108 protein-coding genes (1 of these 108 only partly in view) are annotated in these 112,713 nt (G+C 70.4%); 34 read left to right on the forward strand and 74 right to left on the reverse strand.

Annotated elements, in window-relative coordinates; genetic code table 11:
* From ABT352_RS15025 to ABT352_RS15040, 4 genes are all read left to right on the forward strand, one after another.
* On the forward strand, positions 1-843 hold an 843-nt coding region (locus ABT352_RS15025; RefSeq protein ID WP_502992867.1), incomplete at its 5' end, for a dolichyl-phosphate-mannose--protein mannosyltransferase.
* A gap of 110 nt (positions 844-953) precedes the next feature.
* Positions 954-2,168, forward strand: a complete 1,215-nt coding sequence (locus tag ABT352_RS15030; protein WP_350945392.1) for a hypothetical protein — start codon at positions 954-956, stop codon at positions 2,166-2,168.
* A 161-nt stretch (positions 2,169-2,329) separates the two neighbouring features.
* Entirely contained in the window at positions 2,330-3,733 is a 1,404-nt protein-coding gene (locus ABT352_RS15035) for an AI-2E family transporter (RefSeq protein WP_350945393.1), read from the forward strand.
* A gap of 245 nt (positions 3,734-3,978) precedes the next feature.
* A complete protein-coding gene (locus ABT352_RS15040; RefSeq protein ID WP_350945394.1) occupies positions 3,979-4,623 on the forward strand; it encodes an SRPBCC family protein in 645 nt (214 codons plus the stop codon).
* A 41-nt stretch (positions 4,624-4,664) separates the two neighbouring features.
* Here ABT352_RS15040 and ABT352_RS15045 read toward each other — a convergent pair whose 3' ends face one another.
* The 3 genes from ABT352_RS15045 to ABT352_RS15055 all read right to left on the reverse strand — a co-directional run bounded on the left by ABT352_RS15045 (position 4,665) and on the right by ABT352_RS15055 (position 5,729).
* Positions 4,665-4,841, reverse strand: coding sequence for a hypothetical protein (locus ABT352_RS15045; protein WP_350945395.1), 177 nt, complete (start codon positions 4,839-4,841; stop codon positions 4,665-4,667).
* Between the two features lie 31 nt (positions 4,842-4,872).
* Entirely contained in the window at positions 4,873-5,328 is a 456-nt protein-coding gene (locus ABT352_RS15050; RefSeq protein ID WP_350945396.1) for an SRPBCC family protein, read from the reverse strand.
* Positions 5,329-5,408: 80 nt separating this feature from the next.
* Complete coding sequence (locus tag ABT352_RS15055; protein ID WP_350945397.1) at positions 5,409-5,729, reverse strand: ArsR/SmtB family transcription factor; 321 nt, start codon at positions 5,727-5,729, stop codon at positions 5,409-5,411.
* A gap of 100 nt (positions 5,730-5,829) precedes the next feature.
* On the opposite strand from ABT352_RS15055, the gene ABT352_RS15060 reads away from it, so the two are divergent.
* Positions 5,830-6,024 carry a hypothetical protein gene (locus tag ABT352_RS15060; protein WP_350945398.1) on the forward strand — a complete coding sequence of 65 codons (195 nt, stop codon included), beginning with the start codon at positions 5,830-5,832 and terminating at the stop codon, positions 6,022-6,024.
* Between the two features lie 179 nt (positions 6,025-6,203).
* On the forward strand, positions 6,204-7,715 hold the full coding sequence (locus ABT352_RS15065) for a ricin-type beta-trefoil lectin domain protein (protein WP_350945399.1): 1,512 nt from the start codon (positions 6,204-6,206) through the stop codon (positions 7,713-7,715).
* A gap of 263 nt (positions 7,716-7,978) precedes the next feature.
* On the opposite strand, the gene ABT352_RS15070 is transcribed toward ABT352_RS15065, so the two are convergent.
* On the reverse strand, positions 7,979-8,794 hold the full coding sequence (locus ABT352_RS15070) for an NAD(P)H-binding protein (protein ID WP_350945400.1): 816 nt from the start codon (positions 8,792-8,794) through the stop codon (positions 7,979-7,981).
* Between the two features lie 128 nt (positions 8,795-8,922).
* Between ABT352_RS15070 and ABT352_RS15075 the strand changes: the two genes are divergently transcribed.
* Positions 8,923-9,843, forward strand: coding sequence for an AraC family transcriptional regulator (locus ABT352_RS15075; protein ID WP_350945401.1), 921 nt, complete (start codon positions 8,923-8,925; stop codon positions 9,841-9,843).
* 96 nt (positions 9,844-9,939) lie between these two features.
* On the opposite strand, the gene ABT352_RS15080 is transcribed toward ABT352_RS15075, so the two are convergent.
* Positions 9,940-10,209 (reverse strand): hypothetical protein, encoded by a 270-nt coding sequence (locus tag ABT352_RS15080; RefSeq protein WP_350945402.1) that lies wholly within the window; start codon positions 10,207-10,209, stop codon positions 9,940-9,942.
* On the opposite strand from ABT352_RS15080, the gene ABT352_RS15085 reads away from it, so the two are divergent.
* The 3 genes from ABT352_RS15085 to ABT352_RS15095 are packed head-to-tail and all read left to right on the forward strand — an operon-like array spanning position 10,208 to position 12,252.
* Positions 10,208-10,345 (forward strand): hypothetical protein, encoded by a 138-nt coding sequence (locus ABT352_RS15085; protein ID WP_350945403.1) that lies wholly within the window; start codon positions 10,208-10,210, stop codon positions 10,343-10,345. The two genes, ABT352_RS15080 and ABT352_RS15085, sit on opposite strands and share 2 nt — an antisense overlap.
* The gene (locus ABT352_RS15090; protein WP_350945404.1) at positions 10,346-11,605 is read left to right on the forward strand and encodes a sensor histidine kinase; all 1,260 of its coding nucleotides are present in this window, start codon (positions 10,346-10,348) and stop codon (positions 11,603-11,605) included.
* Positions 11,593-12,252, forward strand: a complete 660-nt coding sequence (locus tag ABT352_RS15095; protein WP_350945405.1) for a response regulator — start codon at positions 11,593-11,595, stop codon at positions 12,250-12,252. The genes ABT352_RS15090 and ABT352_RS15095 overlap by 13 nt, the downstream gene beginning before the upstream one ends.
* Before the next feature lie 12 nt (positions 12,253-12,264).
* Here ABT352_RS15095 and ABT352_RS15100 read toward each other — a convergent pair whose 3' ends face one another.
* The 21 genes from ABT352_RS15100 to ABT352_RS15200 all read right to left on the reverse strand — a co-directional run bounded on the left by ABT352_RS15100 (position 12,265) and on the right by ABT352_RS15200 (position 36,248).
* Complete coding sequence (locus ABT352_RS15100) at positions 12,265-13,095, reverse strand: HpcH/HpaI aldolase/citrate lyase family protein (RefSeq protein ID WP_350945406.1); 831 nt, start codon at positions 13,093-13,095, stop codon at positions 12,265-12,267.
* Complete coding sequence (locus tag ABT352_RS15105) at positions 13,092-14,558, reverse strand: dihydroorotase (RefSeq protein ID WP_350945407.1); 1,467 nt, start codon at positions 14,556-14,558, stop codon at positions 13,092-13,094. The genes ABT352_RS15100 and ABT352_RS15105 overlap by 4 nt, the downstream gene beginning before the upstream one ends.
* Complete coding sequence (locus ABT352_RS15110; protein WP_350945408.1) at positions 14,555-15,982, reverse strand: MmgE/PrpD family protein; 1,428 nt, start codon at positions 15,980-15,982, stop codon at positions 14,555-14,557. Before ABT352_RS15110 ends, ABT352_RS15105 begins: the two co-directional genes overlap by 4 nt.
* Complete coding sequence (locus ABT352_RS15115; RefSeq protein WP_350945409.1) at positions 15,975-16,814, reverse strand: cyclase family protein; 840 nt, start codon at positions 16,812-16,814, stop codon at positions 15,975-15,977. Before ABT352_RS15115 ends, ABT352_RS15110 begins: the two co-directional genes overlap by 8 nt.
* Before the next feature lie 218 nt (positions 16,815-17,032).
* Positions 17,033-18,226 carry a CaiB/BaiF CoA transferase family protein gene (locus ABT352_RS15120; RefSeq protein WP_350945410.1) on the reverse strand — a complete coding sequence of 398 codons (1,194 nt, stop codon included), beginning with the start codon at positions 18,224-18,226 and terminating at the stop codon, positions 17,033-17,035.
* A 68-nt stretch (positions 18,227-18,294) separates the two neighbouring features.
* Entirely contained in the window at positions 18,295-19,875 is a 1,581-nt protein-coding gene (locus ABT352_RS15125; RefSeq protein ID WP_350945411.1) for an FAD-dependent oxidoreductase, read from the reverse strand.
* Positions 19,875-21,014, reverse strand: a complete 1,140-nt coding sequence (locus ABT352_RS15130; protein ID WP_350945412.1) for an MFS transporter — start codon at positions 21,012-21,014, stop codon at positions 19,875-19,877. The genes ABT352_RS15125 and ABT352_RS15130 overlap by 1 nt, the downstream gene beginning before the upstream one ends.
* Positions 21,015-21,016: 2 nt before the next feature.
* A complete protein-coding gene (locus ABT352_RS15135; protein WP_350945413.1) occupies positions 21,017-21,364 on the reverse strand; it encodes a RedY/HapK family protein in 348 nt (115 codons plus the stop codon).
* 141 nt (positions 21,365-21,505) lie between these two features.
* Positions 21,506-23,419: an oxidoreductase gene (locus ABT352_RS15140; protein ID WP_350945414.1), complete on the reverse strand. Its 1,914-nt coding sequence runs from the start codon at positions 23,417-23,419 to the stop codon at positions 21,506-21,508.
* Complete coding sequence (locus tag ABT352_RS15145) at positions 23,412-24,332, reverse strand: OsmC family peroxiredoxin (RefSeq protein WP_350945415.1); 921 nt, start codon at positions 24,330-24,332, stop codon at positions 23,412-23,414. Before ABT352_RS15145 ends, ABT352_RS15140 begins: the two co-directional genes overlap by 8 nt.
* On the reverse strand, positions 24,329-24,802 hold the full coding sequence (locus ABT352_RS15150) for a (2Fe-2S)-binding protein (protein WP_350945416.1): 474 nt from the start codon (positions 24,800-24,802) through the stop codon (positions 24,329-24,331). Before ABT352_RS15150 ends, ABT352_RS15145 begins: the two co-directional genes overlap by 4 nt.
* Positions 24,799-25,653, reverse strand: a complete 855-nt coding sequence (locus ABT352_RS15155) for an FAD binding domain-containing protein (RefSeq protein WP_350945417.1) — start codon at positions 25,651-25,653, stop codon at positions 24,799-24,801. Before ABT352_RS15155 ends, ABT352_RS15150 begins: the two co-directional genes overlap by 4 nt.
* Complete coding sequence (locus ABT352_RS15160; RefSeq protein WP_350945418.1) at positions 25,650-28,013, reverse strand: xanthine dehydrogenase family protein molybdopterin-binding subunit; 2,364 nt, start codon at positions 28,011-28,013, stop codon at positions 25,650-25,652. The genes ABT352_RS15155 and ABT352_RS15160 overlap by 4 nt, the downstream gene beginning before the upstream one ends.
* The gene (locus ABT352_RS15165) at positions 28,010-28,585 is read right to left on the reverse strand and encodes an ureidoglycolate lyase (protein ID WP_350945419.1); all 576 of its coding nucleotides are present in this window, start codon (positions 28,583-28,585) and stop codon (positions 28,010-28,012) included. Before ABT352_RS15165 ends, ABT352_RS15160 begins: the two co-directional genes overlap by 4 nt.
* A complete protein-coding gene (locus ABT352_RS15170) occupies positions 28,579-29,961 on the reverse strand; it encodes an MmgE/PrpD family protein (RefSeq protein WP_350945420.1) in 1,383 nt (460 codons plus the stop codon). The genes ABT352_RS15165 and ABT352_RS15170 overlap by 7 nt, the downstream gene beginning before the upstream one ends.
* On the reverse strand, positions 29,961-30,770 hold the full coding sequence (locus ABT352_RS15175; RefSeq protein ID WP_350945421.1) for an ABC transporter ATP-binding protein: 810 nt from the start codon (positions 30,768-30,770) through the stop codon (positions 29,961-29,963). The genes ABT352_RS15170 and ABT352_RS15175 overlap by 1 nt, the downstream gene beginning before the upstream one ends.
* A complete protein-coding gene (locus ABT352_RS15180; protein ID WP_350945422.1) occupies positions 30,760-31,530 on the reverse strand; it encodes a hypothetical protein in 771 nt (256 codons plus the stop codon). The genes ABT352_RS15175 and ABT352_RS15180 overlap by 11 nt, the downstream gene beginning before the upstream one ends.
* Positions 31,530-33,017: an FAD-dependent oxidoreductase gene (locus tag ABT352_RS15185; RefSeq protein ID WP_350945423.1), complete on the reverse strand. Its 1,488-nt coding sequence runs from the start codon at positions 33,015-33,017 to the stop codon at positions 31,530-31,532. Before ABT352_RS15185 ends, ABT352_RS15180 begins: the two co-directional genes overlap by 1 nt.
* Before the next feature lie 13 nt (positions 33,018-33,030).
* Positions 33,031-34,083, reverse strand: a complete 1,053-nt coding sequence (locus tag ABT352_RS15190; protein WP_350945424.1) for an ABC transporter substrate-binding protein — start codon at positions 34,081-34,083, stop codon at positions 33,031-33,033.
* Positions 34,084-34,098: 15 nt separating this feature from the next.
* Positions 34,099-34,938, reverse strand: coding sequence for an ABC transporter permease (locus tag ABT352_RS15195; protein WP_350945425.1), 840 nt, complete (start codon positions 34,936-34,938; stop codon positions 34,099-34,101).
* A gap of 500 nt (positions 34,939-35,438) precedes the next feature.
* Entirely contained in the window at positions 35,439-36,248 is an 810-nt protein-coding gene (locus tag ABT352_RS15200) for an IclR family transcriptional regulator (RefSeq protein WP_350945426.1), read from the reverse strand.
* Between the two features lie 64 nt (positions 36,249-36,312).
* Between ABT352_RS15200 and ABT352_RS15205 the strand changes: the two genes are divergently transcribed.
* On the forward strand, positions 36,313-36,975 hold the full coding sequence (locus ABT352_RS15205) for an SDR family NAD(P)-dependent oxidoreductase (protein WP_350945427.1): 663 nt from the start codon (positions 36,313-36,315) through the stop codon (positions 36,973-36,975).
* Positions 36,976-37,077: 102 nt separating this feature from the next.
* Here ABT352_RS15205 and ABT352_RS15210 read toward each other — a convergent pair whose 3' ends face one another.
* The 16 genes from ABT352_RS15210 to ABT352_RS15285 form a co-directional block, all read right to left on the reverse strand.
* Positions 37,078-37,932, reverse strand: a complete 855-nt coding sequence (locus tag ABT352_RS15210; RefSeq protein ID WP_350945428.1) for a 3-hydroxyacyl-CoA dehydrogenase family protein — start codon at positions 37,930-37,932, stop codon at positions 37,078-37,080.
* Positions 37,929-39,128: a thiolase family protein gene (locus ABT352_RS15215; protein WP_350945429.1), complete on the reverse strand. Its 1,200-nt coding sequence runs from the start codon at positions 39,126-39,128 to the stop codon at positions 37,929-37,931. The genes ABT352_RS15210 and ABT352_RS15215 overlap by 4 nt, the downstream gene beginning before the upstream one ends.
* 19 nt (positions 39,129-39,147) lie before the next feature.
* Complete coding sequence (locus tag ABT352_RS15220; protein WP_350945430.1) at positions 39,148-40,131, reverse strand: NADPH:quinone oxidoreductase family protein; 984 nt, start codon at positions 40,129-40,131, stop codon at positions 39,148-39,150.
* Between the two features lie 26 nt (positions 40,132-40,157).
* Positions 40,158-41,255 carry a CaiB/BaiF CoA transferase family protein gene (locus ABT352_RS15225; protein ID WP_350945431.1) on the reverse strand — a complete coding sequence of 366 codons (1,098 nt, stop codon included), beginning with the start codon at positions 41,253-41,255 and terminating at the stop codon, positions 40,158-40,160.
* 44 nt (positions 41,256-41,299) lie between these two features.
* Entirely contained in the window at positions 41,300-42,427 is a 1,128-nt protein-coding gene (locus ABT352_RS15230) for an acyl-CoA dehydrogenase family protein (RefSeq protein WP_350945432.1), read from the reverse strand.
* Positions 42,428-42,476: 49 nt separating this feature from the next.
* A complete protein-coding gene (locus ABT352_RS15235; RefSeq protein ID WP_350945433.1) occupies positions 42,477-43,262 on the reverse strand; it encodes an enoyl-CoA hydratase-related protein in 786 nt (261 codons plus the stop codon).
* The gene (locus ABT352_RS15240) at positions 43,259-44,128 is read right to left on the reverse strand and encodes a 3-hydroxyacyl-CoA dehydrogenase family protein (RefSeq protein WP_350945434.1); all 870 of its coding nucleotides are present in this window, start codon (positions 44,126-44,128) and stop codon (positions 43,259-43,261) included. The genes ABT352_RS15235 and ABT352_RS15240 overlap by 4 nt, the downstream gene beginning before the upstream one ends.
* A gap of 12 nt (positions 44,129-44,140) precedes the next feature.
* Positions 44,141-45,019, reverse strand: coding sequence for a 3-hydroxyacyl-CoA dehydrogenase family protein (locus ABT352_RS15245; RefSeq protein ID WP_350945435.1), 879 nt, complete (start codon positions 45,017-45,019; stop codon positions 44,141-44,143).
* Positions 45,020-45,116: 97 nt separating this feature from the next.
* Positions 45,117-45,869 carry an SDR family NAD(P)-dependent oxidoreductase gene (locus tag ABT352_RS15250; RefSeq protein ID WP_350945436.1) on the reverse strand — a complete coding sequence of 251 codons (753 nt, stop codon included), beginning with the start codon at positions 45,867-45,869 and terminating at the stop codon, positions 45,117-45,119.
* Positions 45,866-47,098: an acyl-CoA dehydrogenase family protein gene (locus ABT352_RS15255; RefSeq protein WP_350945437.1), complete on the reverse strand. Its 1,233-nt coding sequence runs from the start codon at positions 47,096-47,098 to the stop codon at positions 45,866-45,868. The genes ABT352_RS15250 and ABT352_RS15255 overlap by 4 nt, the downstream gene beginning before the upstream one ends.
* A complete protein-coding gene (locus ABT352_RS15260) occupies positions 47,095-47,907 on the reverse strand; it encodes an enoyl-CoA hydratase/isomerase family protein (protein ID WP_350945438.1) in 813 nt (270 codons plus the stop codon). Before ABT352_RS15260 ends, ABT352_RS15255 begins: the two co-directional genes overlap by 4 nt.
* Positions 47,904-49,154 (reverse strand): CaiB/BaiF CoA transferase family protein, encoded by a 1,251-nt coding sequence (locus ABT352_RS15265; RefSeq protein ID WP_350945439.1) that lies wholly within the window; start codon positions 49,152-49,154, stop codon positions 47,904-47,906. Before ABT352_RS15265 ends, ABT352_RS15260 begins: the two co-directional genes overlap by 4 nt.
* Before the next feature lie 61 nt (positions 49,155-49,215).
* Entirely contained in the window at positions 49,216-49,641 is a 426-nt protein-coding gene (locus ABT352_RS15270) for a MaoC family dehydratase (RefSeq protein WP_350945440.1), read from the reverse strand.
* Positions 49,634-50,296: an FAS1-like dehydratase domain-containing protein gene (locus ABT352_RS15275; protein WP_350945441.1), complete on the reverse strand. Its 663-nt coding sequence runs from the start codon at positions 50,294-50,296 to the stop codon at positions 49,634-49,636. The genes ABT352_RS15270 and ABT352_RS15275 overlap by 8 nt, the downstream gene beginning before the upstream one ends.
* Positions 50,293-51,987: an AMP-binding protein gene (locus ABT352_RS15280; protein WP_350945442.1), complete on the reverse strand. Its 1,695-nt coding sequence runs from the start codon at positions 51,985-51,987 to the stop codon at positions 50,293-50,295. The genes ABT352_RS15275 and ABT352_RS15280 overlap by 4 nt, the downstream gene beginning before the upstream one ends.
* Before the next feature lie 35 nt (positions 51,988-52,022).
* Positions 52,023-52,784, reverse strand: coding sequence for an SDR family NAD(P)-dependent oxidoreductase (locus ABT352_RS15285; RefSeq protein WP_350945443.1), 762 nt, complete (start codon positions 52,782-52,784; stop codon positions 52,023-52,025).
* Positions 52,785-53,015: 231 nt separating this feature from the next.
* Here ABT352_RS15285 and ABT352_RS15290 point away from each other — a divergent pair, with 231 nt between their 5' ends.
* From ABT352_RS15290 to ABT352_RS15310, 5 genes are all read left to right on the forward strand, one after another.
* Positions 53,016-53,750, forward strand: coding sequence for a FadR/GntR family transcriptional regulator (locus ABT352_RS15290; protein ID WP_350945444.1), 735 nt, complete (start codon positions 53,016-53,018; stop codon positions 53,748-53,750).
* 282 nt (positions 53,751-54,032) lie between these two features.
* Positions 54,033-54,881 carry an SDR family NAD(P)-dependent oxidoreductase gene (locus tag ABT352_RS15295; protein ID WP_350945445.1) on the forward strand — a complete coding sequence of 283 codons (849 nt, stop codon included), beginning with the start codon at positions 54,033-54,035 and terminating at the stop codon, positions 54,879-54,881.
* Positions 54,882-55,250: 369 nt separating this feature from the next.
* Complete coding sequence (locus ABT352_RS15300) at positions 55,251-56,594, forward strand: MFS transporter (RefSeq protein WP_350945446.1); 1,344 nt, start codon at positions 55,251-55,253, stop codon at positions 56,592-56,594.
* Positions 56,587-56,916 (forward strand): EthD domain-containing protein, encoded by a 330-nt coding sequence (locus ABT352_RS15305; protein ID WP_350945447.1) that lies wholly within the window; start codon positions 56,587-56,589, stop codon positions 56,914-56,916. Before ABT352_RS15300 ends, ABT352_RS15305 begins: the two co-directional genes overlap by 8 nt.
* Positions 56,917-57,256: 340 nt before the next feature.
* Entirely contained in the window at positions 57,257-57,802 is a 546-nt protein-coding gene (locus ABT352_RS15310) for a MarR family winged helix-turn-helix transcriptional regulator (protein ID WP_350945448.1), read from the forward strand.
* A gap of 130 nt (positions 57,803-57,932) precedes the next feature.
* On the opposite strand, the gene ABT352_RS15315 is transcribed toward ABT352_RS15310, so the two are convergent.
* Positions 57,933-58,787 carry an alpha/beta fold hydrolase gene (locus tag ABT352_RS15315; RefSeq protein ID WP_350945449.1) on the reverse strand — a complete coding sequence of 285 codons (855 nt, stop codon included), beginning with the start codon at positions 58,785-58,787 and terminating at the stop codon, positions 57,933-57,935.
* A gap of 193 nt (positions 58,788-58,980) precedes the next feature.
* On the opposite strand from ABT352_RS15315, the gene ABT352_RS15320 reads away from it, so the two are divergent.
* Positions 58,981-59,913 carry a TetR/AcrR family transcriptional regulator C-terminal domain-containing protein gene (locus tag ABT352_RS15320; RefSeq protein ID WP_350945450.1) on the forward strand — a complete coding sequence of 311 codons (933 nt, stop codon included), beginning with the start codon at positions 58,981-58,983 and terminating at the stop codon, positions 59,911-59,913.
* Positions 59,914-59,974: 61 nt separating this feature from the next.
* Here ABT352_RS15320 and ABT352_RS15325 read toward each other — a convergent pair whose 3' ends face one another.
* The 3 genes from ABT352_RS15325 to ABT352_RS15335 form a co-directional block, all read right to left on the reverse strand.
* A complete protein-coding gene (locus ABT352_RS15325; RefSeq protein WP_350945451.1) occupies positions 59,975-61,528 on the reverse strand; it encodes an amidohydrolase family protein in 1,554 nt (517 codons plus the stop codon).
* 283 nt (positions 61,529-61,811) lie between these two features.
* On the reverse strand, positions 61,812-64,145 hold the full coding sequence (locus tag ABT352_RS15330; protein ID WP_350945452.1) for a hypothetical protein: 2,334 nt from the start codon (positions 64,143-64,145) through the stop codon (positions 61,812-61,814).
* A gap of 131 nt (positions 64,146-64,276) precedes the next feature.
* Complete coding sequence (locus tag ABT352_RS15335) at positions 64,277-64,453, reverse strand: hypothetical protein (RefSeq protein ID WP_350945453.1); 177 nt, start codon at positions 64,451-64,453, stop codon at positions 64,277-64,279.
* Positions 64,454-64,689: 236 nt separating this feature from the next.
* Here ABT352_RS15335 and ABT352_RS15340 point away from each other — a divergent pair, with 236 nt between their 5' ends.
* On the forward strand, positions 64,690-65,484 hold the full coding sequence (locus tag ABT352_RS15340) for a neutral zinc metallopeptidase (protein ID WP_350945454.1): 795 nt from the start codon (positions 64,690-64,692) through the stop codon (positions 65,482-65,484).
* 48 nt (positions 65,485-65,532) lie between these two features.
* On the opposite strand, the gene ABT352_RS15345 is transcribed toward ABT352_RS15340, so the two are convergent.
* Entirely contained in the window at positions 65,533-65,940 is a 408-nt protein-coding gene (locus ABT352_RS15345; RefSeq protein ID WP_350945455.1) for a VOC family protein, read from the reverse strand.
* A 212-nt stretch (positions 65,941-66,152) separates the two neighbouring features.
* Here ABT352_RS15345 and ABT352_RS15350 point away from each other — a divergent pair, with 212 nt between their 5' ends.
* Positions 66,153-67,106 carry an NAD(P)-dependent alcohol dehydrogenase gene (locus tag ABT352_RS15350; protein ID WP_350945456.1) on the forward strand — a complete coding sequence of 318 codons (954 nt, stop codon included), beginning with the start codon at positions 66,153-66,155 and terminating at the stop codon, positions 67,104-67,106.
* Between the two features lie 141 nt (positions 67,107-67,247).
* Here the strand turns inward: ABT352_RS15350 and ABT352_RS15355 are convergent, their stop codons facing one another.
* Positions 67,248-68,201 (reverse strand): LysR family transcriptional regulator, encoded by a 954-nt coding sequence (locus tag ABT352_RS15355; protein ID WP_350945457.1) that lies wholly within the window; start codon positions 68,199-68,201, stop codon positions 67,248-67,250.
* Positions 68,202-68,370: 169 nt separating this feature from the next.
* Here ABT352_RS15355 and ABT352_RS15360 point away from each other — a divergent pair, with 169 nt between their 5' ends.
* Positions 68,371-69,246, forward strand: coding sequence for a class I SAM-dependent methyltransferase (locus tag ABT352_RS15360; protein ID WP_350945458.1), 876 nt, complete (start codon positions 68,371-68,373; stop codon positions 69,244-69,246).
* 172 nt (positions 69,247-69,418) lie between these two features.
* Here ABT352_RS15360 and ABT352_RS15365 read toward each other — a convergent pair whose 3' ends face one another.
* Together ABT352_RS15365 and ABT352_RS15370 are read right to left on the reverse strand one after the other, a co-directional pair.
* Positions 69,419-70,558: an NAD(P)/FAD-dependent oxidoreductase gene (locus tag ABT352_RS15365; RefSeq protein ID WP_350945459.1), complete on the reverse strand. Its 1,140-nt coding sequence runs from the start codon at positions 70,556-70,558 to the stop codon at positions 69,419-69,421.
* Between the two features lie 272 nt (positions 70,559-70,830).
* Entirely contained in the window at positions 70,831-71,484 is a 654-nt protein-coding gene (locus ABT352_RS15370) for a TetR/AcrR family transcriptional regulator (protein ID WP_350945460.1), read from the reverse strand.
* Between the two features lie 104 nt (positions 71,485-71,588).
* On the opposite strand from ABT352_RS15370, the gene ABT352_RS15375 reads away from it, so the two are divergent.
* The gene (locus ABT352_RS15375; protein WP_350945461.1) at positions 71,589-72,626 is read left to right on the forward strand and encodes an NADP-dependent oxidoreductase; all 1,038 of its coding nucleotides are present in this window, start codon (positions 71,589-71,591) and stop codon (positions 72,624-72,626) included.
* 104 nt (positions 72,627-72,730) lie between these two features.
* Here ABT352_RS15375 and ABT352_RS15380 read toward each other — a convergent pair whose 3' ends face one another.
* From ABT352_RS15380 to ABT352_RS15390, 3 genes are all read right to left on the reverse strand, one after another.
* The gene (locus ABT352_RS15380) at positions 72,731-73,939 is read right to left on the reverse strand and encodes a tetratricopeptide repeat protein (protein ID WP_350945462.1); all 1,209 of its coding nucleotides are present in this window, start codon (positions 73,937-73,939) and stop codon (positions 72,731-72,733) included.
* On the reverse strand, positions 73,936-75,267 hold the full coding sequence (locus ABT352_RS15385; protein ID WP_350945463.1) for an ATP-binding protein: 1,332 nt from the start codon (positions 75,265-75,267) through the stop codon (positions 73,936-73,938). The genes ABT352_RS15380 and ABT352_RS15385 overlap by 4 nt, the downstream gene beginning before the upstream one ends.
* A 240-nt stretch (positions 75,268-75,507) precedes the next feature.
* Complete coding sequence (locus ABT352_RS15390; RefSeq protein WP_350945464.1) at positions 75,508-76,080, reverse strand: TetR/AcrR family transcriptional regulator; 573 nt, start codon at positions 76,078-76,080, stop codon at positions 75,508-75,510.
* A 72-nt stretch (positions 76,081-76,152) separates the two neighbouring features.
* Between ABT352_RS15390 and ABT352_RS15395 the strand changes: the two genes are divergently transcribed.
* Positions 76,153-76,725 carry a dihydrofolate reductase family protein gene (locus ABT352_RS15395; protein WP_350945465.1) on the forward strand — a complete coding sequence of 191 codons (573 nt, stop codon included), beginning with the start codon at positions 76,153-76,155 and terminating at the stop codon, positions 76,723-76,725.
* Between the two features lie 80 nt (positions 76,726-76,805).
* On the opposite strand, the gene ABT352_RS15400 is transcribed toward ABT352_RS15395, so the two are convergent.
* Positions 76,806-78,203, reverse strand: a complete 1,398-nt coding sequence (locus ABT352_RS15400) for a penicillin-binding transpeptidase domain-containing protein (protein WP_350945466.1) — start codon at positions 78,201-78,203, stop codon at positions 76,806-76,808.
* A 227-nt stretch (positions 78,204-78,430) separates the two neighbouring features.
* Here ABT352_RS15400 and ABT352_RS15405 point away from each other — a divergent pair, with 227 nt between their 5' ends.
* Entirely contained in the window at positions 78,431-79,384 is a 954-nt protein-coding gene (locus ABT352_RS15405) for a zinc-binding dehydrogenase (RefSeq protein ID WP_350945467.1), read from the forward strand.
* A 61-nt stretch (positions 79,385-79,445) separates the two neighbouring features.
* Here ABT352_RS15405 and ABT352_RS15410 read toward each other — a convergent pair whose 3' ends face one another.
* Complete coding sequence (locus ABT352_RS15410) at positions 79,446-80,279, reverse strand: dienelactone hydrolase family protein (protein ID WP_350945468.1); 834 nt, start codon at positions 80,277-80,279, stop codon at positions 79,446-79,448.
* Between the two features lie 94 nt (positions 80,280-80,373).
* Here ABT352_RS15410 and ABT352_RS15415 point away from each other — a divergent pair, with 94 nt between their 5' ends.
* Positions 80,374-81,351: a GlxA family transcriptional regulator gene (locus ABT352_RS15415; protein ID WP_350945469.1), complete on the forward strand. Its 978-nt coding sequence runs from the start codon at positions 80,374-80,376 to the stop codon at positions 81,349-81,351.
* Between the two features lie 90 nt (positions 81,352-81,441).
* On the opposite strand, the gene ABT352_RS15420 is transcribed toward ABT352_RS15415, so the two are convergent.
* Both ABT352_RS15420 and ABT352_RS15425 read right to left on the reverse strand, forming a co-directional pair.
* Complete coding sequence (locus ABT352_RS15420) at positions 81,442-82,140, reverse strand: response regulator (RefSeq protein WP_350945470.1); 699 nt, start codon at positions 82,138-82,140, stop codon at positions 81,442-81,444.
* On the reverse strand, positions 82,137-83,348 hold the full coding sequence (locus tag ABT352_RS15425; protein WP_350945471.1) for a sensor histidine kinase: 1,212 nt from the start codon (positions 83,346-83,348) through the stop codon (positions 82,137-82,139). The genes ABT352_RS15420 and ABT352_RS15425 overlap by 4 nt, the downstream gene beginning before the upstream one ends.
* Before the next feature lie 159 nt (positions 83,349-83,507).
* Here ABT352_RS15425 and ABT352_RS15430 point away from each other — a divergent pair, with 159 nt between their 5' ends.
* Entirely contained in the window at positions 83,508-84,800 is a 1,293-nt protein-coding gene (locus ABT352_RS15430) for an alpha/beta hydrolase family protein (protein ID WP_350945472.1), read from the forward strand.
* Positions 84,801-84,808: 8 nt separating this feature from the next.
* On the opposite strand, the gene ABT352_RS15435 is transcribed toward ABT352_RS15430, so the two are convergent.
* From ABT352_RS15435 to ABT352_RS15450, 4 genes are all read right to left on the reverse strand, one after another.
* The gene (locus ABT352_RS15435) at positions 84,809-85,804 is read right to left on the reverse strand and encodes a MerR family transcriptional regulator (protein WP_350945473.1); all 996 of its coding nucleotides are present in this window, start codon (positions 85,802-85,804) and stop codon (positions 84,809-84,811) included.
* 236 nt (positions 85,805-86,040) lie between these two features.
* Positions 86,041-87,360, reverse strand: coding sequence for a glutaminase (locus tag ABT352_RS15440; protein WP_350945474.1), 1,320 nt, complete (start codon positions 87,358-87,360; stop codon positions 86,041-86,043).
* Between the two features lie 135 nt (positions 87,361-87,495).
* The gene (locus tag ABT352_RS15445; RefSeq protein ID WP_350945475.1) at positions 87,496-87,873 is read right to left on the reverse strand and encodes a hypothetical protein; all 378 of its coding nucleotides are present in this window, start codon (positions 87,871-87,873) and stop codon (positions 87,496-87,498) included.
* A gap of 287 nt (positions 87,874-88,160) precedes the next feature.
* Positions 88,161-89,072, reverse strand: coding sequence for an aminoglycoside phosphotransferase family protein (locus ABT352_RS15450; protein WP_350945476.1), 912 nt, complete (start codon positions 89,070-89,072; stop codon positions 88,161-88,163).
* 411 nt (positions 89,073-89,483) lie between these two features.
* On the opposite strand from ABT352_RS15450, the gene ABT352_RS15455 reads away from it, so the two are divergent.
* Positions 89,484-89,915: a glutaredoxin family protein gene (locus ABT352_RS15455; RefSeq protein WP_350945477.1), complete on the forward strand. Its 432-nt coding sequence runs from the start codon at positions 89,484-89,486 to the stop codon at positions 89,913-89,915.
* 209 nt (positions 89,916-90,124) lie between these two features.
* Here the strand turns inward: ABT352_RS15455 and ABT352_RS15460 are convergent, their stop codons facing one another.
* Positions 90,125-90,700, reverse strand: coding sequence for a TetR/AcrR family transcriptional regulator (locus tag ABT352_RS15460; protein WP_350945478.1), 576 nt, complete (start codon positions 90,698-90,700; stop codon positions 90,125-90,127).
* 139 nt (positions 90,701-90,839) lie between these two features.
* On the opposite strand from ABT352_RS15460, the gene ABT352_RS15465 reads away from it, so the two are divergent.
* The 3 genes from ABT352_RS15465 to trpS all read left to right on the forward strand — a co-directional run bounded on the left by ABT352_RS15465 (position 90,840) and on the right by trpS (position 93,300).
* Entirely contained in the window at positions 90,840-91,256 is a 417-nt protein-coding gene (locus ABT352_RS15465) for a DoxX family protein (RefSeq protein WP_350945479.1), read from the forward strand.
* Positions 91,257-91,495: 239 nt separating this feature from the next.
* Positions 91,496-91,963: a GtrA family protein gene (locus tag ABT352_RS15470; RefSeq protein ID WP_350945480.1), complete on the forward strand. Its 468-nt coding sequence runs from the start codon at positions 91,496-91,498 to the stop codon at positions 91,961-91,963.
* Between the two features lie 356 nt (positions 91,964-92,319).
* The gene (gene trpS, locus ABT352_RS15475; RefSeq protein ID WP_350945481.1) at positions 92,320-93,300 is read left to right on the forward strand and encodes a tryptophan--tRNA ligase; all 981 of its coding nucleotides are present in this window, start codon (positions 92,320-92,322) and stop codon (positions 93,298-93,300) included.
* A 231-nt stretch (positions 93,301-93,531) separates the two neighbouring features.
* Here the strand turns inward: trpS and ABT352_RS15480 are convergent, their stop codons facing one another.
* The 3 genes from ABT352_RS15480 to ABT352_RS15490 all read right to left on the reverse strand — a co-directional run bounded on the left by ABT352_RS15480 (position 93,532) and on the right by ABT352_RS15490 (position 96,223).
* On the reverse strand, positions 93,532-94,872 hold the full coding sequence (locus tag ABT352_RS15480; protein WP_350945482.1) for a flavin-containing monooxygenase: 1,341 nt from the start codon (positions 94,870-94,872) through the stop codon (positions 93,532-93,534).
* Between the two features lie 38 nt (positions 94,873-94,910).
* Positions 94,911-95,168 carry a hypothetical protein gene (locus ABT352_RS15485; RefSeq protein WP_350945483.1) on the reverse strand — a complete coding sequence of 86 codons (258 nt, stop codon included), beginning with the start codon at positions 95,166-95,168 and terminating at the stop codon, positions 94,911-94,913.
* A gap of 440 nt (positions 95,169-95,608) precedes the next feature.
* Positions 95,609-96,223 (reverse strand): TetR/AcrR family transcriptional regulator, encoded by a 615-nt coding sequence (locus ABT352_RS15490; protein ID WP_350945484.1) that lies wholly within the window; start codon positions 96,221-96,223, stop codon positions 95,609-95,611.
* Between the two features lie 443 nt (positions 96,224-96,666).
* Between ABT352_RS15490 and ABT352_RS15495 the strand changes: the two genes are divergently transcribed.
* Positions 96,667-97,656 carry an NAD-dependent epimerase/dehydratase family protein gene (locus tag ABT352_RS15495; RefSeq protein WP_350945485.1) on the forward strand — a complete coding sequence of 330 codons (990 nt, stop codon included), beginning with the start codon at positions 96,667-96,669 and terminating at the stop codon, positions 97,654-97,656.
* Positions 97,657-97,769: 113 nt separating this feature from the next.
* Here ABT352_RS15495 and ABT352_RS15500 read toward each other — a convergent pair whose 3' ends face one another.
* Positions 97,770-98,132 carry a hypothetical protein gene (locus tag ABT352_RS15500; RefSeq protein WP_350945486.1) on the reverse strand — a complete coding sequence of 121 codons (363 nt, stop codon included), beginning with the start codon at positions 98,130-98,132 and terminating at the stop codon, positions 97,770-97,772.
* A gap of 52 nt (positions 98,133-98,184) precedes the next feature.
* On the opposite strand from ABT352_RS15500, the gene ABT352_RS15505 reads away from it, so the two are divergent.
* The 3 genes from ABT352_RS15505 to ABT352_RS15515 all read left to right on the forward strand — a co-directional run bounded on the left by ABT352_RS15505 (position 98,185) and on the right by ABT352_RS15515 (position 103,586).
* The gene (locus ABT352_RS15505) at positions 98,185-100,479 is read left to right on the forward strand and encodes an MMPL family transporter (RefSeq protein WP_350945487.1); all 2,295 of its coding nucleotides are present in this window, start codon (positions 98,185-98,187) and stop codon (positions 100,477-100,479) included.
* 311 nt (positions 100,480-100,790) lie between these two features.
* On the forward strand, positions 100,791-101,531 hold the full coding sequence (locus ABT352_RS15510) for a MerR family transcriptional regulator (protein WP_350945488.1): 741 nt from the start codon (positions 100,791-100,793) through the stop codon (positions 101,529-101,531).
* Between the two features lie 126 nt (positions 101,532-101,657).
* On the forward strand, positions 101,658-103,586 hold the full coding sequence (locus ABT352_RS15515; RefSeq protein WP_350945489.1) for a S9 family peptidase: 1,929 nt from the start codon (positions 101,658-101,660) through the stop codon (positions 103,584-103,586).
* Between the two features lie 633 nt (positions 103,587-104,219).
* Here the strand turns inward: ABT352_RS15515 and ABT352_RS15520 are convergent.
* The 7 genes from ABT352_RS15520 to trxA form a co-directional block, all read right to left on the reverse strand.
* On the reverse strand, positions 104,220-105,389 hold the full coding sequence (locus ABT352_RS15520) for a zinc-dependent alcohol dehydrogenase (protein WP_350945490.1): 1,170 nt from the start codon (positions 105,387-105,389) through the stop codon (positions 104,220-104,222).
* A complete protein-coding gene (locus tag ABT352_RS15525) occupies positions 105,386-106,279 on the reverse strand; it encodes an SRPBCC family protein (protein WP_350945491.1) in 894 nt (297 codons plus the stop codon). Before ABT352_RS15525 ends, ABT352_RS15520 begins: the two co-directional genes overlap by 4 nt.
* A gap of 423 nt (positions 106,280-106,702) precedes the next feature.
* A complete protein-coding gene (locus ABT352_RS15530) occupies positions 106,703-107,173 on the reverse strand; it encodes an ester cyclase (RefSeq protein WP_350945492.1) in 471 nt (156 codons plus the stop codon).
* A 124-nt stretch (positions 107,174-107,297) separates the two neighbouring features.
* Positions 107,298-108,449 (reverse strand): glutathione-independent formaldehyde dehydrogenase, encoded by a 1,152-nt coding sequence (locus ABT352_RS15535; RefSeq protein ID WP_350945493.1) that lies wholly within the window; start codon positions 108,447-108,449, stop codon positions 107,298-107,300.
* Positions 108,450-108,653: 204 nt separating this feature from the next.
* Positions 108,654-109,103 carry a DUF1931 family protein gene (locus tag ABT352_RS15540; RefSeq protein WP_350945494.1) on the reverse strand — a complete coding sequence of 150 codons (450 nt, stop codon included), beginning with the start codon at positions 109,101-109,103 and terminating at the stop codon, positions 108,654-108,656.
* Between the two features lie 27 nt (positions 109,104-109,130).
* Complete coding sequence (locus tag ABT352_RS15545) at positions 109,131-110,801, reverse strand: FAD-dependent oxidoreductase (RefSeq protein ID WP_350945495.1); 1,671 nt, start codon at positions 110,799-110,801, stop codon at positions 109,131-109,133.
* Complete coding sequence (gene trxA / locus ABT352_RS15550; RefSeq protein ID WP_350945496.1) at positions 110,785-111,228, reverse strand: thioredoxin; 444 nt, start codon at positions 111,226-111,228, stop codon at positions 110,785-110,787. The genes ABT352_RS15545 and trxA overlap by 17 nt, the downstream gene beginning before the upstream one ends.
* Before the next feature lie 821 nt (positions 111,229-112,049).
* Here trxA and ABT352_RS15555 point away from each other — a divergent pair.
* Positions 112,050-112,616: a hypothetical protein gene (locus tag ABT352_RS15555; RefSeq protein ID WP_350945497.1), complete on the forward strand. Its 567-nt coding sequence runs from the start codon at positions 112,050-112,052 to the stop codon at positions 112,614-112,616.
* Between the two features lie 44 nt (positions 112,617-112,660).
* Here ABT352_RS15555 and ABT352_RS15560 read toward each other — a convergent pair whose 3' ends face one another.
* Positions 112,661-112,713: the 3' end of a caspase, EACC1-associated type gene (locus ABT352_RS15560; protein WP_350945498.1), read on the reverse strand. The gene runs 4,300 nt beyond the window's last position; the window shows 53 of its 4,353 coding nt (coding positions 4,301-4,353); its start codon lies off the right edge, out of view; its stop codon occupies positions 112,661-112,663.

Consider the following 112,713-nt stretch of genomic DNA (forward strand, 5'->3'; position numbering starts at 1 on the left):
TCGGGCGTCTTCTTCCTCATCGCCTTCGCGGTCATGTCACTGCTGTGGGACGCCGGAGCCCGCCGAGCCATCGGCCTGCGCAGACCGTACGCCGGCACCTTCGGCAAGGACCTCACCGGAGCGGTGCTCACCACCGCCCTGCTGCCCGCCGCCGTCTACGTCGTCTCCTGGGCGGGCTGGTTCGCCTCCGCCGGCGGTTGGGGCCGCAACTGGGGCCAGGCGACCTCGCACGGGCCGGCCTTCTTCGTCTTCGACTCGTTGCGCTCCTGGCTGAGCTACCACTTCCAGGTGCTCGGCTTCCACACCGGCCTGGCGACCCCGCACAACTACCAGTCCGACCCCTGGAGCTGGCCGCTGCTGCTACGCCCCGTGGCGTTCTTCTACGAGAGTCCCCAGGGCGGCTGTGGCACCGACACCTGCTCGCAGGCCGTCCTCGGGGTCGGCACGCCGGTCATCTGGTACGGAGGGCTCGCGGCCCTCATCGCGATGATCGCCTGGTACGTCGCCACCCGCGACTGGCGGGCCGGAGCCGTGCTCGTCGGCTACGCCGCCGGCTGGCTCCCCTGGTTCTACTACGCGATCGCCGACAACCGGACCATGTTCCTGTTCTACGCGATCCCCATGGTCCCCTTCATGATCCTGGCGATCGTGCTCGTGGCCGGGCTGATCCTCGGCCCGGCGAGCGCCCCGCAGGGACGCCGGACCGTCGGCGCCGCGGTCGTGGGTGCCTTCGCCCTGCTGGCGCTCGTCAACTTCTGGTGGCTCTACCCGGTGCTCACCGCCGAGATCATCCCGTACGCCGAGTGGAGTTCACGGATGCTTTTCAAGAAGGGCTGGATCTGAGCGTCCGCGTATGAGCCACTTAGAAGACATTTCCTAGGGTAGGCACCGTGCAGGATCCATTACGTCACGTTCATCGTCAGAGCAGGCCCGCATACGGCAGACTGCGAAGCATGCCTGCACCGGACGTGGCCGCCCTCCTGTCGGAGCTGGAGCGTTCCGAGCCCGCCTCCGCCGAGCACGCCCGCAGCGCGATCGACTGGCTGACCGGCGGCGAGCCGCTGGAGACGATCAGCGAGCTCAACGTGTGCGAGTTTCTCTGGTACACCCTGCCCTCGAAGGTCACCGGCGACCGCCCCGCGATCGCCCGCGCGCTGGGCCTGCTGCTGCGGCTGGGCGGCCTTGAGCGCTACGCCGCCCTCTGCTCGTCGTCCACGACCACCCAGATCCTGCGCACCTACGCCCGCCTGGGCGAGGACGCGGGGATGGCCGCGTACCAGTCGGCCCTGGACGCGACGGGTGTGCTCCCGCCCGACGTGCCCGAGCTGCGGTGGAGCTCGATCATGGGACCGGAGGAGCTGGGCGCGCACGGCGCCTGCTCGGCCGCACTGGAGCTGGCGATCGTCTCCGGTGAGCTCGTCCCCCGTCCGGCCGAGCGGCAGAGGCTCACCAGCCGCTGGCTCACCACGCCCCGCCCCGAGCTGGGCGGCGACAACTGGCTGCACCGGGTCCAGGGCGAGCGGCTCAACCGCTGGGTCCTCGGCCGGGGCACCGCCTGGCGCGAGCTCGCCCAGCCCTTCGAGGTGCGCTTACACGCGCCCATCCCCGCACCGGACGAGGCCCATCTGGGGGCGCTGCGCTGGCTGCTGACCGTGGGGCTCCGCCCGGAAGGCATCCCGCTGACCCAGCGGCACAACCTCGCCCGTTCCGTGCTCGCGGAGAGCACCTGGAGCGGCGCGGAACTCGCGGCCGTCCGCGAGGTGGCCCAGGACCAGATGGGCGCGCTACGCCAGACCGGAAGGCGCCTGGTGACCACCTCGACGGGCGAGCGCCTGCTCGGCGACACCGACCTGCTCTGGGAGGCCGCGGCCGCCGCCCTGCTCGCCCCCTCGCCGGGGGAGAACGGCTTCCGTGCCTCGGCCAGGGAGGTGGCGCTGATGCTGCTCGCCGACGGCGCCCCCGCCGACCGTGACCACGTCACCGCCGTGATCGACTGCACGGAGCGGCAGGCCCTGGAGGTCGACGCCTCGCTCGCCGAGCTGGGCAGGCGCCTGGACGCCTTCGGCCTGCGCGTCGACGGCCGTCTCACCCCTGCCGGCCGCTCCGCCGCTCTCGCCGCCCTCCGCAACCACGCCCTGCGCCCCCGCCAGTACGTCAACATGACCTGACGACGCCCTCAGCGTCTCCCCGTGCCCCTCGGTGCCCCTCAGAGGCCGCTGTGGCCCCCGCGGCCCCCGGTGTCCCTTCGTGCTCGAAACCGTACGGCGACCAGGGAAAATATGGCGGTCGCGGACCGACTAACCTTCCTGGAAACGGGCAGTGGCAGCGCGTGTCCGAGCCCACCTCCGCTGACCGCGCCACAGCGCCGGAAACATCCCCGCCCGCCCCCCGCGTTCCGTCGACGGAGACGGGCGCGGGAGGTGTCCCGGCGTCATCGGCCGGAGCCGGCGAATCCGTCTCGTCCGAGCCGATCCTGACCTCCGCGGGCCCTCTGGTCCTGCCCGCCGCTCCGCCCGCGGATGCCGGCGGTCCCGTTCCCGGTGGTCCCGTTCCCGGCGGTCCCGCTCCCGGTGGTCCTGTTCCCGGCGGTCCCGCTCCCGGCGGCCCCGCGAGCGCGGTCACCGTGCCCCCCGGCGCGGCCGCGTCCCCCGACGCCGCGCCGTCATCGGGAATCACCCCGAACCTCCCGTTCGGCCGTCCCGGACGCTCGATGAGCAACAACCCGTTCGTGTTCGGCTTCACCGCCGCCCTGGGGGTGCTCACCGCCTGGTGGCTGGTGCAGGCCATCGCGACCGCGAGCTCGGTGCTGGTCCTCATCGTCGTCTCGCTCTTCCTCGCCATCGGCCTGAACCCGGCCGTCGAGGTCCTCCAGCGGCGCAACGTCCCCCGGGTGTGGGCCATCACCCTCGTCTTCCTGGGCGTCATCCTCGTCTTCGTCGTCTTCGGCCTGGCCGTGGTCCCCCCGCTGACCACGCAGTCCACCCAGTTCGTCGAGCAGCTCCCGCAGTACGTCCAGGAGCTGCAGAACAACCCGGTCATCCGCGATCTGGACCAGCGCTTCCAGCTGCTGGAGAAACTTCAGACGTACGTGACGAGCGGCGACTTCGGCACCCAGATGTTCGGCGGTGTGCTCGGCATCGGGTCGGTCCTCATCGGGGCGGTCTTCAACTCGCTCACGGTGCTGGTGCTGACGCTCTATCTCCTGGGCTCGTTGAAGTCGCTCAAGAAGCTGGCCTACCGCCTCGTCCCTCGGAGCCGCAGGGTCCGCACGACCCTGCTCGGTGACCAGATCATCGACAGCATCGGCGGATACGTCGCCGGGAACCTGATCATCTCGCTCATCGCCGGTGTGACGACCTTCATCTTCCTGAGCATCATGGAGGTCCCGTACGCCCTGGCGCTCTCGCTGATCGTCGCGATCACCGACCTCATCCCGCTGGTCGGCGCCTTCATCGGCGCGGGGATCGCCTCCCTGGTGGGATTCTTCGTCTCTCCGACCGTCGGGATCGTCTGCATCGTCTTCTTCACGATCTACCAGCAGATCGAGAACTACTGGATCGCCCCGGCCGTGATGAAGAGCTCGGTCGACGTGCCGCCGCTCGCCACGATCGTCGGCGCCCTGCTGGGGGGCGCGCTGCTCGGCGTGGTGGGCGCGCTGCTCGGCATCCCGATAGCCGCGGCCGTCCTGCTCATCCTGCGGGAGGTGGTCCTGCCCCGGCAGGAACGCACCTGACCGGCACCCGATCGGCCCCGATCGGCCCTGACCGGCCCTGATCACCATGGAGGAGCCACGTCGGCCTCTCCTCCGTCTACGCGGATCGGGGGTCACGAGCCCTCACCGTCGAGGTACGCCTGTCCCTCATCCGCACACAACATCACAAAAAAGTTTTTTTCGCTTCTTCGTCGCAAAAGTACCTAGATCACAACAACATGCGATAAAAGATCACTTGCACCTACTGTCTCCCCTTTGGGGTATACGTGAAGAAGCGTCTTCGACTCCTCGCGGCCCAGCTGCTCGCCACGGCCCTCGTCCTCACCACCCTCTCGGCCCCCGCCCACGCGAGCACTCCGGAGAGCGATCCCCAGCTCACCGCCGAGTGGCAGACCGCGTGGGACACCTACCAGTTCTACAAGACCACGCCGCCCCTCCCGGGATCGGGACGCAGCCGGGCGCAGGACAGCATCTCCATCACCATCGACGCCCCCGTCAACCGGGTGTTCCCCGCGTACTCGAACATCAACAACCACCTCGGCCTGCACTCGTTCCTGAAGCGGGTCGTCACCCACAAGGACCGCCGGCAGGGCAGCAAGCGCCACATCGACTTCACCGCGGTCGAGGAGCTCCCGTACGAGGGTTCGACCGTCGTCATCAACACGCACGCGCAGCAGCGCATCAACCCCGCCGCCCTCTACTACGAGACCGACAGCTGGACGATGCCCAACGTCGTCACCCACCAGAAGATCGTCTTCGAGGCGCTCTCCGGAGGAAAGACCAAGGTCACCGAGTACCTCACCTTCGACGCGGACAGCACGCTGATCGACTTCGTACTCCAGAACGGCGTCGCCTCCCACCAGGCGACCCAGGCCGGGATGAAGCAGGCGATCGAGAGCGGCGAGCTCTAGAGACGGCGTCCGCCGCCGACGAGGGTGAGCCGTCACGGGCCTCACTCCTCGTCGGCGGCGCGGCCCGCGGCAGGTATGTGCCGCAGCGCGGCGACGGTGAGTACGGCGATGCCCGTCACCGGCACTCCGGCGACGGCGGCGGTGACGGTGACGGTGACGGTGACGTCGAGCCCGGCGGTGAGGGCGTCGCGCGCGACCGCCGAGGCCGCGCCGAACACCGGCCGCTCGTGTCACCGGCCGTGCCCGTGGTCACGAGCCCTGCCGCCGCAGTTCCCCCTCCAGCGCGTCGAGCCATTCGCCGGTGCCGCGTTCCCTCCATTCCGGCTTCTCGTGGCCGTCGAGGAAGGCGTCGTGCTCGGTGAGGACCAGCCGGGTGCCCGTGCCCTCGGGGACGAACTCCACCGTGGTGAACGAGACCGTGGCCAGATCATCCCCGACGGAGAGGGTGGAGGTGTAGACGATCCGCTCGTCCGGGACGATGTCCTGGTACGAGGACTCGAACGTCATGCCCGGACCGTGCTCCGGTCCACCTCGGTTGACCTCCTTGCCCCCGACCCGGAAGTCGAGGTCGTGCTTCCCGTCGGGGGCGGCGAACCACCGGGCCTTCGCCACGGGGTCGGCCCAGGCGGCGAACACCCGGGAGGGGGCGACGCCGTACACCCGCTCCAGGGTGAACGTGGCATGCGTGACAGAACCATCGGTCATGATCTTCTCCTTGTTCCGGTCGTTCCGGTCGTTCCGGTCGTTCCGGTCATTCCGGTTGTTCTGGGTTTCGACATCCCGGCTCACTCGTTCAGCAGGTCGCCGAGCCGGTCGAGCCGGTGCTCCCAGGTGGTGCGCTGCCCGGCGAACCAGCTCTCGGCCGTCCGCAGCACGTCCGGCTCGATGTGACAGGTGCGGACCCTTCCGATCTTCTCGGTCCGGACCAGACCGCACGCCTCAAGCACCTGCAGGTGCTGCATCACCGCCGGCAGCGACATCTCCAGAGGCCGGGCCAGCTCACTCACCGACGAGGGCCCGCGGACCAGCCGCTCGACCATCTCGCGCCGCGTCGCGTCCGCGAGCGCCTGGAACACCCGATCCAGCGAACCATCTTGGTTAAGCATGTACTTAAGTATTGGGCGCGAAAGAGAAATAGTCAAGCAGATACTTAAGTATTGAGCGCGGGTTTGACCTTGTCGTAGCGTCAACGTTTCTAATGAGGGCATGCGAATCGGCGAACTCGCCGCGCCGGTCGGGGTGTCCACCCGGACCAACGTGGTCGTCGAGCCGACCGAGCCGGTCACCGTGGTCCGTCCCCTCGGCGGTCGCGCCGAGGCCACCACGATCCGCTTCTTCACCGACACCCCCGAGGCGCTGCTGGACGCCCTGCGACCCTCCCCGCACCACAGCGTTCCCTGATCCCCACGCGCCCCGTCCGTATCCGGCGCCGGGCCGTGCCGAGACGCCGCGCTTTCCTGTCATGTTCAGTCAGATCGCGTCAGATCTTGTATTGACTTACCTTGCCTTAAATGTAAAGTTTCTTTCGAGAGAGCGCTCTCACGCCTCGTCCCCCTCCCCCCACCCCTCAAGGACCAGTCGTGAGATTCACCGTGCTGACCAGCGTGGCGGTACTCGCCGCCGCGCTCGTCGTCCCGTCCCCGACCGCGCAGGCCGCCGCGATACCCGACCCCGCTCCCGACCCGTCCAAGGCGGCCACGGCCGAACAGGCACTGCGGCGAGACCTCGGCCTCACCCCCACGCAGGCCCGCGTCCGCCAGGCCCACGAGGCCGGGGCGGCCGTGGTGGAGCGGCAGCTTCGCACCCGTCTCGCCGACCGGTTCGCCGGCGCGTGGTTCACCCCCGGCGAAGGGCGGCTGAGCGTCGGCGTCCTGAACCGCGAGGACGCCGACCTCGTCCGCGCGGCGGGCGCGCTGCCGGTGTCCGTGCCACGCAGCGAGAGGCAACTGGCCACCACGAAGGCCGCGCTCGACCGAGTCGCGGACTCCGCGGGCAAGGACATCCACAGCTGGTACGTGGACGTCGCCGCGAACACCGTGGCGGTGTCGGCGGCCGACCGCGCCGCCGCCGAACGTTTCGTCAGGGCGGGCGCCGTCGACGCCGCCGAGGTGCGGATCTCCGTCGACGAGGCGCCCAAACCCCTGTACGACATCCGCGGCGGCGACCAGTACGTCATCAACGGCAACACGCTCTGCTCGGTGGGCTTCGCGGTCAACAACGGCGGCTTCGTCACCGCCGGGCACTGCGGCCGCACCGGCAGCCCCACCCTCGGTTACAACAACGTGAGCCAGGGCACCTTCGCCGGCTCGTCGTTCCCCGACAACGACTACGCCTGGGTCCGTACCAACGGAAACTGGACACCCCGCCCGTGGGTCAACAACTACGGCGGCGGCAACGTCGCCGTGGCGGGCTCCCGGGAAGCCGTGGTGGGCTCCTCCATCTGCCGGTCCGGGCGCACCACCGGCTGGCGCTGCGGCACCATCCAGGCCAAGAACGTGACCGTGAACTACTCCGGATCCCTGGTCCACGGGCTCACCCGGACCAGCGCCTGCGCCGAGGGCGGCGACTCGGGCGGCGCCTGGATCACCGGCGACCAGGCCCAGGGCGTCACCTCCGGCGGCTCCGGCAACTGCTCGACCGGCGGTACCACCTTCTACCAGCCGGTCAACGAGATCCTCGGCGCGTACGGCCTCACCCTGACCACCACCGGCGGGGGCGGCGGACGGCTCATCGGCTGGCAGGACAAGTGCATCGACGTACCCGGCAGCAACGCCGCCGACGGGCAGCGCCTGCAGCTGTGGGACTGCAACGGCACCGCCGCGCAGAACTGGACGTTCCCCGGCGACGGCACCGTCCGCGCCTTCGGCCTCTGCATGGACGTGGCCTGGGGCTCCACCGCCAACGGCGCCGCCATCCAGCTCGCCACCTGCAGCGGCAACCCGGCGCAGCAGTTCGTCCTCAGCGGCGCGGGTGACCTGGTCAACCCGCAGGCCAACAAGTGCGTGGACGTCACCGGCTTCGGCGGCAGCGGCACCCCGCTGCAGCAGTGGGAGTGCAACGGCGGCGCCAACCAGAAGTGGCGGCGAGGCTGACCACCCGCGGGACATCGCCGGGACGGTAAGCGTTCTCACCGAGACACCACTGGGGCGGTAAGCGTTCTCACCGGTTCTCAGTGGGGCACCGCCGGGACGGTAAGCGTTCTCACCGCCCCGGCACCGCCCCGGCACCGCGCCGTTTCACCCACCGCCGGACGCGCGACGGAAGTCCCCACCGCGTGTCCGGCGGTGCGCGGTGGGGACACCCGGTGCGCGCCCCCACCGCACCGGCCACCCGAGACCACGACCTTGACGGGAGGTCACGACCAGGCGCCGGTGGCGGCGATCCGGGCCGCGTAGTCCTCGAACGCGACCGGAGGACGGCCGAGCACCCGCTCGACCCCGTCGACGGGCTCGGCCGTGTGACCGGCACGGTGCAGGGCGAACAGGGTGTTCAGCGCGTCGGCCGCGACCTCCGGATATCCCTCCGCGAGCAGTTCGGCCCGGTATGCCTCCGGGGTCAGCTCGACGTACTCGATGGACCGGCCCGCGGCCCGCGCGATGATCTCGACGGCCGCGCCGAACGTCACCCCGCGCGGACCCGACAGGTCGTACGTCAGCCCCGCGTGCCCGTCCCCCGTCAGCGCGGCCACGGCGACCGCGGCGACGTCGTCGGCGTCGATGAACGGCTCGGGCACCTCGCCGATCGGCAACGCCAGCCTCCCCGCCCGCAGCGGCGCGTGCCACAGGTCCTCGTCGAAGTTCTGGTTGAAGTTGTTCGCCCGCAGGATCGTCCACTCCGCCCCCGAGTCGCGGACGGCCCGCTCCGCTGCGGCCATGCCCTGGCCGAAGTCCTCGCCGACCTGGTCCATGCCCCGGCCGGACAGCACCACGAAACGCTTGACGTCCGTGGCGCTCTCGACGAAGTCGCGGATCGGGGTGGGGTCGTCGGGCGCCACCAGGTATACCGCCTCGGCGCCGTGCAGCGCGTTCTCCCAGGTGGCGGGCTCGGACCAGTCGAAGCGAACCTCGCTGGAACGGGAGACGGGCCGCACCCGCTCCCCCTCCGCGCGCAGTCGCCGCACCACCCGGCGGCCGGTCTTGCCGGTCGCGCCCAGAATCAGGATCTCTCTCATGCCATAGAGCCAACCGCGCGGGGAGCCGCCCGCACATGGCCGAACGTACGCCGCACCTGTCCGATCGTCCCGTCGTGGCCACCGGGCGTGCGCCGCACCCGTGCGATCGTCCGGTTATCGTGGGCGCCATGGACCCGTACGACGACCTGTTGCGGGGGGTTCGCGGCGAGGGGGCCGTCTTCGGCGCGTCGGTGCTGTCGCCGCCGTGGGCGCTCAGGTTCGCCGACGGTCCCTCTCTGACACTCCTCGTCCCCCTGCGCGGCGAGGGGTGGATCGTCCGGGGAGACGACGCCCGGCAGGTGCGACTTGGCGAGGCGGCGATCGTGCGCGGGCCGGAGCCCTTCGTCGTCGCGGACACCGACGCACCGCGTCCTGCCCGGGAGGTCTCCCCTGAAAGGGCCGTCGCCGGAGACCTGACCGGCCAGACCATCCTGTTGGCGGGGTCGTACCGGGTGAACGGCGAGGTGGCCCGCCGCCTGGTCAGGGTGCTGCCCCCCGTGCTCGTCGTACCGGACGATCATGACTGCAGCAGCATGGGCGCCTACCTGGAGGCGCAACTCCTCTCCGGTCGCCCGGGGCACCAGATCGTGCTGGACCGGCTGCTCGACTGGCTGCTGGTGTGCACGCTGCGCGACTGGTTCGACCGGCCGGAGGCGGTGAGTCCCGGCTGGTACACCGCCCTGAACGACGACGTGGTCGGCCCGGCCCTGCGCGCCATCCACGAGGCCCCGTCCAGGCCGTGGACGCTCGCCTCCCTCGCCACCGCCGCGAGCGTCTCGCGCACCACCCTGGCCAGGCGGTTCACCGAACTCGTGGGCGAGCCGCCGATGACGTACCTGACGGAGTGGCGGATGGCACTCGCCGCCGACATGCTGGCCGAACCCGCCGCGACGGTCGCCACGGTGGCGCGCAGGGTGGGCTACTCCGACGCGTTCGGCTTCAGTTCGGCGTTCAAGCGCGTCCTGGGCGTGAGCCCGAGCGTCTACCGCGACGGCGTCACCGTCCGGGCCGGAGAGACGGCGAGCGCCGGGCTGCCCGGTTCCCCCTGAGACGGAGGCTGCGACCGGGGCGGTGTCCCGGAGACGGTCTGCCTTCCGGGCCGGAGGCGAACGGCGCGGTGTTCGCCCCCTCGTCCCCGGCGCCCGTCAGCGCCGGTGCCGGTAGTGGTGGGTGACCAGCGCGGCGGCACACGCCAGGACGATCGTCCCGAACCCGATTCCGATGAAAACGTTGAGGTCGGAGGTGGAGGTCACGATGTTGCAGACCACGCCGACCATCAGCAGAGCCCACAGCACGGGACGCACCACGCCACCCCGGGCGTCGGCGGGCCGCGTCGAAGGCGGCGTCTCGAAGGTGTCGGAAACGCGGTGGGAAGGGTCGGTCACGGCGTGCTCCTTGGTCGAACCGTTCGTCATGCTCCGACGCTACGAACCGCCGCCGCTCCCGGCGATCCCGCCGACGAGACAGGCGAGGTACAGCAGGCTGTACTTCTCGGCCCGCGACCTGACGGCGTCCAGAACGGTGCCCTATCGTCTGGCCGAGGAGGTGTGAATGCCGATCCACGAGTCCCCGGCCGGCCGCAAGTCGGCGGTGTTCGCCCGTGCCCGCACCGTCCTGGACGCGTTCGAACACCTCGTCGGCGGGCTGGGCACCACGGTCCTCGCCCTCGTCGCCTTCCTGCTGCTCGCCGCCACCGCGCTCGCCTGCCTCGTCGGCGTGGGCGTGTTTCTGGCACCCACCGCGCTGCGTGGGCTGCGGGCCGTCGCCGACCGGGAGCGCGCGAGGCTCTCCCGCTGGGGTCCGGAGATCATCGGTCCGGGGCCGGTGCCGCCCGGCCTGCGTGCCGCCCTCGCCGATCCGGCCACGCGCCGGGAGCTGGGCTGGGTGGTCGTCCACTCGACCCTCGGTCTGTTCCTCGGCCTGGCCGGTCTCACGATCTTCTTCAGTGCGGTGACCAACACCACCTTCCCGTTGTGGTGGCGGCTGCTGCCTCCGGAGGAGGCGGCCACCTCGGCCATGGGGCTCTGGACCGTACGGGATCTGCCCGGTGCCCTCGGGGTGAGCCTGCTCGGCCTGGGCTGGATCGTCCTCGCCGTGCTCCTCATACCGGGGATGGCGCGGCTGCAGGCGTGGCCCGGCCGGCGGCTCCTGTCGGCCGGGCCTGGCGCCGACCTCGCGCTGCGGGTCGCGCAGCTCACCGCGACCCGCGCGGCGGCGCTGGACGCGCACGCCGCCGAGCTGCGGCGGATCGAACGGTCGCTGCACGACGGGACCCAGAACCGGATCGTCGCCGTCACCGTCCTGCTCGGCGCGGCCCGTCGTGCGCTGGCGCGCGACCCGTCCGGCGCCGAGGCCATCCTCGACCGTGCCCAGGACGCCGCCGAGCAGGCGCTCGCCGAGCTTCGCGCGGTCGCCCGCGGCATCCTGCCTCCGGTGCTGACCGACCGGAGCCTCGTCGACGCGCTGACCGGGCTGGTCACCACCTGCCCGGTGCCCTGCCGGCTCGACGCCGACCTTCCCAGCCGCTGCGCCGCCTCCGTCGAGGCCACCGCCTACTTCGTGGTGGCCGAGGCGCTCACCAACATCGCCAGGCACAGCCATGCCGGGCACGCCACCGTCAGGGTCCGCCGCCGCGACGACCGGCTGCACCTTCAGATCACCGACGACGGCCGCGGGGGAGCCGACGAGCACGGCGGGTCCGGGCTCGTCGGCATCCGCCGCCGTACCGAAGCACATGATGGGACGCTCATGCTGACCAGTCCTCCCGGCGGGCCCACCGTCCTTGAGGTGAGCCTGCCATGCGGATCGTGATCGCCGAGGACGACCCGCTGCTGCGCGAAGGACTCGCGCTGCTGCTGCGCGCGGAGTCGCTCGACGTCGTGGCCACCGCCGCCGACCCCGACGGGTTCCTCACCGCCGTCGACGCCCACGAGCCGGACGTCGCCATCGTCGACGTCCGGATGCCGCCGACCCACACCGACGAGGGGATCGTCGCGGCCGTCGAGGCGAGGCGCCGCAGACCCGGCCTGGCCGTGCTCGTGCTGTCCGCGTACGTCGAACAGGCCTTCGCCACCGAGCTGCTCGCCCAGGGCAGCGCCCACCTCGGATATCTCCTCAAGGAGCGGGTCGGACGCGTCGACGAGTTCCTGAACGCGCTGCACCGGGTGGCCGAGGGAGGCACGGCGATCGACCCCGAGGTCGTCGCGCAGCTCTTCGCCCGCACCCGGTCCGACGACCGGCTGGAGCGCCTCAGTCCCCGCGAACGCGACGTCCTCGCCCTGATGGCCGAAGGACTGGGCAACACCGCCATCGCCGAGAGGCTCTTCGTCACCGACGGCGCCGTCCACAAGCACATCCGCAGCATCTTCGCCAAGCTCGACCTCGCGCCCGCGGACCGGGCGGACCGGCGCGTCACCGCCGTCCTGCGCTATCTCGAGGACGCCCAGCGCCGAGCCTGACCCACCGGCCGTTCAGGCCCCTTCCGCGCGTCCGATCACCTCGTGGGCGCTCCTGGCGACCGCCGCGTCGATGAACCGGCCCCTGGCGTCGAGCGCGACGCCGCCCGTCTCGGCCAGGCGGCGGACCAGGTCGCGGGCCTCCTCCAGCTCCTCGGGCGACGGGGTGAAGACCTCGTTGATCGGCGGGAGCTGGCGGGGCGACAGCGCGGTGCGGGCACGGAACCCCTGCCGCAGCAGGGTCCGGGTGCCCGCCACCAGCGCCTCCGTGTCGCGGACGGCGGTCTCGACCGGGCCGACCGGCGGCAGGATCCCGGCCGCCGCCGACGCGACGACGATCCGCGACCGGATCGGCCAGAGTTCCTCGCGCCCGGGACCCGGGCGCAGCCCCAGCTCACCGGCGAGGTCGGCCTCCCCCACGCCGAGCCGTACCACCCGGGGCGACGCCGCGACGCGTTCGGCCTGAACGACGCCGGAGGCCGACTCGATCAGCGCGAGCAGGGCGAACGTGCCCGGCGCGAGGTCGCGGGCCGTCTCGGCCTCGGTGAGCAGGGCGTCGGCGAGCTCCAGCAGCGCCGGTTCGGCCTTCGGGACCACGATCCCCTTCAGCCCCGGTACGGCCACCGTCGCGATGTCCGCCTTCGGGGTGTCGGCGTTGACGCGTACCCAGACCTCGCCGGGCAGTCGCGGGATCGCGGCGGCGGCGTTCTTCCTGGCGGCGGCCTTCGCCCCGGGCGCGACCGCGTCCTCCAGGTCGAGGATGAGCGCGTCGGCCCCGCGACCCGCGGCCTTGGCGAGCCTGTCCTCCTGGTCCGCGGGGACGTAGAGGTAGCTGCGCGGGGTCATGCGCCGGTCGGCCTGGCCAGGTAGCGGCCCTGCGGGCTGCCGGTGACCTTGCCGTCGGCGAGCACCCGGTGGCCGCGCAGGAACGTGTCGGTGACCCGGGCGGTGAGCTCGAAGCCCTCGAACGGGGTGTACTCCTGCGTGGACTCGGAGTCGGCCGCGCGCACCGTCCAGGTCGAGTCGGGGTCGACCAGGCAGAAGTCGGCGTCCAGGCCCTCGGCGACGGCGCCCTTGGTGCGCAGGCCGAACCGCCTGGCGGGGTTCCAGGACAGCAGGCGGGCGATCTCGCCGTAGCCGAGACCGCGCCTGGAGCCCTCGGTGACCAGGCCGGGCAGCAGGTACTCGGCGCCGCCGAAGCCCGACTTGGCGACGAAGACGTCCTCGCGGGGGTCGCCGAACTTCTGCTCGTCGCGGCAGCAGGCGTGGTCGCTCACGACCCAGTCGACCTTGCCGTCGAGCACGTGGCCCCACAGGGCCTCGACGTCCTCGCGGGGGCGCAGCGGCGGGTTGACCTTGCCGCCGATGCCGCTCGCGGTGGTGATGTCGGCCAGCAGGTGGCCGATGGTGACCTCGCGGCGGAAGTCGATGTGCGGGAACGCGTCGGCCATGCGCAGGGCGGCGTCCATCGCCTTCGCCGACGACAGGTGCAGCAGGTTGATCGTCGGCAGGCCGGTCTCGTGCGCGAGGTAGGAGGCGATGCTGACGGCGAGGCCCTCGGAGTGCGGCGGGCGGGAGGCGCTGTAGGCGGCGAGACCGGTGAGGGTGCCCTCCTCCTCGACCATCTTCGTGTACGCCGTCATGATCTCGGCCGTCTCGCAGTGCAGCGAGAGCGAGATCTCCTCGGCGAGGTCGGGGAACCTCTGGCGGGCGGCCTGGATGCCGCGCATGACGAACTCGAAGTGGGCGACGTCGTAGCGCTCGCCCTCCGGGATCATCAGGAAGGAGTTCTGGTCGGCCGAGCGGCCGTGCAGGCCGTGGCTGCCGTAGAACATGAACACCTTGAACGAGGTGACGCCGTGGTCGCGGACCAGTGACGGGATCTCCTCGATGTGGCGGCGCATCATCGGGGCCAGGTGGAAGGCGTAGTCGACGAAGGCCCTGCCGTCGGAGGCGGCGAGCACCTCGGGGAAGACCTCGGCGTACTCCCCGCCCTTGTTGAGGTAGTACTGCCCGGTGCGCATGTACGTCAGGGCGGAGGTCACGCCGCCCTGCGCGCAGGCGCGGCTCTCGGTCTCGGTGTCCACCGAGAGCGGGTTGTAGATGCCCCAGTGCTGGTGGGCGTCCACGACGCCGGGGAAGGCGAGCCGTCCGCCGCCGTCGACCACCTCGCGGCCCTCGGCCGGGTCGATGCCGGGCGCGACGCGGGCGATCCGCCCGTCGAGCACCGCGATGTCGGCGTCCACCGGCTCGGCGTGGTCGTGGTGGACGACCCGGACGTTCTTGATGATCAGGTCAAACGAGGTCACAGGGAGACTCCTTCGAGGTGGGTGAGCGGGCGCAGCACGTCGGCGACACCGGGCAGCCGGTCGAGTGCGAGCACCTGGTCGCGGACGGTCTCCGCGGCCTCGTCCGGCAGGCGGCCCGAGACGTTCTCCCGGAACTTGCGCGACAGCTCGGCGTCCGAGAGCGGCCTGGCCGGACCGCCCCGGTTGGCGAGCACCTCCTCGGTCCACTCCTGGCCGTCGTCGGTGCGCACCCGGACCACGGCCGGGAACTGGTGGGGGTAGATCTCGTCGCACCGCTCGTCGGCGACGACGTCGACCTTCGCCATCAGGGCCCGTCGCCACGGGTCCCTGGCGAGGTCGTCGGTGAAGTCGTCCAGTCCCACGCCGAGGCCGGAGCCGCCGACGAGCCCGGCGACCACCGCGTAGGGGCCGCTGAACTGGGCCTGGTAGCCGGTCTCGGGGGCGCGCTTGCCGCTGATCGGCTGGCCGATCGTGCGGATCACCGCGTAGGGCACCCGGAGCTCGATGTGCTCGATCCGGTCGAGCGGCAGGCCCCGCGCGCGCAGCGCGAGCCCGGCGTCGATGGCGGTGTGGGTGAAGTGGTTGGCCGGGTAGGGCTTGAAGAAGACGCCCGGCACCGCCCAGCGGTCACCGAGTCCGTCGAGCACCTGCGACAGGTCGGTCTTGTCGTCGCGGATGAACGCCTCGAAGAAGCCGAACCGGCCCTCCAGCACGGTCGGCGGACCGGTGAAACCCCGCCCGACCAGCGACGCGGCGGTGACGGCCGAGTGGGCGGCCCAGCCGCAGTGCAGCCGCTTCACGGTGCCGCCGGTGCGGTTGGCCTCGATGATGCCCGAGGCGAACGAGGCGGCGACGCCCAGCGCGTCGCGTACGCCGTCCTCGCCCAGGCCCATGAGCAGGGCCGCCGCGGCGGCGCCGCCCATCGTGCCGCAGATGGAGGTGGCGTGCTGGCCGTGTTCGAAGAAGACCGAGTTGCCGAGCGTGGTGTCGTAGCCGGCCATGCCGAGCCGGACGGTGATCTCCAGTCCGGCCGCGATCGCCGCGACCGTGTCGGCGCCCGAGGCCCCCGAGGCCTGCGCGGCGGCGAGCGCGGCCGGGATCACCCCGGCGCTCGGGTGCAGCACCGACGGCAGGTGGGTGTCGTCGTAGTCGAGCGAGTGCGCCAGCACGCCGTTCGCGAACGCGGCCTGCGCGGCGGGCAGCGCCTGGGCGACCCCGACGGCGTACGCCTCGGGCCGCCCGCCCTGGTCGGCGGCGTAGCCGGAGGCGGCCACGCTGGTCGGCAGCCGGTAGGCGGCCACGCACAGCCCGAGCACGTCGAGCACCCGCTGCCGTACGCTGGCGATCACGTCGGCGGGCGGCTGCCCGCTCAGGGTGGCGGCGGCGAACCTGGCGAGTTCGGCCGCGAGGATCGGCTCACCCACGGCCCACCACCGCCAGCGGACGGACCGGTGAGCCGGTGGCGCCGAAGATGGGCAGCGGGGCGAGCACGAACGTGAACTCGTGCACCCCCGCGGCGGCGAGTCCCTCCAGGTCGAGCGTCTCGATGATGTAGACGCCGCGTTCGACCAGGAGCACCCGGTGGGCGGGGAGCACGCTGTGGCCGCTGCCGGGTTTGAGGCATTCGAAGGCGATCGTGTCGGCGCCCGCCGCGTGGACGCCCTGGTCGGCGAGCCAGGTCGCGCCCGCCTCGCCGACACCCGGTACGCCCGAGTCGCGGCCGATGTAGACGTTCCGGTCGGGGTCGCCGAAGAGGCGGCCCCAGCCGCTGCGCACCAGCACCACGTCTCCGGAGGCCAGGGGGGTGCCCTGTCTCGCGACCGCCTTCTCCAGGTCGTCGGGGGTGATCTCGTAACCGGCCTCGCAGCCCTCGGGGGTGCCGAGGGCGGCGGGCACGTCGAGCAGCACGCCGCGCCGCACCATCGGGGCGATCGTGTGCGCCCCGAGCTCGGCGAACCGGCCTCCGCTGCTCGCCGCGAGGGCGTCGGAGCCGTCGATGAGGCGGCCGTCGTGGGAGACGTGGGCGAAGGCGTCGATGTGGGTGCCGACGTGGGTGCCCATGCTGATCATGTCGTTGGCGGCGGAGCCGCCGTCGGCACGGACCATGTCGCCGTGGCGGCGGGGCAGCGTGTGCCAGAAGGGTGGGTGGTTCGGTGACTGCGGCATTCCGATGGTCAGCGGACGGCCCAGGTCGTAGATGCCGACCCCGTCGCGGACCGCCTGTAGCAGCGGGTCGGTGGTAGCGGTGCCGCTCACGTCGCCTGGCCTTCCGTTTCCGGTGCTCACGCCGGTGCTCCCGGCGTCTGTCGTACGGTTTCCGGTCCTCACACGGGTGGTCCCGGTGTCTGCGGTGTGGTTTCCGGCGCTCGCGCCGGTGGTTTTGGTGTCTGTCGCGCGGTCTCCGGTCCTCACCTCGGTGGTCCCGGCGTCTGCGGTGCGGTTTCCGGTCCTCACACCGGTGGATCCGGCGCCTGTCATGCGATCACCTTGCGTACCCGCAGGTCGGCGGTCGTGGCGGCGTCGAGCCCGAGCTCCCGCAGGATCTCGTCGGTGTCGGCGCCCAGGGGCCGGCCGGTGAAGCGGACCCGCCCGGGGGCGCCGGGCATCCGCCACATCACGTTGTGCATCAGCACCGAGCCCAGGTCCTCGTCGGGAACGCGGGTGAGCATGCCGGTGCCGGTCACGTGGGGGTCCTCGGCGAGGTCGCGGGCGTCGTACACGGGTGCGGCGGCGGCGCCGACCCGTTCGAACTCGGCCATGACCTCCTCGCGGGTGCGTTCGGCGATCCAGCCGCCGACGTGGGCGTCGAGCAGGTCGGCGTGGGCCGCCCGCTGCCGCCCTGAGGCGAACCACGGTTCGGCGATCACCTCGGGGTGGCCGACCAGCGTCATCACCCGTTCGGCGATGCTCTGGGCGCTGGTGGAGATGGCGACCCAGCCGCCGTCCTTGCAGCGGTAGGTGTTGCGCGGGGAGTTGTTGCCCGATCGGTTGCCCTGGCGGCGGCCGATCACGCCGAGTTGGTCGTAGACGGTGGCGTGGGGGCCGACCGCGGTCATGATCGGTTCGAGGAGGTTGATGTCGACGACCTCGCCCCGGCCGGTCCGCTCCCGGGCCCAGAGCGCCATCATCGTCGCCGAGCTGGCCGCGATGCCGCAGATGCTGTCGGCGAGCCCGAACGCCGGGAGGGTCGGGGGGCCGTCGGCCTCGCCGGTGAGGTGGGCGAAGCCGCTCATCGCCTCGGCGAGGGTGCCGAACCCGGGGCGGGCCGCGTAGGGGCCCTCCTGCCCGAAACCGGTGATCCGGACGATCACCAGCCGGGGGTTGATCTCGTGGAGCGTCTCGGGCCCGACGCCCCAGCGTTCGAGGGTGCCCGGCCGGAAGTTCTCCACGACGACGTCGGCCGTCTTCGCCAATTCCAGGAACAGCTGCGCGCCTTCCGGAACGGAAAGGCTCAGTCCGATCGTGCGCTTGTTGCGGGAGATCTCTTTCCACCAGAGCGGGACGCCGTCCTTGGAAGGACCGTGGCCGCGCATGCCGTCCCCGGCGACCGGGTGCTCGACCTTCACGACCTCGGCACCTTGGTCACCGAGGATCTGGCAGCAGAGCGGGCCGGCGAGGATGGTCGACACGTCGATTACCCGCAGACCTGTCAGAGGTCCGTCTTCCACCATCACTCCTTGTTCCGCTATAGCGAACGCCGGTCCGCTCAGAGAGTATGTCAAGGCAGTTGGTACGGTCAACGCCGTCCCCCTCCTCCGAGCGCCGCCCCGATGGCGTACGCGCGGGCCACGGCCGCGGCCAGGGAGGTGCCGCCCCCCGGGTAGTGGTCGCCGAAGACGCTCGCGGAGACGTTCCCGGCGGCGAACAGGCCGTCCACCGGGGTCCCGCCGGGGGTGAGGACCTGCCCGTGGTCGTCGGTGACCACGCCGCCGCAGGTGCCGAGGGTGCCCGCAACGACCGGGACCGCGGTGAACGGCCCTTCCGCCAGCGGCGCGAGGGACGCGGGACCGCGCCCGAACCTCCGGTCGGCGCCCGCGAGGGCGTCGGCGTTGAACTCCGCGATCGTCTCGGCCAGGGCCGACGCGTCGATACCGCAGGCGTCGGCGAGTTCGTGCGGCGTCGAACCGGTGACCGCCCAGGAGGGGGTGCCTCCGGGAGGGCCGCCCGCGACCGGATACCGGGCGCGGTGAACGGCGTCGTACACGAACCAGGCGGGGACGTGCCGGGGCGCGCCGGTGGCGGGGTCGGTCTCGCGGAACACCTTCGTCAGGTCGTGGTAGCTCCCCGTCTCGTCGGCGAACCGGCGGCCGGAGCCGTTGACCATGATCGATCCCGGCCTGGTCAGTTCCACGGTGGCGAGCCGCCCGGTGGGCAGTCCGTCGTAGCGGGCCTCGGGGTCGCAGAACACGGGCACCCCCCACGAGGCGGTCAGGTCGGTGACCGCCGCCCCGGCGCGCAACGCCATGAGCAGGCCGTCCCCCTCGTTGCCCGGCGCCCCGATCGGGGTGAGCCGGGCGGGCAGGAACGCCCGCTGGAGCGCCGGGTCCCACTCGAAGCCGCCGCCGGCCAGCACGACAGCCCGGCGCGCGGTGATGTGACCGGAGTCCTCGAAAGTGAGGTCCCACGACCGGCCCGACCGTTCCAGGCCGACGGCGCGGGCACCGAGCAGGAACTCCACACCGCGGGCGCGGGCGGAGACGGCGAGCGAACCGGCGAGCGCCCCGCCCAGCGTGCGCACCCCCCGGTCGCGGCGCTCACGGTCGAGCGCGGCGAGGTCGGCGCCGGTGTCCCGCTCCCGTTCGGCCATGGTGAGCCAGGGCAGATAGGTGGGCGGCCGGAGCAGACGCTCCAGTCCCGGGTACGCGGTGACGTCGAACGGCCGGTTGTCCAGGGCCCGGCCCCCGCGCCTGGCACCGGGCAGATCGGCCCGGTAGTCGGGGCGTTCCAGGGCGAACAGGTCCACATGGGTCTCGTCGCACAGGTAGCGTACGGCCTCCCCGATCGTGCGCAGGAACCACTCCAGGCGAGCGCGCGGCACGGTCTCCCTGGTGACCGCGACGAGGTGGCGCAGGGCGTCGGCGGCACCGTCTGTGGCACCGTCGGCAGCACTGTCGGCGTCGGCGAGGTGGTTGCCCGGCGCCCAGATCACGCCGCCCGACACGGCGGTGGTGCCACCGAGCACGGAGGCCCGTTCCACGACGACGACGTGGTGTCCGGCGTCGGCGGCCCTGCAGGCGGCGGTCAGCCCGGCCGCGCCGCTGCCGACGACCAGCACGTCACACGACGTCGGCGGATGATCGAGGGTGGTGAAGTTCATCAGGTCGCCTCCCATGCGGCCCGGTTGACCAGCACGAGGAGTGCGGCCAGCCCGCAGAACGCCGCCGCCAGCAACCAGCCGGCGGCGTACGAGTGATATTGCGCCACTGCTCCCACGAGCAGCGGCCCGAGAATGCCCCCGGCCGCGCCGCCCGACTGCACGACGCCGGACGCGGCGCCCGGCATGGTGGCGTAGGTCTCTGCGACGGTGAGGGCGACCAGGCCGGTCCAGCCCCAGCCGGCGCCGCAGGCCACCAGCGTGCCGACCAGGAACAACCCCCGGTCGCCGGGAATGAACAGCAGGAACCCGACCCCGCCGAGCGCCATCATCGCGGCGACCGTGAGACGGCCGTACCTGGTACGGCCCAGGGTCAGCCGCACGGCGATGATGACCGCGCTGCTCACGGCGAGCGCGATGCCCGCGAAGGACGGGGACAGGCCGAGCGTGACGCCGTAGTCCACGAAGAAACTGCTCAGCGCGGTCGCGGCGGCCGAACCCAGCAGGAACGCGCCGGTGACCAGCAACAGGGGCATCAGCGGCGTCAGCTTCACCCGCGCGGGACGTCCCGCCGAGGCCGGAGCAGGAGTGCCGGGCACCCGCATCAGCAGCAGCGCGGCGACCGCGACACCGCCCACGAGGAAGACCAGCCGCCAGTGCATCACGGTGGCGAGCAGCGGCAGCGACAGCCCGGCGACCAGCGTCGAGGCCGGGATCGACGACCGTTCGAGGCCGAACGCCATCGGCCGCCGAGACGCCCGCACGTTTTCGACGATCAGTACGGTGCCGATCGAGGCGCCGACCGCCGAGCCGATCCCGCCCACGGCGAGCGCGGCGAGCAGTCCGGCCCATGACCCGCCGAACACGGCCACCCCGACGAGGCAGAGGCCGGTCATGACCGCCGACAACCGCAGGGCCCTGCGCGGGCCCACGCGGTCGGCGATCCGGCCGCCCGGGGACATGGCGACCGCGCCGACCACGTAGAAGACGCTGACGGTGAGGCCGAGGCCCGCACTGTCGAGGCCGATGTCGTGCCGGATCGCCACGCCCAGGGTGCCCACCAGGTAGGCGGGATACATGTAGGTCATGCCGAGCAGCACGGCCAGGACGACCGCCCGACGCGACGTCGGGGAGTCGCTCACCCCTAGATTTCGTCCGCGTAGCTGATGTTCACGTTCGCACGCCAGCCGGTGGCCTCGTCCTGCCCCCACTTGGCCCGCCAGCGAGCGGCGTGGTCGAGGATGACCGGGTCGCCGAAGTGCAGCTTCCCGTCGGCGTGGAAGGCGTCGAGGTCGTCGACGAACATGAGGTCGAAGTGCCGGAAGCTCTCCTCGCCCCGGACGTTCCTCCTCACCACGTAGTTCGCGTAGTCCTGGATGCCGGGGTTCTGGCGGAAGGCGGGGTAGTCCACCGAGCGGGTGAAGTCGGCGTACTCGGTCAGGTCCGATCCGGGCCGGATGTCGTAGGTGAGCAGTACCAGTTTGCGCGCCATGGCGGCGCCTCCTTTGTCCTTTGTCGGGTCCACGGTCGTTTTCACGGGGCATGGGGGGTGGGGTTCACAGGGCGCGGGCCGTCGTTCTCACGGGGGCGCGGGTTCATCGGACACGGGTTCACGGGGCGCGGGTTCATGGGTTCACAGGGCGCGGGCGAGGGCGTGGCCCTCGTACATGGCGTCGAGCAGGGATCGGGGCGCCACCGCGTCACCGATGACGTGCACGGTCAGCCCGCTCCCCGCGAGGTCGGCGGCGAGGGTGTCGAGGGCGTCCGGAGGGTCGAGTTCGATCACGTCGGTGACCCCGTCGATCACGGTCTCGGCCGAGACGAGGGAGGAGCGCACCACGGCCCGTCCCTCACCGAACTCGGCGACGGCGCCGGTCCAGATGTCGACGCCCCGGTTCCTGAGCCGTTCGAGCGCGGTCATCCGGCTGTACTCGGTCACCCCGCGGAGCGGGGACGTCGCCGGGGTGACCACGTGCACCGTCCCGCCGGACCCGGCGATGGTCTCGGCGACGGACGCGCAGGTCCAGGTGCCCTCCCGATCGACCACGACGACGGTCCGTCCCTCCCACGAACGACGTTCGAAGGCGGCGAGGGGGCGGCGGCGGGCCGATCCGGTGGCGATCACCACGACGTCGGGAGCCGCCGCGACCACCTCCTGAGCGGTCACCGCCCCCGCCCCGGTCCTGACGGTCACCCCGAGCCTGTCCAGCTCGTGTTCCTCGTAGGTCCGCAGCAGGTCGAGTTCGTGCCGTCCGATCCCCCGCCGCCCGACCCGCACCTGACCGCCGAGCTCGTCGCCTTGCTCCCACAGGCGCACCCGGTGGCCGCGTTCGGCGGCGACCCTCGCGGTCTCCATTCCCGCCGGGCCGCCGCCGACGACGAGCACCGTCCTGGCCGGGCTCGCGGGTTCCGGGAGAACCGGCCACTCGGCCTCGCGTCCCACGGCGGGGTTCATCATGCAGGTGATGGCGCGGTGCCCGGCGATCTCACCGATGCAGAAGTTGCACGACACGCAGGGCCGTACCTCGCCCTCGCGCCCCTCGGCCGTCTTGGCGAGCAGGTGGGGGTCGGCGATGTGGGCGCGGGTCATCGCGACGGCCGCGATCTCGCCGCCCGCGAGGACCCGTTCGGCGTCGTCGACGTCGACGAACCGGCAGGCCGCGAAGACCGGAACGTCACCCGCGACCTCGGCGATCGCGAGCGTCTCCGGCAGGTAGGGCGTCCGGCCCTCGCTCATGTCGGCGACGTGGTGGCCGATGGACGGCACCGTGTAGGAGGCGACCGACACGTTGAGGAACGCGATCGGCCGGGTCCGGCACAGGAGTTCCGCGATGCGCCGCCCCTCGGCGAGGTCCTGCCCGCCCGGCAGCAGTTCGTCGGCGCTCATCCGCACCCCCACCAGCGCCGACGACCCGACCGCGTCCAGCACGTCGTCGAGCACCTCCAGCGGGAACCGCAGCCGGTTCTCCTCGGTGCCGCCGTAGTCGTCGGTCCGCGTGTTCGCGGCGGGTGAGATGAACTGGTGCAGCAGGTGCCCGTGCCCGAAGTGCACCTCGATCCCCTGGAACCCCGCCTCCACCGCGAGCAGCGCCGCCGCGACATAGGCCCGTCGCACCTCTTTCCTGTCGGCGGCGGTCATCACGTGCGGGACCTGGCCGGTGGTGTGCCAGGGCACGGCGCTCGGCCCCCACGACGCGGCCCGCCGGAAGAGGTTGTCGCTGTGGCGCCCGGTGTGGGTGATCTGGGTGAAGATCGCGGCACCCTCGTCGCGTACGGCGGTGACGATGTCGGCCAGGCCCGGCAGGGCGGCCCGGGAGGCGCTCAGCCCGCCCACGCGGCCCAGGCTCGTGTCGTGCACGCGCAGCGGCTCGGTGATGATCAGCCCGGCCCCGCCTCTCGCCCGTTCCCTGTGGTAGGCGACGTGGCGGGCGGTCGGCAGGAAGTCCACGCCGAAGTTGGTGGTGTGGGCCGACACGAAGACGCGGTTGCGCAGGGTCAGGCCGCCCAGGTTCAGGGGTGCGAACACGTGCGGGTGACGTTCAGTCATCCCGCTGCTCCCGTACGGTGACCGTGACGACGGCGTTGCCCTTCACCACGTTGGAGATCGCGCAACGGCGTTCGGCGACGGGGATCGCGGTCTCCAGCGCGGCGCGCGGCACGCCCCTGGTGGTCACGTCGAGACGGATGGCGTCGATGGTCCAGCCCGCCGCGTCGATGCGCAGCACGCACGTGCCGGTGACCTCGACGGCCTGTTCCGGGGTGCCGGGGGCGACGGCGTCGAGGGCGCCGCGCAGGGCCATCGCGAAGCAGGCGGCGTGCGCGGCGGCGAGCAGTTCCTCGGGCGAGGTCGCGGGCGCGACGCTGTTCTTCCTGCTCTCCAGGGAGATCGGCAGCGGATCGGTGGCGCCCGAGGCGAGGGCGAGACGGCCGGCTCCGCCGCGCAGCGCGCCGTCCCAGGCGGCGGTGGCGACACGGCGTACCGTCGCGGTCGTCGTCGGCGCGGTCGGCGTCGCCGCCGTCGCCGCCGTCGGCGCGGCCGTGCGCCAGCGCGGGTCGATCTCCTCCGCGGTACGTGCCCGGAGCACGCCGCTGATCTCCAGGTCGTTCCAGACCCGCTGCTCGACGATCCGGCCCGCGCTCAACCGGAACCTGTCCACGTAGCGCACGCCGTCGTACCCGACACCCTGGTTGTTCTCGCCGTACAGGGTGCCCATCGACCAGACGACGACGTCCCCCGAGGACTCGGTGAACGCCTCGTACTCGGTGCGGTGCTTGTCGACGTGCCGGTAGCGGGTGGCGGAGGCGTCCGCCAGGTCGCGCAGGGTGGTGTAGCGGCGGTCGCCCGGGAAGATCATCACGGCGTCGGGGGCGAGGTGGGCCCCCGCCGACTCCAGATCGCCCCGGCCGACCGCGGCCAGGAACTCCTCGACGATCGCGATGGCCGCGTCGGTGGTGCTCATGGGGTGTCCTTCATCCGGTCGGCGGCGCAGCGGATCGAGCGCACGATGGCGGCGTAGCCGGTGCAGCGGCACAGGTTGCCGTTGATCGCCTCGACGATCGCGTCGTCGTCGGGGTCGGGGTCGTCCTCCAGCAGCTCACAGGCGGTGAGCAGCATGCCGGGCAGGCAGTAGCCGCACTGGAAGCCGAACTCGTCCCAGAACGCCCGCTGCACCGGGTGCAGCCCGTCCTCGCCCGCGAGGCCCTCGATCGTGGTGAGGTCGGCGCCCTCCGCGCCGACCGCGAGCACCGAGCACGACTTGACGGTGGCGCCGTCGACGCGCACGGTGCAGGCGCCGCAGTCTCCGGTGAGGCAGCCGACGTGGGTGCCGGTCAGTCCGAGGTCCTCGCGGATGGCGTGGACGAGCAGTTTCGACGTCTCGACGTCGATCTCCCGCGCCCGGCCGTTCACGGTGAGGTTCACCCTGGTCATCGCGGTTCTCCTTCCTGGGCGGAGCGCGGTTCCCGGATGCCCCGCGATTCCTCGGTGGCCCGCAGTTCCCGGACGGCCCGCAGGGCCGCCACCGGTGCGACCCGGCGGCGGTAGTCGCCGTCCGCGAGCACGTCGCTCCACGGTTCGGTGAGCACCCGCCCGACCTCCGCGCGCACGTGCCCGGGGTCGTCTGATTCGAGGTGCACCGGCAGCGGTGTGGCCGCGACCCCGCCGAGGGCGAGCCGCAGCCCTCCTCCGGGCAGGCGCACGCAGGCCGCCGTCGCGATGGGCCAGCTGCTCTCGGCGAGCTTGAGCTTGTGGTAGCCGAAGGGGCCGGCCGGGCCGGGCAGCACGAGCGCCGCCAGCACCTCGTCCGGCCGCCGCGCGGTGGTGAAGGCGCCGGTGAAGAAGTCGGCCGCCGCGACCTCGCGGACCCCGGCGGCCGAGACCAGCCGCAGCTCCGCCCCGAGGGCGACCAGCACGGCCGGGACCTCGGAGGACGGGTTGGCGTAGCAGGCCGACCCGCCGACGGTGCCCCGGTTGCGGATCTGCGGGCCGCCGGTGATCCCGCCCGCGATTCGCCGCAGCGGTGGCACCTGCTCGCCGCCGTCGCGCAGAAGACGGGTGTACGTGGTCGTCGCGCCCACGACCACGGTGTCGCCGGCCCGGGTGATCCCGGACAGTCCGGCCCGTGACAGGTCGACGACGACGTCCGCCGAGGTCCGGCCGTGGGTGAGGTCGGGGACGACCATCGTGCCGCCGCCCACGATCACGGCGTCGTGCCCGGCGAGCGCGGCCACCACCCCTTCGAGGTCGGTGGGCGCGTGGTAGGCGAAGTTCTGGGTGATCATTTCGAGCGGGCCCGTTCGATGAGGTCGAGCACGACCGGCGCCGGCAGCGGCACCTGTGTCACGGTGACGCCGAAGGGCGCGAGGGCGTCCTCGATCGCGTTCGCCACCGCCGCCTGCGCGCCGCCGACCCCGGCCTCGCCCGCGCCCTTGTTGCCGTACATGGTGAAGGGGCTCGGGGTGACCTGGTGTTCGAGGCGGACCTTCGGCAGGTCTCCGGCGCGAGGCAGCAGATAGGACTTGAAGCGGTCGCTGAGCAGGCGGCCCTCGTCGTCGTAGACGAGTTCCTCGGTGAGCGCCGCGCCGAGGCCCATCACGATCGCGCCGTGGGCCTGGCCCTCGACGAGGGCGGGGTTGATGACGACCCCGCAGTCGTGGGCCATCACGAAGTCGACCAGTTCGGTGAGGCCGGTGTCGGCGTCGACCTCGACGACGGCGGCGTGCAGACAGTTGGAGTAGGTGGGGTAAGGCTGGATACGTCCGCGTTCGTCCGGGACGTGGTTGATGTTGCCCGGCTTGAAGGCGCGGGTGGCCTCCAGCACCGGCTCGACCTCCGAGGCCACGGCGAACGCGCGGGTGAGCACGGCCGCCGCGACGTCGGGCACCGGCACCGACCGGTCGGGCTCACCGGAGACCCGCACCACGCCGCCGGTCACCTCGACCTCGTCGGGGGAGACGCCCAGCATGCGGGCGCCGACCGTGGCGATCTTGGCCCGTACGTCGCGGGCGGCGAGCGCGGCGGACCCGCCGCCGACGACCATGCCGCGCCCGCTGAAGTTGCCGAACCCGCTCGGGCAGCGGTCGGTGTCACCCTGGACGACCTGGATCCAGCTCAGCGGCACCCCGAGCTCGTCGCAGACGATCTGCGCGATCGCGGTGTCGTTGCCGCCGCCGGGGCTGGTCACCCCGGTCAGCACGGTGACGCCGCCGCTCATGTTCATCCGGACCGTCGTCACGTCGAACCCGGAGACGAAGGTGCCGGGACCGTCGGCCGACTCCGGCGTGAGCTCGAAGGCGAGCCCGATCCCGAGGTGCCGGCCCAGGGAGCGCAGCTCGCGCTGGCGGTCGCGCAGGGCGTCGTAGTCCAGCGCCTTGAGCGCCTTGTCGAGCAGGCCGGGGAAGTCGCCGCTGTCGATGTTCAGGCCGGTCGCGGTTCGGAAGGGGAACCGGTCGGGCGGTACGAAGTTGACCCGCCGCACCCGCGCCGGATCGGCCCCCAGCCCGCGGGCCACCAGGTCGACGACCCGTTCCATCACGAAGTGGGCGCCGTCCTTGCCGAAACCCCTCGCGGCGTTCAGCGGCGGCTTGTTGGTCGCCACCACGTGCAGTTCGGCCTCGACGTTCGGTACGAGGTAACCGGAGGCGAGCGTGGTCGCCGACATGTTGGGCATCGCCCAGCCCGGCTGGGCCGTCACCGCGCCCGCGTTCGCGACGATCCGGTCCCTGACCGCGACGATGCGCCCGTCGCGCATCGCGCCGACGGTGACACGGTGCACCTGTTCGCGGGCCCCCGACAGGAAACACTCGCGGCGGTCCTCGATCCACTTCACCGGCGCGCCGGTGAGCCTGCTGAGCAGGCAGATCAGGGTCTCCTCCGGGTGTCCCTGCATCTTCAGCCCGAAACTGCCGCCGACCCGCGCGGTGACGACCCTGATCCTGGTCTCGTCGAGGCCGAGGCTGCGGGCCAGCATCCAGCGAAGCTGGTGGGGGTTCTGGACGGAACCGTGCACGGTCAGCGACTCGTCGAAGCGGTCCCAGGAGGCGAGGTAGCCGCGCGGCTCCATGGGCGCGGTGGTGCTACGGCCGATGCGGATCGTCTCGGTGACGACGAGGTCGGCCGTTTCGAGGGCGGCGTCGACGTCGCCGGTGCCGTAGTGGTTGTGCAGGATGACGTTGTCGGGCCAGTCGTCGTACAACCGGGGCGCGTCGGGCCGCAGCGCGGCGTCGGCGTCGAGCACGTGGGGCAGCCGCTCGTAGCCGACCCTGACCAGCCCGGCCGCCGCCTCGGCCTCGCGGCGGGTGCGGGCGACCACGGCGGCGACGGCCTGACCGGCGTGGACCACCTTGTCCACGGCCAGGCAGCGCACCTCGGCGCGGCGTCCGCCCCGGGCGGCCGGGTCGATGAAGTGCGGGATCGGCCCGCTGTGCCGAGCCGCCCTCTCCCCGGTCAGCACCAGCTCGACACCCGGGGCACGCTCGGCCTCGGAGGTGTCGATCCCGGTGATGCGCGCGTGCGCGACGTCACTGCGGACGATCGCGGCGTGCATCATGCCGGGCAGGACGTAGTCGTCCACGAACCGGCCCCGCCCGGTCAGCAGGACCTCGCCGTCCGCCTTGCGGACCGAGGTGCCGATCGCCGTCACGGCAGCCGGACCCTGACCCGCTGGCCGGTGCGGTGGAACGGATTGCGCTTCTCGACGTCGAACTTGTCGAGCTCGCCGTTCTCGTCGAGGCGGCACTGCAGGCCCTGGGTGAGCCGTTCGTGGCTGGTGATCAGGAAGAGCTGACCGTCGACCGAGGGGAACGGCGGCTCGTGCCAGGTGCCCCGGTAGAGGTTGATCGACACGTCGCCCGGCACCACGAACGCCTTCACCTGGTCGAGCGGCGGGAAACCGTGCTCAAGCGGCACGTCCGGCGGCGCGACGACGGCGACGTAGGGCTTGCCGCCGAGCGGGATCATCGTCTGCGTCATCTCGACGTGGCGCTCCAGGTAGCGCAGGTTGTCGCCCCGCATGCCGACGCGGAACACCAGGAACTCCGGCGGGGTGTCGGAGTCGATCCGGATCGGCCCGTGCACGGCGTTCTTGCCGGAGTAGAAGTCGATCGGCAACCGGGGGGTGGCCTCCAGCGACATCACCTCGCCGTAGGGGGCGAAGTCGGCGGCCGTGAGCGGCTGCGGGGTGATGACGTGCTGCGGACTGTCCGGGCTCAGCATGGCTGTCCTCCTGTCGTGATCGTGACCAGGGCGCGTACGGGGGTGTCCTCCGCCGTCAGGAGCAACTCGGCGGCGCGGTCGGCGGCCTCCTCCCCGGCGACGGGGACGGCAGAGCCCCGATACTTGCCGAGCAGCTCCTGGCTGGTCAGCGGGTTGCGGCTGTCTCCTGCGGGCAGGTCGATCTGGCGGGTGTGCGTCCCCTTCCCGGTCGTGACGGTGACGCGGGTCGCGGTGTACTCCGGGTAGCGCGCGTCGAGGTCGGGGGCGACCCGGATGCGGACCGAGGCGGCCACCCGGTTGACGAGCGGATCCGAGGTGCGCTCCGGGGCGTACTGGGCGGCGGTGACGTCGCGGTCGGCGAGGGCGACGGCCGCCACGTACGGCAGGCTCAACGTGCACGGCACCACCGAGCCACCCGCGGGACGGTCGACCAGGACCTTGGCGACGTCGTAGGTCTCGACGTCGACGGCGGTCACCTCGGCCACGTCGAGGTCGTGTTCGGCGGCGAGCTCGGCGCACGCCTGGGCGGCGCCGTGGGTGTGGCGGCACCCGGCGAAACGCTTCTGGTGGACCTCCAGGACCGTCCACTCCTCGCCCAGTCCGTCGGTGAGGCGGGAGTCCGTGGGGTCGCCGCGGAACAGGGCGACCAGCCCTCTCGGGTGTTCGACGACCTCGTCCCAGCCGGTGAGCCCGGCCTGGGCGTGCAGGGCGCCCTCGACCCCGGCGCGGGCGATCTGCCCGGCGAACGCGGGCTTCACGGTGAACCCGGCGAAGATCTCCTCGATCATGACGGCGGGCACGAAGAACCCGGCGGCGCCGACGGCCGAGACGATCCCGTCCTCGTCGAGGCCGAGCAGCTTCGCGCATCCGGCGGCGGCGCCGTACCCGGCGGCCACCGGGAACCATCCGGCGACGGTCGCGCCGGGGTGCATGACCCGGCCGATCCGGTTCGCCACCTCGTACGCCGCCACCACCGCCGTCAGCAGCGCGCGCAGGTCGGCGTCGCGGGACTCGGCCACCGCGAGCAGCGCGGGAAGGGCGTGGGAGGGGTGGAATCCGCCGAACCGGTACCCGTCCTGGTGTTCCAGTACGTCGGCCGCGCATCCGTTCGCGTAGGCGGCGTCCGCCAGGGTGGTGGAGAAACCGGCACCGAGCACGGTCGCCTCAGGGGTGCCGCCCCTGGCGCGGACCAGTTCGGTGATGGTGGCCGCCTCCGGGACCCGGCCGCCCGCCAGTGCCGCCCCGAAGAAGTCGAGGAGCAGGTGGCGCGCCTTGGCGACGACCGGTTCAGGCAGGTCGTCGAAGGTCAGCTCCGCGACGAAGCGGGCCAGCGCGCGGGTCGCCCCGCCGGTCGATTCGTCCGTCGTCCCGCCCATCAGATCTCACCGAGCTGGGAGCGCAGGTGCTGGACGATCTCCCCGAACTGCGGCGTCTTGACGATGTCGAGCGATCTCGGGCGGGGGAAGTCGATCTCGACGACGTCCTGGATGCGTCCGGGCCGCTGCGAGAGCAGCACCACCCGGTCGGCGAGGAAGACCGCCTCGGAGATCGAGTGGGTGACCAGCACGGTCGTCTTCCCCGTGTCCATCCACAGCTGCTGGAGCATGGAGTTCATCCGGTCGCGCGTCATCGCGTCGAGGGCGCCGAAGGGCTCGTCCATGAGCAGGATCGACGGCCGGTGGATCAGCGCCCGCGCGATGGCGACCCGCTGCTGCATGCCACCGGAGAGCGCGCGCGGGAAGTGTTCGAGGAAGTCCGCCAGGCCCATCATGTCGGCGAGTTCCTCGGCCCTGCTGCGGCGCTCCTTACGGCCGACGCCCTTGCCCTCCAGCGGCAGGGCGATGTTCTTCCAGATCTTCCGCCACGGCATCAGCGTCGCCTGCTGGAAGACGAAGCCGAGCGAGCCGAGCGCCTCCCGCGAAGGAGTGTTGTCGCCCTCCGAGTACAGGAGTTTGTCGCCGATGACGATCGTGCCCTCGGTCGGCGCGATGAGCCCGCCGAGCATCCGCAGGAGCGTCGTCTTCCCGCAGCCGGAGGGGCCGAGCAGCACGACGAACTCGCGCGGCTTGATCTCCAGGTCGGTCGGGACGAGGGCGCGGACCGGTCCGGCGTCGGTGGTGTACTCCTTGCCGACGCCCTTGATCGAGATCGCCGCCCCGCCGTCGATCATCCGTTCATCGGACATACGCACGCTCCGACAGCTCGTCCCAGGTGTTGCCGGGTTCGGGGACGCGGTACTCGGTGGTCGGCGCCGCGTCGGAGCGGATGAACGACATCGTCCCGCCGCGTGAGTAGAGCGGGCCGTGGAAGACGCCCGGGGAGCGGAAGAAGTAGCCGCCCTCGCGGATCACGCCGAGCGGGCCCATCAGCACGTCGCCGTAGATCTTGAACGACTCCTCGTAGACCGGGTGGGCCTCGGCCATGGGCGACTTCCAGCCCGGCATCATCGCGGCGAGGTAGATGTAGACCTCGCCGTCTGAGCGCAGCGTCTTCGACATCGCCCCGACCTCGAGCTCCACCTCGCCGCTCCAGCCGGCCGGGATCCACGGTTCCCTCTCGGGGGTGATCCGCAGGAGCGGTTCACCGGAGCCGACGCCGGCGGCGAAGCCGGGCTCGCCCCAGAATCCGGCGTAGACGGTGAGGCCGCGTACCGACGCGACCAGGTCGATCGCGCTGCCCGCCCGGGCGTAGACGTAGTCGCCGGTGCGGAGCGGCTCTCCGTCGAGCAGCCCCTCCCCCGCGACCACGAACAGATCCACCCCGGCGGACAGCACACCCTGGTGACGGCCGGTCAGCCGGTGGACCGCGGTCTCCGCGCCCGTGCCGGCGTCGCGGCTCAGCAACCGCTTGAGCCCGCCCTGCGCCGCGCCGAACGCCCCGTCCTGGACGGGCTGCCACGGCACGTCCTGGGTCTGGACGAAGTCGACGTCAGGCCTGTTCCACATCACATGCTCCCTGGATCGGTGGTGGCGCCGGCCGCCCGGCGTCCGAGCATCCGGCCGAACCCGAGTGCGGGAGTGACGCTCATCCCGCTCACGAACGACTTGCCGGACAAGGTGCTGCCGCCGATGACCTCGCCCGCGGCCCACAGGTTCGCGAACGGGCCGTCGGGTCCGATGACACGCAGCCGGCTGTCGACGGCGAGCCCCGCCGGGCTCTTCAGCGTGGTGCCGTGGTTCAGTACGGCGTAGTACGGCGGTTCTGCGATCGGCGCGGGCAGGTGGGCCCGGCCGAAGGGGTCGTCGCCCGAGGCGACGGCCGTGTTGTAGGCGGCCACGGTGTCGGCCAGGACGCCGGGATCCATCCCGGCGGCCCGCGCCAGCGTCGTCAGGTCGAGCGCGGTGACGAACGACGGGTGGCCGTCAAAGGCCCGGTCGAGCTCCGTCTCGTCCCAGGTGGGGAACAGCGCCGGCGCCGATCGGCGGATCGCGGCGTCGTACACCACCCAGAACTTCAGCTCGGGCTGGGCGAGCAGGGCGTTCTCCCGGTCGTCGACGCTCGGGGCGTCCTCGGCGACGAACCGCTCGCCGCGGGTGTTCACGTGGATCTCCCACGGGGCCCGCGCCTGCGGGGTGAGGGCCGGATAGTCGTCCAGCCCCACCGTCTCCCAGGTGCTGCCGGACCGCAGCACCCCGCCGTACGTGGGAAGGAAGCGGTCCTGACCGCGCACCCGGCCACCGGCGTCGACGGCGGCGAGGATGCCGGAACCCTCGGCGCCCGGCGAGGCGGGGCCCGCGAGCGGCGCCCCCGACGTGAGCCGGGGGAACAACTCGGGGTTGCCCGCGTAGCCACCGCTGGTGAGGATCACGTTCGTCGCGTCGATCTCCCGGAACGTTCCATCGGGGTCCCGGACCGTAACCCCGGCCACCCTGACCTCCCCGGGCTCCCCGGGCTCCCCGGGCTTTCCGGTCTCCACGGCGCGTTCCGCGGTCCGGAACGCCACCAGTTCGGTGCCGAGCGCCAACGTCACCGATCCCGCGCACGCCTTCTCGAACGCCGGGAGCAGCACCTCCAGCACCGACCGCCCCGCGTCGCGCCCCCAGTAGGTGCGCGGCAGCAGGTAGGGCTCGTGGAAGTGCAGCACCGCCGGGGCGTCGGGGTCCATGTCGAAACCCGAGGCCATCAGCCATTCGATCGTCGCGGGCGCGTGGTCCACCGCGAGCCGGACCAGTTCCGGATCGGCGGTGTTCCTGCTGATCCGCATCACGTCGTCGAAGTGCAGGTCAGGGCTGTCACGGATGCCCTTGGCACGCTGCAGGGCGGTGCCGCCCGCCGAGAGCTGTGCCCAGGACCGCCACAGGGTGCCGCCGGGCCGGTCGCCCTTCTCGACGACCGTGACCCGCAGACCGTGTGCCGCGGCCTCGATCGCGGCCGGCAACCCGGCGGTGCCGGCGCCGACCACCACGAGGTCGGTGGTCGTGGTGCGCTGCATCAGGAGCGGCCTTTCACACGGAGTCGATGAACGTGGTGTCGATGAAGTCGGTGACCGGCCGCTTGGTGTCCTTGATCATTCCGGACTTGCGCATCAGCTCGATCCCGCTCTCCCAGACGGCGGTGTCCATCGACAGGAAGTCACCGCTCTTGGCGGTGCTGACCTTGACCTCGGCGGCGACCTTCGCGGCGGCCAGTGCCTTGTCGGAGACCTCGATCTCGTTGAGCACGCCCACGGCCTCCAGCACCTTGTCGGTGTTGGCGGTGTCCGCCATGAACTTCCACGCCTTGCGGCAGGCCCGCAGGAAGCTGGTGATCGCCTCGCCCTCGGCCTGCGCGGTCTCCCTGGTGACGAAGTAGGAGTCGCCGGGGAGCGGCGCGAACAGGTCGGTGTTCAGGTAGTTCAGCTCGATGTTGCGCTGCCTGAAGGCCGTCTCGGAACCGATGAAGGTGATGAAGCCGTCCACCTCGCCCCGGTTGAGGAACTCCAGCGAGCCGACGTCGGCGCCGGTGACGACCTTCTTCACCTTCGTGGGGTCGAGCCCCGCGGCGACCGACATCGCGTCGAGCAGCAACTCGGTGGTGCCGCCCTTGGAGATGACGCCGATGGTCTTGCCCTGCCACTGCTCGGGGCTGGTCAGCGGCTTGTCCGGCAGGGACGCGACGCTGTACTGGCTGACCTGGTCCTTCTGGCCGACCGTGACGATCGGGGTGTCCTGGTCGGCGATGAGCGGGCAGGTGATGACGGAGGCGGCCTTGCCGAACATGGCCTGCTTGCCCGCCACCTGGGAGACGGAGCTCGCCGTGCCGGTGCCGCCGATCGACGTGATCAGCAGGCCCTCCTCGGCGAAGAACCCCTGGGCCTGGGCGACGTACACGTCGGAGTGGGCGATGATGTGCTGGAACGGGGTCATGTAGACGAGGTTGCGCAGCTGCTCGCCCGAAGGGCCGGTGCTGGCGGCGGTGTCCCCGCCGGAGCCGTCCGACGAGCACCCGATGAGGAACTGGCTTCCGGTGGCGGTGGCGACGAGCAGCCCGGCCCCACGGAGGAAGTTGCGGCGGTCCATGTAGGTGTTCCTGTTCTAGAGAGACGTGGGACGGCCGGACGACTCGTGCCAGGGGATCGCGAACCTCCGGATGGCCGCGGTGACGGCGTAGAGGAGGAAACCGAGCACCGTCATCACGATCACGACCGCGAAGAGCATGTCGGTGCGGAGACCGGCCAGCATCATCGTCGCGAGGGCACCCAGGCCCTCGTCGCCACCGAGGTACTCGCCGACGACGGCGCCGGTGATGGCGAAGACGATGCCCAGCTCCACGCCGGTGAGCACGTAGGGCAGCGAGGACGGGATGTCCAGGGAGATCACACGCTTCCACCAGGGTGCCTGGATGACGCGCATGAGATCGCGGTGACCGGGTTCGATCGACCGGATCCCGAGGATCGTGTTCTGCATCATCACGAAGAACGCGATGATCGCCGCCATGAAGATCTTGGATGTGGGTCCGAAACCGAACCACAGAAGGAACAGCGGGACGATGGCCACCTTCGGTACGACCTGGGTGGCGATGAGGAACGGCGACAGGACCCGTTCCAGTCTGCGGGCCTTGCCGAGGATGATGCCCAGGGCCACCCCGACGACGGCGGCGAGGGCGAACCCGACCAGCGTCTCGTAGAGGGTGACCTTGATCGCCTCGTAGATGAGCGAGCCCTGCATCAGCTCGACCAGGGCCGCGCCGACCGTCTCGGGCGGGGGAAGCATCAGCTCTCCGACGCCGAACAGCACGGTGTAGGCCTTCCACGCCCCGATGAAGACCAGAAGCAGCAGAGGGGTGGTGATCCACAGCATCAACGAGGAATCGGTCCACTTACGTCGAGGCGCGCGGGGCCGCATCTCCTCCGAAGTGCGGACTGAGGTCGACATGTGCTTGCCCTCCAGGCTCCCGGTGTATCGCTGGGCGGAACGCCGTACCGGATACCGTGATGCTAGGCGCGCCACCAAAAGCAGGTCAAGGGATCCATCACTGTTTTTCGAGTTTGTAACACGCAGGGGCGATTTGACGCTTTTATCACCATATCTGAGGGTGACCGGTGCACAATCGATCGCTACACAGAGTGATAACAGCAGGTAAAAGAGCCGCCGTCGTGTCGACGGCGGGCGCCTGTCCGGGATTTCGGTCAGTCGGCCCTCAGGGGCGGCCGACCCGAACGGTGAGCGGGCCCCGCAGTCGGCCGGTCCCGAGGATCGACCGCGTTCCGCTCAGGAAACCGGGCGGCGAAGCCGGGAAGGCAACGGAGCCGAGGGCGGTGAGACCAAGGAGGGCAGGAGGACAGCGAAGCCAGGGGCGGTGAGGCCGGGAGGGCGGCGGAGGAAGGCCGCGAGGTGGTCGCGAGGTGGAGGACAGAGCCAGGAAGGCGGCGAAGTCAGGAGGAACGGTAACCGAGCTGGCGGGAGACCTCGGTGGCGGCCTCGTGGACGAGGCGGCCGTACTCCTCGATGTTGCCGACGCTGAGCCGGCTCACCGGCCCGCAGACCGAGATCGAGCCGTAAACCCGGCCGGTCGCCTCGTGGACCGCCGCCGCGACCGACGCCGCCCCCTGCTGGCGCTCGCCGAGGCTCACGGCGTAACCGCGCTGCCGGATGGTCTCCAGCTCGTCGGCGAGCCGGGCCGGGTCCTGGATCGTGATCCCGGTCAGCGCCTCAAGCGGCTGCGAGGACAGGTAACCGCGGATCTCCTCGGCCTCCATCGCGGCCAGGATCGCCTTCGACGACCCGCCGGCGTGGAGCGGGTAGAGCCGCCCGAGCTGCACCGACATGCGGATCTCCTGCGGTGAGAGCACCTGGGTGAGATACATGCGCTGGGTGCCGTACCGCACCGAGAGGGTCGCGGTCTCCTTGGTGTGGGCGACCAGCCGTTCGAGGTAGGGCTGGGCGATCCTCGGCACCTCCATCTGCGCCATCGCCGCCAGGCCCACGCTCACCGCGCCGGGCCCCAGGCGGTAACGCCGGGTGCGCTCGTCGAAGGAGAAGAAGTCGGCCGCCACGAGGGTGCGGACCACCCGGTGGACCACCGCCTTGCTCAGCCCGAGCGACCTGGCCAGCTCGGAGACGCCGATGTCGGGCTCCTTCGCCGCCGCGACCGCGAAGATCACCTGCAGTGCCCTCTCGACACCGCTGCTGGTCTGCCCGTCGTCGGCAGGGGTCCCGTTCGCCGTACTCTCCTCCGCCCGCACAAGCTCAGAGCATAGCCCGCCCCCGGGTCGTCCGGCCTCACCCATCCCTGATACAAATGTCCGGATGGCGAAGACTTCCCTGGTGGTGGGGGGTGCGGGTGGCATCGGCCGCGCCTGCGCCGACCGCCTGCGCGCCCTCGGCCACGACCTGATCGTCATCGACAGAGCCCTCGGCCACGACGCGAGCGACCCCTCCTCGGTACGTGAGGCACTCGGTGACACCCCGATCCTGGACAACGTCGTCCACGCCGCCGGCTCCGTCGGCGAGGGCGGCATCGAGGACCTCGACCTGGCCCAGTGGCGCCGGGTGCTCGACGACAACCTGACCTCCGCCCTCGTCGTCACCCAGGCGGCGCTCCCCCTGATGGGCGAGGGCGGCTCGGTCGTCCTGTTCAGCTCGGTCAACGGCCGCCACGGCGGCAACCGCCTGTCAGGACCCGCCTACGCCACCGCGAAGGCCGGGCTGATCGGCCTCACCCGCCACCTGGCCAAGGACCAGGCGGCGAGGGGGATCCGGGTGAACGCGGTGGCCCCCGGCCCGGTGGCGACCCCGATGCTGACCCGCCTGTCCGAGGAGGAGATGGACGCCCTGCGACGCCAGATCCCCCTCGGCCGGGTGACCGGTCCCGAGGAGATCGCCGGCACGGTCGAGTGGTTGTGCTCCTCATCCGCCGCCTCGGTCACCGGGGCGGTGATCGACGTCAACGGCGGCATGTGGATGGGCTAGCCCCGTTCACCGGCTCGCCCGGCAGCCCCGTACGGGGACGGGGCTCACCGGTGCCGCCGACATCGCCCACCGGCTCGCCCAGCCGTCCCCACGGGGACGGGCTCACCAGTCGTAGAAGCCCTTGCCCGTCTTGCGCCCGAGGTGTCCCGCGGCGACCAGTTCGCGCAGGATGCGGGGAGGCTCGAAGCGCGCTCCCAGTTCGCGGGCGAGGTGTTCGGCGATGGCGAGCCGGACGTCGAGCCCGACGACGTCGGTCGTCTTCAGGGGGCCCAGGGGGTGCTTGTAGCCGAGCGTCATCGCCGTGTCGATGTCTTCCGCCGACGCGACCCCCTCCTCCAGCATCCGCATCGCCTCCAGGGCGAGGGCCACCCCCAGCCTGCTGCTCGCGAAACCCGGCGAGTCGCTCACCGTGATCGCGGTCTTGCCGAGGGCGGTCACCCAGGTCTGCGCGTCCGCGACGAGGTCCCGTGAGGTCTTGGTGCCGACGACGACCTCCACCAGCTCACTGGCCGGTACGGGGTTGAAGAAGTGCAGGCCGACGAAGCGCTCCGGCCGGGCCAGCTCCCTGGCCAGGTCGTCGATCGACAGGCTGGAGGTGTTGGTGGCGAGCACGGCGTCCGCCGCGACCTCCTCCACGTCGCGCAGCACCCGCCGCTTGAGGTCGGGATCCTCGGGGACCGCCTCGATCACCAGGGCACACGCCCCCAGCGGGGTGCGGTCGACGGTGACGACCAGCCGTGAGAGGAGTTCGGCCGCGGGCGCGGGGAGTTTCCCCCTCCGCTCGGCGTTCGCCACGCTGCCCTCCACCCGCTCACGGGCGGCCCGCACGGTGTCGTCCGAGGTCTCGACGATCCGTACGTCGGCGCCTGCCAGCAGGAACGCGTGCGCGATGCCCGCGCCCATCCGCCCGCCTCCGTACACCCCCACCGTCGACGGAGCGCTGGTGGACCGCATCATGACCACTTCCCTGTGTCGGTGACGTTTTCCAATACGACGGCGAGGGCCTGTCCCACGCCGATGCAGATGGCCGCGACGCCCCAGCGCTCCCCTTCCGAGGCGAGGCGCCGGGCGAGCGTGCCGAGGACGCGCGCGCCCGAGGCTCCGAGCGGGTGCCCGATCGCGATCGCGCCGCCCTTGGTGTTGACGATGCCGGGGTCGATCTTCCAGGCGTCGACGCAGGCGAGTGACTGCGCGGCGAAGGCCTCGTTGAGCTCGACCGCTCCGACGTCGGACCAGCCGATCCCCGCCCTCGCCAGGGCGACCCCGGCCGCCTCGACCGGCGCGAATCCGAAGTCCTGCGGATCCAGCGCGTGCACTCCCCGGCCCGCGAAGCGGGCCACCGGGTCGGAGCCGATGAGCGATCCGGCCTCCTCCGACCCGACGACCAGGGCGGCCGCCCCGTCGCTGAGCGGGGACGCGTTGCCCGCCGTGATGGACCCGTCGGGCCTGAACGAGGGCTTCAGCCCGGCCAGCGTCTCGGGGGACGAGCCGGGTCTGATGCCTTCGTCCCTGTGCAGCCCGGTGTTCTCCACCGGAACGACCAGATCGTCGTAGAACCCGTCCTCCCAGGCGGCGTGGGCGAGCCGGTGCGAGCGCGCCGCGAACTCGTCCTGCCGCTCGCGGGTGATGCCGTACCTGTCGGCCAGCTGCTCGTTGCACTCGCCCAGGGAGACCGTCCACTCCTTCGGCATACGCGCGTTGACCAGCCGCCACCCCAGCGTCGTGGAGACCGCGCTGAGGTCACCCGCGGGATAGCCGCGCCTGGGCTTGGGGAGTACCCACGGCGCCCGCGTCATCGACTCGGCACCGCCGGCCACGACGACCTCGGCGTCGCCCGCCTCGACCATCCGGGACGCCGTCATCGCCGCGTCCAGCGACGAGCCGCAGAGCCGGTTCACCGTCGAGCCGGGCACCGAGGTGGGCAGCCCGGCGAGCAACACCGCCATGCGCGCGACGTTGCGGTTGTCCTCGCCGGCGCCGTTGGCGTTGCCGTAGATCACATCGTCGATGAGCGCGGGGTCCAGCGCCGGCACCGTGTCGAGCACCCCCGTGAGCGCGGCCGCGGCCAGGTCGTCGGGACGCACCTCGGCGAGGGCGCCGCCGAAACGGCCGAACGGCGTACGGACGGCGGCGTAGAGAAACGAGGTGGTCACCTGTGGAGTCCTTTCCTGCTCAGCCCAGGCCCGTCGTCAACACGACCTTGCCCTTGACCCGGCCCTCCTTGACGTACTGCAGGGCGTCGCCGGCCTTCTGGAGCGGGAACGTCGTGTCGACCGCCGCGTCGACCTTCCCTTCGACGAACAACCGGAACACCTCGGCCATGGTCGAGCGCATCAGTTCCGGCATCCGGTCGCGGTAGTCGCTGCTCTGGAGTCCCACGATGCTGATGCTCTTCACCAGGATGTGTCCGGGCTTGATGGGGTTCTGGCCGCCCGAGGCGAATCCGACGATCACGATGCGGCCCTCCCAGGCGGTCGCCCGGATGATCTGGGTGAGGAAGTCACCGCCGAGCATCTCGAGGACCACGTCGACGCCCCTGCCGTCGGTGGCCGCCAGCAGGTCGTCGCGCAACGTCTCCGGGGTGGAGGTGAGCACGACGTCCGCGCCCTGCCGGCGGGCCAGCTCCGCCTTCGCGTCGTCCTGGGCCAGCGCGATCACCCGCGCGCCGTACGCCTTGGCGAGCTGGACGCCGGCGGAGCCGACGCCTCCGCCCGCGCCGGTGACCAGAACGGTCTCCCCCGGCTTCATCCGGCCTCGGCGCAGCAGCCCGAAGTAGGCGGTGGAGTAGACGAGGCCGGAGGCGGCCGCCGACTCGTAGGACATCGCGTCGGGCAACTCCATCACCAGTTCCTCGGGGACGCGCAGCTGCTCGGCGTAGCCACCGAACTCGACCAGCGCGAGGACACGCTGGCCGACCCGGAGTCGTTCGACGCCCGCACCGACCGCCTTGACGCGTCCCGCCGCCTCCTTGCCGGGGCTGAAGGGCCGTTCCGGCAGGTTCTGGTATTTGCCCTCGACGACGAGAATGTCGGGGAAGTTGACGCTGACGGCACCGACCTCGATCACGACCTCGCCCGGACCCGGCACCGGGTCGGGCACGTCTTCGACGACGAGGCTGGTCGGGGGGCCGAACTCCTTGACGAGTGCAGCGCGCATGGATGTCTCCTTCGGTTGGTCGGGCGTCAGGACCAGGGCGACTCTTCGCCCAGATCGGCGAGTGCGGGGTAGGGCACGGTGCCGGGTCCCTGACGTAGCGTCGGCGAGATGGGGCTGGGGAGGGTCGCGAACGAGTCCCGCGTCCCGGGTGCGGACACCCGCTGGGGCGCGTCGACGTCGACGAGGTTCGCCTCGACCGCCTCGTCCCACGTCGCGACGACGACGGTGCACACGTCCTCACCGTCGAGTACGGACCGCCAGTGGTCGGCGGACTCGGAGGCGAACCGTCCGGCCAGCGCGCCGATCACGGCCCGCTCCTGGCCGCGGTCGTCGTGGAAGCTCGGATCGAGCCCCACCAGCTCGACCAGCCGGTCCCAGAACTTCTGCTCCAACGCCGCGCAGGCGACGTGACGGCCGTCCGCGGTCTCGTACACCTGGTAGCGCGGGCTGCCGCCGGTGAGGAGTTCGGCGCCGGGACGAGGCCAGCCCCCGCCCGCCTGGTGGGTGGCGAAGTAGCCGTACGCGAGGACCTGCAGGTTGTGGGTGATCGAGATCTGCAGGTGGACCGGGTCACCGGTGACGTCCCGCTGTCGCAGGGCGAGCAGGATGTTGACGACCGCGGGGTAGGTGCCGCCGGCGATGTCGGCGAGCACGGTCACCGGCAGGCCGGGGGATCCGGTGCCGTCGACGGCCACCCCGAGCAGGGCGGACTCGGCGAGATAGTTCAGGTCGTGGCCCGCGCGGGTGGCCCGTGGGCCCGTCGGGCCGTACCCGCTGATGGAGCAGTAGACGACGTCGGGGTTCACCGCGCGCACGTGCTCGTACCCCAGGCCGAGCCGGTCGGCGACGCCCGGCCGGAACTGCTCGACCACGACGTCGGCCTCGGCGGCGAGTTCGAGCACGCGGTCCCGCTGGGCGGGGTCCTTGAAGTCCGCGGCGTACGCCCGTTTCCCCCGGTTGAGCACCGCGTAGTTCGCACTCGCCTCGCCGAAGCGCGGCTCATAGGTACGCATCTCGTCCCCGCGGCCCGGCCGTTCGAGCTTGACGACGTCGGCGCCCGCGTCGGCCAGCATCAGGGTCGCGAGCGGGCCCGGCAGCAGGGTGGAGAGGTCCAGGACCTTCACTCCGTGCAGGGGGAGCCGAGGCCGCGAGGTCGGTACGGGGGGTGTCATGACGCCTCGGCCTCACGGAGCGGGCCCAGACCGACGAGGGTACGGGCGGTGAGAGCGGTGGCGGCCTGGGTGTCCGTCGCCGCGCGCAGCGAGACCGCGTCGCGCAGGTGGCGTTCGACGGGATACTCGGCCAGGTAGCCGTAGCCGCCGTGGGACTGCAGGGCCGCGGCGGCCACCTCGATCGCGGCGTCGCAGGCGTGGCGCACGGCGGCGAGCGTCCGCACCGAACCCCCGACGCCCCCGACGCCCCCGACGTTCCCGACGCCGCTGTCTCCCCGGTCGCCCTCGCCGTCCTCGTCGCTCTCGTCCGCGGCGAACGCCACCGCCAGCGCCACCGAGGTCCGCATCGCCTGGTCGAGCAGCGACTGCCGCACGGTCGGCAGGTCGGTGAGGGGTCCGCCGAACTGGTGGCGCTCCGCGGCGTAGGCGGCCGCGGCGTCGGCGGCGGCCCCGGCGATTCCCGCGGCGACCGCCGCGGCGCCCTGGCGCAGTCGGGTCCGCGCCGCACTGACGTCGACGTTTCCCATCCGGTGGACCGCGCCCGCGGGAACGGTGTCCTTGAGCCGCACCGATCGTGTCAGGGCGCCGCCCAGCCCGGTCCGCTCCAGCGGCCGGGTGGTCATCGCCTCCGGTCCGACCAGCACCGCGGTGTCGTCGTCGCCGAGCAGCAGCAGGTAGGGGGCCTCGGCGGCCGGATCGATCCGGTCCACGGAACCGCTGAGCGCGTCCGCCGACCAGTCCAGCCGCACCTGCGGCGACGTCGCGTCCACGACGGCGATCGCCACGGCGGCCGTGTGCACGGCGGCGACCAGGTCGGCGAACCGGTCGTCGCCGCCGAGGACGTCGACCGCCGCGTGCGCCTGGGTGGCCGCCCAGCCGAGAGCCGGCCAGGCACGTCCCAGCCGCTCCATCGCCACCGCGGTGGTGAGGCGGCCGGCTCCGCCGCCGCCGTGCCGCTCGTCGGTGCCGATGGTCCAGACGCCCAGTTCGGCGAGCTCGGTCGCGAGCCCACCGACGACGTCCGCGTCGTCGGACAACACCACGTCGTGATCGGCGACGAAGGCGTCCAGCATCGCCACCAGGTCGCGCTGCTCCTCGTCGAGAGCGGGGCCGAACCGGCTCATCGTGGTCCTTTCCGCGTGGAGATCCCTGCCGTGAGGTGCGGAGACGACGTCACGACCAGAAGCTTTCCGGGTCGGGCGCGCGACGCTCGCCGAACGAGTCGCTCAGCTCGTGGGCCTCACGGGTCTGCAGGTAGAAGGAGAGCTGCTGGTCGTGGGCCATCCGCGCCTGGCCGGAAACGCCGTTGTGGCGAGCCGAGAACGCGGCCTTCATACCGGCGATCGCCATCGGACCGCGGGAGGTGAGTGCGCGGGTCACCTCGGCGACCCGCTCGCGCAGCCGGTCGGCGGGCACCACCTCGTTGACCAGCCCCATCGCCAGCGCTTCCTCGGCGGAGTACTTCTGGTTGAGGTACCACATCTCCTTGGCCCGCTTGCGGCCGATGGTGTCCTCCAGATACCAGGATCCGTAACCGGCGTCGAAACTGCCCACCATGGGCCCGACCTGCCGGAAGACCGCGTTCTCTGAGGCGATCGTGAGGTCGCACACCGTGTGGAGCACGTTGCCTCCGCCGACGGCGAACCCGTTCACGGCGGCGACCACGGGCTTGGGGATGGTGTCGAGCGCCTGGTAGACGTCGACGATCGGCAGGACCTGCGACTGGTCCAGGGAGGTGACCGGGTCGTGCTCACCTCCGATGCAGAAGAACTTCTCTCCCGCCCCGGTGAGGACCGCGGCGCGCAGGGCGGGGTCGAGGCGGAAGCGCTGGAGCGCGTCGAACAGCTCCAGGCAGGTCCGGTGGCGGAACTTGTTCCCCGCCTCCGGCCGGTTGATCGTGATCGTGACGACCGGGCCTTCGAGGTCGATGAGGATGTCCTCGTAGTGCGACGGTTTCATCGGGTCCTCTTCTCTCCGGCGCGGAAACCCTTGCCGTTCTTGGTGCCGAGCCGGCCGGCGGCGACCATCTGCCGCAGCAGCGGGGGCGGCGCGTAGCGGTCGTCGGAGGTGGCGGCGTACGCGTTCTCCGTGGCGTGCAGGTGCACGTCGAGGCCGATCATGTCGAGCATCTCCAGCGGGCCCGACCTGTAGCCCAGCCCCAGCTTGAGCGCCAGGTCGATGTCCTCGGCGGTGGCGAGCCCCTCGTCGTACTCCTGGATGACGTCGTTGAGGTACGGAAGGAGCAGCGCGTTGATCAGAAAGCCTGGGCGGTCCTTCACGACGACGGGCTGCTTGCCGTCCAGGCTGTTCACGAGCGCGACGAGCCGGTCGACGAGGCCCTGGTCCGTCTGCAGGGCGCGGACCACCTCGACGGTGCGCATCACCGGCGCCGGGTTGAAGAAGTGCAGCCCGGCGACCCGCGCGGGGTTGGGCAGCAGGGCCGCGAGCTCGGTCACCGACAGCGCCGAGGTGTTGGTCACGATCGGGGTCTCGTCACCGACGGCGAGAGCGGCGGCGGCGAGGGCCTCGCGCTTGACCTCGAGGTTCTCGGTCACCGACTCGACGACGAGGTCCACGCCGGCCAGGTCGCCCGGCGACGTGACGGTGGTGATGCGGGCGAGTGCGGCCCGTTTCTCCTCGCCGCTCACCTTGCCGCGGGCCACGCCACCGTCGAGGAAGGCGCCGATCGCGGCGACGCCCGCCTCGGCCCGTGTCCGGTCGGCCTCCACGGCGACGACGTCGCGGCCGGACATGGCGAACACCTGGGCGATTCCGCCGCCCATGGTTCCCAGGCCGACCACTCCGATTCTGTGGAACTGGTTCATCGTCTGCCTCCTTCAGGATCCGAAGAGCCGGGTGTCGTCGTACTCGTAGAAGCCGCGACCGGTCTTGCGACCGAGGTCGCCGGCCGCGACCATCCGCTCGACCATCGGCGGCGGGAAGAAACGCGGGTCGCGCAGTTGCTCGTACAGCCGCGTCGCGACCTGCTGGTGGATGTCGAGGCCGACGATGTCGAGCAGCCGGAAGGGGCCCATCGGGTGGCCGACGGCACCGAGCACCGCGGCGTCGATGTCCTCCTTGGTGGCCACGCCCGCCTCGAGCGCCCGGATGCACGAGTTCTCCCACGGGATGAGGAACCTGTTCACGATGAACCCGGGGCTGTCCTTGGTGACGACGCTCACCTTGCCGAGGGAGCCGAGGAACTCCTCGGTCGCCCTGTGCGCCCAGCCGGCGGTGTGCCGTCCGTCGGCCACCTCGACGAGTTTCATCAGCGGCGCGGGGTTGCAGTAGTGGGTGCCGACGACCCGTTCCGGCCGGCGTGACCCGGACGCGATGCCGGTGACCGAGAGCGTCGAGGTGTTGGTGTGGAACAGCGTCGAGTCCGACACGATCTCGTCGAGGCGGCCGAACATCTCCTTCTTCACCCGCAGGTCTTCGAAGACCGCCTCGACCACCACGTCGCAGGGCGCCAGGTCGGTGAGGTCGGTGCTGCCCACGAGGGCGTCCTTCGCCCTCCGCGCCGCTCCCTCGTCCATCTTGCCGAGCCGGACGCCCTTGTCGAAGAAGCCGTGCACGGTCTCGATGCCGCGTTTGAGGTTGTTCTCGTCGACGTCGAAGAGGATGGTCCGGTGCCCGGCTCGCGCCATCACGATGGCTATGCCGGAGCCCATGGTGCCGGCGCCGAGCACGGCGACGGTCTTGCTCTCGTTCCTCACGGGGTCTCCTCCTCGCTGTGGCCGGGGTTGTGGCTGCGGCCCGGGCCGGGATCGTGGCCCGGGCTGGGGCCGGGGCCGGGGCCGGGGCCGGGGCCGGTCATCGGACGCTCTGGCCGCCGTCGACGACGATGACCTCTCCGGTCATGAAGTCCGAGGCGCTACCGGCGAGCAGCAGCAGCCACGGCCTGAGCTCGTCGGGCTCGCCGATGCGACGTGCCGGGATGGTTCGTACGACCTTCGCCAGGACGTCGGCGTCCTCGCGCATCCCGGCGTTGAGCGGGGTGGCGAAGTATCCCGGCGCGATCGCGTTGACCTGCACTCCCGAGCGCGCCCACTCGATCGCCATCGAGCGGGTGAACCCGATCACGGCCGCCTTGGAGGCCGAGTAGGCGGCGTGGTCGGCGACGCCCTGGAGCGCGAAGTTGGAGGCGATGTTGATGACCTTGCCCGCTCCCTGGGCCACCATGTGCCGACCGGCCGCCCGGGTGGCGAGGAAGGTGCCGCGCAGGTTGGTCGCGACGACGCGGTCCCACTCGGCGGCCGACTGGTCGAGCAACGGCGTGGAGGCGACGATCCCGGAGTTGTTGACGAGCACGTCGACGCGCCCGAAGGTCTCCACGGTCGCCGCGACCATGCGTTCCACCGCCGCCTCGTCGGTGATGTCGGTCGGGCAGGCGAGCGCCCGGCCTCCGGCGTTCCCGGCCTCCTCGACGAACGTGTCGAGCTCGGCGGCGGTGCGTGCCGCGACCGTCACCGAGGCTCCGGCGTCGACGAGCGCCGCCGCCATCGAGCGGCCGAGCCCGCGACCGGCTCCCGTGACGATCGCGACCTTGCCCTGCAGGTCGCTCATGTCGCTCCCTTCATCGAACGGGTGATCTCGCGGCCGATCAGAATTCGCTGGATCTCGTTCGTGCCGTCGTAGATCTGGGTCACCTTGGCGTCGCGCAGGCAGCGTTCGACGCCCAGGACCGCGAGGTCGCCGTAGGGCCCCAGGATCCGGGTGGCCTCGACCGCCGCGGCGAAGCCCAGGTCGGTGCACGCCTGCTTCATCATCCCGATCTGCCCGGTCGAGATGTCGTCGGCGGCGTCCGCCCGGCGGGCCACCGCGTGCAGGAGCAGCCTGCCCTGCAGGATGCGTCCGCGCAGGTCGGCGAGTGCGAAGACGTGCTCGTCCGGCAGGCGCGTCCCGTGTGTCCTGGTCAGGACGGCGAGTGTGCGCGCGTAGGCGGCTCTGGCCAGCCCGACGCCCTGCGCCGCCGCGCTGATCCGTGACTTCACGACCGAGTTCATGACCACGCGCCAGCCTTCGCCTTCCGCGCCCAGGCGGTGGTCGGCCGGGACGCGCACGTCGTCGAAGAAGAGTTCGGCGGTGCTTGAGCCGTGCATCCCCATCTTGTCGAACGGCCGGCCGGGGCGGACGCCGTCCCAGCCGCCGTCGACGACGAAGGCGCTGACGCCGTCGCGGCCGAGGGTCTTGTCGGTGGTCGCGAAGCAGACGATCACACCGGCCCTGTCACCGGTGGTGATGAAGGTCTTGGAACCGTTGAGCAGGTAGCCGCCGGAGACGGGCCGGGCGGTGGTGCGCAGGCCGGACACGTCGCTGCCGGCGTTCGGCTCGGTGATGCCGAGCGCCCCGTACACCGATCCGTCGAGCAGGCCGGGAACGTGGCGCCGTGCCAGGTCGTCGCTTCCGGCGATCATGATGGGGTACGCCGCGTGGGTCTGCGTCATGAACACCAGGGACGTGGCGGCGCAGCCCGCGGTGATCTCCTCCATCGCGACGGCGTAGGCGACGTTGGTGTCTCCGGTTCCGCCCAGGCTCTCCGGGAAGATCAGACCCATCAGGCCCGCCCGGGCGAGCGCCTGGACGCCGTCGTGCGCGAAGGCGTGGGTGCGGTCGAGGTCGTGGGCTCGCGGCGCCACCTCGCGGGAGACGACGTCCCGGGTGAGGGCGCGCACCTCCAGTTCCCTGTCGCTCAGTGCCGCGTCGGCGACGGGTTCGTCGAGCCGCTCGTGAAGGGCCAGGTACGCCTTCGGGTCGGTGTCGAGGTCGAGTCGTGCCAGTCGTTCCGTGTTCACGCGGACTCCCCGGGGCTGGACGCGGGGTCGGTGAACCGGGGCAGCCGCCGCTCCAGGAAGGCGGTGATCCCCTCGTCGGACTCGGCGCCGGCGACGGCGAGTGCCGCCAGGCCGGTCTCCATCTGGAGTCCGGCGTCGAGCCCGGCGTCCCGGCCGCATTCGAGGGCGGTGAGGATGGAGCGGACCGCGATCGGCCCCTGGGCGGCGATCTTCTCCGCGAGTGCCGACGCGGTGGACATGAGGTCGGCGGGGGCGACGGGAGGGATCGGGGTGAGTCCCAGCTGGTAGGCGCGTTGCGCGTCCAGCCGCGCTCCGGTGAGCATGAGATGCGCGGCCGCGGGGGCGCCGATCGCGCGGGGCAGCCGCTGCGTGCCGCCGTACCCGGGCATCAGCCCGAGCCCGGACTCGGGCAGCCCGAGGGAGGCCCCGGTCGACAGGACCGGGAACGTCGAGGCGAGCACGAGCTCGAAGCCGCCGCCGAGCGCGACGCCGTTGACCGCCGCGATCACGGGTACGGTCGCCCGCTCGATGTCCCGCAGGATCCGCTGTCCGGTGCGGAGCGTCTCGTGGGCGCGGTCCGCGCCCATCCCGGCGAGTTCCTTGAGGTCGGCGCCGGCGCAGAACGCCTTCTCACCGCTTCCCGTGACGACGACGGCGCGGACCGCGGGGTCGGCGTCGGCGTCGAGGACCGCGGCGCGCAGCCGGGACAGGACCTCGGCGTTGAGCGCGTTGTACGCCTCCGGCCTGTTGACGGTCACGATCGTGACCGGGCCGGTCCGCTCGACGAGGACGCTCTCGGACGGGGTCATGACGCGATCTCCGCTGCCTCCAGACCGACGACGCGGGCCGCCGCGAGTTCGTCGATCTGCTCCTGTGTGTATCCCAGATCCAGCAGGGTCGTCCGGGTGTCCGCCCCCAGCACGGGGAACCGCTCGTTACGTGGTTTCTCCTGCGAGGCGAGGCGGAACGGGCTGCGAACGCTGACGAGGTCGTCGTGGCCCCCCGGGACGGGAAGGATCGCGCCGCGCGCCACGACCTGGGGGTCCTTCGTGACCTCGGAGAGGGTCTGCACCAGCGCGGCCGGCACCTCGACGTCGGCGAGCAGCCGGAGCCACTCCGCCGCGGGCCGCGTGGCGAGTCGCCGCGCGACCAGTTCGGTGATCCGTGAGCGGTCGGCACGGCGGCTCGCGTTGTCCGACAGCCCCGGATCGGCACCCAGCTCGGGAAGCTCGATGGCGCCGCAGAACCGCTGCCACATGGAGTCGTTGCCGATCGCGATCACGATGGTCCGGTCGGCGGCCTCGAAGGGCTGGTACATGGCGAGGACCGAATCGGTGCCGCCGCTGGGCGCCGGTTCCGGCTCGCCGGCGAGGAACGCGGCGACCCGCGGCGCCATCAGGGCGAGGTCGGTGTCGAGCAGGGACACGTCGATGGCGTCGCCCTGTCCGGTACGGCACTGACGGACCAGTGCCGCGTTGACGGCGATCGCCGCGGCCATCCCCGTCGCCACGTCGGAGAGCGCGGTCGAGACGCGCTGGGGTGCCCCGCCCTTCTCCCCGGTGACCGACATCAGCCCGGACCGCGCCTGGGCGACGAGATCGTATCCGGGCAGGTCGCTGTCGGGGCCGGTGAGGCCGAACCCGGACATGGCGCAGTACACCAACCGGGGGTTGCGGCGCCGGAGGGTCTCACCGTCGATCCCGATGCGGCTGAGCTTCGCGGGGTTCATGTTCTGCAGGAAGACGTCCGCGGTGTCGAGCAGCCGCAGGAGCACCTCGCGCCCCTCGGGCGCGCTGAGGTTGAGGACGACCGACCGCTTGTTGCGATTGGCGGAGGCGAACCACGCCGAGACCCCGTCGACGAACGGCGGGCCCCAGGACCGGGCGTCGTCCCCGCTGCCGGGGCGCTCAACCTTGATCACTGTCGCGCCGAGGTCGGCGAGGTACATCGCGGCGGTGGGGCCGGCATAGGAGGTGGTCATGTCGACCACGCGCACGCCGTCGAGAGGCCCCGACGGCTCGTCCACAGGCCCACTGCTGGTGTCCAATGAAATCACCTACTAATAATGTTGGACATTTATCGATTGGTCAACACCGTCTGGTTTGTCCTCATAGAGCTCAGGAGGCGTCGGAAGATCCGGCCGACGGCAGGGCCGGCGTCAGGACGGCGACCCCGGACAGGACCGGACGGTCCGACTGGCGGGCCTCGACGCGTACGGACTCCCGGGTGTCACCACGCTCGAACCGCACCCGGATGGGCACTCCCGGCAGCATCGGTGCCTGGAACCGGCACTCGAACGAGGCGAGACGGCCTCCGTGGCCGTCCGCGTGACGCCCGAGGTAGGTGGCCACGTATCCGTAGACGTACATGCCGTGCAGGATCACACCGGGCAGGCCGACGCGGCTCGCCACCGCCTCGTCGAGGTGCACGGCACTGTGGTCCCGAGAGACCCGCGCGTAGTCGCGAGGCACGTCGGCGGCCGGCTCCCACACGAGAGGAGCGGGAACGGGGACCTCACCCACGGGCACGGGAAGCTCACCCATGACGCAGAGCCTGGGTGCTGGTGCCGCGCAGGCACATCCGGCCGTCTTCGGTGAAGGACTCGGTCTCCACATCGAAGAAGACGGCGCGCGCGCCTTCCTTGATACGGCCGATCCAGGCTCGGGTCTCGATCGAGGCGCCCACCGCGATGGGCGCGTGCCACGTCAGGGACTGCGCCGCGTGGACGTTGTGGTCGAACGGCAGGTCGAGGCGGTGATCGTGCAGTACGCCGAGTACGGCGCGCATCGTGAGAGCGACTGCCAGGCCGGGCGGCACCTCCCGAGTGCCGGTGAGGTCTCCCCGGCCGTGGCCACCGGCGTCGGCGCGGTCCCCCCTGCCATGGTCACCGACATCGGCGGGATCCTCCCCGCCGTGGTCACCGGCACCGGTGAGGCCCTCCCCGCCGTGGTCGCCGACATCGGCGGGATCCTCCCCGCCGTGGTCACCGACGTCGGGGCCGTCCGGCGGGGTGCCGCCGGTCACCCCTTCCTTCTCGCGGTCACCGAAAACCGATCGGCCGGCCGGAACGTCGCAGAGGCGGGCGTGGCCGAGCGCGTCGGCGGGCTCGATGATCTCGCGGGTCCGCCACGACTCCTGGCGCTCACGCAGCGCGGCGAGCCGGGCGAGCACCGGAGCGGGGTCCCAGGTCACCGTCATTGGGGCGCCGTCTCCACCAGTGCCAGCCGCTGACGGAGCTCGACCTTGCGGATCTTCCCGCTGGGCGTCTTGGGCAGACTCGGCACCAGCACCAGGCGCTCCGGCAGGAAGTGCCTGGACACGCCGCTGTCGAGCAGGTGCCGGTTGAGCTCGTCCAGGGTCAGATCATCGGTGCGGGAGTGCACCACGGCGCAGGCCCGCTCGCCGAGACGCTCGTCGGGGACACCGACGACGGCCACCTCGACGACGTCGGGGTGGGTGTAGAGCACGCTTTCCACCGCGACCACCGGGATGTTCTCCCCACCGCGGATGACGATGTCCTTGCTGCGCCCTTCGAGGTAGACCAGCTGGTTCTCGTCGATGCGGGCGGTGTCGCCGGTGTCGAACCAGCCCTCCGCGTCGATCTCCTCCCGGGTCCTGTCGGGCAGGCCCTGGTAACCCAGGAAGAGTCCCGCGCTGCGAACCTGCATCCGTCCCGGCGTGTCGGCGGCCACGGGCTCGCCGTCCGTCCCGACGATGCGGACTTCGACGCCGGGCACCGCCCGGCCGTCGCTCGCGAGCTCAGGGTCGGACATACCCGGCCGGCAGGAGATCCCGATCCCGATCTCGGTCATTCCCCACGCGGAGCCCACCCAGCAGCCGAAGGCACTGCGCCCGGCACCGGGAAGCGCACGCGGGACCGGCGATCCCGTCGTGATGACGGCGCGCAGCGCGCAGCGCGGGTCACCGACGAGGTCGGTGGTGAGCAGGTCCTGGAGGAACGTCGGGGCACCGAAGAACACCGTGGCCCCTTCCTCGCGCAGGAAGGTCGCGGCCGTCGCCGGGCTCCACTTCTCCAGGTAGACGGCCGTCCCCCTGAGGTAGGCGGTCATCAGGACTCCCCACAGGAAGCCGCTGTGGTGGCCGACGGGTGAGACCACGGCGTTCACCATCGGGGCGCCGAGGTTCTCCGCACCGAAGTAGGCCAGCCAGTTCCGAAGCACCGCGATCAGGGTCTGGTTGGTGTTCATCACCCCCTTGGGGGCGCCCGTCGTACCGGAGGTGAAACCGATGTGGCACAGGCCGCGGGGGTCCACCGTGGGGAGCACGTCCGGGAGTCGCGCGCCGTCGGCGGCCGGGACGGCCAGATCCCCGAGCGCGATCTCGCCCTCGCCCCTGCCCGAGTCTCCGCGCACGACGACCAGCGGCGCCGCCTCTCCGTACGAGGCTCGCACCACCTCCAGCGGGGTGGCGCTCGCGACCCGTTCCTGCGTCACCACCACCTTCGCGCCGGTCGAGGCGAGGATGTGGCGGACCTCCTTGGTGCCGTAGGCGACCGGGATACCGGTGTAGACGGCGCCGGCGCGGTTGATGGCGAAGATGAGCGCGGCGAACTCGATGCAGTTCGGCAGCATGACCACGACGGAGTCACCCTCGGTGACTCCCCGGGCCCGCAGGCCCACGGCGAGATCGGTGACGTAGGCGTCGAGCTCGGCGTAGGTCATCGCGCGGCGGCTTCCCCCCGGCCCGGCGGAGTCGACCGCCGCGGTCAGCTCGGGGTGTGCGACGGCCGCGTCGGCGAGCAGGGAGGTCAGCGTCTGTGAGGTCCACTGGCCGCCGGTCTCGTAGGTGGTCGCGAGATCCCGGGTCAGCCTGCTGTCCGGGCGGATGCCCGGGTGCTCGCCCGCGGCGGGTGTGTTCTGCGAACTCACGATGCGCTCCTCATTGGTTGGTGTTGCTCGACCGCTCAGCGCGCGGTCTCTCCTCCGTCGACGGTCAGCACGGCTCCGGTGAGAAACGTGCTGTGGGGGTCGCACAGTGGTCCCATCGCGGCGACGACGTCGTCGACCGTCCCGAACCGGCGCGCGGGCACGGCCCTCGTCACACGGGCGCTCTGTTCGGGGTCCGCGCGGATGCTCGCGTTGAGGTCCGTCGCGATGAACCCGGGGGCGATGGCGTTGACCTGGACTCCGTGGCGCGCCCACTCGACCGCCATGCTACGGGTGAACGAGACGACGGCCGCCTTCGACGCGCAGTAGGCGGCGTGCCCGCTCACCCCTTTGAAGGCGTAGTTCGAGGCGACGTTCACGACCCTGCCGGAGCCCTGGGCGGTGAGGAGGACCCCCGCGGCGCGTGTCACCCGCACCGTGCCGAGGACGTTCGTTTTCCACACCGCGTCCCACGGCTCGTCACCGGCGTCCAGGAGAGAACCCGAGGCGAGCACCCCCGCGCAGTTGACCAGGAGATCCAGTCCGCCGAGGCCGTCCACCGCCTCCGTGACGAAGCGCTCGATGGAGTCGTGATCGGAGACGTCGACGACGTGTGGGTGGACGGTGCCCCCCTGGGCGGCGATCTCGTCGGCCACCGCGCTCAGCGCCGCGGAGTCGCGGCCGCCGATCGCGACCGTCGCGCCGGCCGCGGCCAGCGCTCGCGCGATCGCCCGGCCTATCCCCCTGCTGGCACCCGTGACGACGGCTCTTCGTCCGGCCAGATCCGGGAAACCCGACATGCTGTTGCTCCTCATCGCGCGGGGGCGTCTTTGCCGCCCTCTCTCGGGAACGAGTCGACCACGTCCGCGAAGCGGTGCCGAGTAAGCATAATGTCGAACATTCACCACATAGGCAAGTAGTATCCGTTAGGAGCTACGACATACTGCCGCCCTGGGAAGCCAGTAGACTTCTGCTTCGGCGGTTGACTGATGTAGGACACTTGTCAACCCCCCGGAAACGAGAGGCCCACATTGGAGACCTTCGGTGAGCCCCGTGCTCTCGGGCAGGCGGTCGTGCGCCCGCGCCAGCAGGTGGAGGACCGCATCCGTCGGGCGATCCTCGACGGCGAGCTCAAGCGCGGCGAGCGTCTCCCCTCCGAGACCGAGCTCGCACGTCAGTTCGAGGTGAGCAGGACGACGGTGCGCGAGGCGCTGCGCTCGCTGTCGACACAGAACTTCATCGAGAAGGTCCCCGGGGCGGGAGGCGGCAGCTTCGTCCGGGCCGTGGACCACGAGGCACTCAGCGAGATGCTCTCGGAGTCCATGAAGAACCTGCTCAGCCTCGGCAGCATCGGGGCCGACGAGGTGCAGTCGGTGCGCGAATACCTTGAGGTCCCCGCGGTCCGGCTCGCCGCCGGCCACCGCAGCGCGGAGGACCTCGCCCAGATGCACAGGATCATCGAGCGCCAGAAGTCGGTCCGCGTGACGGACCCGTCCGTACCCCAGCTCGACGTCGACTTCCATTCCGCGGTCGCCCGCGCGTCCGGCAACCGGGTGCTGGGCTCCTTCGTCCAGGCCCTGCACGAGCAGACGATGCCCGTACGGTTCCTCGACCTCTCCGAGCAGGTCGGCGCCGAGACCGTGCTCCAGCACCTGCAGATCGTGAAGGCGATCGAGGCGGGCGACGAGGACGCGGCCCAGAACGCCATGGTGACGCACCTTCGCTACCTGCAGGCTCACCGCGTGGCCGCGGCGGAGCACGGCTGACCCGGCACCTCCGGATCAGGCCCGTACGAACGCCTTTCACCCCCGCGCGACCCTGACTCCGGGTCCGCGCGGGGCGCCTCCTTGACCGGGCGCCCCTGACTCCGGCCCGCCCGGAGCATCTCCGACCCGCCGCCTCCGATCCCTGGCCACGTACGGCGATTCGGCACACCCCGACTCCGGCCCGCGCGGCCGAAAACGCGTCGATTTCTCCCCCCTTGCCGCATTCCGAACTGTCCGACAATAATCGGCTAGTCCTTAAATAGCCGATGCAGGGAGTACGTGATGGGTTTCGAGGGGCAGGTAGTGGTCGTGACCGGTGCGGCGGGAGGTCTGGGACGCTCGATCGCGGGCGAGTTCCTCGAAGCCGGCGCGAGTGTGGTGCTCACTGATCGGGACGCCGACCGCCTGGAAGAGGTCGCCCTGCGGCTCGGCCTGCCCGACCGCGTCATGGCCCACGCCGGGGATCTGACCGACGAGCAGGACGTCGTCGGCCTCGCGGAGGCGACGGCCGGCAGGTTCGGGACCTGCCACGTGCTGGTGAACAACGCCGGCATCCTCGGCACTCCCGGGCCGTTGGCGTCGCTCTCCACGGCGGCGTGGAACGAGACGATCGCGGTGAATCTGACGGCCGCGATGCTCTGCACTCGCGAGCTGGGCCGCCTCATGATCGACAACGGCCGCGGCGCCGTCGTGAACATCGCCTCGGTGGGCGCCCACTCGCCGAACACCTCCCCCACCTACGGCGTCTCCAAGGCGGGCCTGGTCGCACTGACGCGACACACCGCCGTGGAGTGGGGCCCGCTGGGAGTGCGGGCGAACGCGGTGAGCCCCGGGTTCGTGCGCACGGAGATGTCGGCGGCCCACTACGCCGACCCCGATCTGCTCGCGTTGCGCACCCAGCTCACCCCGGTGCGCCGCATCGGCGGCGCGTCCGACATCGCGAGCGTGGTCGCCTACCTGGCGAGCGACGCCGCCGCGTTCGTCAACGGCCAGGAACTGGTGGTCGACGGGGGGTTCCTGTCCGCCCCGCTGATGCATGTGCAGCGTCACGCGGATCAGTACGGCGGCCATTCGGCCCCCCAGCCCGCGCTCTTCGCGGATCGCCTGCGCTCCACGGAGACTCGGCGATAGCGCGACAGCACCATCACGTCATGATCGAACGTTACGAATCCATCACATCTCGTAACGAACATCAACCGGAAACCGTGCGGTAAAGTCCCATGACCTGGGGCTTTCACGCAGAGCCTCCGACCGGACACCCAGAGCACCCCCGGATCGACGACCGGGCAGGGCGAGGCGCCACCGCACACCCCCCGCACAGTGCGGCCACCCCCTCACGCAGGGGGCAGGAGACCGCGATTCACCGCCGGAAAACCCGGCCGGCCCCCTCACCGCAGCCGAAGCGAGCCGGTGAGCACGACAAATAAGACTGTTGCCTTCATCACGGCCCACCGGTATCGTCCGTCCATCAGGTCGAATGTCGAACATTAGGAATCCGGTATGACACAAGACGCTGTCGCCGCCACCAACAAGGGCGCCCCCCAAGCCAGCAAGAACTCCATCCGCAAAGTCACCACCGCCTCCATGGTCGGCACCGTGATCGAGTGGTTCGACTTCAATCTTTTCGGCGCCATGGCCGCGCTGGTTCTCGGGCCGCTCTTCTTCCCCTCGGACAACCCGCTCACCAGCACGCTGCTCTCCCTGGCGACGTTCGGCGTCGCGTTCGTCGCGCGGCCCTTCGGCGGCATCGTGTTCGGCCACTTCGGCGACAAGTACGGCCGCAAGAAGATGCTGGTCCTCGCGCTGCTCATGATGGGTATCGGCACGTTCGCCATCGGCCTGCTCCCCACCTACGCCTCGATCGGGATCGCGGCCCCGATCCTCCTCGTCACGCTCCGCCTGATCCAGGGTCTGGCGCTGGGCGGCGAGTACGGCGGTGCGGTGCTGATGGTGGTCGAGCACGAAGGGGCGGCCAAGCGTCGCGGCTTCTTCGGAGCCTGGATGGGCAGCGCCTCACCGATCGGATACATCCTCGCCGCGGGACTGATCGCCCTCACCTCGGCGTTCATGCCGGAGGACGCCTTCAACTCGTGGGGCTGGCGTATCCCGTTCCTGCTGAGCGCCATCATGGTCATCGTCGGCCTGTACATCCGCCTGTCCCTGGAGGAGTCGCAGGCGTTCAAGGAGGTCGTCGAGCAGTCGAAGACCACGGAGGTCGTCAAGATCCCCCTCATGGAGATGTTCAAGCGCTACCCGCGCAGCGTCCTCTCCTCCATCGGCGCCTCGCTCGGCATCCACGCCGGCTACTACCTGTCCATCATCTTCGCCCTGTCGTACGCCCGTAACGAGGTGGGCTTCAGTGCGACGGCCGGCCTGGTGATGGTCCTGATCGCGTCCGTCTTCTACTTCAGCGCGATCATGATTTCCGGCCACATCTCGGACAAGGTCGGCCGCAAGCCTCCGATGCTCATCGGCGTCATCGGCTTCGCCGTCTGGGTGTTCGCGCTGTTCCCCCTGATCGCCACCGGCAACCCCCTGTTCGCGGGCATCGGCTTCTCGGTCGGCCTGATCTTCCTCGGGTTGCTCTACGGCCCGATGAGCACCTGGCTCGCCGAACTGTTCGGAACGCAGGTCCGCTACACCGGCATCTCGTTCGGCTACACCATCGCGGCCGTCATCGGTGGAGGCATCACGCCGGCGCTCGCCGTCGCGCTGATGGACAGCTACGACAGCACGATCCCGATCTCGTTGTTCGCCGCGGGCATCTCGATCATCGCGTTCCTCACGATCCTGTTCACGCGTCGTGGGCTGTCCCACGAGGAGGAGGACCTGAGCAATGTCTGAGATCGGCACCGCGAAGCCGGGAGTGTTCCTGGTGCGCGCCGAGGTCCGCGACGACCTGCGTGACGACTTCGACCACTGGTACGAGACCGACCACCTCCCGCTGGTGATCAGGACGCTCGGGGCCAGGTCGGGGCGACGCTGCTGGAGCGTGACCAGTCCCGGGGTCCACTTCGCCGAGTACGAGTTCGACGACCTCGACGACCTGGTACGGATGGTCGGGTCCCCGACGCTCCAGCCGCTGCTCGACGACTTCGACGCCCGGTGGCCGGAAGGGGTAGTGCGCACGCGGGAGATCCTCGAACCGGCGGGCGCGAAGCGGTGAATCACCCCGGATGAACGCCTCCGGCTGCCCGTCAGCCGAGGAAGGCGGACCGAATCGGAGGCCCGGGGCGGCGAAGACCGCCCCGGGCCTCCGCTTTCCCGCGCCCGGCCGGATCCTGCGCACGGAGAACCCGGTACGGTTCCGTCAGCGGCACCGGCAGCCACTTCGCGCGGGTCAGGGGATGCGGATGGTCCTACCCCCCGGCCGTCCCGCGAGGACAGGTTACGAACCGAGGTCGAAACACAGGAAGAACGGCAACTTGCTTCGAATTCAAAGCGATACATTCATGAGTGTGACGATCGTCACACTGCTTCGAATTCGCGACATGTAGCGTGAGGGCATGAACGACAGCCAGCCGGAAGCCGGTACGGGAACCGAGGACGTCCAGCCGCTCGATCCCGCCCAGCTGGGCGCCTACTTCGTGCTCACGGAGGCTGTCAGCCTGCTTCAGCACCAGGTCGAGCAGCAGCTACGCGCCGAAGGCGGCATCAGCTACGTTCAGTTCCAGGTGCTGGCCCGCCTCGCCCATCACGACGGCCCGCTGACCATGACCGAGCTCGCCGACGGCGTCGTCTACAGCCGCAGCGGCCTGACCTACCAGGCCGGGCTGCTGGAGAAGGCCGGCCTCATCACCCGCGGCCCCAGCCCCGACGACGAACGCGCCACCCTGGTCGCCATCACCGGCGACGGCCGGGCTCTCGTCGAACGCGTCCTGCCCGGCCACATCCAGATCGTCCGCCGGCTCTTCGACCCGCTGGCGAACGACGACCTGCACCACCTCGGCGACATCATGAACCGCGTCCGAGACCACCTGCGCACCCAGCCGCCCCGCTCCGCCGCCTCACGCAGGGGCCGCACGCCTCCCTCGGCCACCGCCGCGCCATAGCCCCCGGCCAGGCGGCGTTCTTCCCGTCGCAGGCGTGCGTTCTCTCCCTGGACGACGTTCTCTCCACGGGCGATGTTCTCTTCGCAGACGGCGACGCGGGCGATGGGCCCGGCTCCCCCGAAGCCACGGGTCACCCCTCGGCCTGGACACCGGGCCGGACGTACGCGGCGAAGAACCGCAGGACGGCATCCGCGATCTCGCCGGGCTTCTTCTCCGGCGCGAAGTGGTCGAGCGTACCGAACGTCGCGGTCTCGGAGCGCGGAATCGTCTCGGCCAACCGGGCGAGGGCGACGCTCTGCCGAGCGGTGTCACGCCCCTTGCCTCGCATGATCAGAGCGGTCGCGGAGATCTCACGATAGTCGGCCAACCGGCCGTCGAGCCGCCCCACCTCGGTGTGCTCGTTGATCGCCTGGGGCATGAGCGCGAGTTTCTGCCGCTTCTCCGCGCGGGGAATCGCGTACCGCAGGATGATCCGGAAAAGCCGGCGTGGAAGGTGTCCGGTCTGATCGGGGTTGGCCCCGTGAGCGAAGGTGACGAACGCCTCGAAGTTCGCGCCTTTGGAGATCTCATCGCGTGCTCGCTCGATCCAGTCGACCGGGACCGACCCGTCGACCGACACCCCGGGCTCGTAGACGGCGACCGCGTCGAACGCCGAGGTCTCGCACGCGGCGCGCAGGGCCACCAGTCCGCCGAAGCTGTGCCCGAAGATCAGCCGCGCGCCGGTTCGTGCGCGTACCGCCTCGACGTCCTCGCACTCCCGCGCGATGCCGTACCGATCGCCCTGCGGGCCGCTGCCGCCACGGCCACGCCGCTGCACGATGTGCACGGTGTGCCGGGCCGCCAGGAGTCCGGCGAACGCGGCGAGGTCGGACGCCACCGCGAGCGCTCCGGGGACCACGATGACATCGGGCCCGCACCCCACACTGAGGTATTCGACGGGCGTGCCGTCCGCCGATGTCACCGACCGAGTGTCCAGACCAGACATGGTGTTCTCCGTTTCTCTCGTCTTCTCTCGTCGCCCGGACCCACCCCCGAGCGGTGCTTACAATGTACGCAGCGACGAAGAAGCCCCACCACCTCGCACCGCTGCGAGCTAGTGCACTTCGCATGTCATCGCAGAACAGCGGGGTAGTGCGGGGGTCCGTCGGCTCACGACCGCACTAGTGCACTGGAGAGTCATGACAGACCGACCGCTCTATCTGCGCATCGCCGACGAGATCGCCGGCGACATCCGGAGCGGGCGACTGGCGGAAGGCCGGCCGGTGCCGTCCACCCGGCAGATCGTCCGGGACCGCGGGGTCGCGATGGCCACCGCCACCAAGGTCCTCGGTGCCCTGCGCGAGGCGGGCCTGGTCGAGGCGGTCCCGGGCCGCGGGACCGTCGTCCGGCGGCGAGACGAGCCTGCGACCGGGAGGACCGGCCCGTCCACCGGCGAGCGGACACGGCGTCCCGGGCTGACCCGGCGCGAGATCGTCGAGGCCGCCGTACGGATCGCCGACACCGACGGGCTGCCGCTCGTCACGATGCGACGGGTGGCCGTCGCCCTGGACGTCTCCACGATGGCGCTCTACCGCCACGTCCCGAACAGGAACGACCTGACGCTGCGGATGGCCGACCGCGTGTTCGCCGGTGCCAGGCTGCCCGAGATCCCGATGACGGCCTGGCGACGACGCCTCGAAGCGGCCGCGCACCTGTTCTGGACCGTCTTCGGCCGTCACCCGTGGGCCGCCGAGGTGTTCTCGCTGAGCCGCCCGCAACTCATGCCCAACGTGCTGCCGATCGCCGAGTGGTCGCTCAGCACACTGCGCGCGATGGGGTTCGGCGCGCACGACATGCTGTGCACGCACATCAACCTGTTCGGGCACGTACGCGGCATGGCGCTCGTCCGTCTCGCGGAGGCGCAGGCGGAAGAGGACACCGGGATGTCGGCGGACGACTGGATGAACTTCCAGGACGGCCCGCGCCGGTGGGCCTCCACCGGCAATCCCGGACTCGGCTACGCCGCGCGGGAACCGTTCGACTTCAACCTGGACGCGGTCTTCGAGTACGGGCTGCAACGCCTCCTCGACGGCATCGACGCCCGCCGCCGCGAGCTCGGACGGGCGACCTGACGCGCGGTCCGGGACGGTGGAGAACGTTCGGTGACGAGACGCGGGTGAAGCACCGGGATGTTCAGTGATGCAGCGCGGGTGAAGCGCTGGGATGACAGGCGCAGCCGGCCACCCGTGCCGCGGCCGGGACGGCCTCCCGAGCGGCCGTGATCACATCGTCCAGCATGCGCTGCCGCTGTGCGCGATCGATCAACCGGCCTCGAACGAACACCGCGCCGATGCGCGTCGTGTTGCGGATGTCGCGCAGCGGGTCGGCGTCCAGCAACACCAGGTCCGCCACCTTTCCGCGCTCGACGGTCCCGTGGTCACGCAGCCCGAGCTGCCTCGCCGGTTCCAGGGTCGCCGCCCGCAGGATGCTCATGCCGCTGAGCCCTGCCTGGGACAGCAGCTCCAGCTCGTCGTGCAAGCCGAAGCCGGGCATCACATACGAGGTGCCCGTATCGGTGCCCGCCAGCAGCGGCACCCCGGCGCGATCGAGTTCGGCGACCAGCCGCAGCCGGCGTTCGAAAAGCTCCCTGCGTGACGCGGCCTGCTCCGCAGGACGGTCTTTCAGATACACCTCCCGCATGGTCATCTCCCACAACTGCCGTATCCGAGCGGGGAAATAGCGGTGACGCGGGTCATCGGTGCGCACACTCGACGGTGTGTCGACGACCCGGTGGTTGGTCAGCGTCGGCGTCAACCGGGTCTGGTTGCGCGCCAGGCGGTCGAAGACGCGGGCGGCCTTGCGCCGATCGTAGCTGCGCGCGGCGGCGTACTCCACGGGGTGCATGCGGTTGTACCAGCCGGCATATTCTCCCGGGCCGATCGGCACCGCGGCGATCGCCTGACGTAACTTTCGCTCCTGGTCAGAGGTGTTGTACCAGACCGCCGACAGATGTTCGATCGTCCGCAGCCCGGCATCGCTCGCCTCGGTGAAGCGGACGAAATCCGGCACATGGCCGAGGATGGGAATCCGCTGTCTGCGCGCCTCGTCGGCCAGGGCGAGAAAGGACGCCCGGCTGAGCCGCGTGTAGGTCTTGATGAAGTCGGCGCCCGCCGCCTTCTCCCGCCGTACCGCGGCACGGGCCTGCTCCGGACCGGCCACGCTGACGAAGGGCGGCCCGATCCCCTCCCACAGCGACGGCGCACCGTCGATCATGCGGCTGCCGATCACGTACCGGGGACCCAGACGGGTACCGGCCTCCACCTCACGCCGCCAGGCACTGATCGCCGGGTTCGCGCTCATCTCCCGCACGGTGGTGACCCCGTTGGCGAGGTAGAGCGGCGGATAAGTGCGCTCCAGTTCCGTCGAGTGCACGTGCATGTCCACGAGCCCGGGGATGAGGAATTTGCCGGTGCCGTCCACCACGGTCGCCCCCGCGGGAACGGGCACCGACCGGACCGGGCCCACCGCGACGATGCGCTCGCCCCGCACCAGCACCGTCATGTCACGAGCCGCCGGTCGTCCCGTCGCGTCGATGACCGTCACCCGCACGACGGCGGTGACCTTGCCCGCCGCGCCCCCGACCGCCCTGGTGCTCGCCTGCGCGGTCCGGCCGCCCCCTACCAGCGCCCCGACCGCGGTCGCAGCCGCCCCAGCGATCACACTTCGCCGGGAAACATCCTTCTTCATCGTGCGACTCCTTGCCCCCGTTGGTTTTCACCAGCTTTCTGGAGTCGCGCCGTGTTCACGATGAAGGGGGCAGGTCATCACAGGTAAGGCGGGCCCTACCGTGCCCGCTCCGCGGCCTGCCGTAGCGACCGGAATCCCGGTGTACCCCCGGCCGGTTCCCCGTCCGACGGATGACCATCCGCCTGCACCGCGCCGTACCGCACCCGACCGGCGGGCGAAGGCCCTGGACGCCGACGGTGACAAGAACGCCACAGCCTTGGACGCCGCGCGACGGGAAGCGTGCTCACCGGATGGGACGCTTCCGGTACGTGACCCGTTTGTCCCCCTCGCCGGGGAACGCCATGATCAGCAGACGCTGGCCGTTCTCGTGCACACCCTTCCAGTCGAACCAGTCGTAGTGCACGCGGATCCGGTAGTGCCCCGCGCGGCCGTTGAGTGACAGGTCGGGAAACTCGGTGCCGCTCAGATCGTCCCTGAGCACGATCTCTCCGGTGGGGCTTTCGTAACCGACCTCGACGACGTGGTCCCAGCCCTTCGTCTCCACCGGCGGGCGGCGGGTGTAGGTCTCCAGCGTGACGCAGAGGTCGAAGTCGGAGTGCGTGAGGATCATCAGGTGGCCGGGGATCGCGGCCACCAGGCCGGCGTCCTGAGCTCGCTGCAGCAGGCCGTCGTCGTACGGGTCCCCGCCGTCCTCGGTCGGCTCGTACGTCTCCACGACCCCGTAGTCCGTCCACTGCGGTTCCTTCATGCGGATCACCTTGGCCGGTTTGACGAGCGGGCGGTGGCGAGGAGTCGCGTCGCACATGCGCTGCGCGTCGTCCTCCCACTCCTGCTCCTCCCGCCTCTCTTCGGCGGCCGCGGCCTTGACCACGGTGCCCGCGCTGGGGCAGATCTCCGCGAGCGGGTAGGTCAGGTCATCGCGCTTCAGCCCCTCCGTCGTCTGAAGGCGCGCGACCTCCCGGGGATCGTTGCGGGTGTAGATGCCGCACAGCCAGCGTGCGTAGTCGAGGAGCACGGCGTCGGGCGCGGTGGCGGCGAACTTCACCAGGTTTCCCTGCCGGAAGGAGCACACGAATCGCTGGTCCCGGGTGAGGTCGGGTGGCTCGGGCTCGCCCGTCCACGTCTCGCGTGGCCCGCAGTCCTCGGCCGCGGTGACCGTGCCGCGGGCCTGGTCCGCGACGGGTGCGAACCCGAGCGCGACGAGCGTGGCGAGCACGGCCGGCAGCACGCGACGGCGTACGCGCGGGCCGGGCGCGGCCGGATAGAGAAGCACCAGGAGCAGGGCGGAGGCGAGCAAGGCCACGCTGTACCACAGCGGTGAGATGCCGAAGAAGATCTCACCGTCCTTCCCCGGGGTGAACATCTCCTCCGGGTAGATCTGTGCGCCTTCGTAGAAGAAGTCGCCGGACTCCCCTGACCTCGGCGTCGCCGTGAGCGCGCTGACGAGGCCCACGGCCGCGGCGACGGTCAACGCCCGCGTCGTGAATCGCACGAGAGGGCGGGTCCTGCGCAGGACGGCGACCAGGATCAGCAGTGCGGGACCGCCGACACCGACGAAGACGTCCAGGGCGAGCCATGTCAGGGCATGCCAGCTGCCGCCGTACCCGCGGACGAACTCCTCGATCGCGCCCCTGGGGCCGATCGAGTGGTACATGCCGTACGCGAGGTTGACGGCGGCGGGGATCAGCGGGAGCGCGACCGCCGTGGCGGCCAGCGGCCACCACCTGGCCGCCGACCGCGCAGGCGCCTGCCGGGGAACCGACCCCGGAAGAGGGTTCGCCAACTCATGAGCGGTCCTGGCGTTCCACACCAGCCCGAAGACGCCGGCGGCGCCGAGGAGCGTATAGACCGTGATCATGTCGGGAAACCCGATGCCGCCGTAGGAGACGAACCCGTTGGGCTGGAGAACGGACACCACCTGCGCGATGACGCCTATCCGGACGGTCGCCGCGCTCCACCGGGTGTCCCTGGCCTGTGCGATCAGAATCGACACGCACCATGCCAGCCAGACGTACCTGCTCCCCCCGGCGAGGCCGAGGGCCTGCGCGGCGGAGCTCATATCGAAGGCGCCCGCGATCTCCTGACCGATGCCGCTCACGCAGGAAATGCCCCCGACGACGAGTGAGAACAGCCGCAGCCCGCGGGAGACGATGTCACGGAGCACCAGGAAGAACAGCCAGACGACGGCCAGCTGCACGAAACCGGAGACGATCCCCGTCACCGACCAGAGCCAGTAAATCTCCAGTGCCGAGACCAGCGGGGTACTGACGATGGTGAGCAGGCCGAAGCCGACGCCGAGGTACAGGGCGAGCCGCAGCAGGCCGACCTTCCTGCCCCGGTGTGTCAGCTCGCCACGGGCGCGCCCGCGCAGCACCTGCCACAGAGCCCACGCCTGGAGCGCCCCGATGAGGATCAGGACGAGCGCCAGCCCCCACGGAACAATGACCGTCTCTCTGTCGGGGCCGAAGAACCAGCCCATGTCGAACTCGCGGGTGACGACCTTCCAAAGGAGGTCACCTCGGTCGGTGGTGAACGCGAAGGCGCCCAGTACGGCGACCGAGACGAGGTAACCGAGCGCGATCAGGGCGGCGATTCTGCCGAAACGGTAGCGACGCATGGCCATCTCTTGGGGACGGAGCGGTCAAAGCGCCCAACCATAGCGAGTCACCAGGAAGTTGATCAAGGCATCGCGGATTTCGATGCTTTTTCGATCGCTTTCCGAATATCGCCTGACGGTTTTTCTGTCCTTCAGGTGGAACGCCTCGGCCGTGAGCGTGTCCAAGCCCGCTGGATGACCCGGTAGTCGATCAGGGGGATGTCGTACCGGCGCAGAAGATCGAGGGCGACCGCCGAGGTGAGGAATTCGTCGTCGGTTCGTCGTACGGGCCGGCCGCTGTCGATCGCGCGGGCCTGTCGGGTACCCACACTCGGGTGCACCGCCCATTCACCGAGCCCGGTCGGCAGATCACGTAACAGGCGGGAGTGGTGGGCCGTTTTGTCGTCGCCGAAACGGAACGGCGCGGGATGCGTCCGACGAGTGTCCGCGGCATTTCCATTCCCCTCCACGGTGAAGAGATATTTCACGGGTACCCGTAGGCGTTTCCCTTTCCTGTGACTGACGGTCCCTGGCGTCCACCGTTCCTCCTGTACAGTTCCGCTTCATGCGTACCCCCCATATCGCCCTGTCGGCCGGGGTTCTGGTCGGCCTGTTGCTTACCGGCACCGCCCACGCCGAAGCCGGTGCCGGCGCACCGGTTCCCACCGGCACCAAGGCGTTGACCCATAATCCGTTGTATCGCAGCGGCAAACTGACGCTGCCCTGTGCGCGGCACCCCGAAGACTCCGGCAGTGTCGCCGCCGCGAAAAAACACCTGACGGCGATACTGGGCTGCTTGAACGCCTCATGGTCCAAGCAGTTGAAGAAGACAGGCATGCCATTCAGGAAACCGACGATCCAGTTCATGACCAAGCCCGGCCGCGCATGCGGATCGGCATGGGGCAAATACCACACCGGCCGCTACTGCACCAGCCGGCAGCGGATGGTCATCATGATCAGCGACTATGCCGTCAAAACACCGGACCACCCGTCGATGCTGCACTTGATGGCACACGAATACGCCCACCACGTGCAGAACCTCACCGGCATATTGAACGCCCACGCCCACCTGCCGGCCCGTACCAAGGCGCAGGCGCTGACGCAGAGCCGCCGCCTGGAGTTGCAGGCCGACTGCCTGGGAGCGGCGTTCGTGGCCAGTGTCTGGTCATCACAGAACTACCGGGACGAGGACTGGGAGGGGGTCGTGGACCACTACCGGGACAGCGGCGATGAGAAGGTCAACAAGGAACGCAGTCACGGCACGGGCAAGAACCGGGCCGCCTGGCTGCAGCGGGGCTTCGCCGGCGCCTCCCCGGCCGCGTGCAACACCTGGACCGCACCGGCGTCCCGCGTCGCCTGACACGGAGGAGAATGCGCCCTCGCGGCGCGCGCCCCAGCGATGAGCGGCTCAGCTTGAGCTGTGACGACCGAAGACGATGCAGAACGGGTGACCGACGGGATCGGTGAAGGCCCGAAAGCCCGACTCGTGTTCACTCGGGACACGGGTGGCGCCCAGGGCGAGCAATTCCCGCTCGGCCTGATCGGGGTCGGTCACCCGGATGTCGAGGTGCATCTGCTGGGGATGCGCGGGGTCGGGCCAACGCGGTGGAATCCACGGGACGGCCCGCTGGAAGGCCACCTGCCGAAGGCCCGGTTCCGCGCCGATGACCACCCAGCCGCCGATGTCCTCGTTGATCCTCATCCCCAGCACCCGGCAGTAGAACTCCGCGAGAGCGCGCGGATCGGGGCAGTCGATCACGGTCTTTTCGAGGCGTCCGATCATACCGACAGCATGCCGCACGTCGGCGGCGACCACTCCCCCTCATCGGCATGAGCGGGTGTCGGACCCGCGCGCCGAACAGCGCACGTCACGGTGTCGGTGGCCGCGCATGTAAATAAACTTTGACATGATGTCTGCGGCGTTTTACATTGGCTGATGTCAGCTTTGTTTTACATCCCCATCGCCCGGCCGATCCGGGTCGGACTCGATGACGTCTTCCGGTTCCCCACCACCGAAGGAGACCCCCTATGAGGGCGATCGTCCAGGACGAGTACGGCCCGCCGCACACGCTGAGTCTCGGCGAGGTCCCGACCCCGACGCCCGGCGCCGACGACGTGCTGATCCGGGTGCACGCGGCCAGCGTCGACTACGGCGTGTGGCACATCATGACCGGGTTGCCGCTCGTCGCCCGCCCCGGCTTCGGCCTGCGCCGGCCCCGCAACCGGGTGCCGGGCATGGACGTGGCCGGCGTCGTGGAGTCCGTCGGCGCGAACGTGACCGCGTTTCGCCCCGGCGACGAGGTGTACGGCGAGGCGACCGGCGCGTACGCGCAGTTCGCGCTCGCCCGCCCGGCCAAGCTCGCCCGCAAACCCGCCAACCTGAGCTTCACCGAGGCGGCGGCCGTACCCACCTCGGGGGTGACCGCGTTACGGGCCCTCGGCCAGGTCACCGTCGGCGAGAAGGTGCTGGTCATCGGCGCGGGCGGCGGAGTGGGCAGCTTCGCGACGCAACTCGCGACCGCCGTCGGCGCCCACGTCACCGCCGTGTGCAGCACGGCCAAGGCCGATCTCGTCCGGTCGCTGGGCGCCCGGGCCGTCATCGACTACACGCGCGAGCCGCTCACCGGAACGTACGACCTGGTCGTCGACATCGCGGGCATCCGGCCGCTGCCCCTGCTGCGCGGGCTGCTCACCGAGCGCGGCCGGCTCGTCGTCGTCGGCGGGGAGGGCGGCGGCCGGTGGTTCGGCGGGCTCGGCCGGATGCTGACCGTCCGGCTGATCACACCGTTCACGCGCCAACGCCTGGACGCGCTGATCGCGCTGACCCGCACCGCCGACCTGGACACGCTGCGCGACCTCATCGAGGCCGGGACCGTGCGACCGGCCGTCGGGCGTACGTACCCCCTGGCGGAGACCTCCACCGCGGTGAGCGACCTGGCGACGGGCAACGCGCCGGGAAAGCTCGTCATCACGATCGACTGACCCCGCGACGCCCGGATCGATCCTCCACAGCGAGACCTGAGGCCGTCGAGGACCATGCCGCCGTCGACGGCTCGCCCGCACCCCCCGGAGCGAGGTCGCCGCGTACCGCGACCGACCGCGACGTCGAGAGAGCCCGGTCGATCAGGCCGGGATCTGCTCGCGGCTCACGCGGGCGATCACGTCCAGCAGCGCGGTCACGGCGGGGAGGCGGAAAGGCGGCGCCAGGGAGGCCGCGTACAACCGGCGGGAAGGGAGCGAAGGCGCGGTCGGCCTCCTCACCACCCCCGGGTGTACGGCGCCCCGCACCAGCGTGGGCACGAGCATGATGCCGGATCCGCCCGCGACCAGGGCCTGCCTGCCGTTCCAGTCCTCGCAGAAGAACCCGATCCGAGGGGGTCTGCCCAGGGCTTCGGCGAGCTGGGGAATCGGGCCGAGGCAGTCGGGGTAGCCGCCTTCGATCCACACCTCGTCGCACAGGTCGGACAGCAACACCCGGCGAAGCCCTGCCAGCCGATGGTCGGCGGGCAGGGCGACCTGGAACTCCTCGTCCAGCAACGGGAGCAGACCGACCCCGGTGAAGTCGGCGGGTTCAAGGAGTTCGGCCGACGGGTCGTGCTTGGCCGCCGACGGATTCGCGTACAGGCTCCAGGCGGTGACCAGGGCGAGGTCGACGCGAGCCTCTTTGATCGCGGCCATCGGCCCCGCGGCGTCCTCCCGCACCAGACTCAGGCGCACTCCGGGGTGGGATCGGCTGAAACGCCTGATGACCTCCGGCATCAACCAGGTGTTCGCGCTGGAGAACGCCGACAGGCGCAGATGCCCGGTCTCGGCGCTGGTGAAGGCGCCCACCCGCATCTCCAGGGCCCGTAGACGCGCCAGCACGTCCCGCGCCTGATCGACGACTATCTCACCGGCCGCCGTCGCCTTGACGCCGCGCGCGGTGCGCCGGAAGAGCGGCACACCGAGCCTGCGCTCCAGACCACCGATCTGCCGTGACACGGCCGGCTGCGTCATCGACAGGGCTTCGGCCGCCGCCGAGAAGGAACCGCGTTCCTCCACCTCGACCATCACCTGCAACGTCCAGGGGTCAAGCATGGGCGAATCCTCCTCTCCGACCGGCCTGCCATACAGGCCGTGCATGTCTCCCATAGGAGATCCGCAGTGGTGCGCATATCACTCCTGGATGATCCTGGGAATCGCGGGGGCGCCTGATGACCGTCGACCACAGCATCCCGAACGAACGACCCACCGGAAAAGGAGATTCATGTCCCTCTCGAACGCCGCGCAGGCGAATTCATGGAACGGGCCCGAAGGAGCCCACTGGGCCGCGAGCACGGACCGCATCACGGGCCGCAACACCGCCCTGCACCGGCTGTTGTTCGAGGCCGCGGCGATAGGGGAAACGGACCGGGTCCTGGACGTCGGATGCGGGGCGGGCGAGACGACCATCCTGGCGGCCCGTCAAGCGTCCCGCGGGTACGCCGTGGGTCTCGACCTCTCCCGGCCGATGCTGGAACGGGCCCGGGCCGACCAGGCCCGAGCCGAGCTCGTCAACCTCAGGTTCGAGGAAGGGGACGCCCAGGTACACCCCCTGGGCGACGGTGAGTTCGACGTGGCCGTCAGCCGGTTCGGAATCATGTTCTTCGCCGACCCGGTGGCCGCCTTCGCCAACATCGGCCGCGCCCTGAAACCCACGGGCCGTCTCGTCTTCGTGTGCCCGCAGCAGATGGCCCGATGCGAGTGGTACACCATTCCGATCTCCGCTCTGGCCGGGCCTCCCGCGTCGTCCCCTCCGGCCGGGCCTTCCACGCCGTCCCCGAACGCGTACGAACCCGGAATGTTCTCGCTCGCCGACCGGGAGAGGATCGAGAGCGTACTCGGCGCGGCCGGATTCCGGGCGGTCACCGCGACCTCGGCCGACGTCCCCCTGTTCTTCGGCCGGGACGCTGCGAGCGCCGCCGACTTCTTCCTCGGCACCGGCCCGGTCCGTGCGATCCTCGACGACCCCGACGACCCCGACGACGCGGTCATGACACCCGACGCCGCCAGAACCGCTCTGGAGGACGCGCTGCGACCTCACGCGGGTCCCGAAGGCGTCCACCTGGGCGGAGAACTCTGGCTGGTCACCGCCGAACGGTGACCGTCCGACCTCGCATTCGTCGATCCACTCGCCACGGTCAGCCGCAGAGCAGCCCCGGGAATTCCCCGCCTTCGGCGCGCTGACCGGACTCCGCTGGATCCTCGACACTCCTGACGCCCGACCCGGCCGCCGGCCGATCTTCTCGTCACGGGGCGGGGCCGGGTCCGCCTCATCACCGGCGGGGACGGTCGGTCACCGGGGCCGCGAGCCGCGGACCGACGTCGGGAAACGAGCCGTCGCCGAACAGGATCCGCGCCGCCAGGGCGCGACCGGCGCGACCGCGTAGCACGGTCACCGCCGCCTCCGCCGCGGCGGGGGACCGGATACCGGCGAAGACGCGGCGCAGCGACAACCGGCCCCGAAACCGGTTTCGCAACGCGCCCCCGTCGTACCGGCTCAGCACCCGTTGGTCGCCGGTACGCAGGTATCCGGCGGTGACCGCCGCGGCCAACTCGGACATGCGCAGGCAAGGGTCCAGCCCACCGGCCGTGAGCGGTGACACCGCACCCGCCGCGTCCCCGACGAGCAGCCCGGCGGGACATGCCAGCCGCCGCAGTACACCGCCGACCGGGATCGGACCACCTCGACGCTCGATCGGCCCGACCGGCGCGAGGTGGCCGGGCGCGTCCGCGACGAAGGCGTCCAGCAGGTGGCGGATACCGGCGCGCATCGCGTCCGGATATCCCGCGACACCGACATGCGCGTGCCGGCCGTCGTCGATCGCCCACCCCAGATACCCCGGAGCGACCCGGGGGTCCAGCACGCAGTGGAACGTCGGGGTGGTCGTGCCCGACGCGATCGGGTGGACGATCTCGGCGCCGACGAGAAGGCGCCGGTTGACGTCAAGGCCGAGGTCACGGGCCACCCGGGAGCGGGCACCGTCCGCGCCGACGACGAACCGCGCCCTCACCGGTTCCGCGCCCTCCAACCGCACGAACCCCCTCGACGCGTGGACGTACCGTACGCCCAGGAGGACCCGTGCCCCGGCCGACTCCGCCGCGCCGCGCGCGTGCTCGTAGACGGCCGCCATGTCGGCCACGCGATACTCGTCCCGGTCACTGGTGAACCTGATCGGTGCCCGTCGCGACGGCGGATACAGCAGCACGTCCCGGATCCCCGGCCCGAGCAGGTGATCGGGGATGTCGAAGTCGTCGAGGGTACGGCGCACGAAGATCCCCGTCGTGCGGATGCCGGCCGACAACGATCCTCGACGGTCGACCACCATCACGTTCAGGTCCCGGCGCGCGAGCAGGCGGGCGGTGCTCAGACCGGCCAGGCCCGCACCCACGACCAGTACGTCCACTGTCTGCATATCTCGTGACGGTAAGGGCGACGCCTCGCCCGTACGACGGTTTGCACGCTACCTGCCCCATACCTCCACACCGTCGCCACACTCGGCTCCCCTACCGAGAGGGCCGTGCCCTCCGCCCCGGCCATCACACGAGCCGGGGCCCGTTTCCCCTGATGACGGGCGGTGCGGGCCGCGCCGAGAGGACACCCACACGGCGCGGTACGGCTGCCCGTCAACGGCGTCGGGGCGCCGGGAGTGTCGGTGATCCCGTAGGCGACGGCCTGACCAGGTGGTCAGTGCCGCACGTCGAGTCGATCGCCTTCGCGCGTTGGCCGCATGGCTGCCATCGCGTTGCCGAGCGTCGTGGTGAAAGGTTCTGTTCCGTCTGTTCTCACCCATGCGCACTGGGCTGTCACCAGGCAACCGAAAGCCGCCGCGATGATCGCTCTGAGAGCGATGTCGTCGTTGGAGCTGTGCGTCTGGGGCGTCCGGGCCGCACGGACGGCGCGGTCGGTGAGCGCGTCGAGGGCGTCCGACTGCGCGAGTTGCATCTGCTGGAGATACCTCCCGAAGAGCGTCGGCGAGGAGACGATCGCGCGATGCATCAGCAGTGCGGGCTCGCTGGAGCGCGGAGTCCCGACCCGTGCGGTCAGGGCGGCGAAAGCCGCCGCGAGCGAATCCCAGACCGGCTCGTTCGCGGGGCGCGACCGTAGCGCGTCTGCCAGCTCGCCACCGATGCTCGCGAAGCGCTCGATCAGGATGTCGTCCTTGGTGGGGAAGTATCGGTACACGCTCCGTGGTGACACCCCCGCTTCCTCGGCGATGGCATCGACGGTTGTCGCGTCGTAGCCGCGTTCCAGGAAGAGGCGCTCCGCCGCGGACGCCACCTCGGCGCGCACGGCGCGCCGAGCCGCCTCTCGTGCCCGTCCGGTACCGCTCTTCCTCACGTCTCCAGTCTACAGAAAAAGCCACAAATGGCAGGTTCTGCCAAAATATGCATAAGCTGCCCCCTTGAAGGTTCGGCAGACGCGAAGAGAGCGAGCCGCGGTCCATGGCAATGCAGGCGTACGAGTACATTCGGTTCGGCGGCTCCGAGGTGCTGCGTCTCGTCGGGCGCGACGATCCGATCGCCGGTCCTGACGATGTGGTCGTCGACATGCGCGCCGTCGGCGTCAACCCGGTCGATCTCCTCCAGCGCGCCGGAGCATTCCGGTTCGCCGGCCCCACACGGTTCCCGGTTGTGCCGGGCAATGAGCTGTCGGGCATCGTTTCCGCGGTCGGCACTCGGGTCGATTCGTTCTCTGTCGGGGACGCGGTGTTCGCCAGGACGGACAAGGCGCGACTCGGCGCCCTCGCCGAACGCGTCGCGATCGAGTCGGACCTGGTCGCTCCGATGCCACGCACACTGGACTTCACGACCGCGGCGGCGGTTCCGCTGGCGGGGACGACCGCACTGCAGGCGGTCCGCGACGCGCTGGCCGTGCGACCGGGAGAGCGCATGCTGATCACCGGTGGTTCGAGCATGGTCGGCATGTTCGCGATCCAGCTCGCTCACCGGGCGGGCGCGCACATTGTCACAACGGCCTCGGCGGCGAGCGAGCCGCTTCTTCTCCGGCTCGGCGCCGACGAGGTCGTCGACTACCGATCACGTGCCGTCGACGCCGGGGCGGGGAAGTTCGACAAGGTCTTCGACCTTGTCCCCGGGACGGATCTCCTCGCTCTCCTCGCCCTCACCCGGAGAGGAGGGCGACTTGTCTCCGTGGCCGCGACGCCCACTCCCGGATCGATCCGGAAGGACTACACGATGACGCCCTGGCGCGCCTCATTCATCGAGAGTGTCCTCTGGCTTGCAACGCTCCGTACTCGTCGCGGCGCCAGACGATACGGCGTCACCTATCAACGGCTGTCGATGCGCCCCGACGGGCATGATCTGAGAGAACTGGGCCGGCTCATCGATGCGGGTGCGCTCGAGGTCAGGATCGACAGCGTCTTTCCCTTTGACCGGGCCGCCGAGGCGTTCTCCCGCGTCGAGACCCGTAGAGCCAGGGGAAAGGTCGTCGTGACATCCGACATGACCGAGAGAAGGTAACGGGCGGCGAGTCGTCCGCGCGCCCGCCTCCCCCTGCCGTTCGGACCGGCCGGCGGAGCGGTGGTGGTCCGGTGGTGGTCCGGTGACCCTGTCCAGCCGACCGGTCAGCGCGGATGCAGGAGGTTGGCGGCCCAGGTGGACGCCAGGCAGGCGTAGAAGACGAGCAGCACCGGGACCAGCGACTGGCCGACGTACGACATCGGGATCAGGGCCGCCTGCGTCGCGGCCAGCGCGCCCGTGACGCCTCCGAAAACGTGGCGGCGCACCCCGCTGAGCCGTGCCGTCTCCTGGACGGGCGTGATCAGTCCGAGCACGGCGACACCCGCCATCACGGTGCCGGGCGACCCCGCCACGGCGGCCGAGACCAGCAGCACGATCCCGCAGCAGAAGAGGCCCGCGGAGATCCGGGCGGCCCACACCTCGGCGGTGTCGAACAGCTGCCGGTCGCGAAGGTTCCGGTGCAGAACCAGCGTGGTCACGGCCTGGCTCACCCAGTTCACCCAGGTCGCCACCGTGAGCAGCACCATGTAGACGAACCAGGGGACGAACAGGCACAGCGCGAGCCACAGCAGGATCCGCCGGCGGGTGAGGAGACGCAGAGACGCGAGCCAGCCGTCGAGACGACGCAGCGGATTGCGCTGTTTGAGGGCCTCCAGGAGCAGGCTCCGGCCCTCCTCGTACTCGGGCGCGAGCCGGAGTGTCTCGCGGAACGCGTCGGCGGCGGCCCCGTGGTCGCCGGTCGTCATCATGACCAGTCCGTACGCACGGTGCGCGTCCGCGTTCTCGGGGGCCAGCCGGATCGCCCGCGAGGCGTGCTCGCGGGCGCCGTCCGCGTCGCCGAGCTCGGCCAGGGCGAGCCCCATGATCTGGGCGAGCCCGCCGTCCTCCGGCGCCAGCCGCAGTCCACGACCCGCGGCTCCGGCGGCGGACGGGAACTCGCGAAGGTTGAAGTGGGTGCGGGCCAGCAGTTCGTAGATCAACGGCTCGTCCGGGCCGCGTGCCAGCGCGTTCTGGAAGGCACCCAACGCCTCGCGCTCCCGGCCGGTTCTGCCCAGGATCAACCCGGCCACCCAGTGCCCGAACCAGTGATCGGGGATGAGCCCGGTCCCCCGGTTCGCCTCCACGAGCGCCTCGTCCATGTCCTTCTGGAGAAAAAGCGCGAGGGCGAGCATGAGGTGCGCGGCCGGATTCTGCGGATCCTCGGCCAGCGCGGCACGGGCCTCCCGCTCGGCGTCGGGGCCGCGGCGCAGCATCACCAGCATCCGCGCCCGCTCCGCCAGAGCCTGGACCCGGGCGTCGACCGAGGAGGTCATCGCCGCCTGCCGCCGATCCAGGGCAGCAGGTCGTCCCAGGCCCCGCTCTCGTTGGAGTACGTGACGTAGTTTCGGGCCGTGGCCATCCATTCGGCGACCGCCGTCGGGCGGACCGAACGGGCCGCGCCCAGCAGGTCGGAGGTGGACAGCGGCAGGAGGCGGCCAACGCGTATCGCGTCCTGGAGCTTGGCCTCCACGGCCCGGTCCACCACCCCCTTGAGGTCGGCACCGGTGAACCCCTCGGTGGCCTCGGCGATCATCCGGAAGTCCACCTCGGCCAGCGGCGTCTTCCTGCACAGCAGTGACAGAACGGCCGCCCGCGCCGCCGCGTCCGGCGGCGGCACGAACACCAGCTGGTCGAACCGGCCGGGACGGCGGAACGCCGCGTCCACGTACCAGGGGGCGTTCGTCGCCGCGAGGATCAGAACCCCCTCGTTGGCGCCGCCCTCCACACCGTCCATCTCCGCGAGGAACTGGTTGACGATCTGCCGGTTGTGCGCCTGCCCCATGTCCGAGCGGCGCGCCGCCAGCGCGTCGACCTCGTCGAAGAACAACACGCACGGGCTGTTGCGACGGGCCCTCTCGAACGTCGCGTGCAGGTTGCGTTCGCTGGACCCGACGTACATGTCGAGGATGTCCGACAGTCCGACGCTGATGAAGTCGGCGCCCAGTTCTCCGGCGGCGGCCCGCGCCAGGTGGGTCTTCCCGCAGCCGGGCGGCCCGTACAGCAGCACCCCGCCGCCGGCGCGCCTGCCGTAGGCGGCGAACATCTCCGGCTGCTGGACCGGCAGCAGCAGCTTCATCCGCAGGGACTGCTTGACCTGCTCCATCCCGGCCACGTCCGCGAAACTCGTACGCAGCCTGTCGGCGCCCGGGTTCAGGGGCGACGCCACGTTCGCCGTCGCCTCGTCGAGGATGGGCCTCGGCACGGAGTTCGTGAGCTCGGCCTCGAACACGGGATCGGCGAGCGAGCCGTCCCGCGCCACGGCCTCCCGGTAGCGCAGTCGTGCGGCCGCCACATCCCCCTCCGCGGCCAGCGCCCTGGCCACGACGACCCCGGCCCGGGGCGGCCCCTGCCCGGCCGCGACGCGTTCGACCGCCGCCAGGGCCGCGCCGCTCTTGCCCTGCCTGAGGAACACCTCGGCGAGCCCGGTCGCCGACTCGGCGTCACCGGGAACCAGGGCGAGCGCGGCGCGGAACTCGGCCTCGGCATCCATGAGCAACCCCGCGCTCAGCAGCTGTTCGGCCAGGTGGCGCCGCAACGGAAGATTGTCCGGCGACACCCGCACCGCCTGCCGCAGCGCGTCCAACGTTCCCCGATCGGTCACAAAAGGCCCGCCTTTCACCCCAAAACTGGAAACACCCGTCGATGATTCCATGCGGGCTCGCACCCGGCTGCCCCGCACATCCGGTTCATTCGCTCCCCCCGCCCTCTTCGACGCGAACCGCAGTGGGCGCATCGCCTCCGATCAACGAATGCCGACCGGCGCATGAGGATCAGGAGAGTCAGAAGATCACTTCCCCGTAAGGAACGATCGTCTCCCGGAATCCTCGGGCGGCCTCACGGGTCAGGCGTTCAGCGATCTTTGCACGGCGGCGTCCACCAGTTCGTGGATCTCCTGCTCGGTGAAGATGTCGGGCAGTGTCAGCCGTTCCACGATGAGCCAGTTCAGCGCGAGGTAGAGGAGCACCGCCGAGGTCGAGTCGCCGGGCAGGCCCGAGGCGGCGTGGTGGCCGACGTTGGCGTCGATGTCCTCGCGGATGCGTTTGGTCAGCACCGCGCGCAGCTCAGGGCGCCGGGTGGACTCCAGCCGTAGTTCGAGCAGGGCCAGGTAGCCGGAGTTGAAGGCGGAGACCCGATCCACCAGTTCGTGCATGAGCTCGGCGTAGCGGTTCGCGTCCTGCACACCTTCCCGGCTGCGGGCCATCGTGGCCTCGTCGGGCAGCAACCGCTCGTAGATGCGCCCGCCGACCTGGGTGAACAGGTCGTCGCGGTTGGCGAAGTAGTTGGAGGCCGTGCCCAGGGGCACGGCCGCCTCCGCGTCGACGGCCCGGAAGGTCAGCCCCCGCGCCCCCTCCTTGGCCAGCACCTCGATGGCCGCGTCGATCAACGCCTGCCGTCGCTCGGGATTCCTCCGCACTTGACACCACTCCATCTGTAGTACTACGTTCCAACCACTACAAGCAGAGTACTACATTGGGAGTTAATTGATATGCGAAAGCTCGTCTACTACGTCGCCGTCTCGCTCGACGGCTACATCGCGGGCCCCGACGCCGAGTTCGACTTCTACCCCGTGTCGGACCAGATGGCCGCCTGGATCAACGACCGCTACCCCGAGACGCTCCCCACCCATGTCCGCGGGCTTGTCGGCCTTGAGGACGCGCCCAACAAGGTCTTCGACACGGTGGTGATGGGCCGCGGCACCTACGAGCCGGCCCTGGACGTCCCCACCACCAGCCCGTACGCCCACCTGCGCCAGTACGTCGTCTCCAGCACCCTGACGATCGACGATCCCACGGTGCGGGTGGAGACCGGCGACCCGGTCGAGCTCGTCCGGCGGCTGAAGGCCGAGGACACCGGCATGGACATCTACCTGTGCGGCGGCGGCAGGCTCGCCGCCTCCCTGCTCCCGGAGATCGACGAGATCATCCTCAAGGGCTACCCCGTGGTGGCGGGCGCGGGCATCTCCATGTTCTCCGGACGGTTCCGCCCCACCATGTTCACCCCCACCCGGCGCGAGTCCTTCGACAACGGCACCCAGGTCACCTGGCTCACCAGGGCTTAGCACCCCGAGCCGACCGGACACCTCGGCGCGTCCGACGCCGCAGGCGGGACGGCGGTGGCCGAGCGAGCGGGCCGCGGCGGTCAGTTCGGGCAGGCGTCGCGGCAGGCGCCGAAGCGCCCGGCGTCCGGCCGGGTGAAGCCGGTCTCCTGCGTCCCTCTCACCGCCTCGGTCATCGCCTCCTTCCAGACCAGGCTGGGAAGCGACATGCCGTCCACCTGCGGGTAGTGGCGGCCTCCGATGGTGACGTCGCTCAGGTCGTGCTGGAACGCGCCGCGCGAGTCGCCGAGGCTGACGGCCGAGGCCAGGCCGGGGGTGTATCCGGCGTACCAGGCGGCGGTGAAGGCGTCGGTCGTGCCGGGCATGCCCGCCGCCTCGCGGCCGATGCCGCCGAGCGCGCTTTTCGCGAGCGCCTCCGACAGCACGTCGGTGACCGCGTCGGCGACCGCCGGGTCCAGGACCTGCCGGCAACGCGGCGGGAAAGGGCGTGGCGCCCCCGAGCCGTCGCGGATCTCCGTGATCACTGTCGGCTCGCAGAAGCGACCGCGGGCGGCGAGGCTGGCGTAAGAGTTGGCCACCGAGACGGGGCCGACCTCGTTGATGCCCAGCGAGAACGTCTCGAACTCCAGAAGCGGCGTCCCGTCGGCGCGTCCGAGCCCGAGACGCTCGGCCATCCTGACGGTCTCGCACAGCCCGACCTTCTCCGTCAGGCGCATGTAGAAGGTGTTCACCACCTCCCGGGTGCCCGAGCGCAGGGTGACGAACCGGTCCCCACCCTTCTCCCGGTTCACGACGGTGTGGGCCGGGTCGGCGACGGCCTGGTTCGCGCAGTTCCTGAACGCCGCGTAGCTCGGGGCACGATACTCGTCCGAGATCTGGAAGCCGTCGTCGGAGCGCAGACCGGCGGCGAACGCGGCGGCCAGGACGTAGGGCATCGCCGTCGTACCCTGCTGGAAGGCGGCCCCGTCAGCGGCCCTGTCGTCGGCGTCGGCAACGGACCCGTCGGCGCCCCCGTCAGCATCGGCGGCGTCGGCGGCAGCGGCGTCGCGGCTGGTGGCCATGGCCCTGATGGCGCCCTCACCCGGGACGATCATGACCTGGGCGGCGACCTGCGGGTCGTCGCGGTGGACGTGGGCGTCGATGGCCCGCTGCGCCGCCCGCTGGAGCCGCTGGTCGATCGTCGTGCGGATCGTCAGGCCGCCACGGTCGAGCAGTTGCGGATCCTGGGCGAGAAGCTGCTGTTTGACCTGCCGGCACAGGTAGGGATACCCGACGCCCGCGCAGTCGCCGGAGAACTCCTCAAGGACGGCGCCCTCGACGTCCAGCAACACGCTCTTTCCCGCCACGGAGGCGGCAGGCGCCGTGGCGGTGGAATCCGAGGCCACCCGCTCCTCTCTCGGCCCTCCGTCCGCCGGGCTCCGCAACAGCAGAACGACCGCGACCAGAGCGCCCACCGCGGTGACCCCCAGAAAAACCAGCAATGCCCTCATTGTCGCCCTTCGGTGTGTGATCCCCCGCCTGGATCATCCGGGAACGGCACCGCTCAGGCAACCGGCTGAACCGACGGCGACGGCCTCTGGCCGCACCGAGTTCGGGGACATGGCTCGCGGTCGCTTGACCTCGATCGAGGTTGAGGTTGGAGACTGCTCCGCGCCGGTGTCGGACAGCCGAGTACGGGAGAGCGACTGACGTGCGAGTGGTGAGGGTGATGAGTTTCGGAGGCCCCGAGGTGCTGGTCGCGGGCGAGGCGCCGGAGCCGGTCGCCGGGCCCGGCCAGGTGGTGGTCGACGTGTCCGTCGCGGGCATCACCTTCGTCGAGACGCAGATCCGGCGCGGCGTCGACAAATGGCACGCCAGGCCCGAGCTGCCGTACGTGCCGGGCGGTACGGTCGCCGGCCGGGTGGCCTCACTCGGAAAGGACGTGGATCCGGCCTGGTCCGGACGGCGCGTCCTCGCCGGCACCGGGGAGAGCGGCGGCTTCGCCGAGCGTGCGGTGGCCGCGGTGGGTGACCTGATCCCGGTGCCGGAAGAGCTGGGACTACCCGAGGCCGTCGCCCTGCACACCGACGGCGGCACCGCGCTGGGCCTGGTCGAGGGAGCCCGGATCCGCCCCGGTGAGTGGGTGCTGGTCGAGGCCGCGGGTGGCGGTGTCGGCAGCCTGCTGGTGCAACTCGCCCGCGCGGCCGGCGCCGGGGTCGTCGCGGCCGCGCGCGGCGCGCGGAAGCTGGAGCTGGCTCGCGATCTGGGCGCGGAGGTCGCGATCGACTACTCCGATCCCGGCTGGACGGACCGGGTACGCGAGGCGACCGGTGGCGCGGGCCCCGACGTGGTGTTCGACGGGGTCGGCGGGGAGATCGGCCGGGCCGCGTTCGAGGTGACGGCGGACGGCGGCCGCTTCTCCGTCCACGGCGCCTCCAGCGGCCAGGTCACCGCGATCGACCTCACGCGGGCGCGACGGCGCGGGGTCGAGGTGATCGGGATCGAGCAGCTCTTCGGTTTCGGGCCGCGGATGGAGAAGTGGACGACGCGGGTGATGTCGGAAGCGGTGGCGGGCCGGATCCGGCCGGTCATCGGGCAGACCTTCCCCCTGGAACGCGCCGCGGACGCACACGCCGCGATCGAGTCACGCACCGCCCTGGGGAAGACCCTGCTCCTGATCTGACAGCACCTCAAGACCTCCCCGCCGAACCACGCACCGCGATCGGCCGGAACCGTTGTGCCGCTCAGTCGGATGTCGTCCCGGCAGGTTCGGACGGGCTCAAGCGGTCGGTCAGGAAGGCGATGATCTCGTCCCTGGCCTTCAGCGTGGGATGTCCCTCCTCGTCGACGAGGTGGGCGGTGACAACGCTGTGGGGGGTCTCGATCACGTCACCGAAGAACGGTGGCGGGCTGGTGTTCGCGGAACCGCCAGGAAGGACACGGCCGTCGAAGGCATCGCCGAGGAGCGCCCGGTAGGCGGCGAAGCGCCGGCCGGTGCACCAGCGGTCGTCCTCGAAGCGGTAGGCGAGAATCTTCAGTCCGTCGCGCGCGATGCGGTCTCGGACCGCGCGTGCGTCCTCGTCGCTGATCTCCAGTCCGGCGGGGTCGTCCAGCGGCAGCGACGGGTGGTTCACCACCGGCGCGATGACAGCCGGTTCGAGCGCCATGGTGAGAGCGAAGTTGCCGGTGAAGCACAGCCCGACCGCGCCGACTCCCGGACCGCCGCATTCGCCGTGGGCCTGGCGCGCGAGCCCGCGCAGCCATGCCGTGACCGGGCTGGTACCGCCCCCGGCGAACGCGCGGAACTCGGCACTGACACACGCGCGGCGGACGACCTCCATACCTCCCTCGGCCGTGGGATAGGCACCGTCGATCCCGAAAAGCGAGGGGACATAGACGGTGAAGCCCGCATCCCGCACCCACCGCGCCAGCCGAAGGACGTCAGGACTGATACCGGGCATCTCCGGCATCAACACGACGGCCGGCCCGGAGCCCGCGGCGTACACCGTCTTCACCACCCCCTCCACATCCACGAGTCGTCGGGAGAAGTCCGTGATCATGTCGTCGGCAGCGTTCATGGGGACAGCGTGTACCGACGCCCCGGCACGGGGTGAGAGGCCGGATCGCCATATCCGCGGGTAATCTCGCCAGAGGGATGGTGAGGAGGCGAACGTGAGCGCGCTGCGGGTCGGTGTCCTGGCCTATCCGGGCTGCTTCGCGTCCGAGGTGTTCGGCGTACCCGATCTCTTGACGATGGCCGCGCACGTCGCCGGACCTGACGGCTCCGGATACGAGGTGTCGATCGTCTCACCTCGTCGTCGTGTCGCCGCCTCGGGTGGCGCGGCGTTGGACGTCTCACCGCTGCGCGAGGTGGACGTCCTTGTCGTGCCGGGGTTCGAGCTCATGCCAGGCCTCGACGTGGACGCGAAGCTCGCACCCCTCGCTCCCGAAATCGCGGCGATCCGCTCACACGCCGCCGTCGGCACCGCCGTCGTCTCGATCTGTGTCGGCGCGTTCCTGCTCGCCGAGGCCGGGCTCCTCGACCGGCGCCGCGCCACGACCGCCTGGCTCCTCGCGGACGAACTGGCCCGACGCTGTCCGGACGCCGACGTCCGGCCCGAACATCTGGTCGTCACCGACACGGGGGTGACGACAACGGCGGCCTTCAGCGCCATGTACGACTTCGCGCTGGAGCTGATCCGCCGGCACAGCGGGGCCGAGGTGGCACGGACGACCGCACGGGTGGCGCTCGTCGACGACGCGCGATCGTCCCAGACTCCATACGTCGACGCACGATTTCTTCCGCAGCCGGGAAACGAGTTCTCCCACAGGGTCATGCGACGACTCGACCAGAACCTCGCCGTCCGATACGACCTCGCCGCGTTGTCGGACGCGTTCAAGGTCAGTACTCGGACGCTGCTGCGGCGCTTCGCGGACGAGACCGGCCGGAGCCCCCTGGAGTACCTGCAGTCGTCGCGCGTCCGTCGCGCCCGCCACCTCCTTGAGACCACGAACCAAACCGTCGCCCGCATCTCCGCCGCGGTCGGATACAAGGACCCCGGCACGTTCGCCGCCCTCTTCGCCAAGCACACCGGACGACGCCCGGGGGACTACCGCTCGGCCTTCCGTCGTGTCGACCGATCACTCTGACGGTCAGAGCACCGAGTCGGCCGGGACCACCGGCCGGGCAGGAGCCCGTGCAGCGGCCTCAAGGCGTGAAGAGCGCGAAATCCCGTCCGATCAAGGTGATCGGACGGTCCCCGGCATCGGTCGAAGGTCGGGGGTGGCGGGGCGGACGAGGCCGCTCTCGTAGGCGAAGACCACCACCTGGGCGCGATCACGCAGCCCGAGCTTGACCAGCACGCGGCTCACATGCGTCTTGACCGTCGCCTCGGCCAGATGCAACGCCGCGGCGACCTCGGCGTTGGACAGCCCGCGCGCCACCTGCACCAGCACCTCGTACTCGCGCGCGGTCAACTGCGTCAGCCGCTCGTCCCGTTCGGCGGGCCCCTGTGTCATCTGTGGCGCGAACCTCTCCAGCACGCGGCGGGTGACGCGTGGCGACAGCGCCGCCTCTCCCTCCGCGACGTTGCGGATCGCGCTCAGCAGTTCCTGCGGCCGGGTGTTCTTCGGCAGGAACCCGGACGCTCCGGCCTTCAGTCCGGCGAAGGCGTACTCGTCCAGATCGAAAGTGGTCAGGATGAGCACGCGCGAACGTGGGCTGTCTCGCACGATCCTGCGGGTGGCCTCGATGCCGTCCAGGCCGGGCATGCGTACGTCCATCAGCACCACGTCCGGACGCAGGTGCCGCGCCAACCGGGCCGCCTGCTCGCCGTCATCCGCTTCTCCGGCCACCTCCATGTCCGGCTCCGCCTCGAAGACCATGCGGAAGGCCATCCGCAGCAGCGACTCGTCGTCGGCGATCAGCAGCCGGATCATCGTGGCGCTCCCAGGTTCAGCACGGCCAGCACCCGCCATCCGCCGCCCGCCACCGGTCCGGCGTCCAGGGTCCCGCCGTAGGCGGCCACCCGTTCCCGCATGCCCGCGATCCCGCGCCCGTCGTCCCGGAGCCCGGGACGGGGCCCCGGCGCCCGGGTCCCGGCCCCCGGGGACCCAGGAGCGCCGAGCACGACCGGGGCGCGAACATCGGTGACCTCCACCTCGGCGCGGCGCGGCGACACGTCGACCCGCACATCGGCGCCGGCCCCGGGCGCGTGCCGCAGCGTGTTCGTCAGCGCCTCCTGAACCAGCCGGTAGATCGTGAGCTGGGCGGCGGCGGGAACCGCCTTGGTGTCACCAAGCACCCGGACACACGTCGCGAGCCCGGCCGCGCGCATCCGCTCGGCCAGCGGACCGATCTCGGCGATCCCGGGCGCGGGCTGAAGTGTCTCCTCGATGCGGTCCTCGTCCCAGGTGGCGTGATCTCGGCCGGAGCCCAGGGAGTGACGCATGTCCCGCAGGGCCTGACGTCCCGTCGCGGCGACCTGTTCCATCGCCGCCGCGGCCCGGTCCGGCGCGCTGTGGCGGACGTGGGCGGCGCTGTCGGCGAGCGCGACCATGACCGACAGATTGTGAGTGACGATGTCGTGCATGTCGCGGGTCATCCGCGCGCGCTCCTCGGCGACGGCCAGCCGTGCCCGCTGCTCGCGGTCGCGTTCCAGGAAGGTCACGTACGCCCGCCGCCCCCGCACCCACAGGCCGCTCATGAGGGCGGCGCCCGCCATCGCGCTCAGCGCGGCCACCGTGAAAGGGAACCGGCCGGGCGGCGCCCAGCGGGCGGCGGCCAGCAGCACCCCGACCTGCAGCGCGAGCGCCGCCGACAGGGTGTGACGCCACGGGCGACGCGCGGCGACCGTGTAGAGGGCCACCAGGAGGGCGGCGTCGGCGGGAAGCTGCACGTCCAACGCCCACTGGACGGCGGCGGCGAGACCGATCGCGCCCAGGACCGTCATCGGAGCGCGCCGTCTCCAGGCCAATGGCGCCACCAGCGCCGTCTGCAGCGCGAGCAGCCACGGAGGACCGGACAACACCTGGCCGGGTCCGAGCGTGGCCAGGAACAGCGCGGCGGCGAGCAGCGCGTCGAGGGGCGTGGTCGACCATCGGCTCGGCGCGATGAGGCGGGCCGCCGGATGGCCGACTGGTTCCATGCACTTCACCCTAGGTCTCCTGCGGGTTCGCTCCCGCTCCTCCCCGGGGATGACCGTCATCCGAAAGTCGCATGCGCACGCACGCCCTCCGCCGCTGGCCCGCGGGCGTGCCGGACTGCCAGCCTCGTCGGACACCCCTTCCGGTTGAGGAGCTTTCGCATGCCCATTGTCACGAAAAATATGGATTTGGCCGTTGATGCCAAGGCCACCGGCTCGTCCGCCGTCTCCAGCAGCCCGGCGTCCGCCGTCTCGAAAGCCGCACGCACCGCAGGCAAGGTCGCGGGGCTGGCCGTACTGGTGCTGGTGACCTGCCCGCCCGCGGCCGGCGCCGACGCCGGGAGACCGATCGGGGTGAGCCTGCCCGCGCCCGGCGGCCCCTATACGGTCGGGACCGTGGCCGTGCGACTGGTCGACCGTTCGCGGCCCGACCCACTGGTGCCGGCCAAGCCGTACCGGGAACTGATGATCAGTCTGTGGTATCCGGCGACGGGCGGCGGGCCGTTCGCGCCGCACATGCCGCCACTTGCCGCCGCCGACTGGGATCGGCACTCGGCACCGCCCCTGGGCATCGCCAAGGGCGCCGTCGCCTGGGCCGCCACGCGCACGCATGCCCGCGTGGGCGCGCCGGTCGAACCGCGCGCGGGCAAACTGCCGGTGGTGCTGTTCGGTTCGGGGGACGGCGGGCCGCGCACGCTGGGCACCACCCTGGTCGAGGACCTGGCCTCGCGCGGCTACCTGGTCGTCACCGTCGACCACACCTACGAGGCCGACCAGGTGGAGTTTCCCGGCCGACGCCTGGTACGCGCCCTGCCGCTGCCCGCGAAGCTGACGCCGAAGGTCATCGCCAAGCTGCTCGCCAAGCACGCGACGGCACGCCTGGCGGACACGCGCTACGTTCTGGACCGGGTGACCGCCCTGGCCCACGGCCGCCCCATCGGCGGCAGGCTGCCCACGGGGATGCTCGGCGCGCCCGACGCCTCGCGGGTCGGGGTGCTGGGACAGTCGCTGGGCGGGTCGGTCGCCGCGCAGCTGACTCGCGAGGACGCCCGCGTGGACGCGGGCGTCAACCTCGACGGCGCCTATGTCGGCCCGGTGGCCACCCGGGGTGCGGCCAAGCCGTTCCTGCAACTGGCGGCCGAGACCCACACGCGTGACAGCGAGCCGAGCTGGAAGTCGTTCTGGCGGGCCTCGACCGGATGGAAGCGGGAGCTGCGCTTCAAGGGCGCGGCCCACGGCTCGTTCACCGACCTGCAGCCACTGCTGCCGCAGATCGCGACCACACTCCCCAAGGTGCCGCTCGCGGACTACGTGGGCACGATCGATCCCGGCCGTTCGGTGGCGGCCCAGCGCGCCTACGTCGGGGCCTTCTTCGACCTGCACCTGCGCGGCAAGCCGACCCGCCTGTTCGAGGGCCCCGACACTCGCTTCCCCGAGGTCTCCCTCATCCCCTGAATTCATGCTCACCGGGCCGAGGCACGAAGGGCCGCCGCGATCCACGCGAAGAGCTCGGGACCCTCCTCGTCGCCGGCGGGCGGCGTCCCGTTGATCACGGCCACCAGGGACAGGTACCTGCCGTGGGTCGCGTCGTAGCGGGCCTCCTCGTGGGAATCCTCGCGCCGGATCTCCTCGACGAGGAGGAAGGCCGTGGCCATTCGCTCCCGCGACTCGGCCGCGGTCTGCCCGCCGACGGCCTCTGCGGACGCGTTCGCCAGGCGAACGACCAGCTCCCGCGCTCGGGGAGAGTCCGCCGGCAGCCCGGAACGATACGCCTCCACGATCTCCTCCCCGACCTTCGCCCCCTCCTCGTGGATGAAGTCCCACACCGGTGCGGCGGCCATGCGCCGTCCGGGGAACGTGCCGTAGGTGTCCCGGAGATAGGAGCGGACCGCGCCACGGAACTCCTCGCCCCGCAGCAGGTCGGCCAGCTCGATCCAGGCTTCGAGCTGGGCGGCGGTGGGGTCCTCCGGCAGGCTCGGTCGCATCGTCCGCAACCGCTCGACGAAACCGGGGGGTACATCGAGATCCTCGCCGACCTCGTTCCAGAAGTCGTCGACGAGCCGCTCGCGCTCCTCGTCGGGCATCGAGACGAGTTTGTGCATCAGGGTCACCTGCGCGGTCGTTCCGCCCTGCTTGACCAGGGTTCTCAGCACGGCCCGTCTGGCCCGGAGGGCTCGCTCCTGACGCTCGACGAGCTCCAGGTGCGTCGCGAGGAGATCGTGCAGCGACGTCTCGCCGTCGAGCAGCCCGCGGATGTCGTCCAGGCCGGCGTCCAGGTCACGCAGGGTGCGGATGAGCTCCAGCCGGGCGATCGCCCGGACGTCGTACAGGCGGTAGCCCGCCTCGGTCACATCTGTGGGCGCGATGACCCCGGCGTCGGAGTAGTAGCGGATGGCGCTGACACTCAGACCGGTCCGGCGTGCCACGTCCCCGATCGGATACAGCTCGTTGTCGTCCATGCCGTCACTATGGTGTCTCAAGCGGCTTGAGACTCAAGTCCCCTCGCCACCGTCATGCGGCCGCACTCGACCTGTGGAATCCCCGCGCCGGACGCGTGGACGATCACGTTGAGGTCCCTGCCACGTAGGGTTACCGAGCATGGGCGTTCACCCACCTGACACGTCGGCCTGCGCGACGCGAAAAGGGCGACCGGCGTTCGTCGTGGTCAGCGCGGCCACCGGGCTCACCGCTCCTGTCATGCCTCCCCTGAACGACCGCCGCTCTGGACCACCGTGCGCGGTGGGCTCACGGCTTCCTCGACGTCGCCTATCACCGTGACTCGGCCGCCGTCACCGGGATCGGGGTCGGGGATGATCGATTCCGGGTCGACGAGGTAGACCTCGCGTCCGTCCAGCGTGAGCCGGCGCACGACCTCCAGCAGCATGCGCCGTGACACGTCGTCGATCGAGTGGACCATCGTGAGGTCCAAGGCCACCCTCGCCTCCGCGGGCGCGGTGTCCAGGACCTCTCGAACCACCCTCTCGGCTCCGGCGAAGCGGATCCCGCCCTGCAGCTGGAAGACCCGGATCGCGTCCGGTCCGCTGCCGACGACGTGGTTGGATCGCACCACCGCACGCGCGGCGGCCGGGACCTCCATCACGTGCAGCCCCATGTCGGAGGAGAATCGTTCGAACAGCGACACTCCTCGGACGCTGTTGCCGTGGGGATCCAGTCGCGGTGAGAACGTGGCGATGCCGATCTGGCCGGGGAGCGCGCCGATCAGGCCCCCGGCCACGCCGCTCTTCGCCGGAATGCCCACCTGGGTCGCCCAGTCACCGGCCGCGTCGTACATTCCGCAGGTGGCCATGACGCTCAGCACCTGGCGCACCACCGGTCCGCGTATCACCTGCTCACCGGTGAGAGGGTTCACCCCCCGGTTGGCCAGCGTCGCGGCCATCATGGCCAGGTCTCGGGCAGTGACGAGCACGGAGCACTGGCGGATGTAGCCGTCGACGACGGCTCTCGGGTCCTCGGTGAGGATGTCATGGCTGCGGAGCATGTACGCGATGGCGAGGTTACGGTGCGCGCTCTCCATCTCTGACGCGCACACCGCCTCATCCATCTTCAGCCGACGACCGGCGAAGGCCGAGAGGCCGTGGACCACGCGTTCCACACGCTCTGCCGGACTCAGGTCCTCCGAGCCGGCCATCGAGTGGGTCGTGATCGCGCCGGCGTTGATCATGGGATTGAGCGGGCGCCCGGTATCACTTTCGAGGGAGATCTCGTTGAACGCCTCTCCCGACGGCTCGACACCGACTTTGGCGAGCACGGGGTCGAATCCACGATCAGACAGGGCCAGCGCATACGTGAACGGCTTGGAGATCGACTGGATCGTGAACTCCACATCGATGTCACCGGCACCGTAGACCGCGCCGTCGACCATGGCGAAGACCGCGCCGAGACGCTCGGGCTCCGCTGCCGCGAGCTCGGGAATGTACCCCGCCGGCTCTCCGGAGGTGTCCGACCTCACATCTTCGAGTACCTCGGCCAGATAGTCGGGAATGACCGACCGCATTCTTCCTCCTCCATACGGATGTGCGATCTCCGCGCCGTGACATCAGCGCCGCGGTCATCATCCTGCGGGTACCTTCCGGCATCCGTTGACGCCTCACCGGATCACAACGTCGACGCCGCGCCGACACACCCGCCGCTAAGCGGTCAGCGTCACCACCAGGAACGCCACCCCCATCACCAGCGCGACCGGCGTCATCACCGAGCGCTCGAACTTGCTGCCCGACAACAGGTTCAACACCGAATTCAGCGCCAGGTAAGCCACGATCACCCACATCCCGATCGTCAGCAGCGGCTCACCGACGATCGACACCAGACCGGCCTTGCTCAGCAGGAACAGCGCGAACACAGCGTAGATCAAGACCGCTGCCACACTCCCGATCCGCAGGTTTCGAGGCAGCACGTCGTGCCGGCCGCCCCAGGCGAAGCGGCCCAAGGGCGCTCCGGCGGCAAGGGCGATCTGGAGGGCGGCGAGTACGGCGAGCAGGATCAGGCCTGTGATCGCAAAGGCAGGCATGGCTTGACGCTACCGGGTCTCGAAGGCGGCGGACATCCCCGATGGGCCTCCGGGAAACGACTTCCAAAGCCCTGCATGACGGGGCCGACGTTGACGACGACCGGGATCGGCCAGGCCGAGCCGATCGCCGGGTTCCTGTGGGCCTGAGGTGAAAGATCACTCGGCCCCGAAAGCCTGGAGGAAGCCCTCGGCGTCCTGCCCGAGCCCGTCTCCCGCGACAGCTTGGCCGCACCGGCTACTCAGCCTTCACCGAAGGTACCGGCGTGTCACCGGCCCTCGCCGAGTGTTCACCGTGTCCGCGCCAAACCGCGTCTCAGAACACGATCGAGCGCCGCCCGGCCTGCGGGTCCCCATGTCGGCTTGCCGCCAGGAAGGCCCCGGTCTCCGTTCTGCCCCATGAGCATCAGGAAGAGGCTCTTCATGGCGGCCAGTCCGCGGGCGCGCCGAATCGTCGCCTCGTCCGCGTGCGCGTACGCGTCGAAGAACCGTGCGGCCGCGCCCGCGGGGAGCAGTACCCACGCGGCGCCGAGATCCCACGCGGGATCACCGGCGAACAAGGCACCGAAGTCGATCACACCCGAGAGTGTTCCGTCCGAGACGACGACGTTCGCGGGATGGAGGTCGCCGTGCACCCACACCGGCGGGCCCTCCCACTCGGGGGCCGCGACAGCGTCGGCCCAGACCGCCCGGACGGCGCGGACATCGCCGATGGCGTCGGGCTCGATGGCCTGCAAGAACTGCTCGAAACCACCCGTGCACCTCTTGGGGTGAGCGCCGAAGTCCGAACTGGCCGGGGCCTCGGCGGGCGCCTCCACATGGAGCGCCCTGAGGAAGCCCGCCAGCGTGTCGGCCGCGTCGGCGCCGCGGCTGATCGAGCCGTGGTCCAGCGGCTCGCCGGGAACCCACGTCATCACCGTCCAGTGCTTGGGGAAACGCTCGGACGGCTCGCCGAACCGCACCGGGGTCGGCACCGGGAGCGGCAGGCGCGGGGCCAGCACGGGTAGCCACCGCCGCTCCTTGAACTGAAGCTCCGGGGTAGGGTCCATGCGCTGCATGCGCACGACCAACTCGTCCCCGAGGCGCCACATCTGGTTGCCCCAGCCGCCCGCCACCTCACGGATGGTCAGCCCCGCAAGGTCCGGATGCTGCTCCCGCAGCAGGTCGCGGACCAGGTCTGCGGTGATCTCGGTGTCGGTCATGCGAAGCACGGTACCGGGGCAGGCGGAACGGCTCCCGCTCTCGTCGAAGAAGTCCAGGCCGAAGCCGCCGGGAACACGATTCCCCACGGCCTCCCCGGACAGCCGCTCAACCTTCGGCGAGAAGACCTGGTGGTCACCGACCTTCGATGACGACGCTCAAGCCTCACTGCGAGAGATCATGAAACGACAAGACCGTCCCTCGCCGCCCGTTCACCCACGGGTTCGAGACCGAGACCGTCGAGTTGTGCCGGCGAGGTGACCGTTCGATCGGCCGGGTGGCCGCAGACTCCGATCCGACCGAGACCATGGTCCGCATGGTCCGGGTCCGCATGGTCCAGGTCCGCATGGTCCGGGTCCGCCGCTACCGCCCTCGACCGCTGACGCCTCCGTCCGGTGCGCTAGCGTCATCACATGCTGCGCCGATGGACGCTACCGATTTTCTTCCTGGCACTCGGACTCGCCGCAGCGGCCCGGCAGACCGCCCAGGGGTCCCCGGGCGCCGCCGTCGCACCGCTCCTGCTGTTCCTGCTGGGGGCCGTCCTGTTGTCCCCGCTGATGTTCCCGAAGTCCATCGGCGCGGCGGAAGCGCTACGCCGCAGCGAGGCCGACGGCCGCCCGATCGTCTACTGGCGCCCCGGCTGCCGCTTCTGCCTGCGGCTGCGCATCCGGCTCGGCCGCCACGCCTACCGGATGCACTGGGTCGACATCTGGCGCGATCCGGAAGGCGCCGCGGCGGTCCGGGCGGCCACCGGCGGCGACGAGACGGTGCCGACCGTGGTGGTGGCCGGCAAGCCGCACGTCAACCCCGATCCTCAATGGGTGCGCGCGCAACCGCCCTTCTGAGAGGTCGCGGCCGTCCGTTTCGACATGCCACCTGACCTGGCGGCGCCTTCGGACTTCCCAGCCGGCCGCGAGATACCGGGACGTCGCCGAGGAGTCGCGTCAGCCGGTCGTCGAAAAACGGCGCGAGCCGCGCCCGCGCACTCGCACTCGCACGAGCCGAAATCAGCCGGTGACGGCGAGGCCGACCGAGTCGTACGGAACCGCTCCCGTCAGATCGCCTTCCGGCGGCCCGGCGCGATGACCCGATCGACGAGGTCTTCCACGAAGGCCCTGGACGGCGGCCGGGCCTGGAAGACGCCCCGGACGAGCACGCCGCCCACCAGCAGGGCGAGGGACGACTCGACGTCCTCGGGCGGCAGGTGGGCGCGCAGGACCGCTTCCATCGACCGGGTGCCCGCCTCGTAGAGCTGCTGGCGCAGCTCGTCCACGACCGGATCGCTCCCGGAGCGCTCGAAAACGCCTCCCAGGACGCGGTCGAGGTGCCCGTCGGCGAGGTCCTCGGCGAAGTCGGTCAGCCCGGCGATCAGGTCGGCCCGCAGGTCGCCGGTCGGCTCCGGGTGGTCGACCGCGTCGCAGATCCGGCCGACCGAGGCCCGTACCAGGTCCAGGCGGGTCGGCCAGTGCGCGTAGACGGTCACCTTGGAGTAGCCGGATCGGCGTGCGACCTCGGCGTGGGTCACCGCGTTCCACCCTTCCTCGAGGAAGAGCCGCGTCGCGGCCTCGACGACGTCGCGGCGCGTCCGCAGGACTCTGGGATCGATCCCCTCCGCCTCCCCCTGCTCCATGTCGAACGATCCTATCCGGCTTCCTACACCAAGAGATAACTTCTGAACACCTTGTACAGTACTTGCCAATGCGGCATATTAAGCGACCGGCGGCGCGCACCAAAGCGCACCGCCTGCCGTCGACATCGGAAGAGGCGTCATGAGAACCACCACCCCGCGGAACCGTTCGAAAAAACTCGACCTCGGCCTCTGGGCCGCCCAGGGCCTCCTGACGCTCGCCTTCGCCGGTGCCGGCGTCTGGAAGCTGGTCACGCCGAGGGCGCAGCTCGCCGAGATCCTCCCCTGGGTCGGGGAGACTCCTCCGGCGCTGCTCTACGCGACCTCCGTGTTCGACATCCTGGGCGGGATAGGCGTGCTGCTGCCCGCGCTCACCCGCGTCAAGCCGGGGCTGACCCCGCTGGCGGCGCTCGGCTGCGTCGCGCTCCAGGTGTCCGCGATCGTCTTCCACCTCTCGCGCGGAGAGACGGACGTGGCGTTCAACGTCGTGCTCCTCGCACTCGCGCTCTTCGTCGCCTGGGGCCGCCACCGCCTGGCGCCGATCGCCCCGCGCGGGTGACGGCGGCCGGTGTGCTTCCAGGAGCCTCGGAAGGTGTCGTGCTTCGCCAAGAAAAGCATGAGCAAGCGCCAATGATTGAGCGCGATCGGTGACGGCGAAGCCGGATAGGCCGTGTCCGTAAATCTTGTCACCGGGGTGTCCGACCAGTGAGAAGATCGGGGGTGCTCCGAACAGCGAAAGCAGTACTCGCCGGATTACCGAGACCGTTGCACGCACTCGCGCTGAAGCACCGTGAGCTGTTGAAGTTCGCGGTGGTGGGCGGAACGGCGTTCCTGGCGGACAACGCGGTGTTCTATGGGCTGAAGCTGACCGTTCTGGAACCGAAGCCGGTGACCGCGAAGGTCATCGCGGTGCTCGTGGCGACGATCGTGTCCTACGTGCTGAACCGTGAATGGTCGTTCCGGACCAGGGGCGGTCGCGAGCGCCGTCACGAGGCGGCGCTGTTCTTCCTGGTCAGTGGCGTCGGTCTGGTGCTCAGCTCCGTGCCGCTGTGGATCTCCCGATACGTGTTCCTGCTGGAGACCCCGGACGTGAGCCTGGTGACCCAGGAGATCGCCGACTTCGTGAGCGCGCAGGTCATCGGCACGCTGATCGCCATGGTCTTCCGTTTCTGGGCGTTCCGGAAATGGGTCTTCCCCGACGAGGAGGCCCGGTCCGGCGGCGTGCGACTGGCTCCCACCCCCGATTCCACGGAAGAGGCGGCTTGACGACGGCGAATCCGGAAGCCGTCGCGGGGGTGTTCACGAGCAGGGACGACCCGCGGTCGAAGCGAGGCTTGAAAGATCGCCTCCTGCGCCGGTCATGATTCGTTTCCCGGACTCGGCCCGCGCGGCGGGCACGCACAAGGATCATCACCGGCTTGACTGCGATCTCCGCCCGCCGGATGGTACGGTCTCGGCATGCGGATGATTTTCTTGTTCCTTGGCTGGTGGCGCCCCTGACGGGCGGCACCGTTCATCCGCGTACCTGACAACGCGGCCGCCCGGTTCGGGCGGCCGTTTCGTGTGTTCGCACCTCGGTGGCCCGGCCAGGGCGGCCTCCCGATTCCGAGGGAGCCAAACCGATGCCACGACGACTCACCGGCTTCACCCCGTCCGGCGACCTGCATCTGGGCAACTACATCGGCGCGATCGCCCCGATAGTCGCCAAGCAGGCCGTCACGGACACGGTGGTGTTCATCTCCGACCTGCACTCCCTGACTTTGGAGCATGATCCGGCCGAGGTGCGGCGGCGGACGCTGGAGTTCGCGACCATCCTGCTGGCCGCGGGCGCCGACCCCGACGCGTCTTTGTTCCTGGTCCAGTCGCACGTCCCCGAGCACGCCGAACTGCACTACCTGCTGGAGTGCACCACCGGGTACGGCGAGGCCCAGCGCATGATCCAGTTCAAGGAGAAGTCCGGCCGTCAGAACCAGGTCCGGATGTCGCTGCTGACCTATCCGATCCTGATGGCCGCCGACATCCTGCTGTACGACACCGACGAGGTGCCGGTCGGCGAGGACCAGAGCCAGCACGTGGAGCTGGCCCGCGACGTCGCCCAGCGGTTCAACACCCGCTACGGCCCCACCTTCACCGTCCCCCGGGCGGTCAACCCGCCGATCGCCGCCCGCATCATGGACCTGACGTCACCCGGCGACAAGATGAGCAAGTCGGCCCCCTCGGCGGCGGGGGTGCTTCGACTGCTCGACGAGCCGAACGTCCTGCGGCGCAAGGTGATGCGTGCGGTCACCGACACCGACACCGTGGTGAGCTACGACCCGGAACACAAACCGGGAGTATCCAACCTGCTCGCCATCCTGGCCGCCTGCACCGGCGACGAGCCTCAGCGGCTGGCCGGGCGGTTCGACCGGTACGGCGAGCTGAAGGAAGCGGTCGCCGACGCGGTGGTGGCCACCCTCGCCCCCCTCCGGGACCGCTACCTGCGACTGGCCGAGGATCCGCGGCACGTCCAGGCGGTGCTGCGGGCCGGTGCCGACCGTGCCCGCGGACCGGCCGGCGCGAAGGTACGCCAGGCCAAGGCGGCGATCGGCCTGCTACCCGGATGAGCCGGTGAGTGCGGGGATCCGGCCGTCCGCGTAGCCGACGACGCCCCGGGCGGGAGGCCGTCGTGATGCGCCGTCGCCGGCCGGGCCGTCCAGCCGGCCGCCGCGGCGTCGCACCCGGCGACCGGTCTCCTGCCATGGCCCCGGCGGAGGTCGCGGTACGGGGCAAGGGCTGGGCGCAAGACAACATGGGCGCTGTCCAGCACCACCGTCGTCGGAAGGCCGAAGTTCGGGTCATGGGTGCAGGAGCGCGTTGAAGCGTCCGGGGGTGAGGTCCTGCCATCCCATTCTGCGTGCGAGTCTGCGGAGCTCGCGTTTGTAGGCACGGACCTCGACATAGGTGGCGTGCCGGTCGCTGCCTACGAATCTGATGCCACCCGAGAGGTCGGGGCTTTCCGTCTCCACGATGTGTCGGAACGATCTGATGCGATCGGGGTTCGATCGGGTGTCGGCCAGATGCTCGGCGATGAGGTGGGCGATCCGGTCGAACAGCGTGTACGCGCTTGAGTTCACCTCGATATAGCTGATTCCGAACAGCCCCGGCCGGCGAGCGAACGCGTTGAGGAACATCTTGGGTCTACCTCCCGCCCATTCCATGTAATCCGGTGAGAGGTAGGGGATCGACATGTTGTAGCCGGTGGCGAACAGGACGAGGTCGACCTCCTCGCGGCCGCCATCGGTGAAGAGGACGTCCTTGCCGTCGAATCGGGAGATGCCGGGTTTCGCGGTGATGTCGCCGTGCTGCAGGTAGTGGAGGAGCTGCGTGTTGATGAGCGGGTGTGACTCGAAGAGCTTGTGATCCGGGCGCGGCAGTCCCCACCGGCGGACGTCGCCGATCATGATCGGCGAGACGGTCCGGTAGAGCAGGCGTTCAACCCAGATCGGCAGGTGTTCGGATGTGTCCGACGGTTTGCCCATGATGTGTTTGGGGATGAAGTGATACCCGCGGCGGGTGCTGATGAACGCCTTGTCGGCGTGTGCCGCCGCATCACATGCGATATCGGCGCCCGAGTTCCCGAGGCCGACGACGAGGACGCGCCTGCCCTCGAACTCCCGGGGATCCGTGTAGGTCACGGAGTGGCGCGTCTCCCCGACGAAGGCGCCGGAGACCTCGGGCACCTTCGGGTCCCATGTCACGCCCGTGCAACAGATGATGGCTGCCGCCTGGATGCGGTCGCTGTCGGTCGTGACCGTCCACTCGCCGGTGGCGTCGTTCTGCGTCACGGTTGTGACGCAGGTGTTGAATCGGATCCGATCGCGAAGCCGGTACGCGTCGGCGAAGGACCGCGTGTAGTCGAGGATCTCGGCGCGGTTCGGGTAGTCGCCGAACGTCTGCGGCATCGGATGATCAAAGAAGCCGGATTTGTCTCGCGATGAGATGAAATGCGCGGATTTGTACATCGGAGTCCCTGGATTGTCGAGATCCCAGATCCCGCCGACGTCGGTGTGACGTTCGAGCTGGACATAGGGGATCTCGCGTGCCAGGAGAGCGCGGGCGGCGGCGAGCCCCGCGGGGCCCGCGCCGATGATGACCACAGGTAGGTCTGTCGTGGGAATCGGCGTGGGGGTCGTCATGCTCTTCCTCGGTTGTCGCGGGAGCGCTTTGGGGGCGGTTACGCGGCGGTCGTGCCCGCTCGGAGCCATGCCGTGGCGTTGCCGGGGATACGTCTGTTGTCAGTGGTCACCGGTTGGGTGCTGATCAGTACGCTCCCCTCGGGAAGGCGAACCGGATCGTGGCTGAAGTTCGTGATCGACGTCCATCCGTTGGCGCGCCGAAACGCGATGATGTCCTCGCCGAGGTCGATCCACTCGATCGACTCGTCACACTGCAGATCCCGCCTGAGGCGCAGCGCGGTGCGATACAGCGACAAGGTCGAATCGGGGGCGGCGGTCTGCGCTTGGACGAGAGCGCACCGAACCACTCGGGCTGCGGCAGATGTGGGGTCTGCTCGCCGAAGCCGAACGACGGTCCTTGGGTAGTCCACGGAAGCGGGACTCGGCAGCCGTCTCGGGTGATGGCGATGCCGTCGCCGTTCGAGTCGGCGAAGCTGCGCGGATACACCTGATGGACGACGGCCTGGCGCCACCACGCCGGGTCGGACATGCGGGACGGTCTCGCCTGATCTGCCGCGGGTGTGGGATGGGACGACATGCGCTGCTCCAGTCGGCCAGAGCGCCGCAGGGGGCGGCAGCCGGTAGAGACGGTAACACGAAAATATCCGAGTGGACAATTTCAAGCCAAGTCTCGCCGACCACATGCGAAAGCATGAAGAAACCCCGCATCCCCCTCGAAGGGGTGCGGGGTTTCCGGTCACTCTCCGGCGGTGTCGGCCTTGCCTGGAGGGGCGAGAAGCCGGCCGAGGACGCTCATCCCGGCCGACATGTCCACGCTCCGGTCGAGCAGCCACTGCGTGGACAAGCCGTCGCTCGCGGCGACGATGACGGCGGCAATCGTCTCAAGGGGGATGTCGTCGCGAACGACGCCGGCGGCGCGTCCGGCGACGAGGAGTGCGGTGACGTCACCGCGCAGACCGTTATAGCGATCGATGAAGTACGCACGCGAGTAGGTGTTCTCCCGCTCGAGCGCCCGGGCGATCATCGCGTTGTAGAGCGCCATCATCCCGGGCTGACGCAAGCTGAACTCGGCCATGGCGGCGGCGAACACGGCGGGGTTCTCGCTGCTCTCGTTGGCCAGTTGCTCGCGCGCCCGGGCATCGGCCTGACGCAGAACTTCGAGAAACAACTCCTCGCGTGAACCAAAGTGATGGCGGAGCACGGGGTGGGTCACCCCCAGCGAGTCCGCGATCGACCGCAGCGATGTTCGATCCGAACCCAGCTCGTGGAAGACATCGAGCGCCTTGTCGACGATCTCCTGCTTCCGGCGCGCGCTCTTCGCGTACGGGCCCCGATCGGACTGCTTCGTCACGTTCTCCTCATTTCTTCCGGTTTTCCCAGGCGGGGCATGCCCAGCCCTCCGTCGCCGCGCTCGGTCCATCGTATTCCGCGAGCACACCCAAAAATATCCACCTGGATATTTTTGTGCTACGGTTCTACCACCTGGCACTGGAGCTTCATGGGACGTCCGAAGTCCACCGACCCGGGAGTCGGATACATGAGACCGAAACAGGCACCAGCGCGCTTGCGAGACCTCACCGCGACAGTCGCGGCGAGCGCGCACGCCGAACTGCTCCAGGCTTCAGCCCTCTCGCAGGCCCACGACATCTGTTCGGAGGACCCGTGGGTGTCGGGGTACACGTTCCCCGGATTCCCGGGGCAGTAGGGGCCGATGCCCCATCACCCGACTGCGGAGGCTCACCGCGCCATCGCGGCGGAGCTCGACTCACAGCTATGAGCACGGAAAGAGGAAGAATGCGTTGTCTGGTAACGGGTGCCACGGGTTTCTTGGGCAGCAACCTCGTACGAAGTCTCGTCGCGAGCGGGCACGAGGTGGTGGCGACGGGGGCGCCGGGATCGACGACGCGCTACTTGGAGGACCTGCCCATCCGTGTGCAGTCGGCCGATCTGCTCAACCCTGCTGCGCTTCCCGCACTGGTGGCGGAGCAGGACTGGGTCTTCCACGTGGCCGGCGACACCTCGACCTGGAGTCGTCTTGCCGCGCGCAGGCGCAGGGTCAACGTCGACGCCACGGCAATGCTGGCCGACGCGAGCGTGGCCGCCGGAGTGAAACGCTTCGTCCACACGAGCACCCTCGACGTCCACGGGTACAACCGCGACGGCTCCCCCCTCGCGGAGCGCCCCGGCGACCGGTCGTTCTTCGGGATCGGATACGACTATGCCGACACCAAGGCGGAGGGAGAGCGACAAGCCCTGGCCCGTATCCCGAGGGGACTCGACGTGGTGGTCGTCTACCCGGGCTTCATGATCGGGCCATACGACCACACGCTTCAGCTCGGCCGAGTCGTCCGCGACCTCCAGGCAGGTAGGCTCACGTTCGCGCCGGCCGGTACTTCGTCATTCTGCGACGTGCGAGCCGTCGCCGACGGCATGGTCGCGGCTGCGGAGCGGGGCCGTACCGGCGTCGGATACAACCTCACCGGCGAGAACCGCACGTACCTCGACATGTTCAGCCGCATCGCCGAGCTCGTCGGCGCGCCTCGCGGCCCCATCAGGGTGCCTCGCGCGGTGCTGTTCACCTACGGCACGGTCGCGCAGTTCGCCGCTGGTTTCACGAAGCGGGCACCGGACATGGATCCCGGGATGGCCGCGTACCTGTCCTCTCCGCAAGCGTCGGACTGGAGCGCCGCGCGCACCGAGCTCGACTACCATCCCGGTGACCTCGACGCGGCGATCCGTGACGCCGCCGCATGGTACGACGAGCACATGCCGGTCGTGCGCTGATGATGGCGCCGATCGAGGCGGCCATGTGGAACTCCTCGTGTTGGGGATAACCGCCACCGTCCTGGGGACGGGGGTGCTCGCTTTCATCCGCGGGGTGCGCTGAGCCGACCGGGCTACGCCCCCGACTCCGACTCCGAGCTGTGCGGCAGGAGCGTCGCGATGTCGCGGCCCGCTCGGCGGGAGAAAGTCTCCGGCGGCGCCTTCTGAAGCAGCGTGTCGGTCAGGATCCGATCGACGAGACCTAACAGCAGCAGAAGCACGATCAGCTCCAACTCGACGGTGGGATGCCGTCCCAACCGGCTCGGTCCCTGCACGATGAGTCGCCGCGTGTCCGCCTCGGTGCGCGCGCGGATCTCGAGCCGGCGCCGGCCCCGTGCGCTGTCGCGGAGGGTGCCCGGCAGCGCCTCCAGCAAGGCGAGTCGCCGACCCCGGCCGGTCGCGCCGAGGAGGAGCACCACCATCCACATCGCTGCCATCGACGAGTGGCTGTGAACCCACTTCCACAACACACCATAGGAGGAGAACCTCATGTCCGCACTGCTCTATCGCCTCGGCCGATGGTCCTTTCATGCCCGCAGAACGGTCGTGGCACTGTGGGTGCTCGCGCTGGCCGCACTCATCGTCGGATCGTCCGGATTCGCGCGTCCGTTAGTCGAGGGCTACAAGATCCCCGGCACGGAAGCACAGCGGGCGATGGACGACCTGGCCGTGTCGTTCCCGGAGGCGAGCGGTTCATCGGCGCAGATGATCGTTGTCGTACCGCCCGGGCAACGTGCGGACGATGCGCCTGTCCAGCGGCAGATCGCGGACGCGGTCGTTGCGATCGAGAGCGTTCGGGGCGTGGCATCTGTCTCCGACCCGTTCGCCGCGGGACATCTGTCGGGCGACGGTCGCGCTGTTCTCGTCCCGGTGCAGTTCTCCCAGGCGAGCGCCGATATCGCCGATGCCACGTTGGCGAGCATCGTCGATGTCGGCGAGCGGACGGAGCGCGCGCTGAACGACGGCTCGCGAGTCGCCGTCGGCGGTGAAGCCCTGGGCGCGGTAGAGCTCCCGCACGATTCGGCGGGCGAGATTTTCGGCCTTGCGTTGGCCTTCCTCGTCCTCCTCGCGACCTTCGGGTCGTTCGTCGCCGCCGGTCTTCCGCTGCTCGCCGCGGCCATCGGCGTCGGCGTGAGCTTGACCGCCATCGAGGTCGCCACGGCACTGGTGGATGTGTCGTCGACGGCGCCGGTGCTTGCGACGATGCTCGGCCTCGCCGTAGGGATCGACTACGCGTTGTTCGTTCTCTTCCGGCACATGCGACACCTGCGAGATGGCATGGGGGCCGCGGAGTCGATCGCCCGCGCCGTCGCGACCGCGGGATCGGCCGTCGTGTTCGCGGGCCTTACCGTCGTCATCGCGCTGGTCGGCCTCGTCATCGTGGACATCCCGTTCCTGACGGCGATGGGTTTCGCGGCGGCGGCGGCCGTCGGAATCGCCGTGGTGGCGGCTCTGACTCTCGCGCCGGCGCTCATGGGTTTCGCGTCGCCCCTGCTCGCCCGCGGACTCGCTCGCCGTCGCCTCCGCATCGAGCGACGCGCCGCCTCGCGGCGGCGAGCGCACCGGCCGGGCCCGGGAGTCGTGCCGCACGCGAGCGTCTCCGGGAGGTTCTTCGGGGGATGGGTGCGACTCGCCACCGCACGGCCCCGCACGACCGTCGCTCTCGTCATCGCATCGGTCGGCCTCATCAGCATCCCGGCGCTGGATCTGAAGCTGGGGCTTCCGGATGCCGGCAGCGAGCCCGTGACCTCTCCCGTGCGCGAGACCTACGACCTGATCACCGAGCACTTCGGGCCCGGATTCAACGGCCCCCTCCTTCTCACCGGCCCGATCGCGGCGAACACGGATCCGATCGAGGTCATGGCCGACATCGCGAAGAAGGTCGGCAAGCTGGAGGGCGTCACCGACGTGCCCTTGGCCGTGCCCAACACCGACGGCACGGCCGGTCTGATCACGGTCATCCCGGCGAGCGCACCGGAATCCGAGGACACGAAGCTCCTCGTCCGATCTCTCCGCGCCCTCGCCGTCGAGATCGAGTCCGAGCACGGTGTCGACCTCTCCGTCACCGGGTACACGGCTGCCGGGATCGACGTGTCCGCCCTGCTCGCCGATGCGCTCCTGCCGTACATCGCGTTCATCGTCATCCTGTCCCTCATCCTCATGACCATGGTGTTCCGTTCGATCTGGGTGCCCGTCAAAGCGACCGTGGGCTTCCTCCTCACCATCGGGTCCGCGTTCGGCGCGGTGTCGCTGGTGTACTCCTGGGGCTGGTTCGCGGAACCCCTCGGAGTCGAGCAGACGGGACCGGTGATCACCTTCATGCCGATCATCGCGCTGGGCGTCCTGTTCGGGCTGGCCATGGACTACGAGGTCTTCCTCGTCTCGGCGATGAAAGAGGAGCACGCCCACGGCACGGGTGCGCAGGCAGCGATCACGCACGGATTCCTCCGCTCGGCACCGATCGTCACCGCGGCAGCACTGATCATGTTCGCCGTCTTCGCGACGTTCATCCCCGGCGCGGATGCGACGATCAAGCCGATCGCGCTGGCACTCGCCGTGGGCGTGTTCGTCGACGCGTTCGTCGTGCGTATGACCTTCGTGCCCGCGGTGATGAAACTCCTCGGCGAGAACGCATGGCGAATGCCGAAGTGGCTCGAGTCGCGACTGCCGTCATTCGATGTCGAAGGGGAAGGGCTCGACCGTCGCCTGGCAGACGTTGCCCAGACGCCCGCGCCTTCGGGCGAGACCACGGTCACCGAGGTCTCCGACCGAGCGCGGACCTGACGGAAGAAGCTCAAGGCGGACGCGGCCGAACTCGCGGCGCGAAACGACAGGCTCCGCCAGGACCGGCGCCACCTCACCCCCCATCTGGCAGGACGCCTACAGGACGTCGGTCGTGACCACCCTTGACTCCGACGTAACGTCAGAGTCTCTCCTGGTCGTATGCCCCTCGAACAGGACCTGTTCGTCGTCTCCCATCTCGCGTCGCAACGGCGGAGGACGGCTCCACGGTCCTGGCCGGGGTCGGCGTCGCCGGAGCCTCGTGCTGCCGGCTGTGATCGTCTCACGCGCCTGGAATCAAAGGAGCCGTCCGAATGCTCAGCAGTGAGCTCGCCGAACTGGCCGGCGTCACCGTCCGCACGTTGCGCCACTACCACCAGATCGGGCTGCTGCCCGAGCCACCACGCTCGGCCGGGGGATACCGGAACTACGACGTCGGCCACCTCGTCCGGCTCCTGCGCATCACGAGAATGACCGCTCTCGGCGTACCGCTGTCCGCACTACCCGCGGTGCTGGACGATCCGGCGGCCGCAGAAGAGCTGCTCGACGAGCTCGATCGCCAAGCCGCCGCCGACATCGAACGGCTCACTGCCCGCCGGGTCGGCATCGCCGCGCTGCGCCGCAGCGGCGCCCCACCCGACCTGCCGCCGGAGCTTTCGGCATGGCGTTCCGCCCCGGCGGCCGGGATACCGGCGGACATGGCCCGCTACGAGCACGAACAGCTCATCCTGCTCGGACATCTGCTCGGCAACGACGGCCCGGCAGGAGCCGCCGCCCTGTTCGGTACGGCGAATGACGTCATGTCCACATCCGCGCCGCTGACGGCGCGCTTCTACGCCCTCGCCCCTGACACCCCGGACGACGAGGTCGCATCGTTGATCGACGAGCTGGTCGCGCACCTCAAGCCGGTGATGGCGCGACTGGCCGTTCTGTCCCCGCTCGACGCGCAGGCCTTGGCGCTGATAGACGAACTGAACGAACTGACTCTCAGGCCCGTGCAGCACCGCGTTCTGCGCCGGGTGCAGCAGCGGCTGGCCCGGCCCGACGGGGCCTGATCGGACTCCGAGGCGCTTCGCCGGCGGGCCTCTGTGACTCAGATCATTCCGTGTGCTCTTGAGTATGACGCGACGTCGGGGGCTGGACTCAGGGGTGCCCGCACCCATCGACCACGAGGATCCATCATGACCGCCCCGTCGAAGCTGATCGCTGTCGAAGAGTTTTTCGGCCCACCCGCCCGTAGCCGGGCTCTGCTGTCCCCGGACGGCACGAAGGTCGCCTACCTCGCCCCGTGGCAGGGGCGACTCAACGTGTTCATCCGTGATCTGAACTCGGACTGGGCCGACCCCGACGACGTACACGACGCCGACGCCCCGGGCGTCCTGCGCGTCACCTCCGACACCCGGCGCGACATCGGCACCTTCCTCTGGACCGCCGACAGCCGCTACCTGCTGTTCCACCAGGACACCGACGGCGACGAGAACTGGCACCTGCATCGCGTCGACCTGACCCGGCCCGACGATCCCGCGGTCGACCTGACTCCCTTCGAGGGCGTGCGGCTGATCGGCGCGCACTTCCCGCCGGACCGGCCGGGGACGGCTTTCGTGCAGCTCAACGCACACCGTCCCGACCTGATCGACCTGTTCGAGCTCGACCTGGCGACCGGCCGGCTGACCTTGATCGCGGAAAACCCCGGCGACGTCCTGTCCTGGCTGAACACCTCGGACCGGTTGCTGGTCTTCACCATCGAGGAGGGGGGCGACCATGTGCTGTCGGAGTGGGCTCCGGGTGAGCGGCGCCCGATCGCGCGCTTCCCCGGCACCGATGTCCTCTTCGGGGTCGCGCCGGTCGCGCCCACCCCGGACGGGAACGGACTGTGGATCGGTTCGTCGCGCGGCTCGGACCGCACCCGCCTGGTCCGGGTCGACCTGGCGACCGGCGAGGAGATCGGGGTGGACAGCCACCCTGTCTTCGACCTGGACACCCCCCGCCCCGAGGTCGACCCGCGCTTCCCGTCCTCGCTGATCCTGCACCCGGGCACCGGGGAACTACTCGGCGCCCGTTACCTCGGCGTCCGTCAGGAGATCCACGCGCTCGACCCGCACTTCGCCGCGGTGCTGCCACGACTGGCCGAACTGTCCGACGGCGACCTGGCCCACGTGTCCTGCGACGCCACGGCCCAACGTTGGGTGGTGGACTTCACCCACGACCGCGATCCCGGCGTCACCTGGTTCTACGACCACGCCACGGGACAGGCGCGCCGCCTGTTCCGGCCGTTCCCGCACCTCGACCCGGCTCAGCTGGCCCCGGTCACCCCGATCGCCGTCCCCGCCCGCGACGGCCTGACTCTGCCCTGCCACCTCACCCTGCCGGCCGGAACCGAGCCACGCGACCTGCCGACCGTGCTGCTTGTGCACGGCGGACCGTGGTACCGCGACAGCTGGTGCTACGACCCGGAGGTCCAGTTCCTGGCCAACCGCGGCTATGCGGTGCTGCAGGTCGACTTCCGAGGCTCCACCGGTTACGGCAAGGCCCACACCCAGGCCGCGATCGGCCAGTTCGCCGGACGCATGCACGACGACCTGATCGACGCCCTCGACTGGGCGATCGAGCAGGGCTACACCGACCGGGACCGGGTCGCGATCTACGGCTCCTCCTACGGCGGCTACGCCGCCCTTGTCGGGGCCGCGTTCACCCCGGACCGGTTCGCCGCCGCGGTCAGCTACACCGGAATGTCCGACCTCGTCGATCTCGTCCAGTCGGTCATCCCGGTCGCCCGTCGCCTCGCCGAGAACAGCTACCTGCGCTACATCGGCGACCCGGACGACCCCCGCCAGAAGGCCGACATGCTCGCCCGCTCACCGATCAGCCGGGTCGACGACATCACCGCACCGATGTTGCTGATCCACGGCGCCAACGACGTTCGCGTCGCCCGCCGCCACTCCGACCGCGTCGTCGACGCGCTTCGCTCCCGCGGCGCCGAGGTCGAGTACCTGCTGAACGATGCCGAGGGCCACTGGTTCGTCAACTCGGACAGCAACATCGAGCTGTATCGCACGCTTGAGCGCTTCCTGGCCCGGCACCTGGGCGGACGGTCTTCGACCACGTCCTGATCCCCGATTCACGGCGGGCGGGGCGACGGCAGCACGCCGCCTCGCCCAGGACGATCCGAAGACGGCGGGGTCGCATCCCGGTGTCGGCACAGCCCGATCGGCATCGCCGGTCCAGGAGCAGGAGGGCCGAGGTCAAGATCGCTTCCCTCGCTCGGCGATCTGGTGATCACCGAGCGCGGGGACAGGGTGAGAAGGGAACGACGATACTCCCGGCGCGCCGAGCACGAGCGCGATCAACGGGCGGGGTTTCGGCTGTCGTCAGCCGGCCACTGGAGTCGCCCGGCGGCGTGACCGAGTCGGGCCACGGTGGCACCCCCAGCAGCGGAGCGGCCGACGGCGGCCGCAGGCGGTCGAGACCCCATGGCACCCTCCCCTGCTCTATCGCAGATGAGCAGCAGGAGTCGCCGGTGCCGCGGCGGGGGTTCTCCCAGGACGACCTCGACCTTGTCGCAGGTAATCGGTCACTATCTGCGGTAACCGACCATGGTCGGCTCAACCGCTGACTTCTGCATCCGGACTCCTCGAAGACCTACCGCCAGAATCCGGCCCGATCCTTCCTGGAGGCCTACCTGACGGAGCGGCGAGCCACCGCGGAGATCGGGTGGAACCGGCTCTGGGCCGCGAAGGCCGGCGTTATGGAGTGAGGACCACCTTGTTGCACTCGTCCTGCTTGTTCTTGAACAGCTCGAACGCGTGCGGCGCCTTGCTGAGCGGCATCCGGTGCGAGATGACGAAGCTCGGATCGATCTCGCCTCCGCGGATCCGCTGCAGCAGTGGCTCCGTGTAGCGCTGCACATGGCACTGGCCGGTGCGGATGGTCAGCGACCGGTTCATGAGGGCGCCCATCGGGAACTTGTCCACGAATCCGCCGTAGACGCCGATGACGGACACCACGCCGCCGTTGCGACAGGCCATGATGGCCTCGCGCAGCACGTACGGGCGCTCGGTCTCCAGCCGGGCGGCCTGCTTGGTGCGGTCGTAGGCGTACACGGCCGGAGTCGGATGGTGGGCCTCCATGCCGACGGCGTCGATGCAGGCGTCCGGACCGCGCCCGCCGGTCATGTCGCGCAGCGCGTCCAGCACGTTCACCTCCTCGTAGTTGAGGACCTCGGCACCGGTCCGCTGGACCCGCCTGAGCCGGTACGGGAAGCGGTCGATGACGATGACCCGGTCGGCGCCGAGCAGGAACGCGCTGGCCGCGGCGAACTGCCCGACCGGCCCTGCGCCCCAGATCGCGATCGTCTGGCCCGGCTTGATGTCGCACATCTCCGCTCCCATGAAGCCGGTGGGGAAGATGTCCGACAGGAACAGCACCTTCTCGTCCGGCAGGTCGTCCTCGACCTTGATGGGACCGACGTCGGCGAACGGGACGCGCACGTACTCGGCCTGCCCGCCGGGGAAGCCGCCCAGCATGTGGGAGTAGCCGAAGATGCCGGCGGGCGCGTGGCCCATCAGCTTCTCGGCGATCCCGGCGTTGGGGTTGGAGTTCTCGCACACGGAGTAGAGGCCCTCTTCGCAGGCGAAGCAGGCACCGCAGGCGATCGGGAACGGCACCACGACGCGGTCGCCGACGTGCAGGTCGCGCACGCCGGAACCGACCTCGACGACCTCGCCCATGAACTCGTGGCCGAGCACGTCACCCTTCTTGACGGTCGGGATGTAGCCGTCCACGAGGTGCAGGTCGGAGCCGCAGATCGCGGTGGAGGTGACGCGGACGATCGCGTCGCGCGCGTTGAGGATCTGCGGGTCGGGTACGTCTTGGATCTCCAGGCGGTTGCGGCCCATCCACACGTTGGCTTTCATGCCCGTCCTCCGATCGGTTGTGCGGGACGCTGGTGGAGCCGGCGCAGAGCGCGGTGACCCTCGGGACTGCCCTCGGAGCGGACCACCTCGCCGGTCTCCATGACCTGCTTGAAGCGGCGCAGGTCGTCGCGGACCTGCTCCTCGGGGTGCTCGCCGAACATCCGGGCGACGGCGGCGGCGAGCTTGTGGCCGGGCGCGCCGTACTCCAGCGAGACGTCCACGACGGTGCCGCGCCCGCCGGGGCCGTCGGTAAAGCTGACCAGGCCTGCGGTGGAGACGCCGGTGCCGGGCACCGACCGCCAGGCGATCAGGTCGCCGGCCCGCTCGTCGATGATTTCGGCCTCCCACTCCAGGTCGACGATCGGGCCCTTGGCCTTCCAGCGGGAGCGGCGCTGGTTGATGGTGCGCACCGAGTCCAGGTGCACCATGAAGGAGGGCAGGTTTTCCAGGTCCCGCCAGAAGCGGTAGACCTCCTCGCGCGGCTTGTTGACGGTGATGGAGGCGCGCACCTGCAGTGGGCCCTTGGCCTTGGAGGTGCCGCCCCGGGCACAGGCGACGTCGAGGGCGGTGATCCCGGCGACCGCGCCGAGCGCGGCCAGCACGCGGATGCGGCGGGCGCCCGTGCGGTTGGCGGCGGCCTTGCCGAGGACGCCGAGATCCATCGTGTCGCCGGCGACCCTGCTCCACGCCCATTGGGCGGGGTTCTTGGCGCCGAGCAGCAGCGCGGCGTGCAGGAGCTCGCGCCCGCCGACGAGCCTGGCGACGGTCGTGGCCTCGGGCGCGTCGTCGACGCCGCACAGGCGGGTCACGGCGCGTGGCGCCGCCAGTTGCGCCGCGCCCAGCGCGAGGCTGGTCCACCCGAGCGCACGGGCGAATTTGTTGATCATCATGCCCCCCTGACACAGGTTGCGATGGTATGTGCGCACGCCGCAGGCGGCCCCGATCTGCCGACGCCCCCGCTCCTACCGTCTCCTTCCCTCCGACAAAACCGACGACACCAGCAGATTCAGGCACAAAAGGCGTACTTCGCCTGGATGGCCGTCCGCGACGGGTTTCGCATCCCGCGCCGAACCTGCTGACGGCCGAACAACGCCAAGCGGTGTGTGACGGCGCCCGAGCAGGCACCGGTGGTTCCAAAACTGACGATCATCATTGACGCCTCGGCATCCGGCCCACTATGGAAATCCACATGTCTCGGCCCAGCCCTCGCCCGATCGTGAGGCCAAGTGGCGCTTGGCGATCATCCGGCATGTAGAGGAGGTCACCGAAAACGTCGCAATGCCGTACCGGTGAACGGCGGCGACATCGAATCCTCAGCCGCCGGGCGACGACCGTCCCTGGCCGACGGATGATGAGCGATCGGCGAAGACGAGTTCGCCACCCAGTTGGCTGTACAGCTCCAGCTGGTCGTAGTAGATCCGATGAGAGAGGATCTTGTCGTTGCCGACGGAGCAGGTGCTGGTGCCGCGAACGGCGACGGGACGGCCGGTTCCGTCCAGCACACCCCCGCAGGGCAGCATGAAGGGCCCGTTATGCGTGCCGGTGAGCATCCATTCGGTCACCACGGGATCGGCGCAGAACACCGTGTGCCACACCGTCATACGCAGGTCCGGAAACCCTTTGAAGACCTCCTCGTAGAACGAGGCGATCTGGTCGTGCCCTTCCGCGACGCCCTCCGGAGTCACCAGGACCCCGTCCTGGCTGTGGCACTGAAGGACACGATCCAGATCGTGGGCGTTGAACGCCTCGAACAGCTTGTCCTTGAGCGCGCGAGCGTCGCCCATGGTCATCCCCCCTTCGACAGGAACCCTTCCGGCGACGGACGCGTCATCACGGTGGCCGGCCTTCGCTCGGGACCGGCCGCCGTGGTGGCGTGCGCACTCGCGGCGGTGGTTCTGGCGCCATGTATCAGTTGAGCTCGCCGGGATGGAGGACGACCTTGGTCCAGCCGAGATCCCTCCGGTCGAAGTGCTCGTAGGCGTCCGGCGCGCCGTCCAGGTTCAGTTCGTGCGAGACGACCCAGGACGGGTGGGCCTTTCCTTCGTGGATGAGTGTCATGAGCGCCCGGTTGTAGCGCTTCACGTTGCACTGACCGTTGCCGATCATCTGGCCCTTGAACCAGAACATGCCGTAGTCGAAGGCGATCTCGCCCTGTTTGAAGAGATCGTCCGGGCTGCCCGGGTCCGACGGGATGAAGACGCCGACGACGCCGATGGTTCCGGTGAACTTGACCGATCTGACGAGGTTGTTGAGCGTCATGTTGGGATGCTCGTGCCCCTGTGGGTCGTGTGCCTGGTAGCCCACGCACTCACAGCCCCGATCGGCTCCCCGGCCCTGGGTGAGCTCCATGATCTGATCGACCGGCGGCGACTGGGAGTCGTCGATCGCGATCGCGCCGATCTCCTCGGCTTTGGCGAGCCGGTCGGGGTGGCGGTCGACGATCATCACCTTGCTCGCGCTCTTGAGCGTGGCGGAGTAGGCGGCCATGAGCCCGACGGGCCCCGCTCCGTAGATCACGACCGAGTCGCCCGCCTCCACCTGGGCGAGTTGAGTCGCGTGCCAGCCGGTCGGCCAGATGTCGGCGAGCATCACGTAGTCGTTCTGCTTCTCCTTCGCGTCGCCCGGGAGGACGAGGCAGTTGAAGTCGCCGTACGGCACGCGCAACAACTCGGCCTGGCCGCCGTTGTAGGGCCCCATGTCCGCGAAGCCGTAGGCCGCCCCGGCCATGCCCGGCTCGGGATTGGTGGTGAGGCAGTAGGCCGTCAGGCCCTTCTCGCAGTTCATACAGAAGCCGCAGGAGATGTTGAACGGGATGCAGACCACGTCGCCGACGCGGACGTGGTCGACGGCCGATCCGACCTCGACCACTTCGCCAAGGTTTTCGTGACCGAGGACGCGGCCCGTCTCGAAGTCCGTCCGGCCTTCGTACATGTGCAGGTCCGACCCGCAGATGTTGGTCGCGGTGATGCGAACCAGGACATCGGTGGGCCGCTCTATGCGCGCGTCCGGGACTTCCTCGACGCTTACCTGTCGAGGTCCGTTGTACACGATTGCTCTCATGATTTCCTCGCATGCAGTTGATCGCGAAGGATCGCCTTACCCGTCGGCGACGGGGCGAGAGGTTCTACGCCGTACAGCAGGTCAACGTTTCGTTCCTCCTTCCTCGCTCGCCGCGGCCGCGCCGCGGGAAGGGGCCGGCGCTGAACTCACCGGGCGTCCGGGGCGGGCCGTTCCCGGCTGATCGCCGACGCCGTCCCGGCCGCCTCAGAGCAGCAGGTCGAAGACACGTGTCGTGCGCTCCCACTGCTCGGTCGCGGGGTTCTTCACGTCCGGATCCACGATCTTGAAAGCCTGAGCCAGTGCCACCGACAGGCCTCCGACGATCTCGGGCAGGCGGCCGACGGTCTCCTCACCGATCGACAGGTCGAGTGGAGGCAGTGCGGCGAGCTGCTCCAGGATGGGTTTCAGCTCGATGTCCTCATCGAGGAGGCGGAACCGGTGAATGCTCTCCTGGAGGCCCTTGGTGACGGGTAGATCCCAGGGTTCGACGATGTCGCGACGGTTCGCCTTCGCGTGGGCCTGGCCGATCATCAGAAGGTCGTGGAGCTTGTCGTTCACGAAGTCGCCGTAGCGCCGGAGGTCGTCCTTGTCGACATCGACACCTGCGGCACTGCGGAAGAAACGTTCGAATCTCGGCACCGCCATGACAGCCATGGAGGTCTCCTTCCTTCCGGCCCGGAGTCACTCTCCGGCCTGGAGGTAGTCGTGGATCAGCCGTACGGCCATGGCGCCTTCACCGACCGCCGCGGCCACCCGCTTGATCGACCCGCTCCGCACGTCCCCGGCGGCGAACACGCCCGCCCTGCTCGTCTCCAGCGGAAACGGCCGGCCGGCGGAGTCGGGCGTGTCTTCCTTGCCGCACCGGGTGGCGTCCGCGCCCGTCAGGATGTAGCCCCGCGGGTCGAGCGCGATCTCGTCGGCCAGCCAGGCGGTGTACGGCTCCGCGCCGATGAAGATGAACATCGCGCGGGCCTCGATCGTGGAACGCTCGCCGGTGACGTTGTTCTCGGCGACGACCGCGGCGAGCCTCTCCTCTCCCATCAGCTCCCGGACCTCGGTGTTCAGCATGACCTGGATCTGAGGGTGCCGTTCGATCTCGACGGCCAGGTAGCGGGACATGTTCGCGGACAGCGCGTCCTCGCGCACGAGCAGCCGGACGCAGGCGGCGTGCCGGGCCAGGAACAGGGCGGCCTGGCCGGCCGAGTTGCCTCCGCCCACGACGACGATCGGATCTTGCTCGCACATCTGGGCTTCGAACATGGTCGCCGCGTAGTAGACGCTCGTGGGCTCGAACCTTTCCAGATTCTGGACATCGAGCCTCCGGTAGCGGACGCCGGTCGCGACGATCAGGGTCCGCGCGCGGATCGTGCCGCCCTCCCCGACCGTGACGATGTGATCACCCGCGTCCAGGCGCAGTCCGCACGCCTGCGCGGGGACGCAGAAACCCGCGCCGAACTTGCCGGCCTGGATCGCCGCACGCTCCGCCAGTTCACCGCCGGAGATCCCGGACGGGAAACCGAGGTAGTTCTCGATCCGCGAGGAGGTGCCCGCCTGACCGCCCGTCGCGACATCGTCCAGGACCATCGTCGCAAGACCCTCCGACGCCCCGTAGACCGCCGCCGCCAGCCCGGCCGGCCCCGCCCCGATGACGAGCAGGTCGCATCGGGTCTCCTGCACCCGTGGTGCGAGGAGCCCGACCGCCCGGGCCAGCTCCGCGTTGCTCGGGTTGCGAAGCACCCTCTCGCCACCCCAGATCACGACCGGGGTCTCCTGCGGGGTGACGCCCATGCTCCGCAGGAACCGCTCCGCCTCCTCGTCCTGCTCCAGGTCGATCCACCGGTGCGGCAGCCGGTTGCGTGCCGCGAACTCCCGCAGCCGCCGGGAGTCTGCTGAGAAGCGGGAGCCGATGATACGGAAGCCCGCCCCCAGTCCGATGAGCATCGTGCGGCGGATGAGGTAGGCGCGCAGGATGAGGTCGCCGAGTGCCTGATCCCCGGCGACCAGATGGCGAAGCGCGTCCGCCGGCACGGCGAGAACCTCGCCGTCCTCGGCCACCACACCGGTGACGAAGCCCACCTGGCCGGTGAGCACGTTGAGCTCTCCCAGGAACCGGCCAGCCCCGTGGACACCGATCACCTGATCGTCGGTTCCGAATCCCTCGACCGTCGCCACCTTGCCGGCCAGGATCGCGAAGAACTCGGTGCACGGAAGACCCTCCGCGTACAGGACCTCGTCCCGACGGACGCGGCGCCGCTCACCGTGCGGAGCCAGCGCCTGGAGTTGCGCGTCGCTCAGCCGCGGGTACGCCCCCTGTGGGTCCGGCGTCTCGCGAAGCTCAGCCGGCCAGCGCATGGTCCACCCATTCGCGCAGGACGGGAGCCGGTGCCGCGCCCGATCGCCGGGTGAGGACCCTGCCCTGATCGATCACGACAAGGGTCGGGATGGCCTGTACGGTGAAGCGCTCCGAGAGCCGGGGCGCTTCGTCCACGTTCACCTTCACCAGCTTCAGGCGACCGGCAAGATCGGCCGCGACCTGTTCCAGCGCCGGGCTGACCATGCGGCACGGGCCGCACCACGGTGCCCAGAAGTCGACGACCACCGGGACCCTGGCCGCCTCGACGACCTCGCTGAAGTCGTCGTCCCCGGCCTCGGTGACCCAGGGAAGCGGCTGGTGGCAGTCGCCGCACCGCGGGATTCCCGAGGCGACCCTGGGCAGCCGGTTCTTCCGCCCGCATTTCGAGCATTGAACGACGCTCGCGTCCTTGGTCTGTGACCACATGGTCAGACCTCCGGATTCTTCTACGTCATCGAGAGTGTGCCGCCGGTCATGCGACATGGATGACCGCCCCGTCGAGGGCGTCCCCGGCAACCGGTTCGCCGGTCTCGGCGGCCGCTCGGTGACTCGGTGACGAGCCGCTGCTCAGCGTCCCCCATATTCCCAAGCTACCTCCGCCGCCAAAGACGCCTTGCAGCACCCCCCAACGCTGACCAGCGACTATCCCCGCGTGTGATCCCTCGAGATCACCGCAGGCCGGCACCACTCCGCCGGAAACGACCACCCCGAGTACGGCTACAGCGCCACCCTCACCCTCGCCCCCACACCCGCTCGGTTCCCGATTCCTTCCCGCAACCGGCACTCGGCCCGGTCGTGGACACACCAGGCGAACGCATCGGCGCCAACGCCATCGTCGCCCGGACCATCCTGATCGCCTTGCTCGTCACCGTCGCCAACGACCACTTCCTCGACCAGTGGCGCCGCTGATACACAAATGGCCGCTCTGCTCGCTCCCATTGAGCTCCACTTCCTGCAGCGGAGAAACGGGGAAGAGGTCGGGTCCCCCGCGCTCGGGTCGATGACCTGATCGTGATCGCCTCAAGCGGTGTTCGCCTAATGGCGCAACGAAGCTCCTGACAGACGGGCTGGTGAGAACGAAAGGGCTCAGCGAAAAAGCCCGGCTCCATGATCAGGAACCGGGCTTTTCGATCTGGTGGGTCGTTCACGAGTAGGTCTGGCCTGCGGCGAAGCGCCCTTCCGGAGATCGCTTCCCGGAACGAAAGTGATCGTTTCCCAGCGGTTGAGGAGGGCCAGGAGCTGTTACGGTGCTCCTCGTGTCGCGTCCGGATCCCCTTCTCGATCTCATCCACCGCACTCCGGCGGCCGCCGAGCTGCTGGCATGGCCGTTCGACTTCGACATTTCCCGCACCGATCACCTCGAAGCGGTGAGGCTGGCGTCCGGTGATGCGCTTGAAGCAGTTGCCGGTGATGGCTCGGGCGGGACGTTCCTCCTGTGTGGGGAGGCGTCGGGAGAACGGCCCGTGCTGTACGCCGACTCCGAGGGGCAGTCCGGGCTGATCGGCCACGATCTGACCGCCGCGATCCAGCTGATCGCGAGGGTCCCGTACTGGAGGGACTGTCCCGTACGCGCCTCCGGCGGACAGGCATTCACCCTCCAGGTCTTCATCGGCTCCAGCGGATTGGGCCGTGAATATGATCGTCATGGCGGGAAGGGTAGCGGCAAGCCAGGACAAATCTGCAGGTCGGTAATGAGCCGCGCAACACGCTGTGGCGCGCGAGCAGTGGGGGCGAAGACTTCGCCCGACTGTCCACAGCGCCTCAGCAGTCGGAACCCGATCCGGCGTCTTCCCACAAAAGATCAGCAACGGTGAACGGAGCCTGCTCACGATCCTTCACCAGAGGAAGCTCTGCGCCATTAACCGCACTGCGGAGTGTAGAGGGTGCCCGGAAGGTATTGCCGCCATTCCT

The sequence above is a fragment of the Streptosporangium sp. NPDC000563 genome, assembly GCF_040299985.1.
In the GTDB taxonomy this organism is placed as follows: Bacteria; Actinomycetota; Actinomycetes; order Streptosporangiales; family Streptosporangiaceae; genus Streptosporangium.

Excerpts from the sequence above, each read along its gene's own strand:
- ABT352_RS15030 (WP_350945392.1), top strand. The coding sequence starts at position 954 with ATGCCTGCACCGGACGTGGCCGCCCTCCTGTCGGAGCTGGAGCGTTCC.
- ABT352_RS15050 (WP_350945396.1), bottom strand. The coding sequence starts at position 5,328 with ATGACCGATGGTTCTGTCACGCATGCCACGTTCACCCTGGAGCGGGTG.
- ABT352_RS15055 (WP_350945397.1), bottom strand. The coding sequence starts at position 5,729 with ATGCTTAACCAAGATGGTTCGCTGGATCGGGTGTTCCAGGCGCTCGCG.
- ABT352_RS15060 (WP_350945398.1), top strand. The coding sequence starts at position 5,830 with ATGCGAATCGGCGAACTCGCCGCGCCGGTCGGGGTGTCCACCCGGACC.
- ABT352_RS15070 (WP_350945400.1), bottom strand. The coding sequence starts at position 8,794 with ATGAGAGAGATCCTGATTCTGGGCGCGACCGGCAAGACCGGCCGCCGG.
- ABT352_RS15075 (WP_350945401.1), top strand. The coding sequence starts at position 8,923 with ATGGACCCGTACGACGACCTGTTGCGGGGGGTTCGCGGCGAGGGGGCC.
- ABT352_RS15085 (WP_350945403.1), top strand. The coding sequence starts at position 10,208 with ATGCTCCGACGCTACGAACCGCCGCCGCTCCCGGCGATCCCGCCGACG.
- ABT352_RS15080 (WP_350945402.1), bottom strand. The coding sequence starts at position 10,209 with ATGACGAACGGTTCGACCAAGGAGCACGCCGTGACCGACCCTTCCCAC.
- ABT352_RS15090 (WP_350945404.1), top strand. The coding sequence starts at position 10,346 with ATGCCGATCCACGAGTCCCCGGCCGGCCGCAAGTCGGCGGTGTTCGCC.
- ABT352_RS15095 (WP_350945405.1), top strand. The coding sequence starts at position 11,593 with ATGCGGATCGTGATCGCCGAGGACGACCCGCTGCTGCGCGAAGGACTC.
- ABT352_RS15100 (WP_350945406.1), bottom strand. The coding sequence starts at position 13,095 with ATGACCCCGCGCAGCTACCTCTACGTCCCCGCGGACCAGGAGGACAGG.
- ABT352_RS15125 (WP_350945411.1), bottom strand. The coding sequence starts at position 19,875 with ATGAACTTCACCACCCTCGATCATCCGCCGACGTCGTGTGACGTGCTG.
- ABT352_RS15135 (WP_350945413.1), bottom strand. The coding sequence starts at position 21,364 with ATGGCGCGCAAACTGGTACTGCTCACCTACGACATCCGGCCCGGATCG.
- ABT352_RS15140 (WP_350945414.1), bottom strand. The coding sequence starts at position 23,419 with ATGACTGAACGTCACCCGCACGTGTTCGCACCCCTGAACCTGGGCGGC.
- ABT352_RS15145 (WP_350945415.1), bottom strand. The coding sequence starts at position 24,332 with ATGAGCACCACCGACGCGGCCATCGCGATCGTCGAGGAGTTCCTGGCC.
- ABT352_RS15150 (WP_350945416.1), bottom strand. The coding sequence starts at position 24,802 with ATGACCAGGGTGAACCTCACCGTGAACGGCCGGGCGCGGGAGATCGAC.
- ABT352_RS15155 (WP_350945417.1), bottom strand. The coding sequence starts at position 25,653 with ATGATCACCCAGAACTTCGCCTACCACGCGCCCACCGACCTCGAAGGG.
- ABT352_RS15165 (WP_350945419.1), bottom strand. The coding sequence starts at position 28,585 with ATGCTGAGCCCGGACAGTCCGCAGCACGTCATCACCCCGCAGCCGCTC.
- ABT352_RS15170 (WP_350945420.1), bottom strand. The coding sequence starts at position 29,961 with ATGGGCGGGACGACGGACGAATCGACCGGCGGGGCGACCCGCGCGCTG.
- ABT352_RS15175 (WP_350945421.1), bottom strand. The coding sequence starts at position 30,770 with ATGTCCGATGAACGGATGATCGACGGCGGGGCGGCGATCTCGATCAAG.
- ABT352_RS15180 (WP_350945422.1), bottom strand. The coding sequence starts at position 31,530 with ATGTGGAACAGGCCTGACGTCGACTTCGTCCAGACCCAGGACGTGCCG.
- ABT352_RS15185 (WP_350945423.1), bottom strand. The coding sequence starts at position 33,017 with ATGCAGCGCACCACGACCACCGACCTCGTGGTGGTCGGCGCCGGCACC.
- ABT352_RS15190 (WP_350945424.1), bottom strand. The coding sequence starts at position 34,083 with ATGGACCGCCGCAACTTCCTCCGTGGGGCCGGGCTGCTCGTCGCCACC.
- ABT352_RS15195 (WP_350945425.1), bottom strand. The coding sequence starts at position 34,938 with ATGTCGACCTCAGTCCGCACTTCGGAGGAGATGCGGCCCCGCGCGCCT.
- ABT352_RS15205 (WP_350945427.1), top strand. The coding sequence starts at position 36,313 with ATGGCGAAGACTTCCCTGGTGGTGGGGGGTGCGGGTGGCATCGGCCGC.
- ABT352_RS15210 (WP_350945428.1), bottom strand. The coding sequence starts at position 37,932 with ATGATGCGGTCCACCAGCGCTCCGTCGACGGTGGGGGTGTACGGAGGC.
- ABT352_RS15220 (WP_350945430.1), bottom strand. The coding sequence starts at position 40,131 with ATGCGCGCTGCACTCGTCAAGGAGTTCGGCCCCCCGACCAGCCTCGTC.
- ABT352_RS15230 (WP_350945432.1), bottom strand. The coding sequence starts at position 42,427 with ATGAGCCGGTTCGGCCCCGCTCTCGACGAGGAGCAGCGCGACCTGGTG.
- ABT352_RS15235 (WP_350945433.1), bottom strand. The coding sequence starts at position 43,262 with ATGAAACCGTCGCACTACGAGGACATCCTCATCGACCTCGAAGGCCCG.
- ABT352_RS15240 (WP_350945434.1), bottom strand. The coding sequence starts at position 44,128 with ATGAACCAGTTCCACAGAATCGGAGTGGTCGGCCTGGGAACCATGGGC.
- ABT352_RS15250 (WP_350945436.1), bottom strand. The coding sequence starts at position 45,869 with ATGAGCGACCTGCAGGGCAAGGTCGCGATCGTCACGGGAGCCGGTCGC.
- ABT352_RS15260 (WP_350945438.1), bottom strand. The coding sequence starts at position 47,907 with ATGACCCCGTCCGAGAGCGTCCTCGTCGAGCGGACCGGCCCGGTCACG.
- ABT352_RS15270 (WP_350945440.1), bottom strand. The coding sequence starts at position 49,641 with ATGGGTGAGCTTCCCGTGCCCGTGGGTGAGGTCCCCGTTCCCGCTCCT.
- ABT352_RS15275 (WP_350945441.1), bottom strand. The coding sequence starts at position 50,296 with ATGACGGTGACCTGGGACCCCGCTCCGGTGCTCGCCCGGCTCGCCGCG.
- ABT352_RS15285 (WP_350945443.1), bottom strand. The coding sequence starts at position 52,784 with ATGTCGGGTTTCCCGGATCTGGCCGGACGAAGAGCCGTCGTCACGGGT.
- ABT352_RS15295 (WP_350945445.1), top strand. The coding sequence starts at position 54,033 with ATGGGTTTCGAGGGGCAGGTAGTGGTCGTGACCGGTGCGGCGGGAGGT.
- ABT352_RS15300 (WP_350945446.1), top strand. The coding sequence starts at position 55,251 with ATGACACAAGACGCTGTCGCCGCCACCAACAAGGGCGCCCCCCAAGCC.
- ABT352_RS15305 (WP_350945447.1), top strand. The coding sequence starts at position 56,587 with ATGTCTGAGATCGGCACCGCGAAGCCGGGAGTGTTCCTGGTGCGCGCC.
- ABT352_RS15310 (WP_350945448.1), top strand. The coding sequence starts at position 57,257 with ATGAACGACAGCCAGCCGGAAGCCGGTACGGGAACCGAGGACGTCCAG.
- ABT352_RS15315 (WP_350945449.1), bottom strand. The coding sequence starts at position 58,787 with ATGTCTGGTCTGGACACTCGGTCGGTGACATCGGCGGACGGCACGCCC.
- ABT352_RS15320 (WP_350945450.1), top strand. The coding sequence starts at position 58,981 with ATGACAGACCGACCGCTCTATCTGCGCATCGCCGACGAGATCGCCGGC.
- ABT352_RS15325 (WP_350945451.1), bottom strand. The coding sequence starts at position 61,528 with ATGAAGAAGGATGTTTCCCGGCGAAGTGTGATCGCTGGGGCGGCTGCG.
- ABT352_RS15330 (WP_350945452.1), bottom strand. The coding sequence starts at position 64,145 with ATGCGTCGCTACCGTTTCGGCAGAATCGCCGCCCTGATCGCGCTCGGT.
- ABT352_RS15340 (WP_350945454.1), top strand. The coding sequence starts at position 64,690 with ATGCGTACCCCCCATATCGCCCTGTCGGCCGGGGTTCTGGTCGGCCTG.
- ABT352_RS15350 (WP_350945456.1), top strand. The coding sequence starts at position 66,153 with ATGAGGGCGATCGTCCAGGACGAGTACGGCCCGCCGCACACGCTGAGT.
- ABT352_RS15355 (WP_350945457.1), bottom strand. The coding sequence starts at position 68,201 with ATGCTTGACCCCTGGACGTTGCAGGTGATGGTCGAGGTGGAGGAACGC.
- ABT352_RS15360 (WP_350945458.1), top strand. The coding sequence starts at position 68,371 with ATGTCCCTCTCGAACGCCGCGCAGGCGAATTCATGGAACGGGCCCGAA.
- ABT352_RS15365 (WP_350945459.1), bottom strand. The coding sequence starts at position 70,558 with ATGCAGACAGTGGACGTACTGGTCGTGGGTGCGGGCCTGGCCGGTCTG.
- ABT352_RS15375 (WP_350945461.1), top strand. The coding sequence starts at position 71,589 with ATGGCAATGCAGGCGTACGAGTACATTCGGTTCGGCGGCTCCGAGGTG.
- ABT352_RS15380 (WP_350945462.1), bottom strand. The coding sequence starts at position 73,939 with ATGACCTCCTCGGTCGACGCCCGGGTCCAGGCTCTGGCGGAGCGGGCG.
- ABT352_RS15395 (WP_350945465.1), top strand. The coding sequence starts at position 76,153 with ATGCGAAAGCTCGTCTACTACGTCGCCGTCTCGCTCGACGGCTACATC.
- ABT352_RS15405 (WP_350945467.1), top strand. The coding sequence starts at position 78,431 with ATGAGTTTCGGAGGCCCCGAGGTGCTGGTCGCGGGCGAGGCGCCGGAG.
- ABT352_RS15410 (WP_350945468.1), bottom strand. The coding sequence starts at position 80,279 with ATGAACGCTGCCGACGACATGATCACGGACTTCTCCCGACGACTCGTG.
- ABT352_RS15420 (WP_350945470.1), bottom strand. The coding sequence starts at position 82,140 with ATGATCCGGCTGCTGATCGCCGACGACGAGTCGCTGCTGCGGATGGCC.
- ABT352_RS15425 (WP_350945471.1), bottom strand. The coding sequence starts at position 83,348 with ATGGAACCAGTCGGCCATCCGGCGGCCCGCCTCATCGCGCCGAGCCGA.
- ABT352_RS15430 (WP_350945472.1), top strand. The coding sequence starts at position 83,508 with ATGCCCATTGTCACGAAAAATATGGATTTGGCCGTTGATGCCAAGGCC.
- ABT352_RS15435 (WP_350945473.1), bottom strand. The coding sequence starts at position 85,804 with ATGGACGACAACGAGCTGTATCCGATCGGGGACGTGGCACGCCGGACC.
- ABT352_RS15440 (WP_350945474.1), bottom strand. The coding sequence starts at position 87,360 with ATGCGGTCGGTCATTCCCGACTATCTGGCCGAGGTACTCGAAGATGTG.
- ABT352_RS15445 (WP_350945475.1), bottom strand. The coding sequence starts at position 87,873 with ATGCCTGCCTTTGCGATCACAGGCCTGATCCTGCTCGCCGTACTCGCC.
- ABT352_RS15450 (WP_350945476.1), bottom strand. The coding sequence starts at position 89,072 with ATGACCGACACCGAGATCACCGCAGACCTGGTCCGCGACCTGCTGCGG.
- ABT352_RS15455 (WP_350945477.1), top strand. The coding sequence starts at position 89,484 with ATGCTGCGCCGATGGACGCTACCGATTTTCTTCCTGGCACTCGGACTC.
- ABT352_RS15460 (WP_350945478.1), bottom strand. The coding sequence starts at position 90,700 with ATGGAGCAGGGGGAGGCGGAGGGGATCGATCCCAGAGTCCTGCGGACG.
- ABT352_RS15465 (WP_350945479.1), top strand. The coding sequence starts at position 90,840 with ATGAGAACCACCACCCCGCGGAACCGTTCGAAAAAACTCGACCTCGGC.
- trpS (WP_350945481.1), top strand. The coding sequence starts at position 92,320 with ATGCCACGACGACTCACCGGCTTCACCCCGTCCGGCGACCTGCATCTG.
- ABT352_RS15480 (WP_350945482.1), bottom strand. The coding sequence starts at position 94,872 with ATGACGACCCCCACGCCGATTCCCACGACAGACCTACCTGTGGTCATC.
- ABT352_RS15495 (WP_350945485.1), top strand. The coding sequence starts at position 96,667 with ATGCGTTGTCTGGTAACGGGTGCCACGGGTTTCTTGGGCAGCAACCTC.
- ABT352_RS15500 (WP_350945486.1), bottom strand. The coding sequence starts at position 98,132 with ATGGCAGCGATGTGGATGGTGGTGCTCCTCCTCGGCGCGACCGGCCGG.
- ABT352_RS15505 (WP_350945487.1), top strand. The coding sequence starts at position 98,185 with ATGTCCGCACTGCTCTATCGCCTCGGCCGATGGTCCTTTCATGCCCGC.
- ABT352_RS15510 (WP_350945488.1), top strand. The coding sequence starts at position 100,791 with ATGCTCAGCAGTGAGCTCGCCGAACTGGCCGGCGTCACCGTCCGCACG.
- ABT352_RS15515 (WP_350945489.1), top strand. The coding sequence starts at position 101,658 with ATGACCGCCCCGTCGAAGCTGATCGCTGTCGAAGAGTTTTTCGGCCCA.
- ABT352_RS15520 (WP_350945490.1), bottom strand. The coding sequence starts at position 105,389 with ATGAAAGCCAACGTGTGGATGGGCCGCAACCGCCTGGAGATCCAAGAC.
- ABT352_RS15525 (WP_350945491.1), bottom strand. The coding sequence starts at position 106,279 with ATGATGATCAACAAATTCGCCCGTGCGCTCGGGTGGACCAGCCTCGCG.
- ABT352_RS15530 (WP_350945492.1), bottom strand. The coding sequence starts at position 107,173 with ATGGGCGACGCTCGCGCGCTCAAGGACAAGCTGTTCGAGGCGTTCAAC.
- ABT352_RS15535 (WP_350945493.1), bottom strand. The coding sequence starts at position 108,449 with ATGAGAGCAATCGTGTACAACGGACCTCGACAGGTAAGCGTCGAGGAA.
- ABT352_RS15540 (WP_350945494.1), bottom strand. The coding sequence starts at position 109,103 with ATGGCTGTCATGGCGGTGCCGAGATTCGAACGTTTCTTCCGCAGTGCC.
- ABT352_RS15545 (WP_350945495.1), bottom strand. The coding sequence starts at position 110,801 with ATGCGCTGGCCGGCTGAGCTTCGCGAGACGCCGGACCCACAGGGGGCG.
- trxA (WP_350945496.1), bottom strand. The coding sequence starts at position 111,228 with ATGTGGTCACAGACCAAGGACGCGAGCGTCGTTCAATGCTCGAAATGC.